The organism is Weissella thailandensis (genome assembly GCF_005405465.1).
Taxonomy (GTDB): Bacteria; Bacillota; Bacilli; order Lactobacillales; family Lactobacillaceae; genus Weissella; species Weissella thailandensis.
The window spans coordinates 1-115,343 of record NZ_BJEC01000004.1 but is presented as its reverse complement, the minus strand read 5'-3'; the positions used below and the strand labels follow the sequence as shown (position 1 = coordinate 115,343).

The window sequence follows — 115,343 nt, the reverse complement described above, 5'->3', positions numbered from 1 at the left end:
AATCTTTGACATGGTAAAAACGCTTCAAAGCAGATTCAACCAAGTCACCAAACTGGCCAGCAACTGAAAGCAGAATACTGATTGCCAGCATGATCCACCAGCCGTATGCTTGTGGGAAATAATACGTATAAATTGCTGCTGCAATCACCGCAATGACACTACCACCAATTGAACCTTCCCAAGTTTTATTTGGTGAAATAGCCGTTAGTTTATGCTTACCAATTTGTCTACCAACCAAGTATGCACCAGAATCAGTAATCCAAACAATCAAAAAGGCATACATCAACGTATCCAGACCAGCTTCACGTGCTGATACCATCATACCAAATCCTAAACCAACATACATCATTGTTAATGTAAAGACACCCGCATCCTCAAAGTTAAACTTATTGCGAGCTACTACTGTATGTAATAACATCAAAATCACAAATATGTAAAGTAAAGAAGCAGGTTGTAATGTCGTTGGTAGATCAAGATTTTGCCAAATATCGTTTGGCAACGTCATGATAAATGCCCCAAGCATCGTCAAGATAGCACCAAAGTCAACTAACAATGTGCGACGCATTAAGACAACTTCTGATGCAGCAACAACGGCAAGTACTGAAGCAGCAATTTGAATCCAGATATTACCAGCAATCAAAATGGGTATAAAAATTGCCAATGCTACCACCGCCGTGATTACCCGTGTTTTCATTATTTTATCTCCTATTTTTTATCACTTTTATTTTCTGCTAAACCACCAAAGCGTCGATGACGTGACTGATAGATCATAATAGCACGCTTTAAGACTTCTGACGTAAAGTCAGGCCAATGTTCGTCCACAAAGACGAACTCTGAATAGGCAATCTGCCAAAGCAAAAAATTCGATAGTCGTTCTTCACCACTCGTACGAATCAACAAATCAGGGTCAGCATACTTATTTAGTGATGCGGTCATCAAAGATTGACCAAACCGCGTCTCATCAATATCTTCTGGCTTGATTTCCCCATTTAATACCTGTTGGGCAAGCTGCTGCGCACCGGACACAATCTCACTCCGACCCCCATAATTCAAGGCAAAGTTTAAGACCATGCCCGTATTATTAGCCGTTTGCGCAACGGCATTTTTAACGGCTTTTTGTGTGTAAGCAGGCAATTGATCGACATATCCAATAACATTGACGCGAATATTATTTGCAATTAAATCGGGTACAAAGGTATCAAAAAACTTACCCGGTAGCTTCATTAAAAATCCAACTTCAGTTTCCGGACGTTTCCAATTTTCAGTTGAGAAAGCATATAACGTTAAAACTTTCACACCCAAATCACTGGCAGCTTTAGTAATATCTTTAACGACTTCCATGCCACGCTGATGCCCAGCAACTCGTGGTAGATTTTGGCCCTTAGCCCATCGTCCGTTACCATCCATGATAATCGCGATATGTTGTGGTATCTGCTGACCGTCCAGCTCGATGGCCTGTTTATCAGCACGTTCTTCATGTCGGTCATTAAAAAACACGATTTACCCTCCAAGATTCTAACAAATAATCACTATGAAATATGACACACTTCATAATATTATATATTATACCAGTTTGTCACATAATATTTGCCTATTAACTATTACTTATCAAAAATTTTACTTGTACGATCATCAAACGCACCAGCTAATAATGCCTCAATGGTATCAATAACACCATTATGGTTGTTATCATTAACCGCTAAATTATCAATACGTACTTTCATAAAGTCTTCTGCGTTTGGCATAACAAAAGGATACTTCACATAACGGAGCATCTCTAAATCGTTACCATTATCACCAAAGGCCGCCATTTCTTCAGGCTTGATACCCCAAATTTCACCTAATTTTTCAAGACCAGTTCGTTTGTTTACCCCTGGTGCTAAAATATCAACTGTTCCAAAACCAGAACCAGTGGTATGTAGTTCCTCACCAAATTCTGCTCGTAGTTGTTGAATATATTGATGGACATCAATACCTTGTTCCCAAACAAATGTAAAGCGGAAGATATTGTCATCAATATCTTTAAACTTCTCTACCTGGTGAACGATCGGATAAAATTGTTTTACCATACTAATGATTTCTGGTGTTGCATGGTTAGAAACATATGCACCATTATGGCCTGATAAAACAATTAGGTTTTCCATTCCTGGATTAACATTGTTATTCCAATCAATGACCCGATCAATCTGTTCACGGGTAATATTTGTTTCAGCAACCACCTCATCATGGTCCATAACTAAGGCCCCATTATCGGAAACATAGGTGACGCGATCAGGATCAACAGGATTGAAATATGAACGAAGCATTTTATATTGGTTACCACTGGCGGCGACAAAACGAATACCCTTAGCATCCAATTCATCTAGTAAATCTTCCATTCGTACATAATCAAAGGTCCGATCATCACGCAATAATGTACCATCCATATCTGTTGCAATTAATTTAATCGTCATTTTTCAATTTTCTCCTTCAATCTAAATATCATTAATTTACTCAATACATAATTGGAAACAATTACAAATACATTTTGGATAATATTCCAAATCATATCATTTTGGTGTAGGATATGTACACCAAATAGCAAAATTAAGTATCCTACAACACCCGTTGCCAAACGTGCAAAGAAAAATTTAACCATTTCGAGTAAAATATTGACAAAGCCCGTTGTTTGACTATCAAACACCCATTTACGATTGGTTAAATAGGCAAACAAAACACTCAATATCCAAGCAAGAACATACGCAATGTTTATCGATAAATGCGACCAACGTGCTCCCGTATAGACAACAATGTTGACGACAGTTGTCAGTCCTCCAAAAATCAAATACATAATTTGCATTCGATATTTACTTAGCATCTCAATTACTGTACGCATTTCGTTACTCCATTTCAATCAATTTACAAAATAACACTCAAAACATTATACCAAACTCACTCGAAAGCTGGTTAGTTTGCTACAATTATATAGACAGTTCTTACAAATTTAACTTAATGATTTAGGAAGGCATGATTATGAATCCAGAATCTCATGATAATGTATCTCGTTTAAAACAACTTAAAGAAAGACCAGAAACGGAACGTCCAGGCAGTCGCCAAGCACGATTACAGAAAAAAATAAAACACTCAGACATTCAATGGTTGGCCTTATTACTTTGTGTCATTTCACAAAATATTATCTGGTGGGTGTATCCGCTCATCTATTCAAACAACCTGGCTGGGGGACAATGGCAACATAATCCACTATTAATTACCTATAGTATTATCATAGCGATAGCAATATTTTTAACTTTTAATCGCGGTTTTTCTCGTTGGATAAACTATGTGGTCATTTTATTCCCATTGCTATTCTTATATTTCTTGTATAAACAATTCACTGGGCAACAAGTCATGTTACTTGCACTACTTCCCATTACCCTACTACTAATAAATATTTCATGGTTAAGTTTACAAAATGTACTTGGTTTAATTTTATATTCAGGTATCGCAACTATCGTCATGCCTGTCGTTATTTTCTACCAACAAAATACATATTTAACACAACCATTTATTATTAGTTTATTACCGCTATTTTTCAGTTACCTCTACTTCATGAGTAGTGTGTTCGTCACACAGGGCCGCAATAAACGATTAACTTCGCTGGTTTTTGGCGTTATCCTATTACTAAACGTCCTAACCCTACCTTGGAATTTTTGGACAATTCTAACAATTATTATCATCATCTTTACTTGGATGGTACTAATTAATTTCAATTTAAAGCAACGTTACCGGATGGTATTCTTTACCATTCTACAGACATTGACCATCATGGTTATCTTTTTACAGCAAAACTAAACGATACGATAAAGGATCTGAAACAATATTAGTTTTCAGGTCCTTTTTCTTTAAATAAACATATTAACGTTTTATAATATGTTTATGGATGAAAAATTATCAGAGTTTTTTAAATTATTTTCAAATGTTCTACGACTAAAAATTTTAAAGATTTTAGCTGATCATGAACAGAACGTTTCAAATCTAGTTACAGCCACTGGCTATTCGCAATCAAATATTTCACAACAATTAAAAATGTTAAAACATGCCGATATTATCAGTTCTCACAAACACGGTAAACAAGTTTTTTACGTGTTAAAGGATGACCATATCCGTTCAATCATTGCATTAGCGACAACCCACTTGGAGGAAAAATTATAATATGCATAATCATCACGAACATGCAGCCGTTCCAAAAAGGCAAGTCCCCTATTTAATAGGCATTATCCTAAATACTGCTTTTATCATTGCTGAAATGATTTTTGCCCATTACGCCCATTCAACAGCTTTATTTGCAGATGCTTTGCACAGTATTAGCGATGTCGCATCACTGATACTAGCTTGGGCTGCTGTGGCTGTCTTTGGCTTGCGAGCCACGGATACTCACACGTATGGCTGGCATAATGCAACTATCCTAGCCAGCTTTATTAACGCGCTGTTCCTGTTAGTTGCCGTCTTTGTCATCTGGTACGAAGCAATTGTTAAGCTACTAAACGGTGGTGCCGAACCAGCTGGAAATTTGATTATGATCGTATCAGCTTTTGGAATTATCGTTAACTTTTTAGCAGCCAAGTTCTTTGCTATGGCTGGCGATCATAAGTCAGATATCAACGCGAAAGGCGCCTATGTTCATCTAATGGCTGATGCTGGCGTTTCTCTGGGAGTGGTTGTGGCTGGTTTACTGACCATGCTAACCAAATGGTTCTGGCTGGACCCAGTTGTTTCTATCATTATTGGTATTGTTATCATCGTGTCATCATGGGATATTTTCAAACAATCGGTTCTACTTATTTTCAATGGTGTCCCTGAAAACATTGATGAAGTTTCCGTTAAAAAAGCTATCCTGGATAATCCACAAGTCATCAGTTTACATGATTTACATATTTGGGGTATCTCAACAACAGAAACTGCATTAACCGTTCATCTAGTTGTTAAAGACCCTGGCGATATGGCGTTACTCTCTGATCTCGGTCACATGCTCCAAGATGATATGCACATTCAACACACAACTATTCAGCTTGAAAATAATATGCCAAACGAACCCTATAATGACATTTAATCAATAAACAAAAGAGAGAGCGAGACAAAAGTCGATTTTGAACTGAAGCCGGTATGTAACGTTATTTACGTCATTTTTGGCCGAAACAAGAATGTCATAAATCGCGTTACATTGAGACTTCAGACTTTTGGAACGCGTTTATGCTATAAAATTCATAGCCTTACAATTAATGCATTTTTAGCACAAAAGAGGTTGAGACATTGTTTTGTCTCAACCTCTTTGTTGTTTATTCGGATAATTCTAAAACAGCCACATATGGTAAACTACGATAATATTCATTGTAGTCCATCCCGTACCCAACCAAAAATTCATCAGGTACTTGGGCCCCAATAAAGTCTGGTGTAATACCACCTGCAGTAGTTGACTGGCGCTTATCTGTTGCAACTGCAACATACACTTTCTCAGCACCGCGTGCTTCAAAATCCGCCTTTAAATACCGTAACGTTAATCCTGAATCAACGACTTCGTCTAATATGACAACTGTTCGCCCAGACAAGTCAACCTTTAAATCTCTTTGAATTGTAATATGACCAGTTGATTGATCACCAACATAACTAGATACGTCAATATAATCCAATTCAATATCGCGGTTCATAGCCCGCATCAAGTCAGCCATCCACATGTAAGCGCCCTTCATGACACCGACAAATACCGGCCGTTCAACATCAACTAGTACTTCGTTGATTTCATCTGCAACACGCTTCACCATTTGGTCAATGTCATCTACAGATAAAACCGTTCGTGCTAATCTCATTTCAAACATGCTTATTATTCCTCATTCCAGATATCAAACAAGATAATAGTTTGTTCATTTGATGGGCCAACAGCGAATGTGTATAGTGGTACCCCAATCAATTCTTCAACACGCTTCAAGTAGTTCTCAGCGTTGGCGGGTAATTCTTCACGTGACTTAATACCCGTAATGTCTTCTGACCAACCTGGCAATTCCTCATAAATAGGTGTCACACGTTGCACGTCTTTCAAGTTAGCTGGATAGTGCGTAATGCGTTGACCATCTAATTCATAGGCCACGGCAAGCTTAACCGTTTCAAGTCCTGACAAAACGTCCAAACTATTTAATGATAAGTGGGTAAAGCCACCAATCCGAGCTGAGTGACGAAGAACAACTGTATCTAGCCAACCAATACGACGTGGACGCTTTGTAACAACACCATATTCATGACCAATTTCACGAATACGATTACCAACTTCATCAAATAGCTCCGTTGGGAAAGGACCATCCCCCACACGTGACGTATATGACTTAGCAACACCAACAACCCGCGTGATCTTAGTTGGGCCGACACCGGCACCAATAGTTGCGCCACCCCCAACAGGTGATGATGATGTCACGTATGGGTATGTTCCTTGGTCAATATCCAACATAGCACCCTGGGCACCTTCAAATAATACACGCTTTTGATCATCCAAATATTCATTGATCAATACAGTTGTATCAACAATGTATGGCTTCAACTGTTGACCATAATCAGCATATTCTGCGACTAATTCTTCAAGATAAAATGCCTCATGATCATAAAGTTTCTCAAGTACTTCATTTTTTTCAGCAAGTACATTAGATAGACGCTCACGTAATACCTCTTCGTCCAACAAATCAACGACACGGATTCCTACACGAGCAGCCTTATCCATATATGTTGGACCGATACCGCGTCCAGTTGTACCAATCTTGCCATCACCTTTCTTAGCATCGGCCAAGCGATCAAGCAACATATGATATGGAAAAATAACATGGGCACGATCTGAAATACGAAGATTTTCAGTCGTCACACCCTTTTTTTGGATTTCATGTAATTCGTCTAATAAAGCCTTTGGATTAACAACACAACCATTTCCAATCACCGCCAAACGATTTGGATTGAAAATACCAGATGGTACAGAAGACAATTCAAACTTCTGTCCATCAACATAAATGGTATGTCCGGCATTGTTACCACCTTGGTAACGCACTACCATATCGGATTTTTGTGAGATAAAGTTTGTTATCTTTCCTTTACCTTCGTCTCCCCATTGACTACCAACAACTACAATCCCTGCCATAATGGCCTCCTATTTTTAAATTCGTCAAAACACGAACATTATCAATTTTTTCAACACCTATTTAATTGTAACAACAAACTTTATTCGTTTCAACGGTCTTTCGTTAAAAGTTCGACTTTTAATCATTCAAGCTGTTATATCCTATCATTCAAATGATTAAAAACGATTTTTTTAAGTAATAACATATAAAATAAGCACAAGATGCGAACATCCTGTGCTTATAGTTATTATTTAGCTGATTTAATTGCTTTATGAATTTCCCAATAAATATTCGGAACCAATGATAATACAATTGTAATTATCCAAGCCATACCACTTAATGGTACAAAGCTAAATAATGTCTGCGTCACTGGCAGCAATACTAGAAGAATTGTCAATGCTACTGCCAATCCTGCCATCATTACTAACATTGGATTAGCACTAAACTTAATCTTGAACATTGACTCTTCACTACGGATATTAAACACGTTCAGAATTGAAGTCAATGACAATACAACAAAGGCCATTGTCGTTCCTACGGCGCTATCATGAGTATAAACACCATAACCTTGTGCTAGCAAACTAACTGCAGCAAATAGAATAACATTGATAACAATTCTAGTTGCTAAACCATTCGCAAACAAACTATCCTTAGGACTAACAGGGTCTTGGTTCATCACATTATCATGAACTGGTTCACGACTAAGGGCAAATCCAGGCAACCCATCGGCAACCAAGTTAATGAACAATAGTTGCGTAGCAATCAGCGGTGATCCCCAGCCAAGTAAGATAGCACCAATGATAATAATAATCTCCGACATGTTAGCACTCATCAAGAAATTAACAGTCTTACGAACATTACCATAAATACCACGACCAGTTTCAACCGCGCGGACAATACTTGCAAAGTTATCATCCGTCAAAACAATTGCTGATGCTTCACGGGCAACATCTGTTCCTGTCTTACCCATTGCAATTCCGACATCTGCACGACGTAAGGCAGGCGCATCATTCACCCCATCTCCAGTCATAGCAACAACGTCCCCACGCTTTTGCCATGATTTAACGATTCGAATCTTATCCTCTGGGGTTACACGGGCATAAACAGCATACCGATCAACATTCTTATCAAGTTCCTCATCAGACATTTTATGCAATTCTGAACCTGAAAGAGCTAAATCATTTTCACCTAAAATACCAATTTCACGTGCAATTGCACTAGCAGTGACCACGTGATCACCTGTAATCATAAGTGGCTTAATACCCGCGGCACGGGCCTCAGCAACAGCTTGTGCCGATTCTGGTCTTGGTGGATCAATAATTCCAACCAATCCCAATAGGGTCATACCTTTTTCTAATTCATCAGCAGTTGGTTCCATACTAATTTCAGGTAACTTAACAACTCCGACAGCGATAACACGCAAGGCATTCGTACCAAACTCTTTATTTATCTTAATTGCTTGTTCATGCATCTCTGTTGGGAACTTAGGCAACAAGACATCAAATGCCCCTTTGGTAACTGCTAGATAACCATCTTCAACACGATGAACTGTTGTCATTCGCTTTCGAGTTGAATTAAATGGTAGTTCATAAACCTTTGGATATTTGTTTTGCAAAGCTTCATATTCAGAATACTCACCGAGTGCATTGACCATCGCAACTTCGGTTGGTAACCCAGATACTTCATCATCAGGTTTCGTCACATTGGTTGACAATGCCCCAAACTTTAAGACATCAGGGATTTGCTCAACTAGCTCTTCATCATGGTAAACATGATCTGCTTCTGCGTCCCAAGCTCGACGAACAGTCATTTTATTTTGTGTTAACGTACCTGTCTTATCAGATGCAATGACCGTTGCTGACCCTAATGTTTCAACGGCTGGTAGACGACGAACAATCGCCTGACGCTTAGCCATCTTTTGCACACCGATTGCCAATGTAATCGTCACGATAATCATCAACGTTTCTGGCACAACGGCAACCGCTACTGATACAGCAGTCATGAATAATTCTAGTAATGGTTCTCTAGCTGCAAGACCTAATCCAATGACAATTAAGGCTGCCAAAATCGCAATAACACTCAAGCGCTTACCAAGTTGGGCAAGTCTAATTTGTAATGGTGTCTGTTCACGTTTTTCATTACCTAATAAGCCGGCAATTTTACCCATCTCAGTCTGCATACCAATGGCGGTAACCACACCCGTTCCGCGACCGTTCACAACGGCAGTTCCACGATATACATGATCTAAACGATCTCCTAATGAGTCATCTTCGGAAGAGATTTCCGTCTCGTCCTTTTCAATGGCATCACTTTCTCCAGTCAATGCAGATTCTTCAACTTGTAACTCACTTGTTTCAATTAATTGCGCATCGGCAGAAATTTTTTCACCGTTCTCAAGAACTAAAACATCACCCACAACAATATCGGCAATTGGAATCGTAGTCACTTTGTTATCACGCTTGACAGTTGCTTCGGCACTTTCTAGACCCTTTAAGGAGTCTAGAGCTGCTTCAGCTCGCCCTTCTTGATAAATAGATAGCACTGAATTAATAATGACAATTCCAATAATTAACAGACTTTCAAAATAATGTCCGTCACCCTTCATAAGTGATGTGATTAATGAAATAACCGCAGCAATTATCAAAATAATCGTTGCCACATCACTTAAACTACGCTTTATCTTTGACCATAATGGTTCTTTTGGCGCTTCGTTAAATTCATTTGTTCCATATTTATCTCGTGCCTGCTGCACTTGGACTTCTGTCAACCCTTTTTCGACATCGGTTGACGCATGATCACTTGGTAACTTATCTTCCATAAACTCTCCTTTTGTTTCATAAAAATTTCGTATGCCTTATGTATACAAGCTTACCAGATATTAGTATTTTTGTAAAACTTTAAGTAAAAACGTAACTTTTAAGGTAAAAGAGAGCGTGAAAAAAATTGTTTTTAAGCTGGTATGTAACGTAGTTTGCGACATTTTTGGCCGGAGCAGAGCGTAGGACAGGAATGGCGTAAATTGCGTTACATTGAAGCTTCAGATTGTTGGAACGCGTTTAAAAGAGAGCGTGAAAAAATTTGGTTTGAAGCCGGTGTGTAACGTAGTTTGCGACATTTTTAACGCAAAAAAGTGGTCAAGGCATTTATTTTGTCTTGACCACTTTATACTTAATAGATATTAATCATTGTTCAGAAAATTCTGCTTGTAACCGTGCTTGCTCTTGACGATACTGCTGAACGACCCGTTCAGTTAATCCAGGCTCCAATTGATCAAGCATGACCCCTAATGTCTTCATAGCTTGTTCATAATCATAGCCCGTTTCATAGTAATAACGTGCTTGCTGCGTTGCCTGAGCCACTGCAGGGTTATCACGATACAACAATGCTTTACGAACCAAACGTTCAGTAACCGTAGCCGCTTCAATCAACTCATCCGTTCGTTCCTGCAATGTATCTAAGTCCGCTGTCACGATACTCAATTGTCGTAGCGCATCATCAACATTAACGCGCGCCATATTAAGTTGTTGTTTAACGCGCTCTAATTCATCACTCACTGAATAAAAAATTGATAGATAGGTTTCCGGTAGCCCTGGTAACCCTTGACGTTCGAATGATCGCTGAATCAAACGCAACTTGTCTGACAGCAAGGTTACCCGTTTCTTTGACTGCTCCAGTTGTCCTGGCAACTCTTGATAAGTTTGCCAACGTGCAACTTGTTCGCGTTCAATTCGTTCAAGATCTTTCTGAATGGCAACTTGTTCACTGATCAAGTTAGAAAATATCGCTTCATGACGCGCAATTTTTTGCTTTAATTCTTCAAAATTGACGGTATCATTTGATAACTGAATTTCCCAAGTACGAATTTGTCCCACTTCATCTTTTGAAAATACAAAATCTTGGTTCAAACGATCTAAACGGGCATATAATTCATGATTTTGACGTTTATTATGAGCAAGGTATCCTGTCAAATTCTCATTATTTTCCCAAACTGTTTGGGCAGCCTTCGCTTCTTTATCAAAAGTCTCGTATAAGAGTTCTGTACGATCTTCCATTCGTGTGATCTCTTCTGACACTTTTTTGAGCGTCAACTCTTTCAATAACTCCAAAGCTGCTTCTAATTCTTCGCGAATATTTGCCAATTCCTTCTCAATATTCGTTTCAAACCTAAATCCTTCAGCAGACATTTTATTATATGCATCTTGCAATTCTGATAACTGACCCGGAATAGTATCATCCAATTTATTGAAAAGATCAGGTATTTGCTCAATACGCTGTTCCAATTGGTTAGTTTCCATACCTAAAGTTTCATAGATACCAGCAGCCGTTGCGTGATCACCAGCCTCGGTCAGACGAGCAAACTCTGCAAAATCATCTTCTAACGAGCCTAATATCTCTTCCAACTTATCAATTGCTGGTCCAAATGCAAAATTTTGTGACAATAACACTTTTCGTAGTTCTTGATACTTACTTTCTAAATCCTTAACTGCTTGTTTATGGGCAGCATCCATTTGTTCTAAATCACTTAAACCCTGGTTCACAACATCAATGATTGCTTCTGCATCACGAATTTGTTGCTGAAGGCTTTTCATTCCTTGCGCAGTCTTTAAGAAATTTAACCCCTGCGAATCAAATAATACGGTATTTGCTTTTAAATCAATATTGTTAAACTCGTTTGTTTCCAAATGGTTATACTTTGCTTCCAACAATTGAAATTGCTTCAAAGACTGTCCCGTTAAGCTCAACTGTCGCCCTTTAACTAACCGATCACGCATTGGAATCTCAGCCAATTGGGCTTTCTTTTGAATTAACTTATTAACTTTTCGCGCTGTCAATCGTTGAGAGACAAAGATAATCAAATAAATGGCTGCTACTACAATGATTAAGCCAATTACAATGTGTCCAATCTGTGTCATACTCTTTTATCTGGTGATCAATTATCACCATACTCCTAACTATCGGGAATTCTAATAAGATTAGCGTACCACGTGACTTCTATTACATGTTAATTTTTTACATTTGTTTAGACTTTATTTGGTGTTCTTTAACCTTTTTTAACTTATTCTACTATTTTTTGTTCAAATAAATAAATAAAAACAATTTACAAACATTTTAAAGTAATAAAAAAGCCAAGGCAAATGCCTTGGCTTTTTTATTGTGTACCCACAAACCGGTAAGCGAATAAAAATTATCCGATACGGTTGTAGTACTCAACGATAAGGGCTTCATTGTATTCGTGATCCAATTCAGCACGCTCTGGTTCGCGAACCAAAGTTCCCTTTAATGTATCTTTATCAAATTCAACGAATGGTAGTGTTCCAGCTTGTGCTTCAACAGCAGCTTGGATGTACACATTCTTTTGTGACTTCTCACGGACTGAGATTTCTTGTCCAACAGCAACTTCGTATGAAGGAACATCCAAACGCTTACCATCAACTAAGATGTGACCGTGGTTAACAAGTTGACGAGCTTGTTGACGTGTTGTAGCCAAACCTAGACGGTAAACCATGTTGTCCAAACGACGCTCTAGCAATGACAAGAAGTTGTCACCGTGAGTACCCTTACGAACCTTACCTGCCTTCAAGAACAAGTTGTGGAATTGACGCTCAGTCAAACCGTAAGTGTAACGTACCTTTTGCTTTTCTGCTAATTGAATACCATAATCTGATGGCTTTGAACGACGGCCGGCACCGTGATCACCAGGTGCATAATTACGGTTAGCAATTTCCTTACCAGTACCTGATAGTGAAACACCAAGACGACGTGACAAACGGTACTTAGGACCAGTATAACGTGACATATTTAAATGTCCTCCAGAATTTTTTATTTTGTTGAATTCTAGAGAGTTGCCTCACATTCGTGCAATTCGCCCAAACTTTCACCGCTGCAGCGCGGGTACTAGCGTGTTCTCCGCCATAATTGAAACGGGTCGGTAAATTGTTGACGAGCTTGCGGACAACCCGCTGCAGTTTTCAACACTTTAAGTATTCTACCAAAATATGAAACGATAAACAAGTGTTAAATCATAATCCTATTTGGTTAGTCATGACCTTATTAAGATTTTTCCATATAAAATTCAAATCGCGAACCAACATATTGGGTTTGAACGTATTCAAATGGCGTTTCTTTGGCATCATAAGTAATTTGACGCAGAATCAAAACGGGATCCCCTCGTTTAATTGCTAAATATTCAGAAATTCGTTCATTAACAGCCGCAGCAGTCACTGTTTGCTGGGCACGGCCAATTTTCAAGCCACGCTCTTCAGCCAGCGTTCGATATAGTGAATCAGTTAAGTCGTTTCTTGATAACCCTTCGATGAGTGACTCGGGAATTGCAGCCACTTCAAAGGCAATCGGTTCGTCGTCACCATAACGAACACGTTCCATTCGCAATACCCGTGCATCTGATGATAACTGCAATTGTTCCTGTTCTGAATTTGTTGCGCGTCCGACATGAAAACTAACCGTCTTTGAAGTCGCTTTTTTCCCTGCATCAGCCATTAAATCCGTAAATGATGTAATCCCATTCAAATGTTCCTGCACTTTTTGCTCAGACACGAACGTGCCGGAACCCACACGTCGTTCTAAAACACCTTCATCTACTAATAGCATAATAGCTTGGCGTAATGTCATACGTGAGACACTGAATTGATCCGCTAATTCACGTTCTGCTGGAATTCTATCTCCAGGTACCCACCGACCTGCATCTATTGCTTCATGAATTTCATCATGGATTTGAATATATACCGGAGAACCCATAGTCTCTACTCCTTTGTTTCAACACCGTCTTGCTTTGAAAAGCGACGGCCCATACTGTATGTTGTTTGTAATTCAGTTAAATCTGCGTTAAAGACATTTAAATCAGCATCCTTACCCACTGCTAAAGTTCCTTTGGTATCAAGTCCAAATTCGACTGCCTGATTAACTGATGCCATCTGAATAGCTTCGTGGATAGTAGCTCCCGTAAAAGCCATGATATTTCGGAAAGCATCATCAAATTCCAAGACAGAACCGGCTAAAGTGACATCCTCTAAACGTGCTTGCTTATCTTTTACCCAAACTTTTTGACCACCAAGTTCAGATTCACCATCACCAAGGCCTTTTGCCCGCATTGAATCGGTAATCAAATCAATGCGATGTGCTGACTTAAGTTTATAAGCCACATTTACCATATCTGGATAAACATGGAAACCATCAACAATCAATTCCGTACGAATATTATCTTCAAGCATAGCATGGCCAGTTACCCCAGGTTCACGATGAGCCATTGGACGTTGTGCATTATACAAATGTGTGATGTGACTAGCCTTTGATTGCTTTTGCAAAAAATCACGGGTCGCATTTGAATGACCAATCGAACCAATAATATGATTATCAGCTAGGTAATCTTCAAATTCAGCGACATTTTCGGCCTGTTCTGGTGCATAAGTAATCAGACGAACACGGTTACCAGATAGTTCATGCCATTTCTGTACCAATTCTTTACTAGGTGCAATGATATATTTTTCTGGTTGTGCACCCTTAAAGTGAGGATTAATAAATGGTCCTTCAAGGTGAACCCCAACAATTGCTGGCTCTTGTTCAGCGGCTTCATTAACAGCTGTCATCGCCTTTGAAATATTATCAACTGATTGTGTCATCGTTGTGGGGAAAACGGCTGTGATACCTTCTGAAATTTGGCCATGAACCATCTTAACAATGTCAGTCGTCTCACCATCCATCGTGTCAAAACCATAAGCGCCATGTGTATGAACATCAATAAATCCTGGCACGATCACTTGGCGATCAGCACGAACCAATTCGTCCGCCGAAGTTGCAACGAGTTCTGACATTGGTCCCATCGCTTCAATTTGTTGATCAAATCGAATGTAAGCATCCTTTATCACTGGGCGCTCAGCTTCTCCAGTATAGATTGTGGCATGTGTTAAAACTTTACTCATGATTTATTCCCCTTATTTCTTCAATGACGCCAGCGGATAGCGACCGCCTGAAGTTCACTTCTAATCGTCTTCAAGTTTACACGGTCTAGACCGGTTTTTCTAGTCAGATAGTTTACGTCCAATAAAAAACACAGCTTAGCGCTTTTATCGCAAACTGTGTTTCATATCATTTAAATCAATCTAATTTTCATTAATCAGCAGCCAAAGCATCAATTGGGTTCAACTTTGCCGCGCGACGTGCCGGCAACAAAGCCGCCAAGAACGAAATAATTAGCGCTAATATCAATGTCGTCACCACATTACCAAACGAAATCTGAATCATATCAAATTTGGCAATCTTATATAAGGCTGCATTCATTATTGCTCCGATACCATAAGCTAATACGACAGATAGAACAAAACTTGCCATACCAATTAGTAATGATTCTGAAGTGAATAAACGACGAATGTCTTTCTTACTCTCACCTAGCGCACGCAAAATACCAATTTCTTTCGTACGTTCTGAAACTGACATAAACATTGTCACAATAATCATCAAGGCTGAGACAATCAGTGAGATAGCCGCAATAGCAGCCAACACGTTCGTTGCCAATGTCACAATCGTGTTAATGGTATCAAGAATCGATCCAACTGTAATGGCTGAATATAGACGTTTATTATCGTCGTCCTTCAACTTATTGATTGTTTTTTGGAATGGCTTAACATCGTCTGGGTTAGCTACCCGAACCGTTGCAAACATTGCGTTAGTTGGCGCTCCAGCTTCTTTATAGGCTGAACGCACCGTCCGATAATTAACAACGTTAGCTGTTCCGGCCTTGTCGGCATCGATAACACCAGATACTTTCAAATCTTTCGTGATGTTGACCGGTGTACGACCATCCTCTTTCACTGTTGTCCATGAAACCGTCATTATCTGACCAATAATTGATTGCCAATCTTTCGTATTAAACTTCTTAGCAACCGTCTTCTTATCAACTAGGATTTCATTCTTACCTGGTACATGGCCAGCTTTAACAAGCTTCTTTTGATACGTTGCTGACCAAGTTTGCACTGTCCCTAGATTATAATCTTGATCTTGCAATTTCGATTTCACACCAGACAATTGGTAACCAGGTTGCACATTTTTCGCACCTTTAACGTGCTTAATTTGTTTCATCTGATCATCAGAAATCATCTGTTTTTCAATATCAGTTGCACCACCACCAGCACTTGCTTGACCAATGCCGGAATTTTCATCTTCGTCATCTTGATGACGAGTAACTGTTATTGCTGTTGGATTGGCTAATGAATTGACCTGATCATCAATATAGGCCTTTACACCATTTCCTAACCCCGAAAATAGCATAACCGCAAATAATCCAATGGCAGTTCCTAACATAATTAATGAATTACGCCAAAAACTAAAGGTCAAATGCTTATATGCATTTCGATAAGATGCACTAGCTGGTAACGGCCGATCAGTCATCCGGTTATCATTCTCCGGCACGTCATATGCTTCCCGCAGACGCTGATCATCATCAATTTGACCGTCAGCCAAATGTACGATACGCGTACCGTGCTCTGCAACTTCTTGCGAATGCGTCACAGCAATAACTAAACGGCCTTCAGCAGCAATTTCATCTAAGATTCGTAAGACATCAGCTGTATTCTCTGAATCCAAAGCACCAGTTGGTTCATCAGCAATGATAACTTGTGGGTCAGAAGCTAATGCACGCGCAATGGCAACACGTTGCTTTTGTCCACCCGACAACTGATTAGGATGCTTTTTGATTTGTTCAGCTAATCCCACTCGTTCCAATAATGAAGTCGCATGTTTTACCTTCTCAGCCTGTGATAGTGGTGTCATTTCTAGCGACACCATCACATTCTCCAAAACTGATAGATGGCTAATCAAATTATATGATTGATAAATATAACCAATTGTGCCGCGACGATATTCATCAAGTTGCTTTTCCTGTTTGTGATCTAAAAGTTGACCGTTGTTGGTCACAGACCCCTCAAACTCACGATCTAACCCACCGATGATATTCATTAGAGTTGACTTACCACCACCAGATTCACCGAGAATTGAAACAAACTCCCCTAGTTCAAAATCTAGATTGATTCCTTTTAAGACAGGAAACTCTTCTTTACCAAGATAGTACGATTTTTGTATATCTCGTAACTCTAAGTACGCCATTAATTTTCCTCCGGCTTTCATTTACGGTGCAATTTATGGTACTTAGTTTAACCTTTACGACAAACTAACGTCAAGGAAATGAGGGCTTGCCTTTAACTTCTTTAAAATAAAAAGCACATCAATACTTACGATCAGACCTGTCATAAGCAAATGATGTGCTTCTTCTAAATATCTACATAATTTTTTCAAGGGTTTCCAAGACACCATCGTGATCACTATCTTTAGCCACCACATTGTACCCGCGACCGAACAAACGATCATCAGAATTTGGCATGATATAGACCTGCCCGGCCAGTTGCATCATTTCCAAATCATTCATACCATCCCCAAAGACTGTTAAATCTTCAGGTGCTAAATCAACTTGATCAATCAACATTGACAAACTCGTCGCCTTATTGACACTTTCGGCTAAAATATCAACGGTACCGTAACCCGACGTTGTTGCATGTAACGGCAAGTTATTATCATCAATCAAGGCAATTGCTTCTTCAGAATGAATCGGCGGGAAAATACCAGTAACACTAGTCAATGGTTCTGAGATATCAGTTAAATGATCAACCGTCGCCATATTAGGATAAACTTGTGCCATGTAGTCCTGCATATTTTCGGGTAATTGTTGTAATCCTGCCAAGTTATACATATTATCAGCAGAAAAGGCGACAACACTAATCGTTTCAAAAGTATCACTAATTAAAATCTCTTCTAATTTTTTCAGTGCTGACGCATCAATATTTCGAACATGTAACTCATCTGAACCCTTAACACGCCATGTCGCCCCATTGCCAGTAACCAAATGCATGCGGTCAACTAATTTCCCAAACTTATTACGGACCCAATTTTCGTCACGACCTGACGCAATTGCAAACTGATCACCTCTTTTATCAAGTTGATCCAAAATGGCCGAAAAACGTGGCACATTAAATTGACGTTCTGAATTTAAAAATGTTTGATCTAAATCTGTCACAAATAAGCGTGTCATCTTATTTCTCCTTATGCAATATTTTATAGCGATGCCTTAACTGCTTGTTGAACTGCTAGCTTTTCTTCCTCAACCAACGCTACACGACTGGCAATAACATTAATATCCATTGTAATTTCACGAGTTAGTCCCGGTGTGTCTAACTTTGGCTCGAAGAAAGCTTTAAATTCTGTAAGACGTTCAACTGTTTTAAAAATGCGAGCAGTCACCGTAATATACGTGGTGAATTCCATGTCACCACCAACCGTCTTTTCAAGCCAGGCCCAATCATCGCGGATCCAATCCCAAGCTAATTGTTGACCAGCATCGTTAGCAAGGACGCCTTTATACCAACCGCGTAAGTCTTGGGGCTTAATTGTTTCACTATCTTCAAAGTGACTAACGATTTGCTCTAGCAACGCTTTATCTGACGTCTTAGTTAATGCAGCCATGATATCACGTTGATAACCACCATCTGACGTTGCCCGGTAATCAGTCAACAGTTGATCAAACAATGCTTGGCTACCATAGTGCTTAACTTCATTAGCAAGGACGAGTGCCCGAATGTCAGCTGGTAATTGAACAAGCGCTTGTTGATTTTGTTGTACAAGGTCGTGAGCTGATGCCACTGCATTTTTATTTCCAGCGAACAAAGCTGCATCAGCAATCACTGATCGACTAACTTGATCATCAATGGTCTCATTAGCCTTTTTATGCCAGCCCAAACGATCGAATTGTGCCGCACTTAGTGTATCTACTAATTGTTGCAAAGCTTTTTCTTCAGGAGAATCTGATGCCACAAATTTTTTCAAATTACCAACTACTTGATAAAGTGCTGTGTTCACAACACTTGATTGGCTTGTTGCAAAGCTCTTTAATAGTGGTACCACCACTGCATACGAAATTTGACGCCCTTCAGCTAACAAACGCAAATCTTGCAGCAATTGCAGTTGCGTGATAGCACTTAAGCTATCAACATGATTTAAGATATCTTGCAACAATGCTGGTTCGTAATTGACAATAAAGTGAGCAGTGTTATCAACATTTAAACGGAATGGTGTCCCAGCATTTTGACGTAATTCTTCATAATCACCAAGTTCTAATGTCTTCGTAACCATCAGTTCTGGCAATGCTGCATAATTACTATTCAAAGGAATTTGCCATTGGCGATCTTGATCAATGCCTTCCCCAATAAAGAATTGTTCTTGTGCAAGGGTCAGTTTACCGTCAACCACACTAACATTGACCACTGGATAACCAGGCTGTTCTAGCCACGTAGCCATCATTGCTGTTAGATCAATACCAGCGGCTTTGCCAAGTGCTGCCCACAAATCTGCTCCTTTGGCATTCGCAAACTTATGTGTTTCAAAGTAATCTTTCAAGCCACGACGTAAGGCATCATCCCCAATCAATGAGCGAACCATCACTAACATACGTGAACCCTTCGCATAGACGATGGCAGCATCAAAGATAGCATCAATTTCGGCTGGCTTTTCAACTTGGACATGCACAGATTGGACACCATCAGTAGCATCACGTTGCAATGCCGAAGCTGCTTCCGACGTTTGGAATAGCTCCCAAATATGCCAATCTGGTTGTAAGGCATCAATTGCCACGTACTCCATCATGTTGGCAAAACTTTCATTTAGCCATAAATCATCCCACCACTGCATTGTCACTAAATCACCAAACCATTGGTGAGCTAGCTCATGTGCAATAACAGTTGCCACACGTTGCTTCATCTCTACCGAGGCATTATCTGCATCAATAGCTAGATAAGCTTCACGGTAAGTTACTAAGCCCCAGTTTTCCATCGCTCCAGCAGAAAAATCTGGCAAGGCTAATTGCCATGAGTGTGGCAAAGGATATGGTGTTTGATAATAGTCCTCGTAAAATTCAATTGAGCGTTTTGCAATATCCAAGGCAAAATCTAATTCAGCTGGTTGATGAGCTTTTGTCGCAAATACCCCAATCTTCACACCACTGTTAGTCTCAGTTAACTTACTCTGCATCTCACCAAATGCAAAGGCAACTAAGTATGTTGACATCTTAACTGTTTGAGCGAAGTAGTGAACACCGTCAACGACACGTTCCTCAGGCATGTTGGCAATAATTGTTTCATTTTCATGTTCATCATATTTGATTGCTAATGAGAAAGTTGCTTTGGCAGCTGGCTCATCAATACTTGGAAAGGCTTGACGGGCAGCTGTTGTTTCAAACTGTGTCCCAATCAGTTGCTTTCTTTGACCATCAATTTGATAGTACGAAGGATAAATACCCATCATTGTATCCGTCAAGGGAGCTGTATAATCAACCACGATGGTCATTTCACCCGGCTTTGGTACAGTAAATGTCAGTGTCTCATCCGTATCGTTAGTCGTCGCGATAACAGTCTGACCATCAACGGTAACATTATTAACTGATAAGAACTTTTGATTTAAAGTAATTGCCGTTTGCGTAGCAGATCCTTTGATCGTTGTTTTACCAGCAATGACTTTTGTTTCTCGATTAATATCTAAATAAATATCATAATGAGTTGGTCGAAATACGTCGACCAAACGCTGTCCTTCTACCATAAATCCCTAATCCCCTTTTTTGTATCGCACAATATCAAATTGATTGATAATATTTTAGCTGCTTTCATTTTATCATAGAGTTATGGTCAGTGTACTTGATGATTGTCTACACAGAGCGTGACAAAAAACGCTTTGAAGTCAGCCTTTGTACATTACAAACAAAAAAGGACTGACAGAAAACTGTCAGTCCTTTTTAAATTGATAGCTCATCAGGGAGTCGAACCCTGGATGCCGGTGTGAAAAACCGGAGTCTTAACCGCTTGACCAATGAGCCAATATCATTTCGTTGCCTCAACAACATAAATAATAATACCAGCTTCATCAGACGTTTGCAACCCTTTTTTTCACAAAAAATATAATTCATTCAAATTCCGCATTTTTAGCCATCGTTGCCGTGATGGTATCTAACACTAATTGATTTAATCCACCTTGCGTTAACGCATCAAAACCAGCTGCAGTTGACCCACCAGGTGTCATGACTTCATTAGCCAAATCCAATGGTGCTTTCTTAGCCTGGGTCATATGTTGTGCTGTGCCCGCCACCGTTTGTTCGGCTAGTTTAGCAGCTACTTCTTCATCCAAACCTTTTGCTATCCCGGCTTCTTTGAACGCCTCAGTAAATGCAGCCACAAAGGCTGGACCAGAGCCAGCAATCGCACTCGCAGCACCAAATTGCTCTTCTGTTAACTCGTCCGTACGACCTAACTCCAAGAACAAGGCAGCAACGGCACCTTTGATGTCGGCATCAACCTGCTCATCAAATGCCAAAGCTGTATAACCGTACTTAACAGCAACATTCACGTTAGGTAAGGTTCGCGTAACCACCACTGTATTACCTAAGGCTTTGTGTAATTGCTCTAATGAGATACCACCCAAAACCGATGCAACAATAACACTTGGCTTAATTAAAATACCTGGTTGTAACTCACGAGCAACAGCCGCCAACTGATCTGGCGGTGTTGCTAAAACGACCAAATCAGATGCTAGCCAGACTTCCAAAGCTGAAGATTTAGCTTCAATGTGTAAATCATCGGCCACCTTTTGACCAACATGTGGCGAATAAACGACCTGTTGAATTTCTTGATTACCTGACCATCCTTTAATCATGGCCTGTGCCATATTACCTGCACCAATAAATCCGATAGTTAGCATGTGACACCCCTTTTTTAATAATAATTACATTTATCATAACATAGCAATAATAAAAAAGAGTCGAACAAAAGTTTTGCATGCTGCAAGCCATCTAATATGGTACAGTCAACCTTTTGTTCAACTCTTTTATTTTATGAAAATCCTTCACGCTCAGATAACGAGAAAGACTTATTATGATAACGCATTGACATAATTAATCCGACACCAATCATATTACCAATCAGTGCGGAACCACCTTGCGAAATAAATGGCAACGGAATTCCAGTTAGCGGCACCAATCCGATGTTCATACCAATATTTTCAAAAATATGGAATAACAACATCATGACAACACCAGTAGCAATATACGCATAGAATTGATTTGATGAATCAAAAACGACTTGAATGATTTGATAAATCAACAAGAAATATAAAATCAGTAGCAAGACCCCGCCGACGAAACCGAAGTTCTCACCAATGACTGAGAAAATCATATCGGACTCACGAACAGGCACATTAACATGTGAGACGTTAAAGCCAGTTCCGGTAACTCCACCAGAGCCGATCGCCTTCATTGACTGCCACAATTGATAGGCACCATTTGAAGTATCATTTTGTGGATTCAGCCACGCATCCACACGTGTAAATTGGTAAGCTTTAAAGCCAATTTGTTCAAGTAAGTGACGTCCCCAAGTTTGCGTAACGAACAAAATCGCTACTGTCCCAAGTGAACCGACAATGGCAATAATCGGTCCCAAATATAACCATGATAGACCTGACACCAAAGTCATCCCAAATACTACGGCAATAAAGACTAAGTTAGTTCCAAAATCACTACCATTTACAATCAAAACTGGTAATGTCCATAGGATGATCTTCCACAATAAGCGCCAATCCGACTTCATGGTATGATCAGGATTTGAAATATTATGGTCAGTAATTACACGGGCCAACAGGATAATGAAGGCCGGCTTCATGATTTCAGCAGGTTGGAAAGTAATCGGTCCAAGAGCAAACCATTTTCCACCTGTACTAGCGTAATAAGATTTCGAGTAGAAAAATAGAACTGCAACCATCAGTACCATACCGACACCAAACGCATAAGGTGCGATTCGCCATAACTGTTCGGAATCAAACTGCATGATAATCATGACACCAACGATACCAACGACATAATAGGCTAATTGCAGTAGCACCATTCGCGTCACATTAACACTAGCATCATGCGTCCCAGCGACATACAACGACGCTAAACCAATCAATGCCAACATCAAAACCACGAAAATGATCGACCAATCTATTTCACCACCATCTTTTGAGAAAAAACGTTTTAGCATGTTTCCCCCTTATTTTATTGGTTTATTTATTCGATTAATTAATGGTGCAAATTAAATTCTGCAAGTAAACTTGCGACTGCATCATCAAAACTATCTGCTGTTGTTTGATGACCATCAGCAAATGTTACAACAAGTGGTGAATTCTTTTCATCAACCGTTCCTAACGTTACCTTATTGATCATCACTTCTGAAACGCTATCATCTAATTCATTAATTTCGACAGCAACTGGTTTGTTTTTTCGTGACATATTTACCTTCCTTAATTTGCATGCATGTGAGCAAGTAACATTCCTGCTCCCTTAGCAACGTTGTCTAGTGGCTTTTCTGAAATCATAACCGGTACACCGAGATGTTGTGCAATCAACTTGTCAACACCACGCAATAGTGCACCACCACCTGTTAGCACAATACCACGATCAATAATATCTGATGCCAATTCCGGTTGAATTCGTCCCAAGACTGCATGGGCTGCTTCAACGATTTGCGTTAAAGTATCATGCATTGATGCTTCAACCTCATTCGTATTTAGCGTTACCGTACGTGGCATACCGGTAAAGCTATCGCGACCACGAACTTCCATTTCTTCTGGTTCGTCTAAGGGTGTTGCGGTACCAATTTGAATTTTAATTTGTTCAGCTGTTCGCTCACCAATCATCAATCCATGATCTTTTTTCACCATGTTGGTAATATCGGTATTCATTTTATCACCAGCAACGCGGATCGATTCAGAAGTGACGATATCCCCAAGCGAGAGCACAGCGATATCTGTTGTTCCACCACCCATATCAATGACCATTGATGCAATTGGTGAAAAGATATCTAATCCAGCACCTACTGCCGCAACTTTGGGCTCATATTCCAAATAAACTTTACCGCCACCAGATTTTTCGGCTGCCCCAATAATAGCCTTTTTCTCAATGCTAGTGATATTTGTTGGTGCACAAACCATAATATTTGGTCGTGACATAACACCTTTGACATTTAATTTTGACATAAACCGTGACAGCATTGCCTCAGTCATATCAAAATCTGAAATAACCCCATCTTTTAGCGGACGAACGGCTCTTATATTACCCGGCGTACGACCGACCATTTGGTAAGCTTCCGTTCCAACAGCCAAAATCTTTTCTGTTTTTGTATCGATTGCCACTACGGAAGGTTCATTTAGAATAATGCCTTCCCCATCAACATAAATCAGCACATTTGCCGTCCCTAAATCAACGCCGATTTCCTTGGCCATGAAATTCACCTCTTATTTTTTATCGAGCAAGTTCTTCATTGAGCAAGCCCGTCCAAACTTTCTAATTACTATCTTTAATAGTATAAACCATACACCAAAAAAAATCTTGAAAAATCCATAACCGTTATCTTTGTTTGCCGGCCCTTACTGAACAAGGTAAAATAAAAGAAAAACGTTTACAAAGGACATAAAACTAATGAAACTAACTCTAAAAGAAATGGCAAACATCTTAAATGCGCCAATAAAAAATGAGGCTGATGTCACTGTTACGAATACCACATTCGATTCGCGCCAAGTCAAACCTGGCGATCTATTCATACCTTTAGTGGCCGATAATGATGGTCATCAGTATGTTGATGCGGCTAAAAATAATGGGGCAACGGTGGCCTTATGGCAAGCTGACCATAAAGACATCCCCACCGATTTACCAGTTATTATTGTTTCCGATACCTTAGCAGCCTACCAGCAATTAGCAAGCCACTATCTTGCCCAAGTCGATCCGCTAGTCGTCGCAGTGTCTGGTTCAAATGGTAAAACTACAACCAAAGATTTTATTGCCGCTATCGGACAAACAAGTTATAAAACTGTTAAAACACCCGAAAATTTCAATAATGAAATTGGGGTCCCTCAGACGATTCTTTCTATGCCTACCGATACCGAACTACTGGTTATCGAAATCGGCATGGATCATCCTGGCGATTTAACTTTCCTATCAAATCTTGTAAAACCAGACATAGCCCTACTAACAATGATTGGTGAAGCACATATTGAATTTTTCAAGACACGTGCACGCATCGCTGACGGTAAAATGGAAATTATCACTGGTTTGAAAGAAAATGGTCACTTAGTATTTAATGGGGATGAACCTTTATTGCTTGAACGCGTTGGTCAGCATCCCCACTTATTACGTGACTCATTCGGACTAAACAGCACTAACGATTTATTTGCTAGTGACATTGACATGACGCCATTACAAACAAGTTTCACGACTAACCAAAGCACTCAGCGGTTCACCATTCCAATGACAGGACGTTACAATGTAACCAATGCACTTTCTGCCATTACGGTTGGTCATTTACTACACATCTCAGATGAAAAAATTGCACAAGCACTAGTCGAAGCACCAATTACGGAAAATCGCACTGAGTGGTTAGACGGCCAGTTCGGTGGTAAAATTCTATCTGATGTTTATAATTCTAATCCAACTGCTGCTAAAGAAGTACTCCATTTCTTTGCCGATACGCCAACTCAAGGTAAACGCATTGCCGTTTTAGGTGACATGCTACAACTTGGCGAAGCTTCACCAGCATTACATGCTAGCCTTATTGAAAGCCTTGATCCAACCAAAATTGCCCATGTCTATTTAGTTGGTGAAGAGATTGCACCACTTGAGGATGCCTTAAAGCCACTTTACCCGGCTGGTACAGTTAAGAGATATGCAATCAATGATGCAGACACATTACTAAAGGACCTGCTAGCTGATTTGACCCCAGATGATGAAATTATGCTGAAAGGTTCACATGGTGTTCATCTAGAAAATATCGTGGCTCAACTTAAAAAATAACTTAATAAAGTTAGCAGTTACTTAAAAAGGGCCGCCAATCTAACCAGTTACTGGTAGATTGACGGCCCTTAATTTGATTTATTATTTTACCGCAAGTCAAAGTATTGCTTTAAATAAGCAGCCACGCCATCTTCATTATTTGTTAGCGTCTCAGCATTAGCGACTTGTTTAATTTGAGGAATCGCATTCCCCATAGCAACCCCTACCCCGGCTTGTGCAATCATTTCAAAATCATTTTCTTCATCACCAAATGCCATCACATTATCCAATGTCTCACCAAAGTGCGCCATCAGCTGCGACAATCCATGGGCCTTATTGACATTATTTGGCAAGAATTCCAACAATTCTGCACGCGAAGGTACGATATGCAGCAAATCAGTCAATCCAGTAGGCATTTCTTTACGCACACGCTGCACAACCTCTGCTGGTGCCGCGCACACTGCTTTACCAAACGCACGATCTGCTGGTAGTTCATCAAATGAAATATCAGCAAATGGCAACACCGCACCCATTGATGATTCATAATCAGATTTGCCTAATGTAACGATTGAATAAACTTTATCAGCACCAATCACATCAATCGGATAGTGCCGTTGCTCCGCATCCTGATATAGAGCAGCAACTTCTTGTTTACTAATGGTAGTCTGCGCTAAAATACGTTGCGTTTGATTATGTCGAATCAAACCACCATTAAATGTAATAGCATAATCCGTTGGCCCAAATAATTCCAATTGTGTTAATAATCTTTGAATACCTTGAATAGGTCGTCCGGTACATAAAACGATACGTTTACCCATTTTATGTAATTGTTTCAAAACACGTTCATTTTCCGCTGAAATTTCTTTTGCTGAATTCAATAATGTATTATCTAGATCTAGTGCAATTGTCGTAATCATCATTAGCCACCTTTTTTAGTCATGGATATGTCTATTATAGCAACAAAAAAGGCTAGAACTTTTTATTTTGTCCTAGCCTAGAAGTTTTTAAACTGATTTGATGTAATTGACCCCATCCGCTGCTGGTGCCTTTGACTTAGCAAAGAAAATAACTAATATCAAAATTGTTAGCACATAAGGTGCAACTTGTAGGTAAACAGCTGGAATTTGGTTAATAACTGGTAATTGCGCACCAACGATGGCCATTGACTGTGAAAAGCCAAAGAATAACGCAGCTCCCATGGCACCAATTGGATTCCAACGACCAAAAATCATCGCTGCCATCGACATATAACCTTGTCCAACAATGGTTGAAGCAGAGAAATTACCAGCAATTGATTGCGCAAATAATGCACCACCAATACCACCAAGGACACCGGAAATTAGCACACCAGAATAGCGTAGCGTATATACCTTCAATCCTAACGTATCAGCTGCTTGTGGATTTTCTCCGACAGAACGCAAACGCAATCCAAAGCGTGTTTTATATAGTAACCACGATGCCACAAAGGCGATAAAAATTGCTACCCAAGCGGTTGATGATGTTTTTGTAAACAAAATTGGACCAATAAAAGGTATCTTGCTTAAACCTGGTACATTCCAGTAACCAAAGTTTTGTGAAATCATTGAAGTCTGTCCCTTACCATACATCAACTTAATGATATAAACACCAAGCGCCGGTGCCATCAAGTTCATGACCGTACCTGAAACAATATGATCAGCACGTAAAGTCACCGTCGCTACCGCGTGAATCAATGAGAAAATCAGACCAATAACAGCACCGGCAACTAATCCTAACCAAGGTGTCGCACTACCAAATTGGTCGGCAAAGCTCAGATTAAAGACCACCCCCGCAAAGGCTCCCATGATCATCGTTCCTTCAAGACCAACGTTAACAATACCCGCACGTTCTGAGAACGTACCACCCAACGCAGTAAAAATCAAAGGTGCTGAGTAAACTAATGTACTTGAAATCACTAATTGTAAGATTGTTTCCACACTCATGATTACTTTGCCTCCTTTTGATCAGCTTTTGTTGTTTTATGTTTTTTCTGCTTGCCTTTATCCTTTGAATCGTCCTCATCTAGTTTAACTAAAATTAAACGAATCAAATAATTGGCACCAATGAAGAAAATAATTGAAGCCGTCACAACTGAAACCAGTTCAGTCGGAACACCTGTCGCTAGCGGCATTCCCAAACCGCCAACTGACAAAACAGAAAACAAAAAGCCGGCAAATATAATACCTAAGAATGAACCCGAAGCTAACAATGCAACAGCCATACCATCATAACCAACTTGCGGTGCTGCCGATTGTGAAAAGATATTTAGGTAAGTTCCCAATCCTTCAGTCGCACCCGCCAAACCAGCTAACAATCCAGAAATTGTCATTGCTGTAATCGCATTGCGCTTAGCTGACATACCTGCATAGCGGGCAGCATTTGGATTTAACCCAACGGCTCGAATTTCAAAACCAAGGGTCGTGCGTTTCATGACAAACCAAATTGCCAACAACGCAATCAGTGCAATAAGAAAACCGATATTTAAACGCGACCCACCTGTTAGGTTTGACAAGAAATCCCAACGTAATGAATCAGATGCGTCTAATGTCTTCGTCATATCAGTTGTTGCCATCATCTTATTAGGCAACCCTTGCACGATCGCATTACCACCATATAAAGCAATATAATTCAGCATAATTGTTGTAATAACTTCCGAAGCCCCGAACTGAGCACGCAACCATCCTGGAATAAAGCCCATGATAGCCCCACCAAGCGCACCGATAATCACGGCAACTGGAATTAAAATCCAAGGATTCATACCTTGATTTGCCAACACAAACCAGGTTGATGCAATCCAACCGACCCAAACTTGACCAGAAAGTCCAATGTTAAAGAATCCAGCAGATTGAGCCACCAAAAATCCAGCTGCTGTTAGTATCAATGGTGTCATTGCTCGCAAGACTTCACCAATATTTAAAGATGAACCAAGGGCTGACTGAATTAAACTGATATAACCTGTAACGGGGTTAAATCCTGATACAAGCATAATAATCGCACCAACCAGCAACCCAAAGAAGACTGCCAAGGCAGCGACGAGACCAGTACTATATGAATTAATTTTATTCACGAGATCATTCTCCTGCTAATTGTGCACGAGCATCGTCTAATGACATACCAGCCATTAACAAACCGAGCTCATTCTTCGTTGTTTCATTTGCATTCACGATACCTGTAATTTCACCATGTGAAATGACGGCAATACGATCAGCAACATTCAAAATTTCATCCAATTCAAAACTAACCAACATCACGGCTTTATTCGCATTACGTTGATAAATTAGTTGTTGATGAATATATTCAATCGCGCCAACGTCAAGTCCACGTGTTGGTTGTGCAGCAATAATGAAATCAGCGTTACGATCTAACTCACGTGCAATGATGGCTTTCTGCTGATTACCACCAGATAATGAACCGGCTGGTACTAATTCATTCACCGTCCGCACATCAAATTTAGTAATTAAATCACGCGCATGTTTATTAATTGCTTCATAGTCTAGGACACCACGCTTTGAAAGTGGTCGCTTATAATACGTTTGCAAGGCAATATTTTCAGCAAGAGTCATGTCTAACTCTAACCCATAGCGTTGTCGATCCTCAGGAATATGAGAAACACCCGCTTCAGTAATTTGACGTGGCTTTTTATTGGCAATGTTCTTACCATTTAACATGATTTTCCCTGAAGCTGTTGGCATCAAGCCCGTCATAGCTGAAATCAATTCAGATTGACCATTACCATCAATACCAGCAAGGCCAACCACTTCGCCCGCATGGATATCAAGACTTAAGTCCTTAACGGCTGTCAGACCACGACTATCTTTAACAGTGACATGATCTAATGAGATAACCGTTCCTTTAGGTCGTGCTGGTGACTTTTCAGTTGCATACAAAGAAACCGAACGTCCAACCATGATATCTGCTAACTCTTGCAATGACACACCAGCTACCGGAAACGAATCAATTGATTTTCCACGGCGAATAACCGTCACTTGATCCGCCACCGCTTTAATTTCATCTAATTTGTGAGTAATTAAGATAATCGACTTACCTTCTGATGCAAGGTGTCGCATGATACCCATCAATTCGTCAATTTCTTGTGGTGTTAACACAGCCGTTGGCTCATCAAATATTAAAATATCGGCGCCACGATACAATGTCTTCAAAATTTCCACACGTTGTTGCATACCAACCGAAATATCCCCGGCTAGGGCATCCGGATTAACATCCAATCTATATTTTTTAGATAATTTCTTAATATCCTGGCTAGCCTTTTTGATATCCAACTTCATACCATTAACTGGTTCAGAACCTAAAATAATGTTTTCAGTGACGGTAAAAGCATCCATTAGCATAAAATGCTGGTGTACCATACCAATGCCGAGTTCTGCTGCCTTGGCTGGACTATCCACGGTGATTTTCTGGCCATTAATTAAAATATCACCAGAGGTCGGCTGGAGTAGACCTGATAATTGATTCATCAAGGTTGATTTTCCTGCACCATTTTCTCCAAGTAAGGCATGAATCTGTCCACGTCTTACTTGCAGATTAATCTCATCATTTGCACGAAAATCGCCAAATTGCTTAACTATATTGTGCATTTCTAACACAATTGGCTCATCTGCCATATTTTCTCTCTCCCTGAAAAAAATTCACTTGCTGATCTATAAAACTCAATATATAGCAATTATTTTACATATTTTGTTTGCGTATTGCTAGCACCTATTTAAAAATCATTCGTCTTTTAATATATTTGACATAAACTAATCTTAAAAGAGGTAGAAATCTAAGAAAAAGCCGAACATTAACTGCCCCGCTTTCCCATATAAGTACTGATTATTAACTTTTACTTCATTTTACTTGGTACAGTTACATCCCCAGACTTTACGTCATCCGTAGCTTTTTGAACAGCTTGCTTTTCTGCACTATCCAAATTATCGCTTGTTAGACCAACGCCACCATTCTTCAAACCAAACGTTACTGTCTTGCCACCGGGGAAATCGCCCTTCATCGCCTGATCGGCCAATTTCACTACCGAACTAGGAATCTTTTTGACTGCTGAAGCTAACGTTAGATTTGCTGATTGGCCATCCTTAGTTTTATACACTCCTTGGTCCTTTTGATCCATATCGACCCCGATTACCCAAGCTTTTTGTTTGTCATCAGCCGCTAGCTTTGCATCAATATCTTTAGCCGATGTGAACACTGAATTTCCTGCAGGACCAGCCGCCTGGAAAATAATGTGTGAGCCAGATGTATACATAGCATCCGCAATGGTCTTTGATTTTGCTGTGTCCGTAAATGATTCAATAAATTGAGATTCAACTTTCATGTTAGGATCAACAGATTTCACCCCGGCAATATAACCAGCTTGGAAAGCTTTGATTGTTGCTGAACTCATACCACCAATGAAACCAACCTTGTCATCACCTAAGTCTTGTGCTTTTGTCGCTGCGGCAACACCAGCTAGATAAGAAGCTTCATGCTGCTTAAACATCATTGAGGCTACGTTTTTTAACGACTTCTTAGCCTTATCATCAATCAAAACATATTTTGTATTTTTATTTTTCTCAGCTGATTCGACTAAAGCATCATTAGTTGCGTACCCAACACCAATTAACAAATTATAATTTGCAGAAACCCCTTGTTGAAAGTTTGGTGCAAAATCCGCATTAGTTTTTGAAGCGAAGTAATTATATCCATCCTTACCCTTCTGTAAGTTATGTGACTTTCCCCAGTCAGTAACTCCCTTCCACGCAGATTGGTTAAACGACCGATCGTCCACACCGCCAACGTCAGTCACCATGGCAACCGAAAAATCTTTCTTATCAGTGCTTGATTGCTTGTTTTGAACCAACGTTGCACCTACACCAGCGATTATGATGACAGCAACGCCACCAATTACTAAATTACGACGTGAAACCATGTTTCATTCTCCTCAACTTTCGTTCATCTAAGCGACTCATATTATTTAGTTAACAGTAGGTTAACATCGTTTAGACCGCTAATTCCTTTGAATAGTATAGCCTGAGCTTCCCCTATCCGCAATAAACAAACGGTAGAAAAGTGTAATTTAGTAAAACGTTTTATGAATATTTTAGCTAGTTATATCGTGTAAAAACGAACAAACAAAACAATAAGTTTTAAAAGGTTTGTTATAAAACGTTTTAAATGAATATATTAATAATATTTAATGACGTCTATTCGTTATTTTTTTAAGTTACGTTTATGTAACAATTTTAGAATGTTTGCTTGAATTTTGAATTTTCTGGATGGGCTGGCACATCAATATCGCCCTTGATAATGGCCTTCTTAGCCTTTAAGACTGCCTTCTTCTCATCGCTAGTCAAATTCTTGGTTGGTGTTGAAACACCACCTTCTTTCAAACCGTATGCAACAATCTTACCGCCAGGGAATTGATCCTTCAAGGCTTTATTCGCAATCAGATGCAAGCCACGACCAACACCAGTAATTGATGAAGTCAAAGTAAAGTTATCTTTCTCGCCATCTTTGGTTTGATAATTTCCCATATTAGATTGATCCATATCAACTCCAATGACCCAAACCTTATCCTTCGAATCAGCTGTTAAATCCTGGTTATTATCTTTTGCTGCAGTAAACACACCATTCCCAGTAGCACCAGCTGCTTGGAAAATAATCTTTTCGCCTGTGGCCATCATCGCATCAGTAATCGTTTGTCCTTTCGCTGCATCACCAAATGAATTAGCATACTGGACATCAACTGCCAAGTTTTTATCAACTGATTTCACGCCAGCAGTGTAACCTGCCTCGAATGCATCAATAATGTTACTGTGCATTCCACCAACAAAACCAACAGTATTTTGGTTTAATGCCTTAGCTTTTGTCGCTGCAGCAACACCAGCCAAATATGATGACTGCTCAGAACGGAACATAACTGAGGCAACGTTCTTTGTTTTCTTTGTATCAATATCATCAACCAAGACATAATCCGTTTTTGGGTTTTTATTAGCTGATGATATTGTCGCATTGTGCAAAGAGTACCCGATACCAGCAATCAGATCATACTTACCTTGAATCGCTTGTTGAAAATTGGGCGCAAAGTCAGCTTGTGACTTAGATTGTAAATAATTATAACCGTCACTTCCTTTTGTTAAATCGTGTTCCTTACCCCAACTTTGCAATCCTTCCCATGCCGATTGATTAAATGATTTATCGTCGATGCCACCAACATCAGTTACCATTGCTACCGTATAATTTTTCTTATCTGAAGACTCAGATGAATTGATCATGCCATAGGCGACCCCGCCAATAATAATAACCCCTACAACACCACCAATTATTTTTAGTCGTCGTGAAACCATTTTTGCCCGCTTTCTGAATCGTTAAAAGTAACGTTCTGTTATCCGTTTATTTATTACCATTCAAATTATACGGTTAACATTCGCTATTTTTCAAGTTTATTTTTCGTTATTTAAAATAACAACCCCCTAACAACGACTGATACAAAAGGAATTTCATTTTATAAACGAATATTGTTTGAATTTAGTTCACAACTTATACGTTATTAGTTCACCAAATACAATGCATAACGTTATGTTATCATCATGTTTCTCCGGGGATTCCTTCTGGATAATCATCAATTAGCTAACTGATTTTTTATACACTAATCAATAACCCGCTTGCACTTTTCGCAATAACTATGTCTATAATTAGATAAGATTTATAAGTAGAGTGGTCCTTATAGGAAGAATGAGGTAGTGTGTGTGACAGATTTTAAGAAAATATTTAAACGGGCCGATGTTCAGAAACTAATTGCCTTGATTTTTATTTTAGGTGTTTTATATATTATCCGTGATTTAATTAGTATCGTGCTATTAACGACCATTTTTAGTTATTTAGCCGTTAAGAGTGCACGTAAAATTAACCGTTGGACTAAAATCCCTTATGGTTTTTCGGTACTAATCTTTTTCACCGTTAGTATAGTTATTTTTGTTACAGCTTTTATGTATATCGTCCCCACATTAGTCAATCAATTTGCCATTATTCCTGACGAAGTCATGAAATTCATGAAAAACTTCCCGGATGTCAAAAAATACCTCAATGACACTTATCAAAATCTGGATTTGTTGAATGAGGTGACAAAAAATTGGCGGACGCTGCTCGAGAGCGGCTGGGATACCCTTAATGTTATTGGTAGTGTGCTTTCTAAAGTATTGCTTTCAATCTTTCTTAGTTTTATCTTCGCCATTTCATGGCAAAGATTACGCATTTTTGGCACACAATTTGCTAATTCAAATTATCCTAAATTTTTCACTAATGTTTATGAACTAACAAGCACCTTTGTCTTAATTCTAGGAAGCATTATCGAAGTACAAATGACCATTGCTTTTATCAATACCGTACTCATGGTGATTGGTTTGAGCCTACTGAAGGTTCCTAGTATTCTAGTGATGGCGCTATTAATTTTTATTCTTGGCCTAATTCCAATTGCTGGTGTTTTGGTTTCACTAATTCCATTAAGTGTCATTTCATTCGCAGCGCTGGGATGGACTGGTATGATTGAAGTTTGGATTTTAATTGCCGTTATTCATCTATTTGAATCATACTTCTTACACCCAAGATTAATGGCTACTCGAACAGAATTACCAATCTTTTTAACATTTGCAACAATCATTGTCATGGAGCATTTATTAGGTGCCTGGGGTCTAATTATTGGTGTCCCAATTGTTGCCTTTATCCTAAGTATTCTCGGCGTACAAGACGCATCAATTTCCAAGCATTCATCACAAGTTAATGCGACAGAAACAAAGTAAATTTTTATCGCCATAATCAAACAGACGTTGATAACTAACGACCTATCCAGTAGGTGTTGTTATCAACGTCTGTTTATTACTTTATTTATATGTTTTGTAATTGAAATGTACTATTTATAATTAAATACTAAATAACTTTTGTTGCACACACTAGTCAGTACCACTGTACACAACTTCAAACACTTCACAAATACATGGTATTTTTTCATGAAAATTCTGACCCATTTGCGCATATTCTTGTTTAAAAAACGGCTCATGAACCTTACGCCAATAGCCTAATGAACGATCACCCTCACCTTCATGATACGCATGTTCAGCTGACACTAAATCATAGGGTATCGTTTCGACGACAGTTGTTCGTGTAATACAAACAGGTTTTTGATTACCATTTAAAATAATATTATATTCCCCAGCATACGGTTTAGGTTCACCAAACTCATACAGTTCGGCCGCCGAAGTCGTCGCCGTTTTAATACCACGAACAGTCAGATCTGCTAAATCATTGGCCATTTCAGGGCTATTACCATATGACCAAGCTGAGTAGGCCGTCGTCGTATCCAGGTGATTAGCCTGTCAAAATTTTTCCCAATAATTTTTAATTTCAGTACTTGGCACGTTAATTTCTCCTAGATTCATTTTTTGATAACTAGTATCAAGATATTAAAGCAAGCCAGCTTCTTTAAGTAACTCTGCTACCCAAGTATCATCAATTTTACGCAAAGCAGTCTTTTGCACCAACTTCGGCAAATGCAAGTCAATATCTGCTAACTTCTTTTTATCATTCATGTAGTACACCGCACGTAGCAATGTTCGAATATCATAAACTGAATTATAGACTTCTGGGACGGCACGCTCAACATTGAGTAACGAGTATACTGACTCCATCGCTGTTCGAATCGAGTACTCTGTTGTAAAGACCGTATCACGTGTTGGTGATTCAGCAAAATTACCGATAAATGCCAAGTTCACTGAGCCATCCGGTACTACTGCTGGACGGTCACCCGCAACTCGTGGCATAAAGTATGATGTAATAAATGGCATATAAACAGGGACGGCATTAACGCTATCCTGCTTGGCCAATGTTTTGATCTTTGCTTCTGGTACCCCTAAGTGATATAGCCACTCTTGGGTAATTTCTTCACCTGTACTTTCAACAACGGTCTTATCAATAAAGTTTCCCTTTGTATCAGAATACAAAGCATATACCCAAACAACAGTTTCATTTTCAGCCTGTGTTTTAAAATGTGGTTGGCGATGGACAGCAAAGCTCATTAACCAGTTAGAATCTGTGATGGTAACAATACCACCTGTATTAACTTTATTATCATGTAAATCACGATTAGTTAGGCGCTCAACATAAGGATCCAAGGCCGTATTCTTAATCGTCAAGGTTGCTGCAACATGCCAACTACGATCTGGTAAATTATCATAGAATACTTCTGGGTGACCAAATTCTTCGGATTGTTGGGCTAGATTATTCCAAAGTGTCCAACTACCACCTAGTTCGTGAGTTACTGGTGCTGCCTCATGGTGTGAACCATAAGTTGAACTTTCAGTAATCGAACCATTCGTGACAAATACTAAGTCATTCTGTGTTAATTTAACTTCCTTTTGTTCGCCATCTACATGCAAATATAGTTTACGGGCAGTCTTGGTCTTGTTTTCGTCATCAAAATCAACGTCAATATTATCTACTGTCGTATTGTATTGGAAATCAACGCCAAAACCTTCAAGATATTTGATAATTGGCAAAACCATTGAATCATATTGATTATACTTGTTAAACTTTAACGCCGTAAAATCAGGCAAGCCATCAATATGGTGAATAAACCGCATCGTATAGCGCCGCATTTCCACGGCTGAATGCCATTTTTCAAAAGCAAACATCGTTGCCCAGTACATCCAAAAATTACTCTCAAAGAATTCTGGTGAAAAGAATTCCTCAATCGTTGTTCGTCCTAACTTTGACTCAGGTGTCATAATCAGTTTGATAAGTTCAACTGATTTTTCATCTAAGGTATACTGACCATCAGTTGGTACCTGTTGGCCACGCTTATAAATTAAACGTGTGTTTGATGAGTTTGGGTCATCCTTATCTAACCAATAAAACTCATCTAAATATGATGCACCTGGAATTTCTAATGATGGAATCGACCGATACATGTCCCACATGGTTTCGAAATGATTTTCCATTTCACGACCACCACGAGTGACCAAACCAATATTTGGTCGTTCAGTACCATCTAGGGATCCTCCTGGTACCGACAATTCTTCTAAAATATGAATTTGATTTCCCGGCATTTGAGCATCACGAACTAAAAACACCGCTGCAGATAGTCCAGCTAAACCACCACCGACAATATAAGCTGATTTTTGCTCAACACCTTCTGGCTTCCGTGGGTGTGCAAAAGCTTCAAAATTACCACTACTGTAATTCATAAATTTCCTCCCTCTTTCGTACAACAAAACCATGGCCCTTCAAAACAAAAATACTTAAGAAATACCCATTAACTCGTATCCCTTATCTTTAGAATACACACATTTAATTGAAAATTCACTACACAATAGTAACTAATTTGTTTAACACGTTGTCAAATAAAGTGACTATTATACGTTGTTTTTTGTGATTGTTTTCACTTTATTTTTATATCCTGTTTTGTTATGCTTTAGGTGTTTAAATATAACAAAACAGTTTTGGGGGATAAGATTATGAAAGCAGCTGTTGTTAGAGATAATTGTGATGGATACGTGGATATTAAAGATGTTGAATTGCGAGACTTAAAATACGGTGAGGCACTTGTAAAAATGGAATATTGTGGTTTATGTCACACAGATTTACATGTTGCCGCTGGTGATTTTGGTAAAGTTCCCGGTCGTATTATTGGCCACGAAGGTGTCGGTAAAGTAACTAAAATTGCAGATGGCGTGACGAATCTAAACATTGGTGATCGCGTGTCTGTCGCCTGGTTCTACCGGGGATGCGGCCATTGCGAATACTGTACAACTGGCCGTGAGACACTTTGCCGTAATGTTGAAAATTCGGGGTTTAATGTTGATGGTGCCATGGCTGAGGAGTGCATCGTCCCAGCTGACTATGCAGTTAAAGTACCAGATGAACTTGATCCAATCGAAGCAACTTCATTAACTTGTGCTGGTGTAACCGTCTACAAAGGGCTCAAGACTGGTGATTTAAAGCCTGGTCAATGGGTCGAAGTTGTCGGTACTGGTGGCCTAGGTAACTTAGCCGTCCAATATGCTCACAATGTCTTCGGCGCTCATGTTGCCGCAGTTGATATTGATGATGATAAACTGGCTGCTACTAAAGATTTAGGTGCCGATTTAACAATCAACTCACTTCATGAAGATGCCTCACAAGTTTTGCAAGATAAAGTAGGTGGTGTCCACAGTGCAATCATCACGGCTGTTAGCCCAGATTCATTTACAACTGCAGTCAATGCCTTGCGTCCTGATGGTACGTTGGTTGCCATTGCCCTACCTCAAGGGGATATGGGATTGAACATTTCAAAGACTGTTCTTGATGGTATTAAAGTCGCCGGATCATTAGTTGGTACTCGCCAGGATTTGGCGGAAGCCTTCCAATTTGGTGCTGAAAAACGTGTCAAACCAATTGTCCAAAGACGCAAATTATCAGAAATCAACGATATCATTGACGAAATGAAGAACAACCAAATCGTGGGACGCATGGTTGTTGATTTCACACATTAATTAATCACTATTTCTATCTATCGTAAAAGGTCGAGACAACAACAATTGTCTCGACCTTTTAAGTTAATCTCCCCAAACTTCTTGCGCTGTATCAACAACCAATCGAATTTTATCCCACTGTTGTTGTTCAGTCAGTTGGTTACCTTCTTCAGTTGAAGCAAAGCCACATTGCGTACTTAATGACAAGTTTTCTAAGGGAACATACTGTGTGGCTTCATCAATCCGGTGAAGTAATGTTTCCTTAATCTCAAGTTCTGGTCGCTTGCTAGTAACCAGTCCCAAAACTACCTGTGTGCCTGCTGGTACTTCGGCTAATGGTGCAAAATCACCTGAACGTTCATCATCAAATTCTAGGTAGAATGCATCCACTTTTTCTTGGGCAAATAAGTGGCCCGCAACTGGTGCATACCCCCCTTTAGCGGCCCATGTAGAATGATAATTACCACGACAAATGTGCGTACTAATGCGCAAATCTGATGGTAAATCAGTAATGGCCGCATTGTTCAATGCTAAATAAAGGTCTTGTAAGGCATCACGATTAAATTCACCATTTGTCATTTCTTGCCAAAAATCACCATCGACTACCATGCCCCAAGTACAATCATCAATCTTCACATCTCGACAACCCGCATCATATAATGCCAAAATCAAATCATGATACGCGTTACCAATATCTTGTACTAACTCCTCTTGATTAGGATAGTACTTTTGCAGAGCAGCTTCATTTTCGGCACCACGCGCTAACTCAGCATAAAATTGGGCAGGTGATGGAATACTCTGCCGTGCAGTCACTCCCGGTTGATCCTTTACCAATTCATTTAAAAAATTAAAGGCTTTTAAATCATGGTGTTCTGGATTAAAAGCAATCTTGCCCACTACCTGAGCAGAATCATTTCTAGTCTCTTCATCATGGAACAAATAACCATGTTCTGCATATGTGTGTTCAATACCAGAAAAGCCCCAGAAAGTATCTAGATGCCAGTAACTACGTCTAAATTCACCGTCGGTCACAACCTTCAAGCCAGCGTCAATTTCTTTAGCAACTAAATCGCGAATTGCTTCATCCTCAACTGCCGTTAATTGTTCTTGACTAATCTTATTTGCCGCAAAATTTGCGCGTGCTTCCTTAACTGAATCTGGACGCAAAAAACTACCGACAATATCGTAATGTAATTTTGTTGCTGTCAATGTTGCCATGATTAAATCCCCTCTTTCTAATAAATACTAATGAACAAGACTATGATTAATTGATAATTGCATTAAAAAAGTCCCTAGGAAACAAGTGTGTGCTTGTTTCCTAGGGACGTGATGTTAATTGTTCACGTGGTACCACCCATTATTCGGTATTATTTTTTCAAACAATACCCTCAATCAGATACACTACTACTAGCTATACCTGTCCGCGATAACGGGCGGACCCGCAAACAGCTCATATAACATTTAATAAACTCACTGTTTGTCTGTACTCCAAGACCATCTTCATCGACGCTTCTCTACCACTTTTCACCTCATGTGGTTCTCTGTCAAAAGTCGCTAATCAATTACTCATCTTTTCTCAGCAAAAACTAATTAATTTATATAAATAATAAGATAAAGGCTGATTTTTGTCAACATTAACAATTAGAAGATTATTTTCTTCGATGCACTAACCACACCACTGCAGCAATCAATGCAGCTGTCATAAATAACGTGCCTACCCAAGCCCATTGGCCAACAGCTAGTGGTAAATGCACATTCATACCGTAAAAACCTGAAATAATGGGCGGAACTGCCAAAATAAGTGACCACACTGTCAAAAAGCGCATCGTGTCATTCAATGAATTATTCAGAATATTATTATACGTATTGGATAGCCGTTCAACCAAATCAGAAGTATCTTGCGTAATTTGTTGACTCTGATTTGTTTCAATTTCCACATCAGCTACCATCTCACGTTCACGCTTATTTAATGACACTGCATCAGAATCGGCATTCCCACTCAATTTCATTTGTTTAATAGCCATGACATTATTATCAGTGGCTGTGGTTAAGTGTACTAATTGATTACTAAGCGATGCTAGCGCTTCAATTTGTTTATTTGTTGGATTTTTGCGATATTTTGCTAAGTCTGCACGGATTGCATTAATATCATCTATTTGATCCATATATTGGTCGTTTAAACGCCACAACAGTTGCAATAAAATCGTGATTATACTTTGTCGTTGCTTACTTTTTTGAGCAAATAAATGTTGTAATTCGTCATTAACTCGTTGTGCCTGTGCAGGTACAGCCGAAATCAAGGTATCAACTGTCACAATAAAACTTACCGGCATCACATGGTATCCCTGATCCGATTCGTCTTTAATAACAACTTGCCAAATCAGCATACTCGTATCTGTCGCTTCATTATAATCATAACGTGAACGTTCGCGTGGATCCTGTACGTATGATTGAAATTTAGGCGTTAAGTCAAACTTTTTATGTAATTTTTGAATATCATCATGTGTTGGATCAGTAATACTAACCCAATGTAATCCGTTTAAAACGGCATGTTCTTGATACATAAGTACTGACCCCCTCTTTCATATCATTTCGTACCTTCATTATACCAGTAACGACTTAGAAAGGTTACCACCCAACAGACAATCTAGTAGCACAATGATTATAATGGCAAATAGAATTAACCAAGGTAACCCACTCTCCATTCGTCACTCTTTTCTGTTATTTAATAAATGTAATGAAAATCAACATATCAATGTTAATCACCCATGTATCTATTGTTAAAAACGTGTGATGGAAAAGGTTAAACCGCTTTTCAATCACACGTTAGATGATTAATTTAATTTGTTAATACTTTTATCTATATAGCCAGACTCGCATTTGACCATTTGAACGATTAGCCCTATAGTATGGCACTAATGTTAGCCGAGCCTTATCCCTGACCGGTGCTTCCTCTAATGTCTGATACAATGCGTCATCTGCGGAATCAAGTCGTTCTCTTGTCGCCGGCAAATGAATAACGCCAACACCACCAAGCAAGTCTGCATGATAGGCATAGGTTGTCACATCATCTTCAGTAGCAACATGATAATCCCAAAGGGGTGTTTCATTATCAGCCTCTTCAGCCGCATAAACTAGCGGACCACGTGTCACGGCAACTTGACCAAAATTATCTTTCACACGGTTACTACTACGCATCAATTTTGTTGTCATGTTCAATGTTAACTCAATATCAATATTAGTCTGATTCACGGTTAAATAAATAAAGCCGTCCTCAATTGTAACATCAGCTTGTTTCCCATTAACTGAAACATTTAGATTGTCCTGCGACCACTGAGGTATCCGAATACCAAACTGGAATGATTTGTGATTATCATTTTCAAGATGGTAATTAATATCCCCTTGCCATGGAAAATTATTGTTCTGAGTCACGGTAATACCATCACTGAAGTTTGCTTTATTTGCAATAAACTGATGACTTAAAATCGTATTATCGTGGACCGTATAAATATATTGATCAACCGATGTAATTAATCGTGCCAAATTTGCCGGGCAACAAGCGCAACCGAACCAGTCGGCACGATGCGTCAGAATGTGTGACTTTCCTGGATTTGACTTTGAAGCTGCTGGGTCTGCTTCTAATGGATTAACGTAGAAAAAATGTTTACCGTCCAACGACATGCCGCCTAGTGCGCCATTGAATAACTCTTTTTCCAAAACATCCCCATATTCACCTTTTGCCTCAATTTTCAACATTTCTTTTGCAAAAAAAGACATACCTACTGAAGCACAAGTTTCGCCATACATCGTATCATTAGGCAAATCATAATCATAGGTGAAAGCTTCTCCAGTTGTTGTTGAACCAATATTACCCGTAATGTACATACGGCGCTTGACAATATCATTCCAAAATCGCTTGCATGCCGTTAATAACTCTTGATCGCCTGTATGACGAGCAACCATTGCCATGCCGGTACATAGATAGACAACGCGAACTGCATGCCCATCAGCTGTTTGCTGGTCTTTAATTGGTTCTGCCGCTTGATAGTAGCGCCGCGTAAAATCACGCATACCAGCTATCAAATCACGGTCTTCACCATCCGATTTTATTTGCTCATCAAAAAAATCAGGATTTTGACCACGTTGATTTAAGAAATAATGCGCTAAATCAAGGTAACGTTGCTCTTGTGTTACCTCGAACAGTCTAACCAAGGCTAACTCAATTTCTGGATGCCCATCATAGCCATGAATTTGATTTTCTTTCAATCCGAAGTTTTGATCAATACAATCTGCCATGCGTTTGGCAATTTGCAAGGCTTTTTTATTTCCGGTTGCTTGATAATATGCAACGCCTGCTTCAATATAATGACCCATTGTATACAGTTCATGCGACTGCTGCAAACGCTTAAATTTTCTTTCAGGAGCATCAATTTGAAAGTAAGTCGATAGATAGCCATCCTCATCTTGTGCATCAGCTATCAAATCAATTAATTCATCAGTGATTTTTTTAAGATTATCATCCTGCTGATACGAAAATGAGTAAGCTGCTGCTTCTAACCATTTATAAACATCCGTATCTTGAAAGGGAAAACCATAATGATGTCCCTCTTCACGTCCATCTGCAATCTTCAAATTAGCAATAGCATGACTATTTTTGTCTTGACCATTATTTTGCGGATCATCAGCAATATCGATATTTGCTTGATCATTCATAACTTGCCATTGATAAGGTAATACTTCCTTAACAACAAGCTCCCGATAGCGTTGCCAAAATTCTGACGTCACTTTCACTTGATTTAGTTGAATTGTCTCTTGATCACTCATATTTAAAAAATCCTTTCAGTTAAACTTTTTCTGCTTCAACTTCTCGTTCAGCTAATTCTTTTTAAACGATTGGTTCATGGTGCTCCCATTTACGATAAGCAATCATTAATACCAAACTAATGACATAAATAATAATTGGTACCCAAACAAAAGATAGGTTGATACCTGTTAGACTACTTGTTGATTGTGCAGCACGTGATGCATCAAAACCGACGCTATCTAACAACATAGAAACAATGAACGAACCTAAACCAGAACCCATTTGAATACAAAATGCTGCGCCAATAGCCGTTAAGAATCCATTTGCACGAATACCTGTTTTCCATTCACCAAAATCAACGGTATCACCAACCATAGCAAAAAACATGGTACATGCTGATCCAGCACCTATACATGCTATACACCAAGCAATTAATGCCGAAACTATATTACTTCCCGCAAGTCCTAACCAAATTTGACCAACAATTGTCAAAGAAAGGAAAAATACTGTTGATCCCCATTTGTGTAATAGCTTTACAACAAATGGTACTGAAGCCATCCCAATAACCTGGATAATTGAGAAACCGTTAAAGAATGAAATTAACGACTTATCACCTAGGTTATATTGAAAATAATAAGGTAATGCCGAATTTCGTACCGTGTATGCTGTCCAATAAGCTAAATTAGCCAAAACAATAATTACCCATGGCCAATTACCTTTAGTCGCTTTCAAACTTTCCTTAATACTAATAATTTTTTCTTTAGCAATGTTTTTCTCACGCATGTCAAAGAACGCAATAATCAACAATATAAATGCCACAATTGCATAAATACCAACTGCTAATGACCAACCTCGTTGATCGTTACCCTGACCTAACAAGTCAGCGAACGGAATAATAAATGTCACTGCGAAGAAATTACCAACATTTCCCAAAACCAGACGAATAGAATTGGCTTGCATCCGGTCATCTGTATTTGTGGTTAAATTAGGCAAGACCGATGTAATCGGTGTCGACATAGCAGTATACGAAAAATCAGCCAAAATATACATGACACCAGCATAGATAATCTTAGCTGTGTTACTGATATCCGGTGTTGTAAATAGCAGCCAAACAAATATTGCAAATGGCAATGCTCCCCATAAGAACCATGGTCGGCTCTTTCCATATTTACTATGTGTATGATCCACCAGAATCGCCATAATTGGTGCACCAATTGCATCAAATATACGACCAATTAATAGTAAAACTCCCGCAACTCCGACAGAAAGGCCGAAAACATTGGTGAAAAAATATAACATATACGAACTGATAATACAGTACAGTAAGTTACCTAACAGGTCTGTAAATCCATACGTAATTTTACGATGAAATGGTAATTTGTCTTGTGCTAACATCTTTTTTGCTGCATCAACTTCACTATTCACTCGATCATTAGTATTAGTATTTGATTCCATGATAGTTGTCTCCCTCTAATTATTATGCTGGCAATCAATCATTTGATTACCTATTCACAAAATAATTGTAACCGTTTTCAAATTATCAAAAAAGATTTATAATTGCACATAAGGTAATCATTTCCGACTATTTTAAATTTAAGATAAATTAAACGAATGATTTACTATCACGGTATTCTATACATAAGTATCATGAAGTTCATATACGATATAAAGTGACCGTTTCCGACTTTTAAATCGAGGTGAGATTTTATGCTTTTCTCTACATTTACGCTAGACAAGACCATGTTATTTTATAAAGGTGGTGAATTCATTAGCAACCAACATTGGCAGCATAAGCAAATGTTCCATCAAGGTGATTATGAAGTAATTATTTGCATTAAAGGCCCTATTTACTTGGAAATTGAACAGCAACATGTAACACTTAACGCTCATGATGTACTAGTCATTCCACCATTCACCCCATTTGGAGGTTTTCGTAAAAGTGATGATCTTGTTGATTTTTACTGGCTTCACTTCTTTTCACAGTACAAAGAAAAAATATTTACCAGCACAGTCACAGAATTAATTGATCACATGCAATCAGTAACAGATAAACATCAAAAAATTGCTTTACCGCGACACTTCACATTAGAAAATGATCAACAAATTTTGATTCTTGTGCATCAAATGTTATCAATAAATAATCAGTTATCCTACATTGATGAGCGTGATTACTTAACTTCAACACTACTCATCTATTTATTTAAAGAATTCTTATCGCAAAATCAAACTGATGAACGTTCGAAAATTAATTATATTAAGGAATGGATACGTGTTAATATCTCCGCAACATTATCTGTTGCAGAGATATCTACCCATGTCCATTTAAATCCAGATTACCTAACCCGCTTATTTAAAAAATATACGGGGATGACAACGTTACAATATCTGAATCATTTAAAAATTGAAGTCGCTTCATTATTATTAATCCGAACAGAAATGTCGATTAAGCAAATTGCAACGGCTGCTTATTTTACCGACCCGAAAGTATTTGCACATAAATTCAAGTCGACGACTAGCCTATCGCCTACGGATTATCGAAAATCTTATCGGTTAGTTCATCAAAATAATCCGCACATTGATCCACAAATCCCGATTCCTAAACGTATTGAGGATATCCTGGACTACATTCCAGAAAATGGTGATTTGCCTGATACTAATACACATACTAAAAGGAGTACCCACTAATGAAACTGTTCAATAAAATTTTCGCTGGCCAATCCCTTATCTAATGATTTTTACAAATTACCCTCATTTACTTAGCATGGGCAGTTGCTGATCATAAGGTAGTTAATAACCTTTATACAATTAGCGGTGCTGCTATTATATTGATTCTAATTTACTTAAGCCTGGCACATGATAATCACCATCGCCAATCAAAAAAATAATAATAGAAATAAAAAACACATGAGTTAGATCTGTCTCGCTGGACAGCATTATCTAACTCATATGTTTTTTCATTATCATTCACTAGCTAACTTTTACTAGCTAACTTTTTTTGCGCTTTTTTAATCTGATATTTCACTTGCTCGAAGCCAGTCGACCCCAAAGAAATTCGCCGGGCGACCGCATTTTCTGGGTCAAGTACATCATAAACATCATCTGCTATCAAAGGCTCAAATTCTTGTAACTGGGTTAAGGACATTTTTTGTAAGGGTAAGTTATTGGCAACCCCATAATGAACTAACTTGCCGACTACCTGATGCGCTTGTCTAAACGGTAACCCTTTGTCAGCTAAATAATCTGCCAACTCGGTCGCATTCGAAAAATCATCCTGCAATGAAGCTGCTAACTTATCTGACTTCACTTGAATAGTAGCCAACATTTCCGTAAACAATGAGACGCAAGCTTTCAACGTATCAATCGTGTCAAAAACACCTTCCTTGTCTTCTTGTAAATCTTTGTCATAGGCTAATGGCAAACCTTTTAGGGTCGTCAACAATGAGAACAATGAGCCATAGACCCGACCAGTTTTTCCACGAATCAACTCAGCAACATCTGGATTTTTCTTTTGCGGCATGATTGAACTACCAGTAGCAAATTCATCACTAATTTCAATATACCCGAACTCATAAGAATTCCATTGAATAATCTCTTCACAGAATCGACTTAAATGCATCATCAAAGTCGCTGCAGCATGTAGGAAATCTAACAGGTAATCTCTGTCAGACACAGCATCGATTGAATTTTGATAGTTGCCAGCAAAGCCCAATTCTTGTGCACTATCCTCCCGATCAATCGGGAAGGTCGTTCCTGCTAAAGCAGCAGCCCCCAACGGTGATTGATTTGTACTGTGGTAGGCCATTTCAAACCTTTGTTTATCGCGGGTAAACATTTCATAATACGCCATTAAATAGTGAGCGTATGAAATAGGCTGGGCATGTTGCAAATGAGTATAACCTGCCATCAATGTGTTGACGTTAGCGTCAGCCTTTATCACCACAACGTTTAGCAATTCATCTAATAATGCCATGATTTGTACCGTTTCATCTTTCATAAACAAATGCATATCAGTGGCTGTTTGATCATTACGGCTGCGCGCTGTATGTAGCTTACCAGCAACATCCCCAATCTCTTGTTGTAACAGATGCTCGATATTCATATGGATATCTTCGAACGTATCAGAAAAAGTTAACTCTCCCGTAGTTAATTTTTTCAATAATTTTTCCAATCCGCCAACAATTTGCGTACCTTCTGTTTTGGAAAGTATCTTCGTATGCGTCAACATTTTTGCGTGGGCAATTGAACCTTTCAAATCATGTTTTGCTAAACGTTGGTCAAAGGAAATCGACGCATTAAAAGCTACAACATCAGCACTATTGCCTTTTTCAAAACGGCCACCCCACATTTGATTTGTTGCCATGATTTTGCCTACTTTCTACTTTAAAACAACTTTTTCTGCATCTGCCAATTTTTGTTGTACTTGCGCATGCACGACTGAAGGTAAGCTATATAGCTTGATGAATCCGGCAGCTGATTCCTGATCAAAGGCATCAGCTGATGTGTATGTTGCCAAATCTAGACTATATAGTGAATTCTTTGATTGACGACCTTCACAAATCACATTACCCTTAAACAACTTAACGCGAACCACACCATTCACTTCTTTTTGGCTTTCATCAATAAATGCTTTCAATGAGTCAAACAAAGGTGTGTACCACAAAGCATTATAAATTATATCCGCAATTTCTTTTTCAATAATGGGTTTGAAATGCGCAAGATCCTTAGTCGTAGTCAAATCTTCCAAATCCTTGTGTGCTTTTAGTAATACTTCTGCACCGGGAGCTTCATAAACTTCACGTGACTTAATACCAATCAAACGATTTTCAACGTGATCAATCCGACCAATCCCATGTTTACCAGCTACTTGGTTTAATTCCTTAATCAAATCGGCTAAGGCATATTCTTGCCCATTAATGGCAACTGGCACACCTTGCTCAAAGGCAATTTCAACATAATCCGGTTCATCTGGTGTATTTTCCAAAGCAGTTGTACGCTCGTAAGCATCTTCAGGTGCTGTGGCCCATGGGTCCTCCAAAATACCACATTCATTTGCAAGTCCCCAAAGATTTTCATCAATTGAATATGGGCTTTCGGTTGTAATTGGCACAGGAATACCATTTTCTTTAGCATAAGCGATTTCCATTTCACGTGACATGTGTTGATCACGAATAGGATCTTCAATTTTCATCTCAGGTGCTAAGGCATGAATTTCTGTTTCAAAACGGACTTGGTCATTTCCCTTACCCGTGCAACCATGGGCAATCGCAGTTGCCCCATACTGCTTAGCAACTTCAACCAATTTCTTGGCAATCAAAGGTCGTGACAATGCTGAAATTAATGGATACTCCCCTTCGTAATAAGCATGAGCTTGTAACGCAACTAATGCATACTCCTCAGCAAATTCTTGTTGTGCATCGATAACAACCGATTCAATAGCACCAACCTGCTTACCCTTGACTTGGATCTTGTCCAAATCTTTTTCCTCACCAACATCGATACAACATGCAATCACATCATAACCGGCATTTTTTAACCAGGCAATCTCGACTGACGTATCTAAGCCACCAGAATAAGCTAAAACAACTTTCTCATTACTCATAACAATTCCCTCTCTTTGAACGTTTTCTAAATAATAGAATAAATATACAGTAAACGCAACACTTTTCGCGTTTTATTCATAAATTAAACGTATATTCATTTTATAATGCATATTCAGACCGCTAAAAAAGACTACCGAACATTGTCAGTAGTCTTTTGTCTTTATTAATTATATTCAAATTTAATGAACGTAGATTGTAATGATAGTAACAATCCCCAAGAATATACCTGGTACATTTGATATCACTAATGGCCAATCTCGGTATTTTTTTAACCAACCATATCCTGCCCATAACATGGCATCTAACATCATGGTTAGTGGCTGAATAAGGGGTACCGGATTACCAGCAAGGTTACTTTGAATTTCGGTTATATAAGATAAATACATGAGCACACACATAATGGTTGCTAATATACTAATCAACCTCACAATATTAACCCTGCTATTTACATCAATAAAGCGCCGTCTATCACTAGATTTATCGGTTCCGCTGTCCATTTTTCTTGTTTATTGCCTCCTAAAGCTAAAAGTATGTCCGACCTATATGATAGTCGTCTTTAGATATTATGCAAGGGTTAATTTTTTAAAATATTATTTACTTACGATATACAATTAATCAGTAGGTTACTCACGCCAAAAAAACAGCCAATCTCATCATGAATTGAACATTTTTAACGAAATTACCAAATCAAAAAAAGACTACCAACATTTCTGTCAGTAGTCTCTATCTCATATTTCTAATTACTTCAAAATATCCTTTAAATCAACGTTCAAATCTTCATCAAAGTCGTGAACCCATGGCTCATCATTGGCGATTTGCGCAATGTGCTTCACTAAGACACGCAAAGAGTTTCTGAGGGCTCCGATAATAACGCCTCTTTCAACCCAATCAACCTGTCATTTCCCCAAAATCATTTTCCCGTCTTTCCTTGTCCCACTGTTAATCAGTGTAGCAGCGGTCGCTAGCAAAATTTAGTGACTAATATGATTCTGACCAGTACATTATTACATTGCATTGATAGAACTCTCTACTCAATTTTTTATAAATATTTTTCAGTAGCCTGATTACAGTAGTTCCAAATTTGTTCTTGACCATTCTCAGAGTACCACTTAGAATCAATTTCCTTCTCTTTTTTATCACCATAGAATTTGCCAGAGACACCTTCTACATCTGATGAGGTAATCATATAGAGTCCTGTAGCAGCTGCATCAGGAATTGACCATGAATATTGTTGATATTCATCCATTAATTTTTGCATTTCAGGTATTTCCCCTGATATTCTTTGTAGTCCTGTTGATAACGCTGTTCCTGGCTCCACTGTGTTTACGGTAACATTTTGAACATTATTTTCTTTTAAGTGTTCTGCAAATTCACGCATGATCCACCAAACATACAATTTTGAAAGACCATAAGCTGCCCCGAAACTGTAATGATTTTCAAGCTCAATATCATCTAAAATAGGATCTGCACTCTGGTAACTTTCTGATGACTGTGTCACAATTCTGGCCGATGCACTCTTTTCCAATAGAGGAAGAAGTAGCTTAGTAAGTAAGAACGGTGCCAACATATTAATGGCAAAAGTCTTTTCGTGACCTTCTGACGTTAGTTCTCTTTCCTCACCAAACTGTCCACCAGCATTGTTATAGAGTACATCTAAATGACCAACTTGTGCCTTTACTTTGTCAGCAAATTTGGCTACTTCTGATAGCAAGGAGAAATCAGCTGTAATCATGCTAACATCATGGTTTCCCAACGCAATAATTTCATCGTAAACTGCCTTAGTTCTCTCTGGATTTCTACCATGAATGATCAACTGATAGTTTCCCTTTGCCAATTCTAAAGCCGTTTCTTTTCCAATTTCATTGGAAGCGCCTGTAATTAAAACAATTTTTTTACTCATTAATAATATCCTTTCTAGTTCTTGTTCTGTTTAAATTTCATGTACAAAAGGCTTCGTTCTTAATAGGTAGCCCGCAAAAATAATATCCCACAACATAATGGTATAAACTGAAAGACGTTCAAAAACGGCATCGTAAGTAAATACTGTACTCAAAGATAGGCATAGGATAAAACTAAACTATACCGATGGTTCCCACAAGATTACTGAATCTGACAAATGATTTTTTTGATGACGTTTGTTTAACCGCATGACTGGCAAAGATAAGGCACAGATTTCCACCCACGATTGCCATTAATGCACCCAAGCCATGAAAAACAACTCCCCACCAGGGATAACCAGGGAAAAGACCCACTAAGCTAATTTCCAAACCTTGAATAAAGGCAAAGCTTAGAACAACTCGTCTTCTTTTGTAAAATACCTTTTGAAGTAAATAAAAGGCAAGAAAAGCAAGAATACCATACGTAATAAAGCCAGTATTCATAATGTTGTGCCAAGGAGAATTGATTGTTTTAGTCACGATTGGTACGCCTAAGTCACTAATCCAATTTGTCAAATAATGATAATCCGGATTTTCCCATGCTAGAGAGCTAATGAATTCGCCTAGTATATAAATCAGTGGCGCAGCTATCAATAAAGAAATTCCCCACTTGCTTCTTTTAGTCATAAAAATTGGACCCTTTCAAATTTTTTACGTTTGGTTGAAAATTGTACTGATCAATTGCGAAAGCTTGTTTTTATCAGCAAGTTCTTTTTGCTGATCTAAGCTACTAATTTGCACTAATTCGTCAGTTGTTAATTCAAAGTCAAAAATATCGAGATTTGCTTGAATATGTTTTTTTGATGTCGATTTAGGAATCGAAACAATTGAATTTTGAGCCAGCCATCGTAAAATAATTTGTACCACACTTCTGTCATGTTCCTGGGCAATCATTGTCAAAGTCGGATCATGAAACAAATCTTGTTTACCTTGAGTCAAGGGTCCCCACGCTTCAACTTCAATATTATTAGCCAATAAAACCTGTCGCATCTTCTGTTGTTGTTTGAACGGATTGATTTCAATTTGGTCTACTGCGGGCTTAATCTCACTTTTAGCAATCAAATCCGTTAAATGGCGTTCATAAAAATTGGAAACCCCAATTGCCCGAATCCTACCTTCTTTATATAAATCTTCCAAAGCACGCCAAGAACCCATGTAATCTCCCAAGGGTTCATGAATAATATACAGGTCTAAATAATCTAATCCTAAATTAGCCAAAGAATCAAAGAAAGCCCTTTTTGATTTGCGATAGCCAGTATTAGTAATCCATAATTTTGAAGTGACAAACAATTCTTCTCGTGGTATGCCACTTTGAGCTATAACTTTACCAATTGTCTTTTCTGTACCATAAGCTTGAGCAGTGTCAATCAAACGAAATCCTAACTCCAACGCAGTTGTAACCGCCTCTTCACACCTTTGTTGTTTTTCTTTTCCAGTACCAAACCAGCCACCAAATCCTTCTACGGGCATTTCAATGCCATTATTGAGTGTAACAGTCTCCAATCCAATTCCCCCCTTTTCATTACAAAGCTTCACTTAAGAATGGTTCACAAATTGTCATACAATAATCCCATAAGCGTTGGTCGTTTTGTGGAGAATAATACTCCCGATTTTCTTTTTCGATTCGGCCTTCAAAGTCAAAGAATTTACCAGTTAACCCTCTAAATTCATTGGAAGTGGCAAGCAAAGCATTTGTTGTACCGGGTATTTTAGGATCCTTAGTCAAGGGAAGTTTTTCCCATACAGCAACTAGCGCTTTCATCCAAATTGGACGTTGATTGAGTGACTCACTACCTAAATTAGAGTAAGCACTACCTGGCTCCATACAATTGATCGTAACGTTATTAATTCCTTTTTGTCGTAACTGATTTTCTAAATGCCACATAGTCCATAATACATAGAGCTTTGATAAACCATACGCACGACTAAATTCATAATTGTTTTTAAGTTCAATATCATCTAAATATCTGTCACTTGTTCCTTGATTATATGAAGCAGAAGAAACCGTGATAATCCTGCCGTCAGCACTTTTTGACAGTAATGGTATCAATAAAGTAGTTAGTAACAACGGTGAAAAAACATTCGTTGCCATTGTTTTTTCATGTCCTTCCGCAGTTTCAACTCTGACATTTCCCATCTGTGTACCAGCATTATTAATCAGTCCGTCTAAATGATCATACCTGTCCTTGATTTTTTCTGCTAATTTTTTTACTTCTGCCATCAAAGACAGGTCCGCAATGACACTATCAATATTTTCGTTACCTGATTGTTCTTTAATTTCTTCAAGGGCTTTTTTAACTTTTTGCTCATTTCTACCATGCATAATGACATGATAACCTTGTCGTGCCAGTGCTAAAGCTGTTTGATAACCAATACCACTGTTGGCACCTGTAACTAATATCGTTTTGGGTTTCATCGATTATTACTCCTTCCTTACAAAAAATCACCTATTCAATTTAATGATCTTCTAAGTTTTCATCAAACTTTTGTTTATAAAAGTGTGCACGTTCTGTCAAATCGTAAATATCTTTTTTATCTTCGTTCAATCGATACAATAAAACTGCGTTACAAACTAAACTTGTTGCCAAAATAAGCTTTTTCATAATAGTTAATTTCTCCTTTTCGTAGCCTTTTTAACTTCTAATTGTCGTGCCACCATCCACATCAAATGTCATACCAGTTAGATAATGTCCTTCTGGTAGGGCAAGAAATAAGCAAACACTACCGACATCTTTTTCGATATCTCCCCAGCGGCGCATTGGAATTGCGTTAACCACCGCTTCTGTAGAGGCAGCAGCGGCCGGATCCTCATTGATATTGTCACTTTCTCTGGAAGGATTGAGTGGGTTAACATTATTTAAATTGATGTTGTATGGTCCCCATTCTTTAGCAGCTATTCGGGTAATCGACCGTAGAGCAGCTTTATTTGAGGCATAGACAGCATAGTGTGGTACGTTAGTTGTATCTGCACCAGAAGCAAAGTTGATTACCGTTCCTTGGCTTTCTTTCAAATATGGAAATGCCGCTTGCATTAAGCGCCAAGCTCCAAAAACCCCTGATTCATAAACTGCGGTAATATCATCCCAACTAACATCCTCTACTTTGATATTTGCACGAAAAGTTTGTGCACAATTAACCAAAATATTTAACTTTCCAAAAGTTTCAATTGTTTTAGAAACTACTTTTTCTGCAGCATCATGATCAGTATTATCTGCAACAACAACTAAGTGTTTGTTCTTCAATTTCTTTTTTGGCGCTTAATAACCTTGATTCTGTGCGACCAGTAATAACGACTGAGATACCATTTTTAGCATAGACTTTTGCAACCCCTAGTCCAGCACCTGAAGCTGCACCGGTAACGATTGCAACATTTCCACTAATTGAAGTAAACATAATGTTCTCTCCTTTGGTTTAAAAATGATTTGCAATAAATAAATTTAGGCATGTGTTGTTTCTTTAAGATATGGGGCAATGACCCTCATGCAATAATCCCACAGTTGTTGTTCCCTTTCAGGGGTATGCTCCTTCATTTGTGGTTTTTCAAGTTGTTTCTTATTATTAAAGAATTTGCCAGTCACCCCCTTTACTTCATCCGATGAAGCTAGATAAATGTTTGTAATAGCTCCTTTTTCTGGTGCTGGCATTAAATGCAAGGCAACTTTATAAATCATGTTATTGATAAATCCATTATCACTATCTTGACCAAAATTAGTCCCGACTGCACCTGGATGAGAGCAGTTGACCGTTACATTTGTTATACCTCGTTTTTGTAATTCAGCTGCCAAATGTTGCGAATTCCAAATAACAAATAATTTACTGATGCCATAGCGTTTTTGCCCAGAAGGCTCATTTTTCAAATTTAGGTCGTCCATATCTGGTTTGGCTTGACGATGAGTGCCAGATGACATGTTAATAATTCTGCCGTCTGAACTTTTTTCTAGACTAGGCAACAATAGTTGATTTAACAACAATGGTGCTAAGACATTAAGGGCCATTGTATTTTCGATGCCGTCTGTTTCCCTACGCGTATCATCTAACACAGCACCAGCATTATTAATCAAAACATCAAGATGATCATATTTTTCCTGGAACTGTTCAGCCATTTGTTTAACCGTTGGTAATGAGAAAAGATCCGCAATTAAGTATTCTGCTTCCGCATTTGGAACCTGCTGTTTAATTTCTGCCACAGTTTTTTGAGCTTTTTGTTCATTACGACCATGAATAATGACATGATTTCCTTTCTTGGCTAATTCTGTTGCCGTAATTTTTCCAATACCATCAGTGGCACCAGTTACTAAAATAATTTTATTCATGAATTGTTCCTCCTTTAAAACTGAATAGTTAGTTTTTTATAGATAAATAACAAAAGCTATTTCTTGATAGCTTTTGTTACCATATTAATAATTTGATTGAGTTCTTTTTCATCCATCTTTGGCTCTCGTTCTAAAACCAAAGTCGGTACAGTAAAAAATATTTCCAAAACATCATGAGAAAGAGGCGAATACTCAGGTGATTGCTGAATTCTTACAAAAAGATCCGCTAAAGGACTTTCCATAGTATTACCAAACTCGATAGCATGCTGATCTAATAATTCCTGGTTGCTCCAAAGAGTACCCATAAAATAGGCCTGCTTTGGAAATTTACGATATTGTGCCACGGAAAAACGAATTGCTTGTCCAATCTGTACTTCAAGATTCTGTGTCTGATCAATGGCTTGATCTAATCCTTCATGTAATTTTACTTTAACCTCCTCATATAGACGACTTAGCAGATCAGTTTTATCGTGATAGTGCAAATAAATTGTTGCTGGACTAACACTAGCTTCTTTAGCAATCTTCGCAGTGGTCATATTTGACAATCCAACATCTTGACTTAAATTCAAGACTGATTCTTTAATTGCTTTAATTTTGTTAATATCTGTTGTTCTCATACGCATATAATAACTAATCAGTTAGTTATAGTCAAATGAAAAATCTTGTACATTTATTATTTGAGCATATTAAAAGACTACCAACATCACTGTCAGTAGTCTCTATCTCATATTTCTAATTAAGCTTCAGGCTTCAAGATATTCTTTGAAACAACGTTCAAATCTTCATCCAAGTCGTAAACCCATGGCTCACCATTAGCAATTTCAACACCCATGATGTCATCATCAGAGATTTGCTCAATGTGCTTTACTAAGGCACGCAATGAATTTCCGTGGGCACCGATAATAACGTTCTTACCAGCCTTCAAGGCCTTTGAGATATCTGAATCCCAGAATGGCAAGACACGATCCAAAGTTACCTTCAAGTTCTCACCCTTTGGCATTTCACCTGCTGGCACATCTTGGTAACGACGATCCAATGCAGGATAAGTCTTACCATCAATTGTCATTGTTTCTGATTGCTCTTCTAGCAATGGAGGCAAAACGTCATATGAACGACGCCATTGATGAACTTGGTCATCACCCCACTTCTTCGCTGCATCAGCTTTGTTCAAACCTTGCAAAGCACCGTAATGACGTTCGTTCAAACGCCATGACTTAACTTCTGGAATCCACATTTGATCTGTTTCTTCCAAAGCCAAGTGCAATGTCGTGATGGCACGTGTCAAAACTGACGTATAAGCTTGGTCGAATTGAATACCTTCTTTAGCCAACAATTGTCCAGCTGTCTTAGCTTGAGCGACACCTTTGTCACTCAACTTTGTATCAACCCATCCATTGAATAAGTTCAATGCATTCCATTCACTTTGACCGTGACGAATTAAAACCAACTTTGCCATTGGTACACCTCTTTTTTCTAATTTTGTTCGTTATTATTGTAACAAATTTTCAAGATATTTAGTAGTAATTGGTAATCTTTTCACAAAATAATCACTAACGTTTAACAGTCCCATTTTCAACCGTCAATGCCGTAGAATGTGCTGGTCCTTGCTTTTCAGGTAGAATATGTGTCATCAAATCATTAATAGCAGTTGGCGCTTCACCAAAACCAGTCGCAATCACATCATATTTGCCATCATAAGCAGCGACATCCCCAATTGCATACACATTTTTGACTGACGTCGCCATGTTTTGCGCCACCAAAACCCGATTTTGATCGTTTAATGCCGGCTTAATCGTCCAACCAGCCATCACTTTGTTCTCGGTTTGGAAGCCGTAACTAACCACAACTTCATCTACCGTAATAACTTTCGTTTCCTCAGCGCGAGCAACTTGCAAGGTCACTGATAAAGCGCCAGATACATCACGCGTAATGTTTTTAATTGTATACGGTGTCTCGATACTTACTGATGAGTGCTCAAGTTGTGTCAAATTGTGTTCTAATGCACGAAACTTATCACGACGATGCGTAAGGCTAACTTCGGCAGCAATTGATTCTAGTTGTAATGCCATGTCGACTGCTGAATCACCGCCACCAGCTACTAAAACACGTTTACCAGCGAATAACTCTTGTTCATGAATAGAGTAATGAATATTATCGGCAACATCATCCCCTAACAAATCTGCTGAAATGCGGCGTGGTTCAAAGGCACCTGCCCCAGTGGCTAGTACAATACCTTTTGTATGGAACCCTGCCTGTTGATCCATCTTAATTTGATAACCATCCTCATCCGGGATAATGTCCGTAACAGTTGCGCCTGATAAGATTGTTTGATCAAATTGAGACAGTTGTTCAGTTAAATCATCAATCAATGCTTGACCAGAAACATTCGTAAATCCCGCCACGTCTAAGATGGTTTTTTTGGGGTAAAAATTCGTAACTTGTCCACCCACATCGGGCAAGCTTTCAACAATGGCCACTTTTAATTCTCGTAAACCAGCGTAGAAGCCCGCGAACATACCCACTGGACCAGCACCAATAATTGTTAAATCTACTTCTTCATTCATTATTATAGAAAACTTCCTATTACTATTTTATTGAGAACGACTCACTTAACCTAAAGTTCGATTGTATAAACTATCAAACTCTGACAGATCGACTTGAAAGTCAGCTGCATAAACAATGTCAACTGCGCTGCCTTCATCACCTGCTTTTTCTTCAAATGCTGTTGCTATTTGTTGATAAAGAGCTTGCACTGCATCCCGATCTGGACCATCCACTACTAATAGATAGTTTGATGTATTGGCATCATTATTAGTCAACCAAAGAAGATACATGCTTTCAATGGTTCCCATTGCATCGTCAGCAATTCCAATCAATTCATAACGCAGTGGCGTTGGAATCAACTCTTCAGCTGACATAATTTCCATTTCATTGTCGCCTGCTTCATCATGTTCATCCGCTCGCTGTTGTTCAGCAATTTGTTGTGCTATATAAGCGATGTTATCACGCGTGATTGGCATACCATTAGTAAACGGATTTAAGGCTAATCCTTCGATATTCTGTGTATCATCGTCTTGCAAGATTGGTAAGTAATCTGATAACGCCATTGCCCAAGGATAAACAGGTAAATCAGCTTCAATAGTTTGTGTATTATAGGCTTCCAAATCAGTAAACACAGGGAAAACGCCGTTACCATTTTCTAGTTCAAACGTTACCAGCTGCATTTGCGCATTATCTGGAATTTCAACACCACCATCATCCTTAACAATGGGTGGTTCTGAAAAATTAACTGGCGCAATAAATACAGCATCAATTAATGCTTGGATAAAGTTATGCTCCGTGACCTCATTTTGTTCCTCACGAAAAACTGCTATCGCATCAAGCAATTTATCGTTACGTAGTTCTTCATCATTATCCATGCGTAATCATTCTCCTTATAATTTCTCATCTCTTTTTAACAAGTATAACGGAAAAGCCTATGTTTGTCAGGGGCTCACCTTGCCATCATACAAAGGACAATCCTAGCTCTCAAAAATGATGATCAATGTATGCTAAACACAAAAAGAGGCTGGGAAATTTTTATCCCAACCTCTTGTTTCACATTATGACAAATCAAGGTCAATATCTGGCCATTAAATCAATGCCAAATAATTGTATCCACTATATGTATTTTAATGTGCTCTGCGTTTCCCCTCAAGCTACTAATTCATCATAGCTTAAAAGTCGCTTAAAGTAAATACATACTTCGTGTTTTATTGATTTACCATAGCGGATAGTCAATAATATTGTGTTTATTGCCTAATAATATTAATATAAAAGATTATTTTAAGCAAAACACGAACATTTATTAATATGTCGCATATTTTTTAATCTTTGGCACCTTTATAGAATAATTTATACAAAATAGCACATATAATTGGTAGCACTGCTGCAATCAAATACATTTGTTTGAAATCAACAAAATTACGCAAGGCACCTAACACGTAAGGCCCAACACCGATTCCTAAGTCCAAGCCAACGAAATACGTTGATAAAGCAACACCAACTCGGCTGACATCCTTCTCCAAATGCAAAGCAACCGCCTGACCGTTTGACATAAACGTTCCATATCCCAAACCAATCAAAGCACCAGAAAATAGCAATTCCCAATCAGAGGTCGTTATACTTAACACAAACAACCCAATTGCTAAGAACAAGTAACTAGGATACATCACTGAGTTCTCACCATATCGATCAAAAATACGGCCTGCCATTGGACGGGTCACTGTAATAACTAAGGCGTACACCACAAAGAAAAATGAGCTAACTGATACTAAATCAATCGTCTCAACGTACGATGCCAGAAATGATAACACACTTGAATAAGCAAGTCCCATAACAAAAGCAATTGTCGCAATAAAGACGACTTTTGAATCAATAAAGGTATTAATTTTCCAACTGTCAGCTAATGCACGTTGATCCTTCGTCAAGTCCAAGTTATTGACCTTCAACATCAAGCAACCGACAACGGTGAATGCCAAAATAACACTCGACATCATAACAATGAAGTCAATACTAGTTGCTTGTAACAATAGCATACCTAAAAACGGACCAATGGCCGCTGCCAAACTTGTACTCAAACCGTAATAATTAATTCCTTCGCCACGCCGTGATAATGGAATATATTCTGTCACAATCGCATTCGTTGCCGTCGAAACGGTTCCATAGAAAAATCCATTTAATAAACGGACGATATAAAGAACCATTAGTGATGGCATATACAAGTACATCAATGTTGTAATGAAGTACAAAACAATACCAACACGTAATGTTTGTCTACGTCCCAGAACCTCTAGCTTCTTTCCCACATAAAGCCGAGCTAATAGTGTCCCAATAACGTAAATACCTGATGCTAATCCCGCTTGACTCAACGTTGCGCCCAAATTTTCTTGAGCAACAACAGCAATGATTACCATTAATAAATAGTAAACCAAAAAAACTAAGAAATTAACCAGTGTAATACTGATAAATCCCTTATTGAATAACTTCTCCTTACCTTCCAACAGACCTCTCCTTAATAATAAAAATTAAATAAAACCTACCTTACTAAATTAATACTTTTAACCATGTACAGTCAAGTTAATATAAATAAAATATAAATCTGTTAGTATTTAAAATATAAAAAATGAAAACGCTTAAATTCATTAATGTGGTCAACGGTTTTAAGTTTTACCTATTTTCAGGACAATAAAAAAACAAGTATCATAAAAACAATACTTGTTTAACCAGGAATAGCATAAAATGCGCTATGAAATACATTGTAATGACAATATTTTGTTAATTATTTAGCAGGAACTTTAACATCCCCACTGACAATATCCTTGCGAGCATCTTGCACAGCTTGCCAGGCGTCGCTTGTCATATGACCACGTGTAATTGCAACCCCCTTATCACTCAATCCATATACTAAGTGCTTACCACCAGGGAAATTACCTTTAGCCGTCTTGTCAGTCACATCAATCACAGCCTTACCAACCTTCTTAACAGCAGAAGTCAATGTAAAGTTAGATTTACCATCCTTAGCTTTGTAGGCGCCATCATCATTTTGATTACGATCGACACCAACGACCCAAACCTTGTCTGCCGCGTTCTTTTCCTCATTCAAATCCTTTGCCTCAGTAAAGACACCGGCTCCTGAACCACCGGCTGCCGTAAAGATAACATCAGCACCGTTTTGATACATCGACGAAGCAATCGTCTTTCCCTTACCAGCATCGGTAAAGCTACCTACATATTGCGCATCAACTTGAATATCAGGATTAACTGACTTTGCTCCCGCAATAAAGCCGGCCTCAAACGTCTTAACAACAGATGATTGCAAGCCACCAACGAAACCAAGTTTATCTGTCTTTGTCATTTTAGCAGCCGCAACACCAGACAAGTAAGATGACTGTTCAGACTTAAAAGTAACCGACACTGTATTCTTACGAGCCTTGGCAACATCATCAATAATCATATAATTTGTATCTGGATGTTTCTTTGATTGCTCATTAATTGTTGAAACCAATTGAAAGCCAATACCGTAAACATTCTTAAAGCCGTCTGAACGTGCTTGATCCATATTCGTTGTAAAATCTGCATTAGTCTTTGAAGGATAATAAGCATAACCGCCCTTGCCTTGCTTCACATCGTTATCCTTTGCCCACGACTTCATACCTTCCCATGCTGACTGGTTGAATGATTTATCATCGACACCACCACCATCGGTCACCAGCGCAACTGACGTCTTATCACTCTTATCATCACTTGACTTGTTTCCAGACCAAGCAGCATATGCACCACCTGCAATAATTACAACCGCGGCACCTGCCACCCACATCTTTGCGTTTGAAGCCATTTTTCTATCCCCTTTTTATAAAAGCTTACTCATATCGTTCGTCAATCACGAACTACATATTAAATATAATGGGTAATGTTCAAAAAGTAAATAGTTTTGTTCGTTTTTAATACAAATAAAAGCAAAGAAACAAGTTAAAATGATTAAAACACGAACTTTACTTCTTTGCTATTAAAAATCTTAATTTACTAACCGAACCAAATAGGTTTCCGACACAAAACCTCTGACGGCATTATAGATGCGTTTTGCACGTGATGCCTTTTCAGAAATTGCAAATACGGTTGGCCCCGTTCCTGACATTTGTGCTGCATCAGCACCAAAATCATACATCTTTTGTTTCAAACGTAGTATTTCTGGATATTTTGTACCAGTAATAGATTCAAGGACATTAAACATTTTGCAATATGCCGACTGGAAATCACCAGCATTGACTGCTGACATTAGCCCAATCATATCCCCATGCTGCATATTAGCATAGTCTACCAGCTTTAAAATTTTAGGCGTCGAAACGCTAATACCTGGTTTAGAAACGATCACCCATAAAGGTGGCAACGCCTGAGTCAGGGGTTCAACAACCTCACCACGTCCGCGAACACGAGCCGGACGAGAATAGACACAGAAAGGTACATCGGCATCAATCTGCAATCCCAACACTGCTAACTTATCTTCAGTGTAATTAAGTTGCCAAATACGATTTAATCCCCGCAAAACCGCCGCGGCATCCGAAGAGCCACCACCCAGTCCTGCAGCGACCGGTACACGCTTCATGATATGTATTTCGATTCCCTCATCTTTACCGGCTATCGTGCGCATCAAACGCGCTGCTTGGTACGCTAAATTTTTTTCATTAAGTGGTAATAAACCACTCGTTGATTCAACAACAATATTCTGATGATCAGTCGTGGTACGAATTGTCACCGTATCAGCTAGGTCGATGGCCACCATTAACATGTCCCATTCTTGTTCACCATTTTTATGAATAAACGGGGTATCAAGGCTAATATTTAACTTTGCATAGGCTTGCTCTAATACTTCCATCGTGGCCAAGTCCTTTCATAGATTATTCTAATTATAGCAAGTTGACATTAATTGCGAAACAAAGTTAGTTAAATAATAATCATTGGATTAAAAAAAGAGAGCGAGACAAAAGTCGCTTTGAAGCCGGTTTGTAACTTGATTTGCGTCATTCTTGGCCAGAGCAAAGCGAAGGACCAGAATGACACAAATCACGTTACATTGAGGCTTCAGACTTTTGGAACGCGTTTATACTGTAAAATTTATGCCCTTATAATCAATGCATTTTTAACACGAAAAGGTTGGAACCGTTATTTTGTTCCAACCTCTTTATGATTAAAATGGATTAATTTTAACTTTCCTCATATCGAACCGTATGACGATAACCCAATACAATACTTAGCAAAACACCAACAAATGCCACAAAGGTCAATGCAGCAGCTGCATAAAACAAAGTACTATAGCCCTGTTGTTGAATAATAAAACCACCTGCTAAGGGACCAACTGCCCTACCTACAGAGGGAGCAGCCGCCGATAACCCTTGATAACGTCCTTTCAAAGATAACGGTGTTAGTTCATTAACTAATGCCGGAATCATCGGAAAGGCTGTCGCTTCACCAATAGTCGTAATCACCATTACTAGCGCAAAACCAGTAAAGTGACGACTAAATGGCAATACTAGAAATGACAAACCAAACATGATAATTCCCACAAATATTTGAACAAACATCGAGCGTCGATTAGCTGATAAGTTCAGTGCATTCATACCTAATTGAATTACCGCAATCAAAGCCCCGTTGATCGTCCAAAGCATTGAATATTGCCAAAGTGGTAATTTCAACACACTATTCATATACACTGATAGATTTCCCTGCCACTGGGCATATGAAATCCACAAAACAACAAGTCCCAAGATACTAGAGTAAACAAGGAGTAAGTTCCATTTTGGTAAAGTAACCTTGCTCGTCTGCTGCTCGCGTTTATAACTGCCCAAATTAATGCGAAACTTGCTATGTACAATAAAAAATAATACAACGTAAAGTATGAGTGCTAATACAAACAGCCATGTAATACCAAACGGATAAATTGGCCCAACTAACGCTGTTGAGAAGACCATTCCGAAATTACTCATAAAGTAAAGCATATTAAACACAAAGCGCCCATCATGCGAACGGACTTGTGTACCGTAGGCGTTAATGGAAGCTGTTAACCAGCCACCAAAAAAACCGACTAACGTCAAAATGATTGCATATGTTGGCCAACCATGCCAAAGAATAAACGCAATTTGTAGAATAATCATCGTGATCACACCAAACTGAATGAGTCGATAAGGTTTAAACTGATCAAACAGTCGCCCACTAATGATCGAACCAATCGCTTGCCCAACAGCATTAGCCATCATGACCCAACCAATCGTTACCAACGTTTGATAAAGTTCATTATATAAATAAACGGACGTTAATGGCCAAATAAAACCAAACGCAAAACTATTAATAAAACTCGCTGCTAATAACCAGCGTAACGACATTCCTTTTCCAACACTTTGCATCATAAACCTCTTTTTACCTACTCACATAAATAGCGAGACTGGGACAAAATGTCCTAGCCTCGCTTTGCTTAAATCTCATTATTATTTGATTAATTTTAAGCTGCAATCTATGTTAAAAAACTCTTCCTACATCGTAACGAACTTTACAATATACCTGAGCTTTTTGTTTCTTTTTCTTTAGCCGAATCCACCCGGCTCTTCATTATGAAAATCAATATTCGAAAACTTATTATATGACTTAACAAATAATAACCGGGCAGTTCCACGAGCTCCCGAACGATTCTTTTCTAAAATGACTTCAATTTCACCAATGTCTTGTTGTTCTTCATCACGAGGATCGTTTTGATTATCTGTATCATCGTTAGACTTTTCATAATAATCTTCACGATACAAGAAAGCAACAATATCCGCATCTTGCTCAATTGATCCAGATTCACGAATATCCGACAACATTGGTCGCTTGTCTTGACGCTGCTCAACACTACGCGAAAGTTGTGATAATGCAATGATTGGTACGTTCATCTCCATCGCCATCATCTTAATCGCACGTGAAATTGCTGAGACCTCCTGCTGACGTCCTTCATTACTTGTACCTTCAATTAGTTGCAAATAATCAATAATCACTAAACCTAAGCGACCTTCACGTTTATACAGGCGCCGTAACTTCGACCTGATTTCTGTTACCTTAATACCAGGTGTATCATCAATATAAATATTTGTTCGCGCCAGTGACCCTGTTGCCACCGCTAATGAATTCCATTCCTCAGGTTCCAACTGTCCAGTTCGCATATGCTGCGAATTAATATTTCCCTCCGCCGCTAACATACGATTAACTAAAGACGTATCTGGCATTTCCAACGAAAATATAACAACTGGTAGTGTCGGGTCAGCAACCGCTACCTTTTGAGCAATGTTCAATACAAATGCCGTTTTACCAACGGCAGGACGGGCAGCAATAATGACCATTTCACCATCATGAAAACCAGTCGTTAAATTATCGAGTGCCGGAAAACCTGAAGCTAACCCCGTAACAGTTTCATCAGTACGTGAATTTTGTTCAATTTGTTCAAAAGACTTATTAACAACGTCGGCGATATTCTTAAAGTCAGCACTCTTTTCACCACCATTAATTAAATCCAACTTTGTTGACAAGTCCGCAACTGCATCATCGACCGAATCACTACCCTCATAAGTTTGGGTCAAACTGTCCTGTAGGGTATCGATCATATTACGCCGTACTGAACGCTCACGCACGATTCTAGCATAATACAAAGCATTACCAGCAACCGGCACACTTGATGCTAACTCAGTTAGGTAGGCCATGCCACCCACATTCTCAACCTGATTATCTTTATCTAATTCATCAGTGATGGTTAAGATATCGATTGCTCTCTGTGTCTCATCCAGCGCTAAGATAGCTGAATAAATTAAACGATGCGCTGTCCGATAAAAATCATTAGGCTCAAGAATTGTCATAATATCCGCCAATAAATCTTGGGGATCTGTTGCCAACAGAATTGAACCCAGCACAGCTTGCTCTGCTTCAGCATCTTGTGGCACACGTAATGGTGCACCTTCATTTTGATCAGCCATGTGAACATAACCTCCTTCCAAAATAGTCTACTGTTCATTGTACCAAATAACTAACAATTAAAAAATAGAGACATAACCGTATCATTTTACCGTTAAATCTCTATTTAATGCCTATTTAATTATTGTTCATCAGTATGCACGCGAATGTTTGCTTCAACATCGCGATGTAACTTGACCTTCACATTACGATAACCTAGCGCACGAATAGGCTCTTTCATATCCATCTTACGCTTATCGATCTTAATCCCAAATTGATCAAGTAAAGCTGCGACAATTTGCTTTGAAGAAACCGCTCCAAACAAACGACCATCGGTACCTGCTTTTGCTTTTAGCTCAACGACCGTCTTGTCATCCTCTAACTTATTCTTCAGGGCAATGGCTTCAGCTTTCTCTTCGGCAGCTTCACGGTCAGCGGCTTTCTTTTTACCACGTAAGGCAGAAACATTCGTATTCGTTGCTGGCTTAGCCTTTTTATTTTTAATCAAAAAGTTATTGGCATAACCATCAGGAACATTCTTTACTTCACCTTTTTTACCGCGACCTTTTACATCTTCTAAGAAAATAACTTTCATTGTTTCATACCCTCTTCTTACTAATTTTCTTGCTCATCATCATCTTTGTTGATTTCGGCTAACAGTAACTCATAAACTTCCTCAGTAGACGTATCTTTAACCTGAGTTGCCGCATTACTTAGATGACCACCACCACCCATGGCTTCCATAACTAGTTGGACACTAACGATTCCGGTTGAACGGGCTGAGACAGCCACAGTGTCATTGTCACGTCTGGTAATAACATATGATGACGTCACCCCAATCATTTGTAGCAATGAATCTGCCGCTTGTGCAGCGACAACTGAATCGTATTGTATATCATCTTCACCAACCGCAATTGCTACTGAACCATGAATTTTGGCCCGCTCAATGAGATGGGCTCGATTACGATATGAATCGACTGTTTCTTTCATAAAGTCCTGCAACAAATTACCATCAGCACCGACGGCACGCAAGTAACTGGCTGCATCAAATGTACGAGTACCAGAACGTAGTGTAAATGACTTCGTATCAATTTGAATACCGGCCAACATTGCTGTTGCTTCCAACCTACGCAATCCTTGTGCGCGTCTTGGTTGATATTCAAATAATTCAGTCACTAACTCAGAAGTTGATGAAGCATACGATTCCACATAAACCAATTGTGGTTCCTCTGGGAATTCTTCACCACGTCGATGATGGTCAATAATTACTACCCGATCTTTTAAGGCTTCATAGACCTCTTGCGACTCTGACAACGATGGCTTTGAATGATCAACAAGTACTAACAAACTTTGATCGGTCATTTGTGTCAAAACTTCATTTGGTGTTAATAGTGCATTCTCATCAGCAACATCTTCAGACATTTGTTCAAGCAACAAACCAATATCTGAATGTTCTCGACCGGTCTCTTCGTAAACTACCCACGCTGGTTTTCCCAACATTTCGGCTAATCTGCGAACACCTAGTGCACCACCAAATGAATCCATGTCCGGACGCTTGTGACCCATCACAAAGACTTGATCGGCTTGATCAAACAAATCAGCCAATGCTTGTGAAATAACACGCGCACGAACACGCGTTCTTTTAGCCATTGGATTTGTATTACCACCATAGAATCTTGCGGAACCGGTCGATGATTTAACAACGACCTGGTCACCACCACGACCTAATGCCAAGTCTAAGTTTGCTTGCGCATTTTCAGCTAATGTATCAATTGCCATTTCATTATAAGCAATACCAATACTCAACGTAATCTGAGCATTTTGCACAGATGTTGATTCACGAATCACTTTTAATAAATTGAATTTATCATTTTCAGCTTTTTCTAAAGCCGAGCGATAACCAATCAGTAAGTACCGATCAACCGACAAACGCCGTGCGTAAATCTCGTGATCTGTCATCCAGTCCGATAAAGTTTTCGTGACATAAGTACGTAAAGTCGATGCCTCGGCATCACTCATTCCCTCAGTCACCTCATCATAATTGTCTAGTGAGACAATTCCTAAAAACAATTTATGATCTTCAAAATCTGCTGTTACTTGTGCCGCAGTCGTGCGATCCATTAAATAGACCGCATTCAATTCTGGTTGTACTTGTAATTGAAATACGTGCCCTAACCACTCTAATTCAGTCACACGCTTTTCCTCATCCGGCCAAAGACTAACGATCTCAGCCAATTGTTCAGAAACTTGTTGCAAGTCACTACCAACAATTGCTTCATTACCTAATAATTGCTGAATATATGGGTTGACCCATTCAATTTCACCTTCGTCAGTACAAAGGATAACCCCTAAAGGCATTTGAATAATTGATTCTTGTTCACCACGATTAATACGATAAGATAAATTTTCAATATAATGCGTTGTCTGTTCACTTAATCCTTGAAGTGTTTTAAAAATAACGATTAATGCAATGATGACTAGTATCAACCAAATAATACCTACAATCCAATTAACGAACCAAGCTAAAATTGTCCCCACGATTGCAATAAATGATACTAAGGCTGCCAAGCCACCAAGGCGTTGATTTTTAAAGAATGTCGGTAACGCCGTAAATTTTCTCACCCGTCTCACCTAGCCTATTCTTTTATTTGTATCGTATCATTATACCATAAACACACATATCCATAAAATCAGCCCCTTTGTATACAGAAAAACGTACATCAAGTTAAAACTCAATGTACGTTTTTTTACATTTTTAATCAATTAAACCAAATTCACGGGCACATTCTTGATAACCGGCAATTTCATCTTCACCAGCCCAAACAAAATGCTGTGGTGCAATTTCGACCATCTGACGATCACGACCATCTAATTCATCGGTTGGATCATACTCGATTGGCACACGTTGCTCTTCAACACTTGGATCTGGTACCGGAATCGAACTTAGTAATGAGCGCGTATAGTCATGTAATGGATGATTATATACTTCATCAGCACTACCGATTTCGACCATTTTTCCCCAGTGCATAACACCGATTCGGTCAGAAATGTATTTCACCATCGACAAATCGTGGGCAATGAATAAGTAAGTCAATCCCTGCTTTTGTTGTAATTCTTTCAACAAATTAACCACTTGAGCTTGAATAGAAACATCCAATGCCGAAATAGGTTCATCAGCAATAATAAACTTAGGACGCACAGCTAATGCACGCGCAATACCAATACGTTGACGCTGTCCACCAGAGAACTCATGTGGATAACGACTAGAATGATCACGATTCAAGCCAACTGTTTCCAATAAGTCTTCAACCTGCTTTGAACGATCAGCATCGTTCTTAGCCAAGTGGTTAACATCAATGCCTTCCGCAACAATATCCTTCACCTTCATACGCAAATCAAGTGATGCTTGCGGATCTTGGAAAATCATCTGAACGGCTTGATGGAACTTGCTTAACTTACCGCGCTTTTTTAATTTGGCCAGGTCTTCACCTTCAAACAAGATTTTACCATTAGTTGGTTCATACAATTTCATAATTGCCCGACCAATAGTTGTCTTTCCTGAACCTGATTCACCAACCAAGCCAAATGTTTCACCTTCATAAATATCAAATGAAGCATTTTGAACCGCTTTAGTTTCATTAGACTTACCTTCATTAAAAGTAATATCTAATCCTTGCAGTTCAACTAATTTTTTACGTTCATCGGCCATTACTTGCCACCTCCATTTCCAAGAACAGCAGCATTGTCGACAGCAACGGCCTTTGAACGATCCGCTTCTGGATGCTCAGCTTGGAAGCGTGCCCAACGTTTTTGCACCTCTAGAGGTGGTTCAACTTCAGGTGCACGTTCGTCTAATAGCCATGTCGCAGCGTAATGCGTCTGTGATAACTTAAAGAATGGTGGTTTAACCTTTTCATCAGCAGCAATTGCATAACGGTTACGTGCAGCAAAGGCATCCCCAACTGGTGGATTCAACAAATCTGGTGGCGTACCTGGAATAGCCTCCAACTTACCACGTTCTGTCTTAGTCGTTGGCATTGAATTCAACAAGCCCCAAGTATAAGGATGTTGTGGGAAGTTGAACACTTCATCAACTTTACCAATTTCAATTATTTCACCAGCGTACATAACCGCAACACGATCAGCCATGCCGGCAACCACACCCAAGTCGTGGGTAATAAAGATAATTGAACTGTCTGATTGTTCTTGAATGTCCTTCATCAAACGCAAAATTTGGGCTTGAATCGTTACATCCAATGCAGTTGTTGGCTCATCGGCAATCAGAATTTCTGGATTGTCAATTAGAGCAATCGCAATCACAATACGCTGACGCATTCCACCAGAAAACTGGTGTGGATAATCATTAATATGAGCGGCGGCATTTGGAATACCAACCAGTTTCATCATTTCCAAGGCCTTATCCCAAGCCTTTTTCTTACTATAATGTTGATGCTTGATTAATGGTTCAGCAATTTGTTGACCAATCTTCATGGTGGGGTCCAACGACGTCATTGGGTCTTGGAAAATCATTGCAATCTCTGAACCACGAATTTTTTGCATTTGTGCTTCAGACTTACCAATAATTTCCTCGCCTTTAAATGTAATTGATCCTTTTTCAACACGTGCATTTTTAGCTAACAAGCCCATTAAAGAACGAGTCGTCACTGATTTACCAGATCCAGACTCACCCACTATCGCTAATGTTTCACCTTTGTACAAATCAAATGAAACGTCGCGAATGGCTTGAACACTTCCATTATAAGTATTGAAATTAATTTTAAGGTCATCAACCTCAAGAATTTTCTCTGCCATATCTCTACTCACTTCCATTAATCCTTTGTACGTGGATCAAACGCATCACGTAATCCATCACCTAATAAGTTAAACGCAATCATAATAATACCCAAAATTACAGCTGGAATAACTAACTGGTATGGATAGAATTGCATTGCTTTTTGTCCATCGTTTAACAACGTACCCAATGAGGCCATTGGCACTGGAATTCCTAGTCCAATAAATGAAAGCAATGCCTCAAAGAAGATTGCTGATGGAATCGTAAACATTAGTTGCACAATAATTGTTGAACTAAGGTTTGGTACCAAGTGTCGTAATCCAATCCGCCACGTTGAAGAACCAAGTGTTCGTGCTGCCAAAATGTAATCTTGCTCCTTGGCCGTCAATACTTGGGCACGTACGAGTCGGGCCATCGACGTCCATGAAGTTAAGGCAATTCCTAATGAAATTGACAACATTCCTGGCTTCATAATCAAAATCAAAAGCACGAACACAACTAAGTTAGGAATAGAAGAAACAATTTCAATAATACGTTGCATGACGATATCGGTTTTACCCCCACGCCAACCGGAGATGATTCCATACGTCACACCAAACACCAAATCCATTAAGGTGGCAATTAGCGCAACTTCTAATGAAATACGTGTACCGTACAACACACGCTTGAAAATATCACGACCAAATTGATCAGTACCGAACCAATAGTTTTTCTTGTCAGAAACACCTGCAGATTCATATTGGTCAATTTTTGTGCCGTCTAACTTACCTTCACCAGTGAAACCAGGGACTTCACCTAACACACCGGGGAGACGAGCTGGTAGATTTTGTACTGTGACGTCTTGTCGAGCAGTCACTTTTGAATTAGCAATTGGTGTCGAGGCAAAGGCAACGACGAATACAAAAGCTAGCACCCAAAGTGAAATAAAAGCACCTTTGTTTTTCTTTAAGCGACGCCAAGCATCTTTCAAAAAACTAACTGAAGGTTTTAGAATTTTATCACTATCAGTTTGACGATCTGCGGGAAGCAATTGAAAATCATCTGCTGTTAATTTTACTTTTTCAGACATTAGCTACTCCTTCCTTATTCAGCCAAACGAATTCGTGGATCAATGATACCGTACAAGATATCAGTTAATAGCAACACAACCATCAACATCATTGAGTAGACAATTGTCGTTCCCATGATGATTTGGTAATCATTAGTCAAAATTGAATCAACGAATTGGCTACCAATTCCAGGAATCGAGAAGATGTTCTCGACAACAATTGATCCAGTTAACAGATTAACTGCCATTGGTCCAATCAATGTAACTAATGGAATCAATGAATTACGCAAAGCGTGCTTCCAAATGATCTCGTTCTTTGACAATCCCTTTGCACGTGCTAATTCAATGTAATCCGAGCCCAACACATCGACCATTTCGGTACGAATGAAACGTGCTGAGGTTGCCAAAGGACTCATTCCCAAGGCAATCGTTGGTAGTATCGTCGCTGCAAAGCCTTTCCAGCCAGCGATTGGTAACCAACCTAACTTCAAACCAATCCAGTATTGCAACAAAGCCGCAAACACGAATGAAGGGATTGAGATACCCAACACTGCTAGAACTGAAAGGAACGTATCAGTTTTCGTGTTACGACGAACTGCTGCAGCAGCTCCCAAACCAGTACCTGCGATCAAACCAAAGACTAATGCTTGTAATCCAAGTTGTGCAGATGGGCCAAGACGTTGCCCTACCAAAGTTGACACTTCTTGATTTGCAAACTGGAATGAAACCCCAAAATCAAAGTGCAATGCGTCCCATAGATAGGTCACATATTGTACGATAACTGGTTTATCCAATCCATACTGTGATTCAATCATTTTTTGTTGGCTAGCAGATAAACGCTCTGCGTTTGCCAGCGGTGATCCTGGCATCAGTTTCATTAAGAAAAATGTCGCTGAAATAATCAAGACCAAAGTTAACACAATAATTGCTAACCGTTTAATAATATATTTGAACATGGCCATGCCTTCCCTATTTTAGTTCTACTCATAATATGCTAGAAAGTCATTGCGTAAACAACCATACTCTCATATCTCATAGCTATTAATTAGATGTTTTTAATTTTACCAGAGGTTTCATAAATGTTAAAGAGTTTGTTATAAAACCTCACATAAACATTTAATCTTGTCATAAAATGCAACTGCTTACATTACGAGAATATTCGCAAGTATCTGCTATTTACCTAAATTTAATCGACTTTAGTAAATACCTATCAAAAAATGAAAGTTTTTTTATTTAAATTTACTTTTTCACAAATTTAGTGATAAAAAATGAGAGAGCCAGACAAATACCTTTGCCACACTCTCTCAATTCTTTAACGTTGTTTGATTAATTAAAAATCAAATTACTTCTTGTATGCCCACTTCCAGTCAAATGGTGCACCAACAGTATTTGAAACAACACCCTTAACCTTTGTGTTTAATAGTGATGGCTTCGCTTGATAGTAAGTAGGTGCAACAGCAGCATCTTCCTGTAGAAGCTTTTCAGCCTTGGCGTAATCTGCATAACGCTTTGATTCATCGTTAACATCAGTCGTCTTAGCAGCCTTCATTGTATTATCATAATCGGCATTCTTCCAGCTACCATTATTAAATGATGAATCTGAAGTATACAAGTCTAAGAAGGTTGATGGATCAGCATAATCTGCACCCCAAATCGTGTTAACCATATCGAACTTCTTATCATCTGATAATGAAATACGTTGCTTGAATGGGACTGTCTTAATCGTTACCTTCAAACCTGGTAGTTTCTCCATTTGTGATTGGATAAATTGAGCGGCACGCTTGGCACCATCAGTATCATCAGTCAAGTATTGTAGCGTAACCTTTTTCTTACCAGACTCCTTTAGGCCTTGCTTCCAAAGCTTCTTAGCTTCCTTCAAGTCATAACCAACAGCCTTTTTATCACTAGCAACCTTGGCAAAGTCCTTGCCAATGTCAGGATACTTAGCTAACTTGGTTGAAGTAAATGAAGTTGCAGGTGTTCCTGTACCACCCAAAACCTTTGAAGCCATCGTCTTACGATCAATTGACTTTGACAAAGCCTTACGGATATTCTTATTATCCAACGGTTTCTTATGCTCGTTGAATTCGATGTATGCTGTTGAAGCTTGAGCGATAACAGTGTAGTCCTTCTTGTTCTTTGAGGCCTTATATTGGTCAGGAGAAAGCGCTGTATAGTCAGCCTTCTTTGACTTATAGAGGTTGTAACCAGTATTTTGGTCCTTGATAGTTTGAATGTTGATCTTTGGTGACTTTACAGTCTTAGCATCCCAATACTTTGAATTCTTAACCAAAGAGAACTTATTATTTGAACCAGTCCAGCCCTTCATTGTATAAGGTCCGTTAGAAATCGTGTACTTAGCAGCAGTACCATACTTCTTACCAACCTTGTCCACAAACTTCTTGTTTTGTGGTTCAAAAGTAGCCATCGTCAATACTGACTCAAGTTGTGGCATTGGACGATCAAGCGTTACTTCCAACGTATGATCATCAACTGCTTTAACCCCTAGATCTGTAACTGGCTTGTCACCATCTTGCACAGCATCAGCATTTTTAATACCTGAGTACAAGTAAGCGTATTGTGAAGCTGTCTTTGGATCATTGGTACGTTGCCAACCATAAACATAATCGTCAGCAGTCACATCATCACCATTAGACCACTTCATATCACGCAAATGGTACGTTAAAGTTAACCCATCGTCTGACTTATCAACAGATGTTGCACCGGCTAATTTTGGTTCACCCGTCTTATCCATACGATACAAACCTTCACCGATTGCTTGTAAATAGTTAAAATCAATCGCTGCCGTTGTCTTTGAAGGGTCCATCGTTCCAACATTGGCACTTTCAGTCCAATTAATCGTCTTATACTTTGCAGCACTAGCTGTAACCGGCACGACCGTCGATCCTAGAATAACTGCACCCGACAACAATGCACTAATCTTTAATGTCTTATTCATATTTTCCCCATTCCTTAACCACATTCATATTACGTGATAACTTTTTCATAATCATATAATAAACCGATTTTATAGTCAACGATTTTTTTAAGTTCATTTTAATGAAGCTTTGGATTTTCATCATTGTTGTTAATTTCATCACTGATATGACAACATCATGACGTTCGGATGGCTACAACGTACTCTCATAATCCGTTCATTTTATCAGGTCATCGTTTTCTCATTTTTTCAATAAAAAAAGTGATTGGGACAAATGAATGTCTCAATCACTTTGTGCTAAAAATGTTTTAATTACAAGGCTATAAATTTTATAGCATAAACGCGTTCCAAAAGTCTGAAGCCTCAATGTAACGCGAACAACGTTACACACCGACTTCAAAGCGACTTTTGTCTCGCTCTCTTTGTATTAATGACAACTCTAGGCCGTCATACGACGATCTAATAGGTCACCAATCTTTGAAATAATAAAGTTCAAGATAAAGTAAATCACTGCCAATGCACAGAACATTGAAATGATTGCACTTGGTTCTTGTGCGTACACAATTTGGGCACGATAAGTAACCTCCGGCAACATAATAATGGTTGCTAGTGATGTATCCTTAATCAAAGAAACAAATTGTGAAACGATCGGTGGAATCATCTTCTTATATGCTTGTGGCAAAATAATGTGCCACAAAGCTTGTTTGAAGTTTAATCCATTTGACAAGGCACCTTCGAGCTGTCCCTTAGGAACTGCCAAAATACCTGAACGAATAATCTCAGCCAACATTGCTGACTCAAAAATCGTCAAGGCGAAGATAGTTGACGTGACAACACCAAAGTGAATACCAACCTTTGGCAAAGCAAAATAGGTGAAAAAGATAATTAATAGTAATGGTAAATTACGAATTAAGTCGATAATAAATCCCACAATTTGTGAAAAGTAAGGAATTTTTACATATCTAATCACACCCAACACTGATCCAATAATGAAACTCAAGACAATTGAGACTACCGCAACTTGGATAGTCACACCTAGCCCCATCATCAAGAAGCGCATATTCACCCACGAAAATGCTGAAAAGAATCCACTCATGCGCGACCTCCATTCTTTTCAAGTCTGTTTTCCAAATAACGCATATAATAACTCATTGGCATTGTTAGGATAAGATAGAATATACCAACAATGATAAATGGACCAAATGTATCAAATGTCGTTTGTGAAATCTGATTTGCTTGGTACATCAAATCCAGCCCGGCAACGAATGCAAGCACTGATGAGTTTTTAATCAAATTAATAAATTGATTACCTAGTGGTGGAATAACCAACTTAAAAGCCTGTGGTAGAACAATGTAACGCATTGCTTGCCACCAAGAAAGACCGTTTGACATCGCCCCTTCTAGTTGGCCCTTTGGCACTGCATTAATACCTGCTCGAACCGTTTCAGCAATAAAAGCTGAAGTATATAACGTTAAACCAAACGTTCCGGCCGCAAAACCACTAATTTTAATAATGTTAGCAATAACAACGTAGAAAAACATCGTAATAACCAACAATGGAATATTTCTAACAACTTCAATATAGATACGACCGATAATATTAGCTAGCTTGTTCGGAATAACTTCTAGTAGTGCGAAAGCTGTTCCTAAAATAAGCGAACCAATCAGCGCTAGAACTGATGAAGCAATTGTCCAGCCGAATCCCGTCAAAAATTCACTAGCATGTGATTGAAATAGTGAGATCATTATTTAGCCAACTCCTTCCAATCCATTCCCTTAATGTTACCGAACCATTTCTGGACCATCTTAGCATAAGTACCGTCTGACTTAATATCCTTAATTGCCTTATTCACGGCTTTGACTAACTTAGGATTTTTCTTTTGCATCGCCACACCGTAAGGCTCATTAGTGAAGGTACCACCACGAACTTCTAAGTTTTTAGAACCAGCAACCATACCATATAAAATACCATTATCAGTCGTTAACGCATCACCTTGACCTGCCTTTAAAGCAGTTAATGCCGTTGCGTAATCTTGCAACCCAACAACTTTAGCCTTTGGCGCAAAGTCTTTAATTTCATCAATTGAAGTCGAACCTTGCACAGCCAACACACGGGCCTTAGGTGTATTCAATTCCTTCACATTATGGTACTTGCTTGAACTTTTAACCATAATTGACTGCCCAGCATCAAAATAAGGGTCTGAAAAATCAACAACTTTTTGTCGGTCTGGTGTAACAGACATCGTCGCAATAATAGCATCGATGTTACCGTTTAGCAGCATAGGTACACGCGTACCAGAAGTAATCTGCGTATACTCGACTTTTGCATCAGGATTGATACGCTTCGTAACTTCCTTGGCCATATCAACATCAAATCCTTCAAGCTTACCCGACTTGATATTCATTAGCCCCATCAATTTCGTATCGCCCTTGACACCCCAGTTCATACGATCAGTTTTCATCACCCGATCATATGTCTCATTTTTAACGTTGTCTGCGTGAATGACTGTTTCTCCGGTTGCCCCAGCAAACAAGGCGACTGCAGCAGCTGCAAGAACTGTCTTCATAACAACTTGAAATCTACTTTTCATGTTGCGCCTCCTTAACGAATAATTTGCGATAGGAATTCCCGTGCACGTGGCTCCTTTGGGTTAGAGAAAAACTCTTTAGTTGGTGAATCTTCAAGGATTTTCCCTTTATCCATGAAAATAACACGGTCGGCAACTTCCTTAGCGAAGCCCATTTCGTGAGTCACAACTAAAGTCGTCATTGATGAATCACCCACAATATCTTGAATAATTTGCAAGACACCAGTAATCATCTCAGGATCCAAAGCCGATGTTGGCTCATCAAATAGCAATGCTTTTGGCTTCATTGCTAATGAACGCGCAATTGCAATACGTTGTTGTTGTCCACCAGACAGAGCTGATGGTGACTTTTCAGCTTGGTCAGCTAAGCCAACACGGTCAAGCAACTCCATGGCAACTTTCTTATTTTCTTCTTCATCACGATGCAACACTAACCGTGGTGCTAACATGATATTTTCTAAAACTGATTTGTTTGCATACAAATTAAAATGTTGGAAAACCATCCCCACATTCTTTCTCGTACGGTTCATATCTGTCTTAGGATTAGCTAAATCCTGCCCATTTACAATTAATTGTCCGCCCTGAACTGGTTCCAAACCATTAATCGTACGAATCAATGTTGATTTTCCTGAACCTGAAGGTCCAATCAAAACAACCGTTTCCCCAGCTTCTACCTTTAAATTGATATCCGTCAACGCATGAAAATCACCATAAAACTTGTTGACATCTTTGAATTCGATCATCGACATAGTGGTTCCTCCTTATGGATAATTTACCTTAAAAAATTATCCCGTATATAAAAATAACCCGCCGCGATTTTATTCGTGACGGGTCGCTAATTTAATAATAATCTGAGTTTATCTTAATTGTCAAACATATTGTTAAGTTTGTTGACATGAAGAAATAATCAATTATGTGCGATTATCTATTTTTTTGTATATGCTAACTCAACTGCTAACTCGTAAGGTTTTTCGACAGGCATTAAATCATGACGACCACGGGACTTCCCTGGTCCACCAGTCACGACAACAGATGCAATATATAAATTGTATGATTCTAATGCTAAGTCAACTGGTTGCAAACCAACTGTTTGAATCCGCGCCAAACGTGACGCCAACATTTCATTCATCCCACCATAAATCGACAAACCACCACGTTCTTCTTCCAATCGGAAGTAAGGTAATGGCGTACCTGGATGGTTAGCAAAAATAGTTTGTTGACCAGTAGCTAGAAAAGCTAACTGTTCTTTCTCTGATAAGCCACCATAATTTTCACTAATCAGGCCACCTTCACGTAATTGATCAACAACTTTATTTAGCTCGGCAGCCATATCATCATCTGAAACGGCAGTTGCTGGTAAAACTTGTTGTTTGTCATAAAGACCACTGGCTGGCACATAAGGCATTGCCTGACTGTCCGTTGTTTTCGCTGCTTGTGGGCCACCCAAAACTTTCTCAAGTTTTGGCGAAATATCCCACTTCACTGTTTTCTGCGTGTAATAGTAAACGATATTTAAAACGACACAATAAAGAATAAACAAAAATCCTAACGCTAGTAACACACCCCGTAAGTAGGCACCGTTTTGAATATGCCGTACCGCTAGATATAAAATATAAAAATTACCAACACCGGCTAGGATCGTATACATCTGCCCCTTCCAACGAGCATTGACGTTGAAGAAACCAAGATAATGATTAAGTAAATCTAATATCGATAACATTAATTAGTTCCTCCTTGTGCCGCATTGTCATTGGTTGCATTTCCGGTCGTATTATTATTTGTCCCAGCTGTATTATCATCAGTAGTATTGCCAGTCGTATTATTTGTATCGGTATCATTATTGGTTGCATCATCAGTTGTCCCATCCGTTGTGGTATCCGTAGACGCCTCATCAGTTGATTGACTTGAGTTGCTTGCTGATGATTTCGATGCCGAACTAACCGATGTATCATCGGCAACTGAATCTTCATCAGTCACATCCGATTCATTTGAAACACTAGCGGAATCATCTGACGAGCTAACCGAAGACTTAACACTTGATGATGAAACCATACTACTAGATACTGATGATGACTTTGCGGCACCATTGGAAGAATTTGTAGAAACATTAACGACTGCATTACCAGCACTAACTGCTAAAATAATTGATACTAACGCAACTGGTGTCATAAATGGTGGTGTTCGATATGCCATAAGATGTTACTCCTCCTCCAGGTCAAAAACTAAGGCCTGCTTAACAATATTGTCAATTTTTTCTTTTGTACTTAACCAATCATCATTAACAACAACGTGCGCAATTCCTTGTAAAGGTTCGGGTAATTGCACATCACGTTGGTATTCTTCACTTGCCATCCGTCGACGAGTTTCTTCTAAATTATCGCCTCGTTTTGATAGTCTACCCAAAAGTTCATCAGTTTTTGTGACGGTCAAAAAGATAACGACTGCCGCATCCCCCAATTTTTCTGAATAGGTTTTTGCACCAGCGGTATCGAGAACAATACTAATTAATGGACTCTTTTCCCAAGCACGTTCAAGGCCTTCATATGATGACCCATAACGATAATTGGCATACGCAACACTTTCTAAATAATGATTATTCTCAAAAGACTGTTCGGTTTCAAAATAGTAGTCAATTTGGTCAATTTCACCTTCTCGGGGTGGTCTCGTTGTGTGTGTGATCACCTTGGGCATTTCATAAAACTCATTTAAATAATTGGCAACGGTCGTTTTACCAGTTCCCGTATTACCTGTCAGAACGAAAACTTTTCGATTCATAACTCTTTCTACTCTCTTTTTTTTACTGTTATTAGTATACTGCCTAATCCTTAAGGTTCCCTAACATTTTAATAATAACTTGTTTTCAATATTAGGTTACTATAGTTTCGTTAATCAGTCATAGTAAAGGTCGCAAAATATAGCGTTCTTTGCGTTATTTTTAACTATGGAAAAACAGAGGACAGGGATGGTGTGACGTTAGTAACACCATCCCTGTCCTGCACCACACTACCTGATTGTCATGGCAGTGTTTTTAGCGTCTATGTTACGTAATTGTAACACGTTTTTATTGAAAATGAAAAAAAGTTAGCGATATCTCTTCGCTAACTTTTAACAATTATTTGATTTTAAAACTATTCCACATTTGATAATTCGTACATTGCTTGACCAAAAATAGCCATGGCACGTGTCAAATCAGCAACTGGATAGAACTCATCAGCTTGATGCATTGTATCAGGCGTACCTTCAAACATCGCACCAAAGGCGACACCACGCTTTAGTAAGCGACCAAATGTACCACCACCGATAACTTGTTCATCAGCTGGCAAGCCAGTATGCTCACGATAAACTTGTAACAACGTTTGTACAAGTGGATCATTACCAGGTACATAATGTGGCACTTGTGCATGACCTTCTTGCTTAGCGACTGCATCAAATCCAACAGGTAATGACTGTGCAACATGCTTTTCAATTTCATCGGCCGTTGTATTTTGTGGGTAACGGAAGTTTGCGTTAACAAAACCATCTTGCCCATCAGTAAAGCGTTGGATTCCCACATTCATCGACAAATCATGCATTAATTCATCATGTTTCTTAGCACCAATCTTTTCAGCAACCGTGTCATCGTGTAATTTAGTCCCCAAGAATGTCAAGAAGCCTTGTGCATTACCACCAAAGTCTTGGTCTTGTAGGAAATTAGCCAAGTAAGTTCCGGCATTTTCACCTGTTTCAGGCATCGCACCATGAACTTGCTTACCATAGAAGGTAACAGCTACCTGGTTCCCATCAACTGTTGCTCCACCCTTAACTCGAGTTTCAGCATCTAAGTAAGCTTGCATAGCAGCTACTAAAGCGTCGGCATCGGCTGTTTCGACCGTTGCTTTCGCTACACCAGGTACCATGTTTGGTCGTTGACCAGCAGTAAATGAAAGTAGCTTCAATGAACCACCTTGGGTACCATCAAAACGTGTTACAACTGAGACATTTCCTTTTTCACCGTTAATAATTGGGAACTCAGCATCTGGTGAGAATCCCATCGTTGGTTCACCATACTCAGCGAAGAATTCATCCATACCAGTCCAGTCAGATTCTTCATCAATTCCAACTACCAAGACTAATTTACGGTTCAACTTTAGTCCAAGTTCCTTGATCATCTTCAACGCATAATAAGCTGCGAATGTTGGTCCTTTATCATCAGATGCACCACGGGCATATAGGCGACCATCTTCAACAACTGGTGTCCAAGGGTCTTTTGTCCAGCCATCACCTTCTGGCATAACATCCAAGTGACCAATAATAGCAACTGTTTCCTCAGCATCTTCAGGCCCTAACTCAGCATAAGCAACCAAATCCTTATAGTTACCCACACGGAAACCATCACGCTTAGCAAACTCTTCAAACTTCAACAATGCTTCTTTAGGACCTGGTCCCAAAGGTGCATCAGTTGTTGCCGCTTCATCATCACGAACCGACTTGATTGCTAACATTTCTTTTAAATCTTTTAGTAAATCATCTTCATATTTCAACGCTTCAGCACGCCATTGTTTTGTCATTATTTAACTCCTCCACGATTAACATTCTTTTCAATTATACACTTCTTTATGGAAATTCGCACCGACCCATGTATGCTTTATAAGTTGGATTGAATACGTGCCATATAGTTTGGTAAAGCATCTGCTATGAAAGATGGTTTTACAACGTAACTATGTCTGGCCATTTCCTGGGCAATCATCGAATGCGCATAAACAGCTGCTTCAACCGCCTTTAAGTGGTTCTTTTTGAATTGACCAACAAAGCCCCCAATCGTACCAGCCAAGACATCTCCCATACCACCAGTTGCTTGGTAAGCACCACCAATTAATAACTGGCGAAGCTCATCCTGAGCATAGATCAACGTGTGATGTTGCTTTAATACCAACACATCCAAATTCAAAATTTGACGTTGGACTTCATTTAACTGATGCTCTGTTTGATAATTTAATTGCACACCACTCAAACGTTCCCATTCCATTTGATGTGGTGTAGCAATCGTATATGGCTGGCGAGGAAACATCAAATGATACTCCGCCATAATCGTCAGTGCTGACCCATCAACTACCAAAATTTGGTTTTGCTTGACGGTTGCAAATACTTGTTTGACCAAATCAACCGCTTTTTGATCTGTGCCTAAACCTGGTCCAATCACAATCACATCATTCTTTTTTATATTTTCTACCACCTGGTCACTATCTTCCCAGTCGATAAACATTGCTTCTGGTGTTCGGGCATGCAAAGCCGTTAAATTCACTTTATCAGTTGCTACTGAAGTTAACCCTGCTCCAGCACCAACACTTGCTTGACTGGCCATTAAAATAGCGCCACCAAATTGTAAACTTCCCCCAATCAGCAGCACATGACCATAGTCCCCTTTATGACTTTGATCAGGTCGCCTTAAAATAACTTCATGTAAAATATCTGATTTTAGTTCACTAACCATGGTGATTCTCCAGTTTTTCCTAAAATATCGCTTATACCTTTGTATAAAAACTCACTTATCATTCTATTTCATATTACTATTCTAACATCTATTGCACAAATACATGAATTAAGTGAAAATAGTATCAAAACACACTTTGGAGGATACTTATGCTTAACATTGCTTATGTTGGATTTGGAAAAAGTACCAACCGCTATCACATTCCATATGTACGTCAACGACCTGATAAGTTTCATATTAGTCGCGTTGTTGCACCGCACATTGATAAACGCCCTGAAGAACGGGCGGCTCTTGAAAAAACAGGGACAATTTTTTCAACAAATATCCAAGATATCATAACTGACAAAACGCTTGATTTAGTTATCGTCGTAACTCCAGCACCAACTCACTTTACAGTTGCTCGCCAATTACTGCTAGCTGGTAAAAACATCTTAGTCGACAAACCATTGGTGGCAACAACCCAAGAAGCTTCAGAACTAGTTGACTTAGCCAACCAAAAAGGCTTATTTTTCATGCCGTTCCAAAATCGCCGCTTTGATAGTGACTTTTTAACATTAAAACATGTCTTAAACGCTGGCTATGTTGGTCGACCCGTTGAACTTGAATTACATATGGATCATTATCGACCAAATGATGCCAAATTGACTGGTAACCCCATGGAAACAACCTGGTTTGACCATGGCGCTCACCTAGTTGACCAAATTGTTTCACTATTTGGTGCACCACAAACCGTTGCCTATGATTTAAGGTCAACGCGTGATTTATCAGCAACATTATCCGACCAATTTGAGGTGAACTATTTTTACCAAGATGCTTTTAAGGCAACTGTACAGTCAAGCGAAACAATTGTTAATCACTATCCTAAGTGGATTTTGCACGGTACTAAGGGATCTTATATCAAGCACAATATTGACCAACAAGAATATGATTTGAAAACTGGTATTATGCCAGGTGATCCTGGCTTCGGTCAAGATGCACCACAAGATTATGGCAAAGTTACTTACTACAATCAAAATAACGATCGTTTAGAAAAGTTCATCCCTTCTATTCAAGGTGACTATGGTTCTGTTTACGATACCATTTTTGACACACTTGTTAACGAACAACCAAAATTAGTATCTGATGATCAATTATTAACGACCATGCGTATGTTAGAGGCTGGTGTAACAGGCGCTAACCCACATATTGTAAATTTTGATCGTTAAGCCGAGGCTTTATATTTGTAACCGCTTCCAATGCGTGTTACTATAATGATGTACCAAAGGAAAGGTAGGTAGATGATTTGAAAATTGATTTCTTTTCAACCTCAAACATCGCTTTAGCTACTAAAATCCATATGGGCGTGTCACAGTAATGATGCAAGATATACCTTCGTATCACATTTTGAATGATAAACATTAAGTCATGAATTGACAGTCTTGCAGACATTAGCATCGGTTACTTCAACAATATACGATAGCTCTTATAATTGAGGGTGAAAACATGTATGTTGATTTGAAGGCTGCTCCCGACACGGTTCGCTTTTTAAACGAATAAATGTGGATGAGTAGTAGTTGCGAGCAAGATGTATTTGGTTTCGGTGGTGCTAGCGACAGTCGTTTAAATCTGCAGATTAAGCCTCTAGACATTGCCACTACAATTGAATATAGGGTAGCAAACTCAAGTGCTCTCCTTGTTATACTTTTCATAGATATAACAAAAGTAACCGCGGGTCAACGTACCGGCGGTTTTTTAATGCAGAGCTGATAAGTTGCTGTTTTGGAGTCCAAAATAAGTGATAAACTTGGCGCACCGCCGGAGCGACTGCGTAGGTGTGTGACATATTTATTGCTTATTTTTGACGGACTGGCAGCTTATCGCGTTTAATGCAGAGCTGATAAATTTTCGTTTTGACAGTCAATATAACGCTAACAGTGACTGCTTCGCCGCAGCGACTACGTAGGCATGCAGGCATTGTTGGTGTTATATTGGCTGGATTGAAAATTTATCGCGTTTATGAGAGCGTGACACCCAGCGCTTAGCATTCTGCTATAAGGACTGTTTTACACAAAAGAAGTCGAAATTTTCCGATTTGAACCGGAAAGCTTCGACTTCTTTTATTTTTTAATTATTCATACGATACTCTTGTAAGAGCCCTTCGCGTACTCCTGAAGATGAAAAGACAACTTTATTAGAACCTGTACGTTTAATCAATTCAACCAATGGTAACAACCCACTGATCATAATATCCGCACGATTAGCCTCTAATCCTAATAGTTCTTCTCGTTCTGATCTAGTCATCTTAATCAACTTTTCATAAATAGCCATGACTGCTGCCGTCGTCATTTCATAACCATGAAAATCAGAATCAGCGGCCAAACCATGTTGTACCCGGTCTAACCTAGCTAGTGATCGGTTAGCACCACCTAATAAAATGATTGGTAATGTAACCGTATCGTCCAACCAAGGCAATTTAGCATATTGATTATTCACATACTTAGTGGCCTTAGCAAGTACTTCTGGTGACACCACCCCGGCAACATTCAACTTAAACTTTTCAGATAAGTTGACCGCGCCAAAAGGTAGGCTCATCATATTTGTGGCCATGCGATCTTCAATACCAACTAGTTCAACACTAGCACCACCTGTATCTAGTAACCAAGCATCTGGTATATCCAATGCTGAAGCTGCACCCAAATAATCATAATAAGCTTCTTGGTCACCCGTTAACACACGAATTTCGACACCGACTGCTCGAAAAACCTTGTCCAAGAATTCAGCTTGATTTTCTGCTTCACGAACGGCCGCTGTTGCAATGCCAACCACCGTCACATCATCAAACATCATGTAATCTTGCTGGAATTCTAATAGTGCATCAACGACCCGCGTCATTGCCGCATCCGTCAATTCACCATCATTTTCATCCATGCCTTCTGCCAAACGCGTATCTAATTTGCGTCGACGTAATTCAACAAAATTTCCATCATCTTGTAGTTCCTCAACCACCATTCTGGTTGAATTTGAACCCAAGTCAATGACTGCCAAATAACTCATTTCATGCTCCTTCAAGGTATCAATTAATCATTAACCCCAGTAATCGACTCCCATTGCATGGCGAATTTCCGCCATCGTCTGTTGGCCGATCGTACGGGCTCTTTCAGATCCCGCCTTCACAATATCCAAAACAGCATCTTTATCCGCTGCATATTGTGCACGACGTTCACGAATTGGTGTTAATTCTTTGTTTAATACTTCAAACAAATATTTTTTAATTTTCGTATCGCCCAATCCGCCGGCTTCGTATTGTGCCTTTAAATCAGCAACATATGCTTTATCTTCATCAAAAATATCAAGGTAAGTGAATACCATGTTACCTTCAACATGACCTGGATCTGACAAACGTACATGGGTTGGATCAGTGTACATTGACTTTACCTTAGTCCAAAGTGTTTCTTCATCATCACTTAGGTAAATCGCATTACCCAAAGATTTTGACATTTTCGCATTACCATCTAGACCGGGAATACGTCCTTGTCCTTCTGGTGGAAAAATACCTTCAGGTTCTACCAATATATCAGTATTGTAGTAATGGTTGAACGTACGAACCAATTCACGTGTTTGCTCTAACATTGGTTTTTGGTCATCCCCAACTGGTACGACTTGACCTTTAAATAGGGCAATATCAGCTGCTTGTGACACGGGATAAATAAAGAAACCAGTTGGAATGCTTTCACCAAAGCCCTTTTGTTGAATTTCAGCCTTAACAGTTGGGTTACGTTGCACACGTGCCACTGATACTAGATTCAAAAAGTATTCTGTTAGTTCTGATAGTTCTGGTACGGCAGATTGCACGAAAATCGTTGTCTTCGCGGGATCGATACCAACTGCTAAATAGTCCAAAACGACTTCCAAAAGAGAGTTTTGAATTTTTTCAGGATTACGAGCATTGTCAGTAAATGCTTGTTTATCGGCTACCATAATAAAGGGGTCATATTTACCAGAGTTTTGCATTGCAACTCGGGTTTTTAATGAACCAACATAATGTCCAATATGTAGTTTACCGGTCGGGCGATCGCCAGTTAACAAAACTTTCTTTTCAGTCATATTTTTCTTCTTTCCATTGTGACATGGTCACAAAATCAAATTCGTCAAAACCAATTGTAAAAGTTTTTGAAGACGATAACAAGCGTTTCATCAGTTATTATGTAATTGTTTATTTTCAATCGTCTCATGCACGTGTGTAATCAGTCCAGATACTTGCCCAATACTAATCAAACTAAGCGCATGCATCGCACGTGATGCCAAAGTGTATAGTAAGCCAGTTGCTTTACCATCCGGGTAATTTTCTTGTGAAACGTTATAGCCAATAACGGCATCAAATTCCAATCCCTTTGCTAAATAAATGGGCATTACTAGTACATTAGCCACACGTGAACGATCCGTTGCATGTAGCAATTGTACTGTTTCTGGATAATTGCATAAAGCATCCATTACCGCAGTTGATTCATCAGCAGTTTTAGTCAAAATAGCCACCGTTTGAAACTCTTGACGTAGTCGTGCCACTTCATCTGTTAACACATCATCAACCTGCGTTGCTTCCGTTTGAATCAATAACGGCTTATCTCCATGTCTCGTGAAGGTGATAATATCTTCACCATCCGGTAGCAATGCCTTAGCAAAATTCATAATCTCCTGTGTTGAACGATAAGCCTTATTCAACTTAATCAAGGTTGGCTGTTTAGCGGCGAAGGCTTGGGCGTATTTGTTTAGGCGAGCTTGTGGAGTTTCAACAGCCCGAAACAAAGCTTGCTCAGAATCGCCTAATACCGTGAATTTTGCTTTGGGAAATGCGTGTTTTAAGTACAACAGTTGTGATAACGCATAATCTTGCATTTCATCCACAAACACGTATGACATGGCCTGATTTGTACCACCACCAGTCAAAGCATCTCGCAAAAATAGCAATGGTGCTGCATCCTCTAAGTCAATGCGATGGTACTCTAATTGCCTTGCAAAGCGCTCTTGTTTAGCTTCCCACCAGTCGGCATGTGCCTCATCTTGCGTACCCATATATGTCAAGAAGGCCGCATATTGCTCATAAATATCAAGATAGAAATTATTATACAAAGCATCATCAATAACCTGCCAATGTTTCATTAGATACCGCTTAGCCACCAATGAAATAACATCATCAACATTTTCGGATACCAATGTTTCTTCAATATCTTCGTCACCCAGTAAGTTTTGATATTCCTGATCTGTCAAATTGTCTAATTCTTCTAATACCCAATCAGCATCTTGTAAACTATCGATACGGTCCATTAATACCTGCATAAAATGTTTTTGAACTTTATCAATACGTTCGCGAACCGAATAGTTATCAGATAGTGATGCCATATAACTAGCTAACTCTGTCGCGCTAAAGAACATCTTATCTTCATAATAAATATCAACAAAATGTAAGTCCTTCGTCGATAATTGTGCAACATATTGCTGAATAAATGTCACAATATCAGCACTTTCGAGCACTTCACGAATACGTCGACTAGCCGATCCAATCACTTGTTGCTCCTGTTCATAACGATCAAATAAGGTTTGCACTGTCAATCCCTGCAAACGCGCACTGAAAAATTCAGCTAATGTGACCTGGCGCATGTTCCGTTCACCCAATGATGGTAAGACATCAGCAATATAGCTCGAAAATAACCGATTTGGCGAAAAAAGGACGATTTGATCAGAATTAAGGGCTTCACGCGCATGAAAAAGTAAAAATGCAATTCGCTGTAAGATAGCTGATGTTTTTCCAGAACCAGCCACTCCTTGGACGACTAATAAATCACTCGTTGTATCGCGAATGATTTGATTTTGTTCCTTTTGAATCGTTGCAACAATGTTCCGCATCACTTCATCATTTTGCTGTCCCAGTGCAAATTGCAACATTTCATCACCAACAGTTTCATTCGTGTCAAACATGTTCGTAATCTTGGCATCACTAATAACAAATTGTCTTTTCTTTTGTAAATCAACAGTCTGCTCACCATTAGGAGTTGGATAGCTAACTTGTCCTAAAGTCCCATTATAATAAACACCGCTAATCGGTGCCCGCCAATCATAAATTAAAAACTCACCTTCATCATCTTGAAGGGATGCCAACCCGATATAGAGTGTTTCCGGCCAGTTATCTTCAACAATATCTACCCGACCAAAATATGGATTTGGACGTAACATGGTTAGCGTATCCACGGATTTAGCCATAATATTCTCGGTCTCTGTGACACGAGCAACAATATTACGTTGTTGTTGAATTTCAGCATTAGTCTCCATCGAATCATCAACTTCAGCCGTGTTAATTGATGTGTTAGCAATGTAGTTACTTTCAACGGCCCGTGTTTCTGAATGAGCCTTTGCATAGGCGTCTTTTGCTTCCAACAATTGCTGATCTATTTTTTGTACGACAGTATCTAATCTTTTTTGTTCAGTTGCCTGTTCTTGATGCATATCTACCCCCCCTTTGATATATTTTAAGCATAAAGAGGTTGGGACACTTTTTTTGTCCCAACCCCATTCACAGATTATTTCATTATACTAAGCCAAGACTGATAAATAGGGCTTGATCAATTTTAACAATCAATTCTGCCGGTACAACGCCAATTTTATCTTGTAGACGACGCTTATCAAGCGTTCGAACTTGCTCCAATAAAATAACAGAATCTTTTCCAATACCTGTATTCGCCGATTCTGCCGGTAAACCAACATGTGTCGGCAACTTGGGTTTAGCTATTTTAGCTGTAATTGGTGCCACAATTACAGTTGGGGAATGCTGATTTCCGACATTATTTTGAACAACCACGACCGGACGTTGACCACCTTGCTCCGATCCAACTACAGGTGATAAATCAGCAAAAAAAATATCACCACGTTTCATCTCATTTTTATTAGCCATATATCTCTCTTTACTTTACTAACTTTCGTGGCAAGCGTGTTGATAAACTAGTTGCAACTTCATACGGAATCGTATTTAAATGATCCGCCAAACCTGCCAATGTAATCTCTTCTTGGCCTACTTTACCAACTAGCGTAATAACGGTACCAATTGGCATGTCCTCAGGTAAACGTACCATCATTTGATCCATAGCAATACGCCCAATCATTTCAACATGTCGACCATCTGGCAATAAGCCATACATTCCCTGCAATTGACGTGCGTAACCGTCAGCATAACCGAGTGGTAGCGTACCAATCCATTCTGGTTGCGTGGTTGTATACGTTGCACCATAGGAAATCGCAGTACCAGCCGCGACTTTTTTAACATGAACAAGCTCAGCTTTTAGGGACAATGCTGGCGTCAATTTATCTGTTGTTATTTCTTTACCAGAAGGATTGAAGCCATACATAGCAGCACCCACACGTATTGCATCGTGACTTGGTTGCTCATGCCACAGTGATGTTGCTGAATTTGCTAAATGATACCAGATATTACTAGGTAATGGTAAATTATCAACCAATTTATGCCAAGTTTTCACCTGTTGTTGATAGTATGTCTGGTCTTTTTCATCAGCTGTTGCAAAATGCATCCCTATACCTTTCAGAATTAATTGATCATTTTGATTAATTTTCTCAACGACTCGTTGTAGTTCTTCCTGATGCCGAATACCAATTCTACCCATTCCTGTATCAACACCAATTGATAATACTAGGGTTGCCTGACGAGATAATTTACAGCTTACAGCATCCAACCATGCTTCACTCGTAACGACTGGTATTAATTGGTGTGCCACAAGGTCATCAACATAGTCAGCTGGTGTTACGCCTAAGATAAAGATTGGTTCCATCACACCATACTGACGTAGCCAAATGCCTTCATCAATAGTTGCCACACCAAAACCATCTACGTTAGCTTGCTTGGCAGCCGTCACGACCTGTGCCAAGCCATGACCGTAAGCATTTGCTTTCACAATTGCGATAAAATGATGCGTACCAGTTAACTCACGTACCGTAGCAATGTTTTGTGCAATCGCGCTTGCCGAAATTTCTATCCAAGCAGGGCGTCTGGTACTAATAACGGCTTGATTCGCAACTTTCTCGTGATTCTCCCCTGCTACTGATGACGTAACCGCCTTCTCTAGAATAACCGAACTATGGACAGTGTCACCAGTATGTGAAATTGAAATATGTACAACAACTTGATTTTGTCTAGGGTGTTTGACCATGACAGGTTGCCCAGCTTCATTAGGTAAAATTTCAATATCCTGCCAATGTGCTTGTGAACCAATACCAGTCCCAATTGCTTTGCTATAGGCTTCTTTGATTGAGAATCGGCCAGCTAAAAATTCTTGACGGTGCTTGCCTTTTCTTGCATCATAAACCGCACGTTCTGCTGGCGTCAGAATAACATCAACAAATCCGGGGCGTCGTTCAGCAACGGCACTAACCTGACTAATAATCTGCGCATCAATTCCATGTCCAACAATCATGTACATACCTCCGAAAATATTATATTCATTATACCCTCTATAGCCCATCAATGTTTGACTATTTTTTTATTTAATAAACATAAAAAAGACAGCAAAAAAGGTTGAGACACTTTTTGTCTCAACCTTTTATACTTAAAGTATATTAATTAGTCGTTATTTTTAATCACAAAATTACGTGATTGGCGACGTGAAGATCCTGAACGACCACGTTGTGAGCGATCACCTGAACCATTACGTGAACCACGATCATATGAACGACGCTCGCGTTGTCCACGGTTACCACGATAACCACCACCACGGCGTCCGCCACCACGACGTCCACCACGGAAGTTACCGTGCTTGTGTGGCAATGGACGTTCATGTGACAACTTAAAGTCAGCATCCATTTGCTCAACATTAGCAACAGCACCTAACAAGGCAGCAGCTAATTCTTGGGCATCATATTGTTCAACTAACTTGTCAACTTGTTCTGAATCAGCAACACCAGCAGTTGACTTAACAATGTCGGCTACTGAATCAGCTGCTACGTTCATACGACCAGCCAAAGCCTCTTCACGAGTATAAGGCTTTAATGGTTGCATACGCTTCTTAGTTAGCTTTTCGATATCCTTTAGGTAATCCATCTCTGAGTTACTTACAAAGGTTACAGAATTACCATGAGCACCGGCACGACCAGTACGACCAATACGGTGGACATATGATTCTGAATCCTGAGGAATATCAAAGTTGTAAACGTAATCAACACCTGAAACATCTAGTCCACGAGCAGCAACATCAGTTGCAACCAAGATTTGAATTTCACCATGCTTGAATTGCTTCAAAACTTGGGTACGCTTTTGTTGTGTTAAGTCACCATGGATACCAGCAGCATTAAAGCCACGTAGTTCCAAACCACGTGTCAATTCATCGACACGGCGCTTTGTACGACCAAACATAATTGCTAGTTTTGGTTGTTGTACATCCAAAATACGAGTTAGTACATCGAACTTTTCAAAATCACGTACACGTACGTAATACTGGTCAACTAAGTCAGTTGTCAATTCCTTAGCAGCAATTTGAATGTGCTCAGGATCAGTCATAAACTGCACACCAATGCGCTTGATTGCTGCAGGCATTGTTGCTGAGAACAACAATGTTTGACGCTCATCAGGAACGGCCTTCAAAATTGATTCAATATCTTCTAAGAATCCCATGTTCAACATTTCATCAGCTTCATCCAAAACCAATGTCTTAACATGTGATAAATTAATTGTGCCACGACGGATGTGGTCAATTAAACGGCCAGGTGTTCCAACAACAATTTGAGCACCATGTTTCAAACCATTAATTTGGCGACGAATATCTGAACCACCAAAGACGGCCTGTACACGGACGTGCTTATCACGACCTAATTTAAATAATTCTTCTTGTGTTTGGATGGCTAATTCACGGGTTGGTGAGACAACCAATGCTTGCACATCTTTATTTTCACTGTCAATCATCTCTAAGATTGGCAACCCAAACGCTGCTGTTTTTCCAGTTCCCGTTTGTGCTTGACCAATAACGTCTTTACCAGCCATAGTCAAGGGAATTGTTTTTTCCTGGATTGGCGTTGCTTCTACATAGCCATGCTTTTCAATGGCCGTTAACAGGTCTTTCGTAAGACCTAACTCTGAAAACTTCAAAATTTTTCCTCCGGTAACGATTGCCGCAACAATCGTTCTTCAATATCGTGAACTTATCAACATAACAATAAACTAGACACAATCCGGCGTCCATACTGCGTTTACTATTAGTAATCGTCCTCTATTTTTGTAACTTATCTAGTTTATCCTGATAATAGGTAATTAGCAACCATTAAGCCTATTTTTTTGAATTATTTGTTAAAAAAAATGTAAAAAACAAAATGTGTACGCTTTCACTAGAACAATGTCTAACTTTCTGCACAACATCTCATTTTTTACATTTTTAAATGTTCTTTATTCTTCTGCAATTTGAATGTCTGCATTCAACATTGTTAGCTTATGGATAATATGATCATAACCACGCAAAACGTGCTCTGCATTAACCACCTCAGTAACACCATCAGCCATTAATCCCGTTGCAACTAATGAAGCACCCGCACGAATTTCGGCAGCAGATACCCGAGCACCATGAAAATCACTTGATTGTGTCACTTCAATTTGTCCATAGGTATTGTTTGAAATATCAACACCTAGCTTCTGCAATTCTGGTATATGACGTGTGCGTTCTGGATAAATTGTTTCTTGAATCACACTTGTTCCACCAGCCAACGTCAATAGTGGCGTAACTGGTTGTTGTAAATCAGTCGCAAACCCTGGGAAAGGTGCCGTTTTAACATGGATTGGCTGTAAATCAACTGATTTTGGAACATAAATACTATCTTCACGAACATCCAGTTTAACACCCATTTCCAACAATTTTGCTGTAAATGACTCTAAGTGTTCAGGAATAACATTTTTAACTAGCACACCATCTCCTTGAGCGGCCGCCAAAGCAAGATATGTACCAGCTTCAATACGATCTGGAATAATCGTATGTGTGTTCTTAGACTCTAAGTGTTCAACACCTGTAATGCGAATAACGTCAGTTCCGGCACCACGAATTTGCGCACCCATATTATTCAAAAAAGTAGCCAGATCAATGATCTCTGGTTCACGAGCAGCATTTTCTAGTACTGTTGTTCCTTCAGCGTGTACGGCTGCCATAATAATATTCATTGTGGCACCTACTGAAACAACGTCCAAGAAAATACGAGCGGCTTTTAAACCGTTCTCTGCATTAATAAACACAGTATCGTTTTCTTCATGAACTGTTGCCCCTAAGGCTTCAAAGCCCTTGATATGCTGATCAATCGGACGTGGTCCAATATTATCACCACCTGGGAATGTTACGGTTGCTCGTCCAAAACGACCCAATAAAGATCCCATAAAGTAATAAGATGCTCTTAATGACTTAATTGCTGTTGATGGCAATTCAGACTCAACAATATCAGTTGGGTCGATCATTAATTCACCACCTTCAAATGTAGATGTGACGTTCATTGAATTCAAAATAGCTTGTAAATTATAAACGTCTAAAATATCAGGTACACTATCAAATTTTACAGGTGTTTCAGCTAAAATTGCTGCTGGAATTAGTGCAACAGTTGAGTTTTTTGCCCCACCAATGGTTACTTCACCACTGAGCCGTCGTCCACCATGGATTACCAACTTCTTCATTTTATCAATCCTTTTAGAGTTTTTACTCTATCATCCTTTATTAAGGTCCATTCATTCAAAATTTTTTCATTGTTATTAACCATTCGACTATCGCCGAACGATAATGGTCGGTCACCATTGCTAACAATACACTTAAACAAGTTTACAGTAGTTACAATTAAATTACAAGAATATGTCGCTTATTTATCTTTTTACTTGAAAAAAGCATAAATAGAGAAATAAGCCCCTTTAAGAACAACTACTTAAACTATTATAACAACTGAATACTATAATAACCTAAAAAAAACGACTGATAATTAAAATTATCAATCATTTTTAAAATTATTTTTCTTTATGATTCAAAGCAGCCTTAACAAATCCAGCATACAAAGGTTCTGGACGATTTGGACGTGATGTTAATTCTGGATGATATTGTGCTGCTACGAAGAAGTCGTTAGCAGGTATCTCGATAATTTCCATCAAACTCTGATCAGGAGAAGTTCCAGCAAAAATCATTCCCGCATTTTCAAACTCTTGACGGTATGCTGTATTAAATTCATAACGATGACGGTGACGACCTTGTATTTCTGCTTGATCACCATACAATTTCTTGGTTAGGCTACCTTCCTTTAATGATGCAGGGTATAATCCCAAACGCATGGTACCACCACGATTTGTGATTTCTTTCTGACCGTTCATCAAAGCGATAACCGGTGTATCTGTATTTTCATCTAACTCAATAGAATTAGCATCAGCATGTCCTAAGACGTGACGAGCAAATTCGACAGTTGCTAATTGCATACCTAAGCAAACACCAAGGAATGGTAAATTATTTTCACGAGCATATTGAATAGCCGCAATCTTACCTTCAGTTCCTCGTGAACCAAAGCCACCAGGAATCATCACACCATCAGCATCTGCAAGCACTTCGGCCACATTTTCTGATGTCACGTTTTCAGAATTAATCGCACTAATTTCAACATCAGTATCGACTGCATAACCACCAGAACGCAAGGCCTCATTAACTGAAATGTAAGCATCTTGTAAGTCAGCGTACTTTCCAATGAGCGCAATCTTGATTTTCTTCTTAAGATTACGAATCTTATCAATCATACCACGCCATTCCGTTAGGTCGGCGGCTGGTGCTGAAAGTCCTAAGCGCTTCAAAACAACATCATCCATCCCCTGCTTTTGCATGTTCAAGACAACTTCGTACAAAATATCAACGTCTAATGACTCGATCACAGCTTCAGGTGCCACATCAGTAAACAATGCTAACTTATCACGCATACCCTTCGTGATATGTTGCTCAGTACGAACAACTAACATATCGGGTTGAATACCTAATGAACGTAATTCAGCAACAGAGTGTTGGGTTGGCTTCGTCTTCATCTCACCTGCTGCACGCAAGTATGGAATCAATGAAGTATGAATATAAGCCACATTTTCAGGACCTACTTCTCGCTTCATTTGGCGCAATGCTTCAATAAATGGCAATGACTCAATATCACCGACTGTTCCACCGACTTCGGTAATCACGATATCGGCATCCTTTGTTTCAGCTGCACGCATCATCTTTTCTTTTAGAGCATTCGTAATATGTGGGATAACTTGGACAGTTGCACCATCATAGTCACCACGACGCTCTTTTGCAAGAACTTCTGAATATACACGTCCAGATGTCACATTTGAATATTTGTTTAAGTCAATATCAATAAAGCGTTCATAGTGACCTAAGTCCAAATCTGTTTCCAAGCCATCTTCAGTGACGAATGTCTCACCGTGTTGATATGGTGACATGGTTCCTGGATCAATGTTGATGTATGGATCAAATTTTTGTACCGCAATTTTAAAACCACGATTTTTTAATAACCGTCCTAGTGATGCTGCAACAATACCTTTTCCTAATGATGAAACCACACCACCAGTAACAAAGATGTATTTAGCCGTCATATAAATATATCCTCCGAGTTCTATGCCAATGCCAACAAAAAATAAAAAAACTCCCAATGCTTATGGTAGCGTTGGGAGCATTAATCAACTTTGATTACGCCTTGTATTTAATACAAGAGCCCGGAATTTAATAATACATGAAAATTCCATGTTTGTCAATTAATTAATTGATGATTAATGTTCAATATCACCTGAACCGTAGTCATCATCTACGTTTGTCTTGATGCCACTAATTTCGTCACCAAGTCCACCAGAAACCTCATCATGATTAAAATCACCATCGGTATCTTTCTTGTCATCATCATCGTCATCGTCAGTACTATCATCATCATCAGTATCTGCAACATCGAAGTCGTCATCTTCAGGATCATCGTCATTGTAATCAATAACGTCATCGTCGTCATCCGCATCAGCCAAGAATGCGTTAATCTTCTTACGCTTCTTCTTTTTCTTAGGCTTGCCTTCAACTTCTTCTTCTAGATCCAAATGAACAGCCTCATCAATTGAGTCAATTGGGTACCACGAACGCAGTCCCCACATTGTATCACCCAATGAAATGAATGAACCATCAATATTCAAATCAGTATAAAATTGTGATAAGCGCGTCCGAATTTCTTCATCCGACTTACCTGTAAATGCTTGTACTTCATTCAACAAGTCATTAAATCCCATGGTTTCATGACGGTCAGACAAAATTGCACGAGCAACTTCAATCATTGAAAGCTCATTCTTATTTTGGTCGTCAAATTGTGTTAATGCCAAATCACTGCACGTCCTTTCGCGGTCTTACTCAATGTCTAATATTACAATATTTCTGTCATTTCGGCAAATGCTTTTACTTTTAATTTTCTAATTCTGGGACAGATTGGTTCAAAGCCCATTTTTCTACGGCTAATCCGACCCCATCCTCATTTTGTGAAGTCGTCATCACATCCGCCGTTGCTTTCACTTCTGGTACGGCATTTGCCATTGCCACACCTGTACCAGCTGCTGCAATCATTGTTAAATCATTATACTGATCACCTAATGCCATCGTATCACTTATATCAATACCTAATTTATCCGCCAACAATTGTAAGCCATTTCCTTTTGTTGATTCTTTATGCATCACTTCTAAAAAATCCGGTGTTGATTTGACAATATAATACTCATTTTTTAAATCTTGCGGCATATTATCAGCAATTTCATCAATTTTTTCTGCCGTATCGATGAACATAAATTTAACATAATGTTCATTGCTTGTCATTTCCGCCATTGGTTGAAATTTTAACGGCATACGTACCATATTATTTTCACCATTAGCAAAACGATTGACCATCGTGTTAGCCGTGATGGCATAAGATAATGATTCTACTTGAATATAAGAGTGAAATTTATCAGCAATGCCTTTAAATTTCTTATAGTCAGCCAAAGATAGTTCATGACCGCCAATTTGTTCACCAGCTGTTGTTTGAACAACACTACCATTATAGGTAATTGCAAATTGATCTGACTGATTAGCTAGTGCCAGCTCTGTTAAATAATCTTGTACTCCCGAAAGTGGGCGACCTGTCGCCAATACGACTTTAATTCCTTGATTCGAAGCTTTTTGCAGTGCATGTTTGACACGTGCTGTAATCTGCTTATCAGAGTTCACTAACGTGTCATCAATATCGATCGTAATTAACTTAATCCCCATGATTCAAAACTACTCCTCTTTTAATTCAGCATTTAATGGATCAACTAACGTCTCACTATGTACATAACGTTGAAAATCCGCATAGATTGGCGCCATAATATCATCCACAGCATGTTGCACGAGCATTTCTCGTGGGAAAAAGAAGCGTGCATTGCCAAAAATTCGCCCGGTCATTGCTTCAACCAATGCACTTTGCGTTGATAATTCAGTTAAAGAACCATCTAATTGCATGAGTTCGATTTGTGTCCGCGGCTTTTTGTCTTTTGGATTATAAGCATCATACGGTAAATCGAAGCTATCATTCTCAGCTGTATAGTACCTGGTGTCAAACCCAGCCGAGTCAATTAACTGCTTAATTGGTGGTAATAATTTTTTCGATTCATCAGTAATAACAATGGATTTCAATGGTTTCCGATCAATAAATCGAATAGCTAAGTCAGCCAAGATAGCATCTTCCGCATATCGCCAAGCACTGATGTTTGCTAACATCAAGGAATCATCTAACATCACATACTGTTGCAAGGTTAAGTTGCCAGCAAATAATGGTTGTAGGGTTGGAGAAATAAAATCCGTATTAACGCGTGAATCTTTTTGACCCTCATCAAAGACAAATTTTGCACGTTCTAATAAGTGTTGTAATAACACTTCAAAGGAACGCGATACTGGATGAAAATAAACTTGTACATACATTTGATAACGTGAAACCACATAATCTTCAATGGCATAAGAGCCCTTTTCATCAAAGGCAATGCCTCCTGCATATGGGCGCATGACATGAATAATCCGTGACAAATCAAATTGTCCATAAGTTGCCCCAGAATAATAAGCATCACGCAACAAATAATCCATCCGGTCAGCATCAATTTGACTAGAAATCAATTGCACAACTTGTGGATTAGGATAAGTTTTGGCAATCACGCTGGCAACCTTTTCAGGAAAATCAGGTGCCACTTGAACTAACACCTGATTAATTTCAGTACTAGGTGATAAAATAATTGCTTGCGTATAGGCTTCATGATCTGTATTAAAAATATGTTCAAATGTATGCGAATACGGTCCATGACCAACATCATGTAATAATGCGGCACACAACAAAACTAACCGTTCATTAACATCCCATAAACCATCCCCCGGTTCTTGTGAAGGATAAAAGCGTTCTAAATGATCCGAAAACCTTCTTGCTATTTCATAAACGCCAAGCGAGTGTGAAAAGCGTGAATGTTCGGCACCATGAAAAACAGCACCAGCGACCCCTAATTGTTTTATTCGGCGCAGACGTTGAAATTCAGACGTCCCAATTAACTCAAGAATGACTTGATCTTTTACCCGAATTGAATTCAGTACGGGATCCCTAAAAACCTTTTCTGAACCTGTTTTAATAAATTGCGTCATGATTTCCTTTCTAATTCTGACGAATAATACGTATTTTTATTACATTATACCCTATTAAAGCCTGTATAATGGACTGAAACAATCATATTCTAAGGAGTTTTATATGCAACCTATGAGAAAAACATGGTCAACAACCATTTCCCTATCAACCAAAATCACACAAGATGACCAAGTTGAAACTTTTAACTTTGAGGAAGCTGGTAAATTAACCTTAACGATGAATGCCCTGTACTTACGCTATACTGAGCATCAGCAAGGTGTCGCAACACCTGTCACTTTTAAAATAGCACAAAGCGACGATATATCGCTACATCGGCATAATGATTTCACGGATGTGCAACTACACTTTGTTCCTGATCAAGAATTCCCATCACATTACGTAACATCACAGGGAAATATCCCCATTGCAGTTAGAACTGACCAATTAAGCAACGAAATCACGTCCGATCACCCTTATGGCGAATTAGTCGTCGCATACACTTTGTTAAATAACCATGCAGTCATTGGCCAATACCAACTAACATTAAACATACAATCATAAAAAGAAAAGTCGTTTACAAAAAAATTGACATCTAGTCAAATTATCTTTTGTAAACGACTTTTTTGGATAAAAAAAAGACCATCGTGCAAGAGGGGGAACGCAGCGATGGTCCACCGCCGGCTACTATCGCAACCAGCGAAGGGGGGATACATAGTTTGGAGAACTATGTAATTTTTCATATACTTTGGGGAGTAATGAATTCCACTAACAAAAGCGGATATTTATAGTATAAACAATCACTGTTTCACTTACGTTACGTAAATATTTCATTTTGTTTTACAAAATAAAAAGGTACGAATTTATTCATACCTTTCTCACATTTTATTGTTATCTATTGGGCGTTACTTAGCGAGCTCGTTGATTTATTCAACTTCACCGTCACCGTCTTTTCCTTACCACTGTGGTAGTAAGTTAACTTAACGGAATCACCAATTTTGTGTTTATACAGTACATCACGGAGCTCACCTGAATTATCGACACTCTTACCATCAACCTTGGTAATCACATCGTATTGCGTCAAGCCACCATTTGCTGCTGGATAATCTCTCTCAGTGTCAACCACGACAACACCACCTGATACACTAGCAGGCAAATGCAAAACATCGCTTTGATCACTCGTAGAAACATTACTCAAATCAACCATTGACACTCCTAAGGCCGGCCGCTCAATCTTACCATTCTTCTCTAGCTCATTAATAATGCTTACGACCGTATTTGAAGGAATTGCAAAGCCCATCCCTTCGACAGATGTCCCATCTTCTGAGGATGCTAATTTCATTGAATTAATACCAACTACTTGGCCAGCCAAGTTAACTAGCGGACCACCTGAATTTCCAGGATTAATAGCTGCATCAGTTTGCAAAACGGTTGCTTTCCCTAATGAATTACCACTCTCATCAGTTGCATCAACTTGTCGTTTTGTCGCTGAAACGATTCCCTCTGTCACTGACGTTGCATAGTCAGAACCTAGTGGTGAACCAATAGCCAGCACTGATTGTCCAGCCTCGGCCTTAGACGAATCGGCAAAATCGGCAACTTCCTTAATTTTATTTGCTGACACCTTTAATACTGCCAAATCGGTTTGCTCATCAGTACCAACTAATTTAGCCGTTAACTTTGTACCATCACTCAACAAGACTTGGATAGCATTTGAATCCGAAACAACATGGTTATTCGTCACAATATAGGCCGTGTTATTATTCTTTTTATAAATAACACCTGAACCTTCTGAGGCCGTCTCAAGATCAGACGAATCGCTATCAGACGAATCACCAGTTATACCACCATACATGCCTGACTGTAGCGACTGTTGTTTTTGTAGGTTAATAACTGAAACGACCGCACCAGACACATTCTTAAATGCCTTAGTCGCACTTGAAGTTCCTTTAACATTATTGTCGTTCACTTTGACAGCGGTCGTCTTACTAGACGTTTCGGCTGCCTGGTTGTCCTGTGAAAAATATGTCACACCCCCGGCAGCAGCTCCCCCACCAATCAATCCAGCGACGACACTCATTACCACAATTTTTGTTCCTGATGATAATTTCATATTTATGCCCCGTATCTTATGTTTCCCTGTTTTAATTTTTGTTTGTCTATGTAACCACGATTTTAAGACATTCCCCTTTAAATCGCCTTAACTCATGGTGATTTATCCTATATTTGAATCAATTGCGTTGCAACAGACGGATCCGTATCTAATAAACCGAAATCATGATCAACACCAAAATCGTGTTCCTCCAATACTGATTGTACGGTTAAGTGCGCTAGTGGTTTTTGGTTATTTTCTTGACTTAAGTGTCCTAAATAGACATGTTTTGTACGATTACCAAGAATTTGTGTCAAGGCCAATGCACCATCCTCATTAGACAAATGACCTTGATCACTCAAAATACGTTGCTTCAACGGCCAAGCATAACTGCCCATGCGTAACATTTCATAATCATGGTTAGCTTCCATTAGAATAGCATCCGAATTTTTAATGACACCAATCGTCCGGTCATTCACGTACCCGGTATCCGTTAACATAGCAAAGGTTTTATTATCATGGTGGAAGGCGTAAAACTGTGGGTCAGCTGCATCATGAGATACACTGAAACTCTCAATATCCAAGTCTCCCATTAACTTGGTGCGACCTGGTTCAAATAATTGCATCTGATCTGGATTGATTTTACCAATCTTATTTTGCATGGCCGCCCATGTCTTTTGATTAGCATAGATATCCATCCCGTATTTACGGGCCAAAACACCAACACCTGCGATATGATCGCTATGTTCATGGGTCACAAACAAAGCATCCACATCTGTCAAGGACCGTCCTATCTGAGCCATTAAACCAGCTATTTTCTTACCAGATAATCCCGCGTCCACCAGTACATTATGCTGTGGCGTTTCAATAAACGTCACATTACCTTTACTACCAGATGCTAACATTGATACTTTAAAATCGTTCGCCATTCCTAACTCCTTACTAAATGAAAATACGACGTCTCCTGTCAAAGTATACTTAGAAGCCCGCAATCCACTAATTTTTGTGAGATTACGGGCAACCAAGAAAAGGCAACGATGTCAACGCGCTTTTCATCTATGATTCCACTATAAGTTATATTCTAACACGTGATGGAATATTTATTTCATAATCGACCCATTTATTGCATTAACAGTAATCAGGGTCGTTTCTTTATTACTGGTTTCTACTAGGAATTGCCAGACAGGTATAAAAATAATATCATCTTTGACTGTTGTTAATGGTGCATAACCTAATTTTGACAATTTAACCGTACTATTATTAGGTAATTCATTGTATTGATAGAGATTTATCAAAGCCTGTTTCTCAGAAATCAATTGCATATCATCTCGTAAGAACTGCAATTGATTAACATATTGCTGCTCGTATTTTTGTAGACGATGCTTACTATCAACTTCAAAAACGATTTGCGCCTGGCCAGTCACAAGAGTGTGATTATCTGATGGTACTTTTTCTACATAAGCATAAAGTTTTGCAGATGTATTTTCTTTAGCCCGCACGAGTTCGGTCATCTTCTGACTATATTGATACTCATCACCTTTAATAACCCGATTACCTTTGGCGACTAATTTATCTAAAGCTACACGATCGCTATCTTCATCCGTACCTAATTGCACATCTGTGGCTGGTATGACTACCAATTGGTCATCTGAAAATAATGATTGCCAACCTGACTTCAACTCTTTTTTCTGATTAGCAAGTTCTTGTTTACCACTTTTACCTGCCAAATACGAACCCGTATGGCGATTCTGTGACAATTTACCATAGGAAATCCCATCATCACTCATTTCATCTAGTATTTGCTGATCAGTCGTACGATTATCGCTAAATGGATATTCCTGTACCCACTGCACACCTAAAAAAATATCTACCGCAACAAACACTACCAAGAAGGCCGCTAAGACTTTTTTAAAATCCATTTAATGACCTCCCTGCTCACTTTTAACTTGCTCATTGACTGACCGCCAAACATGATCTTGTTCAAAACACCATTCTGGGTTCAACGTAACGATCTGATTATCCGTGTCTAATTGCCAACGATAGCCAATTGTCATTTGCTCAATATCATCCCTAGCTACACCAACACTTTGTAATTTAGCCATTGCATCGTTCATCGGTTCAAGATTAACTTGATTTTTTTGATCCGTTGGCAGGGGTACTCGCAACGAATATTGCGACATACCAATTCGTTCATGGTTATTAGGTAATTGTTTAACACGCACAGTCCCATACGCCGTCTGACCAAAAATCGGTAAACCATTAACAAACAAACGATAGGTTAAAGTTTGCCCTTGATCGTGCTCTTCAAAGTAATACAAATTATCAGCATTTTGATGCAGACGCAACAACCAGCGATAGCCTTCACTTTGTCGCTGACTAAGACTATTTACATCACGATTAATATTATAAGCATCGTAGTTAATAAGTCCCGTTGTTACGTTATGTTGCATCCGCCTGTTATCACCGTTAGAATACGTTAAAATTTCTTGACCATTGTTAACATCACGCGTCCCGCCATCTGAAAACAGCTTGGTCAATCTTGACACAGTACTATCGACATCTAACAAATAACTGTAACTTTGTAAGTTAACCGACGTTGTCGTGGCTGCCATCACATGTTTGCCAACCCACTGATAACTAACATCGGCCGTCTTTTTGCCCGGTTTTAGATGTTGCAACTTTTTTGGTGCATTTGAAATTTGATAAGTATAACGTTTACGATGTCGATCATCGTAAAAATAGAATTTATTGCTATCACCCTGCGGTACCTGCACATGATTAATCGTGGCATTATTAGCTAGCTTGATACGCTTACCAAAAATAGACTTGATCACATGTCCAGAAACCGCATCAGGAAAAGTCATCACAATTGAATTTTCTTGCGAAAGTGAATCAAGATAATTTTGTTTATTTAATACCTCGTTCGATTTATAGCCAGCATCCCAATCTTTTACACGGTCAACAATTTTTGCATATAACGTCCGATAATCAATCACGCTGATTTTTTCGTCCGATTGATTAAAAACCAATTGTGAAATGCTATAGACACTTGTTAAATTTTCACCAGTCGCATTTTCTTGAGCTGTTTCATTAGCTCTTTGTTGTTTCGTGGACTGACCAGGACTGTACCATAATTGGATCGACAGGAATATGCTGATCAGTATCGCAATAACCAATGCAATAATCACACCATAGCGTTGCCTAAAATATCTAATATTAACTCGCCATTGCTTATTCTTCTTCATCCCAAGCACCATCGTCCCATTCATCATCTAGTTCATCATATGGCTCATATGGTAATGCAATTGAGAATGTTGAACCTTCACCTTCAGTTGATTCTACCCATACACGACCACCAAAACGCTCGATAATTTCCTTCGAGATAGCCAATCCAAGTCCGGTACCACCTTGCGCTCTAGAACGCGCTTTATCAACACGGAAAAAGCGATCAAAAATTTGTTTCATGTTTGCCTTTGGAATACCTAGACCTTGATCCGTAATACTCAAAACAACCTCACTATCACGATCTTCCAAGCGAGCAGTAATAACACCACCATCAGGTGAATACTTAATCGCATTGTTCATAATATTATCAATAACCTGCGTGAATTTCGACGTATCAATTTCTACCCATATTTGCAGCTTAGGAATCATACGCTTAATCGTATAATATTTCTCAGGCTTATCATCATTGGCAATAATCATATCAAAACGATCCAAAATATAATTAAACAATTCGGCAATATTAATATACTCTTCCTCAATCTTCATGGTTCCTGAATCCATACGCGACAATTCTAGTAAATCATTAATCATATGAATCATACGAGTTGTTTCATCCTGAGCAACATGTAAGAAACTATGGGCAACCTCAGGATCATCCACCGCACCATCTTGTAAGGCATCAACATATGATTTAACAGAAGTCAACGGTGTTCGCAACTCATGCGAAACATTCGAAACGAATTGACGCCGCTCACGTTCAGTACGTTGTTGTTCCGTAACGTCATGCAGTACAATAACTAATCCTGAAATGAATCCAGATGATCGTTCAATCAGACTAAAGTATGCGCGAATCATTAATGGATGTTCATCCGTACTAAAATCTAGTAACAACTCATGTCGATTATCTAATAGATCACGTAAACTATATTGATTAGCAATACGTAAAACATCCAAAATCGAACGTCCATTAGCCGCTTTATTTTCCGGTATACCTGTCATCCGTAAAGCAGCAATATTGATAATGTTGATATTACCACGTCGATCCGTGGCAATGACCCCATCAGTCATGTGTTCCAAAACAGAGTCCAGACGTCGACGTTCAAAGTCCATCGAATTAGTCGTTTCTTCGATTCGTTCAGCTAAGACATTCACATCTTGCGCTAACTTACCAATTTCATCATTTGTGCGAACAACAATACCACCAGAATAATCTCCTTGGGCAATTTTAGCCGTTCTAGCACTAATTTCGGCAATTGGTCGCGTAATACTACGCGAAATAAAAATCGCCATAATAATTCCCAAAACAACTGCAAAAACTAATGAAGCAAAATAAATGTATGATATCTTCGTTAGATTATCATAAACAGATTCTAAGCTGGCACGGACAATAACGACACCAACGACATTACTTTCTCCGTTCACTGTACTAACTAGTGGTTTAACAACTAATTGATAACGTGTCCCATTATTCGTAACAATGGGGTTTTTCCGATATTTATTACCGTCAATAGCCGCTTTAATATTTTTATCAGTCGTCTTCTGACCAATTTTATCTTGGTTATTAACGTCATCTGTTCCACGCAATACCCCTGCCGTATCAAAGACCTGAACTTCTGAAATTGCCGCATTGTTCGTCGAGTTCAGAATCGTATGCACATTCTGATTCACTTTCGATTGGCTATTACTAGCTAATTGTTGTGTCAAAGAATCATCAACATACGCAGGCAAGGCAATTTGATCACGAAAAGATGCTAAACTTTGCTGTTCCAACTGGCGCACAAAAAAGGCACCAACTAATTCCAAAGTAACAATTAATGTTAGCGTAAATACTAGTGCAATTTTAAAGTGAATGGATGAAAAAAAGCGACGCCATTTGCGACTACTTTGCATATATATTGCCTTCCTTAATTACGAAAAAGGCTAGTCCCATGCCACTCGGCAAGGCACTAGCCTTTAAATTTAATGATCTATTCTTCTGAAGCTTTCAGATAATAACCAACACCACGACGTGTCATCAAAATTTGTGGATGACTTGGGGTTTCTTCAATTTTTTCACGGATACGTCGTACGGTAACATCTACTGTACGTACATCACCAAAATAATCATAACCCCATACCGTTTGTAGTAAATCATCACGTGTCATAACTTGTCCAATATGTTTTGACAAATGATGCAACAATTCAAACTCACGGTGGGTCAATTCAATATCTTGTCCGTTTTTAGAAACCATATAGGCATCGGGGTGGATAGTTAATGCACCGATTTTAATATCACTACTATCATCGATTTGACCTGATTGGCCAGAAACTGGTGATTGGCGACGTAAATTAGCCTTGATTCGCGCTAATAATTCTCGATTTGAAAAAGGCTTTGTGACGTAATCATCTGCACCCATTTCTAATCCAAGCACTTTGTCAATTTCCGAATCCTTAGCAGTAACCATGATAACTGGTGTCTGAGATTTTGTCCGAATTTGACGTAATACTTCAGTTCCTTCAACTTCAGGTAACATTTGATCAAGCAAAACCAAGTCCGGTTCCTCACTCTCAAATAAATCTAAAGCTTCACGACCATCCATCGCCACAGCGACATCATAACCTTCTTTAGTTAAATTAAATTTTATAATATCTGAGATAGGCTTTTCGTCATCTACGACCAATATTTTACTCATCACTATATCCTCCCAGGAGTGGGTCTCTGGTTGATATTATATCATGCAAGTAGGTTTTACCAAAATAAAACTTTATCAAAAATTTAAAAAACTAACAAAAACGGCCGACCATTCTTAACTTTTAACCTATATTCCATCGTCAAAGTTCCTGACTGTGCAAAAAATAATAGCATTTTCCTATTTATCACTTGCATTATTTTTTCTCAGGTGGTATATTATTATTCGTTGTGGCGAAACAACATCATTCATTTGGACAAGTAGCTCAGTTGGTAGAGCAACGGACTCTTAATCCGTGGGTCCAGGGTTCGAGCCCCTGCTTGTCCACTAATATAGAAAACCGTCGGGATTTTTATTCCGACGGTTTTTTACTAATTATTGTTATTAACCGTTACCATCATTTACCATCATTAGTTCAAACTTAGACATGATGATAATTTGGTGCAGCCTTAATTGATGCAATATCATGCGGATGACTTTCAGTTAAACCAGCTGAAGTAATTTGCACAAATTGTGCTTTTTGACGTAACGTTTCAACATTATCCGATCCTGTATAACCCATACCTGATCGCAAACCACCACTAATTTGAAAAAGATTATCAGAAATACTATCTGTTATCATTTTTTCATCAATCATCGTTGCCACCGCACCAGCAGCCAACGCCTTAACCACATCACCAGTATATTGGATATCCGAACCAAGAATAACGTTTTTATCAAACTCGGCCGCTTGTTCTGCAAAATTCATAACGGTGGTAACCGTATGCTGCAATGGCTGACTAGTTGTTGTACCAATAATAATTGTGTCTGCACCTGCTAATAATGATTGCTTTGCAATTTCCAAATCATTTATTGGGCCAACCCATATCGGCAATGCTGTATGCCTATTTTTAATATCAATAATATTATTTCCTAAAAGTTTTTGATCGGCCGTAGGTAAAATTTGAATCACGTCCGTCCCGGCTTGGACCAGTTCATTAACCGTTATCATTAATTGATCATCAGCCATTACTGATGTACCAACTAAATAATGGTTGTTTATCTGCTTAATGGTTGCCACGTTTCCGGGCGTTGATAAGTGTTCTGGTAATATCGCCAGAGTACCCGCTTCAGCAAACTTGATGGCTCTTGGTACTGTTGCAAATTTTGTCGCCCCAATAACTGGAATTGATAATTTAATATTTTTAGCAACTTGGGCACTAATATCAATCTCATTGGGTAATACATCTGATACACTCGGTACCAGTAAGACCTCATCAAGTCCTAGTCTATTATGGCTAAACATTATACAAGTTCCTCCTTATTATTTTGTATGATTCGAACATTCTGTGGCACTCTGGCATAATCTTGTGTATCTGTCATAGCTATCAGGCGACCATTCTTAGCAGCTTGTGAGATAGCGTGAAACCCACCATTAATCAAATTTTTGGCTACCACTGCTAATAATGGCTGCAACACATCAAGTAACGTCCCTTTGTACATCGTCTGCCCTTCAATACCTTCTGGTACCATCTTATTAGCCTCGTTAACTTCGCCTTGAAAATAACGATCTTTTGAACCATTCTGCATGGCAGAAATTGACCCCATGCCTCGATAGGCTTTGAAGCGGCACCCACTATTTTTATCCGTAAATACCTCACCAGGAGTTTCCAAAGTACCTGCAAGAACTGACCCTAACATAATCGCGTGACCACCAGCTAAAATAGCTTTCGTCATATCTGTTGATGTTTTGACACCACCATCAGCAATAATGGCTTTCCCATATTCTTTGGCAGCTTCTGCTGCAGCGGCTATTGCTGAAATTTGGGGAACCCCTACCCCAGAAACCACCCGTGTTGTACAAATTAATCCAGGGCCAATGCCAACCTTGGCGACATCGGCACCCGCATCATACAAAGCACTAGCACCAGCCTTAGTAGCAATATTGCCAGCAATAATATTGATTTGAGGAAAAGCATCACGAACCGCTCGAACTTTACGCAAGACACCTTCAGAATGACCATGGGCCGAATCAAGAACAATTGCATCAGCACCCGCCGCTACCAAAGCATGTACCCGCTCCAGTGTATTTGATGTCACACCAACTGCACCAGCAACGATTAAGCGTCCTTTCTGATCGACAGCCGCATTGGGATTCATCGTCAAGTCAACTTTTTCATCTTTAACAGCCCGTATTTCTGCCGCCTGATCTGAAATCAACATGTTCTTGTGAATAACACCCAAGCCACCAAATTTCGCCAGGGCAATTGCCATGGGAGACTCAGTCACTGTATCCATCGCCGCCGACAAAATCGGTCGATTTAATGTCAGTGTTGGCGTAAGTATAGTTTGCATCGATATTTCATCTTGCTCATTTCCTAATGTATTTTCTGGTAGCGAGACATCCTCAAAAGTTAAGCCCATTGGTACAAATTTATTTGCAATACTATAATTAGCCATCATTTCCTCCGTTTTTGTATAAAAAAAGCATTTGTAGGATTCTATAGAATCCTACAAATGCTAGTTAACCAGATAGTTTCACTAAACAATTGTGGATTGTCGCCTATTATCGGGTAGGCGGTAGAAACTTGTTAGCCCATTTATCTAACGATTAAATCTACAAGGTTGTTCATATTTATTTATCAGTTGATTCTACTAGGCTTCTCCAAAAATGCAAGCGCTAATTTTAAATAAAAATCTACCGATACGTGACACGAATGGCTAGATAAATAATAATCAATTAACACTCTTTAACGCGTCTAACATATCCACTGCATCAATTTTTCTCTTCATCAATATCGCAACTAAGCCAGTAAACAATATGATTAATAGCGCCGCAATACCAAATATTTGCCAGGAAATACCCGGTACTGACAACACATTTTCAGGGGTAATGATTGTCATCAAATAGGCATGTACAAATACACCACCCATAAAACCAACAATTAAGCCTGCAAATGTTAAAATAATGGTTTCTCGATAAATATACGCTAAAACTTCCTTAGGATAAAATCCTAAAACTTTGATAGTTGAGAGCTCTCTAATTCTTTCAGAAACATTAATATTGGTTAGTGTATAGAGGACAATAAATGCAAGAATTGCACTGACCACAACAATCACCCACACAACCTTAGTCAAACTCTTCAGAATACTATCAATCGTTTCTTTTGTATCATCAGAATTAATAACAGTTACCGAAGACGAAACCTTATTTAATTTTTTACTTACCTGATCAGCCCGTTTACTATTGTTCAACTTAATAAGGTATGCATTGGTACGATACTTTTGATTAAATATTTTTGTATAATACGAATGCGACATATAGATGGCATGACCAGTATAATTTTGGGTAATGTTAGCAATCCTAACTTGGTACTGATGTTGTTGCGCATCCTTAACAGTAAAATGATCACCAACCACAAGATTTTGTATCTTAGCCAGTTTGCTACTAATGGTGATACCATCCTGTTTCAAGTCGATCCTTTGGTTATTTTTCGACTTCAAACTAATAAATCTTGCAAGATTATCATTGTCAGCAACAATCATTGGCACGCTCTGTAAATCCTGAATATTCGGCACTGCCACTGTGATATTCTCAAAATAAGCAGACTTATAATCAGAAATATTTTTGTCACTGCTTACTTTTTACCATAATCATCTGCATTCTTTGCTTTATTATTAAACACACCTAATAATTGGTAATGCGTAATTTCTCCGTATTGAACCGGAACCATTTTGTTCAACGACTGTTGCATACCAAAACCCGTAATCAGCATAGCAGTACTACCTGCAACACCAAGTATCGTCATCCACATTCGACCTTTGTATCGGAAAATATTTCTGGCAGTCACTTTACGTGAAAAGGAAAGTTTATTCCATAACCAAGTTAGATGTTCTAAGAGAATTTTTTTACCCGTAGTTGGCGCCTTAGGTAACATAATCACCGTTGTTTGCTGTGCTAATAAAGGCTTTATTGCTAGAAATACAGCAAATACTGTACTTAGCAAGGTCAACACAAACGCAACAAGTACCGGTGTTATGTGCCATGTCAAATAAACATCATTTAAAACATAATTGGCTGCAAATGAATTAAATATCACTTTAGGCAAAATAATCAAACCAAGGCCAGCACCAATAATAGTCCCTACGATACTGGTTAATCCAGCATATAAATAATATTCAGAGGCAATCTTATAATTACTATACCCCAATGCTTTGAGTGTACCAATTTCGACTCTTTTTTCTTCTACCATACGACGCATAACAGTAAAACTAACCATTAAGGCAACGGCAAAAAAGAAAATAGGAAATGTATTTGATAATCCTGTAATTCGCTTAGCATCACTACCCATGTCACTATAACCAACTGAAAACTGACCACGTGATTGCGCTGTATATTCTAATTGACTAATCGTATCTTTTTGAGTTTCCGCCTGATTAATTTGATCAGCAAGTTCTGCTTGCTTGTTATTTAGCGTCTGCAAAGCAGTATCATTTGATGTGAGGGCTTTTTGTTTTGATAATACCGTTTGCGTTGCTTGCGCCTGATTGATTTTATCATCAATATCACTTACTAGGTTATTTCTTCTTTGCTCACTCAAATTGTTTAATTTATTTTGTAAATGAGTAACTTTATGACGAAGCGCATACTCATACTTATCCTGATAAGCCTTACCTGACAAATTTTTAAACTTAATTTGCAAAATATTGGGATCAGCATTCGTAAAAGAAGATTTTTTAACCCCTGCAAAGGCATCTATTTTACCATCACCCAGATTCGTTTGACCTAAGTTATTCTTCTTCATATAAGCACTACTAGTTGCAAAACCAACAATTTTAAACTGTTTGCTTTTTAAATCATCATTATGCTCAATGTTAATTTTTTGACCAATATTGTAACTATCTTTGAGTTGTTCACCCAAAACAATTTCATTACTTTTCTTTGGTTGATGTCCTTGCGTTATAACTAACTTTGATATTTTTTCTGGTATAGAAATAATATCAATCACATGTTTACCATCACTAGTTAAACTAGTCGTCTGCAACCCTTTAGAAATGCTTTTGACGGTTTTATCATTCTGAATATCGGTTATCTCAGAACTAGAAAAACCTAATGAATTACTTAACTGTGCATCGGCTAAATTAGCCTGCGCATATTCATGACGCATCGTTTGATTCATATCAGGTGTCGTTGCCTTTAAACCAACAAAAACAAACACTGCTAATGCTAATAGTAATGTTATTGAAAAAAATCTAGCTTTAGAAGCTTTTAACTCACGTAGCATATTTAAATTTATTTTTGACATACTACCACTCCAAATCTTCAACCGGAATTTTATGGTCGTTAAAAACATCTTGTTTAATTTTACCGTCAACAATTTCAATAACATGGTCAGCCATCGGCTTGATCAAACTATTATGCGTGACAATAATAACGTTTTTTCCAGTATCATTTACATAATCTTGAAATATCTTTAGTATTTTCTTACCAGTGTGATAGTCTAATGCTCCTGTAGGTTCATCGGCTAAAAGTAAAGCTGGGTTTTTGGCAATTGCTCTAGCGACTGCCACTCGCTGTTGTTCGCCACCACTCATCTGTGGCGGAAAATTATTCATTCTTTTTCCTAACCCAACAGATTTCATAGCTTCTTTTGCATCAATCGGATCTTGAGCAATTTCATTAGCTAATTCCACATTCTCTAAAGCTGTTAAGTTGGGAATGAGGTTATAAAACTGAAATACAAAACCCACCTCTTGGCGACGATAAGTTGTCCTTTGCTTTTCAGAAAAGCCAGAAATATCCGACCCATTAATCCATACTTCACCTTCTGAAACACTGTCCATGCCCCCTAAAGTATTGAGTAAGGTAGATTTCCCGGCCCCTGACGAACCAACAATAATAGTTAGTTCACCACGTTTAATAGTAAAACTTAAATCATCATTAGCGCGTACTTCATTATCCTGATGTGCATTATATATTTTTGAAACATTTGATAATCGGATAAGCTCCTCTGACATTTGCATTTACGCTCCTCACCTTTTAAAATTAAAACCAACAACCTGTTGGTTTTAATTTTACAAAGACAAATGAAATTGGACAACCAACAAAGTCGTTCAATATGTTGAATTAAGAGGTTTAATTATGGAACACGCTAAAATAAGACATTCCAAAAATAAAATTAGAAACGCCTTACTAACTATGTTGCAGGAAAAATCAATCGAAAAGATCACCGTTAGCGATTTAACTAAAAAAGCCCGGGTGAATCGAAGTACTTTTTATAGTCACTACGCTGATAAGTTTGATTTAATAGCTGACTTAGAAGCTTACTTCATTTATGAAATAGATACTACGCTTACAACAACATTTAAGAACAATTCAATTGAAGATGCGGTCGTTCTGTCGATTCAAAAGATAATTGATTTTGCGTTAGAACCAGACAACTTTAACTTCCTAAAGATAATGCTATCGCCAAATGGCGATCCGAAATTTGCAAATAAAATCACCCAATCAATCAGTAACCAGATTACTTTAGTATCTGAAGTAGATAATCATCTATCAATATATATCAAACGTTTTGTTTCTCGTGGTTTAATAGAATTGGTCATTACATGGATTGGTGATAATGACAGACCAGATAAACAAACATTCATAGACTTAATTAAAAAGTCACAACTGTTGTCCCCTGTACAATTGGTTCTTAATCATAGTTAATTGGATAAACAAAAAGCTTGCACACATTCGTTTTATATGATATAGTTATTTTTGTTGTTGTGAGACAATTAGTTCATTTGGACAAGTAGCTCAGTTGGTAGAGCAACGGACTCTTAATCCGTGGGTCCAGGGTTCGAGCCCCTGCTTGTCCACTACGTAAAGACTGATATAAAGTCAGTCTTTTTTATTTTAAAAAACTCTTGCACATATACTTATTATATGATATATTATTATTTGTTGTTGCGAGACAATTGATTCATTTGGACAAGTAGCTCAGTTGGTAGAGCAACGGACTCTTAATCCGTGGGTCCAGGGTTCGAGCCCCTGCTTGTCCACTACTTTAAAGGGAATGACTTTTAGGTCATTCCCTTTTTCTGTGTCTAAAGATCATGCATAACAACTTTGTCGTTCTTTGCCTATACCCTATTTTCATGCCGAAAGCGGCTACAAGGGTTATCGCTAGCTTTATTATGCAGCGCAAACGATAATAAAATAAAAAACTAGAACACTTTTCTTTGCACCAGTCTAAAATAGATCAATTTTAATTACTTATTATCTGAAATCTTTTGTTGCACATTAACCGTTGCTTCTGCTGTATCAATCAAACGTTCAATATTATCTTCATTAGCATCCCCCCTGGATACTTGGCTTGCAACTCTTCTTCATACGTATCAACATATGAATCCTCAAAGGCATCAACTGCATCTTCAACAGACGCTGTCTTAATCAAATCACCCTTCTGCTCTTTAATAAATTTATCAAGATCATTGCTTACACGCTTAGTGACTTCTTCTTGTGAAGGCAATGCGACAGAGCTACTATTTTGTGTGTCATTACTTTGACTGCTTACAGAAGAACTACTTGAATTCTGCTTTAGCGATGAAGCACGTGATTCACTATAGCTTGATTCATACTGATCCTCCGATTTATCAGTTTGGTAATCCGAAACGTAATGAACACCGACTCCACCTACGACAACACCTACAACAAATACTAAGATATACATTAATATTTTTTTCATAATCTCCCCCTTGTATTAGCATTATAACTAACAATACTCGGAAAATCGATTAAAACGAGTCAAAAAAAGCCGAGACATTTCTGCCTTGAACTGAACCCCAAAAATTGGAGAGAAGTTTAAGCAACTAGCTGGTCGGAAAGACTTCGGTATTGAACCAGAGTTTTTCCGGCCAGCTTTGTTTTAATCCGCTTATTGTTGTAGTAATAGATATAATTATTGACGGCAGACTTCAGCTCGTCATAGTTTTGATAATGGTTATTATGGACAGTTCCTACCTTCAAGAGATGAAAGAAGCTCTCCGCCATAGCATTATCTAGACAGGTCGCTTTGCGACTCATACTTTGAAACACTTGGTTGTTCTGCAAACGTGAGACATATTCATAATTTTGATACTGGAATCCCTGGTCAGAGTGGATTGTTAAACGGTAATTTAATTTGGGTCTAGTATTT

At 38.8% G+C, this 115,343-nt stretch carries 100 protein-coding genes, 4 tRNA genes and 1 riboswitch (1 of these 105 running past the window's edge); of the genes, 13 read left to right on the top strand and 91 right to left on the bottom strand.

What is annotated here, in order from left to right; translation table 11 throughout:
* The 4 genes from FFM62_RS02840 to FFM62_RS02825 all read right to left on the bottom strand — a co-directional run.
* A protein-coding gene (locus FFM62_RS02840) for a phosphatidate cytidylyltransferase (RefSeq protein WP_115470755.1) crosses the window boundary here: on the bottom strand, positions 1 to 694 show its 5' portion. 95 nt of this gene lie to the left of the window's left edge; the window shows 694 of its 789 coding nt (coding positions 1-694); the start codon lies at positions 692 to 694; its stop codon lies off the left edge, out of view.
* Between the two features lie 11 nt (positions 695 to 705).
* A complete protein-coding gene (uppS, locus tag FFM62_RS02835; RefSeq protein ID WP_115470754.1) occupies positions 706 to 1,497 on the bottom strand; it encodes an undecaprenyl pyrophosphate synthase in 792 nt (263 codons plus the stop codon).
* A 104-nt stretch (positions 1,498 to 1,601) separates the two neighbouring features.
* Positions 1,602 to 2,453, bottom strand: a complete 852-nt coding sequence (locus FFM62_RS02830) for a Cof-type HAD-IIB family hydrolase (protein ID WP_115470753.1) — start codon at positions 2,451 to 2,453, stop codon at positions 1,602 to 1,604.
* Positions 2,450 to 2,875 (bottom strand): GtrA family protein, encoded by a 426-nt coding sequence (locus FFM62_RS02825; RefSeq protein WP_115470752.1) that lies wholly within the window; start codon positions 2,873 to 2,875, stop codon positions 2,450 to 2,452. Before FFM62_RS02825 ends, FFM62_RS02830 begins: the two co-directional genes overlap by 4 nt.
* Before the next feature lie 137 nt (positions 2,876 to 3,012).
* On the opposite strand from FFM62_RS02825, the gene FFM62_RS02820 reads away from it, so the two are divergent.
* From FFM62_RS02820 to FFM62_RS02810, 3 genes are all read left to right on the top strand, one after another.
* Entirely contained in the window at positions 3,013 to 3,831 is an 819-nt protein-coding gene (locus FFM62_RS02820; RefSeq protein ID WP_240005903.1) for a hypothetical protein, read from the top strand.
* Positions 3,832 to 3,915: 84 nt separating this feature from the next.
* Positions 3,916 to 4,191, top strand: coding sequence for an ArsR/SmtB family transcription factor (locus FFM62_RS02815; RefSeq protein WP_165845881.1), 276 nt, complete (start codon positions 3,916 to 3,918; stop codon positions 4,189 to 4,191).
* A 1-nt stretch (position 4,192) separates the two neighbouring features.
* Positions 4,193 to 5,089, top strand: a complete 897-nt coding sequence (locus FFM62_RS02810) for a cation diffusion facilitator family transporter (RefSeq protein ID WP_115470749.1) — start codon at positions 4,193 to 4,195, stop codon at positions 5,087 to 5,089.
* A 226-nt stretch (positions 5,090 to 5,315) separates the two neighbouring features.
* On the opposite strand, the gene FFM62_RS02805 is transcribed toward FFM62_RS02810, so the two are convergent.
* The 15 genes from FFM62_RS02805 to FFM62_RS02735 form a co-directional block, all read right to left on the bottom strand.
* Entirely contained in the window at positions 5,316 to 5,852 is a 537-nt protein-coding gene (locus FFM62_RS02805) for a phosphoribosyltransferase (RefSeq protein ID WP_115470748.1), read from the bottom strand.
* Between the two features lie 5 nt (positions 5,853 to 5,857).
* The gene (locus FFM62_RS02800; RefSeq protein WP_115470747.1) at positions 5,858 to 7,150 is read right to left on the bottom strand and encodes an adenylosuccinate synthase; all 1,293 of its coding nucleotides are present in this window, start codon (positions 7,148 to 7,150) and stop codon (positions 5,858 to 5,860) included.
* Positions 7,151 to 7,377: 227 nt separating this feature from the next.
* Entirely contained in the window at positions 7,378 to 9,948 is a 2,571-nt protein-coding gene (locus FFM62_RS02795) for a cation-translocating P-type ATPase (RefSeq protein WP_115470746.1), read from the bottom strand.
* 364 nt (positions 9,949 to 10,312) lie between these two features.
* Complete coding sequence (locus FFM62_RS02790) at positions 10,313 to 12,043, bottom strand: septation ring formation regulator EzrA (protein WP_115470745.1); 1,731 nt, start codon at positions 12,041 to 12,043, stop codon at positions 10,313 to 10,315.
* A 272-nt stretch (positions 12,044 to 12,315) separates the two neighbouring features.
* Positions 12,316 to 12,927, bottom strand: a complete 612-nt coding sequence (rpsD, locus tag FFM62_RS02785; protein ID WP_075269082.1) for a 30S ribosomal protein S4 — start codon at positions 12,925 to 12,927, stop codon at positions 12,316 to 12,318.
* Between the two features lie 254 nt (positions 12,928 to 13,181).
* Positions 13,182 to 13,886: a GntR family transcriptional regulator gene (locus FFM62_RS02780; RefSeq protein WP_115470744.1), complete on the bottom strand. Its 705-nt coding sequence runs from the start codon at positions 13,884 to 13,886 to the stop codon at positions 13,182 to 13,184.
* 5 nt (positions 13,887 to 13,891) lie between these two features.
* Positions 13,892 to 15,067: an N-acetylglucosamine-6-phosphate deacetylase gene (nagA, locus tag FFM62_RS02775; protein ID WP_115470743.1), complete on the bottom strand. Its 1,176-nt coding sequence runs from the start codon at positions 15,065 to 15,067 to the stop codon at positions 13,892 to 13,894.
* A 190-nt stretch (positions 15,068 to 15,257) separates the two neighbouring features.
* The gene (locus FFM62_RS02770) at positions 15,258 to 17,246 is read right to left on the bottom strand and encodes an ABC transporter ATP-binding protein/permease (protein ID WP_115470742.1); all 1,989 of its coding nucleotides are present in this window, start codon (positions 17,244 to 17,246) and stop codon (positions 15,258 to 15,260) included.
* A 172-nt stretch (positions 17,247 to 17,418) separates the two neighbouring features.
* Positions 17,419 to 18,225, bottom strand: a complete 807-nt coding sequence (locus tag FFM62_RS02765) for an HAD-IIB family hydrolase (protein ID WP_115470741.1) — start codon at positions 18,223 to 18,225, stop codon at positions 17,419 to 17,421.
* Positions 18,226 to 18,248: 23 nt separating this feature from the next.
* Positions 18,249 to 20,780 carry a M1 family metallopeptidase gene (locus FFM62_RS02760; RefSeq protein WP_115470740.1) on the bottom strand — a complete coding sequence of 844 codons (2,532 nt, stop codon included), beginning with the start codon at positions 20,778 to 20,780 and terminating at the stop codon, positions 18,249 to 18,251.
* A gap of 202 nt (positions 20,781 to 20,982) precedes the next feature.
* A tRNA-Glu gene (locus FFM62_RS02755) sits at positions 20,983 to 21,054 on the bottom strand.
* Between the two features lie 86 nt (positions 21,055 to 21,140).
* Positions 21,141 to 21,932 carry a pyrroline-5-carboxylate reductase gene (gene proC / locus FFM62_RS02750; RefSeq protein WP_115470739.1) on the bottom strand — a complete coding sequence of 264 codons (792 nt, stop codon included), beginning with the start codon at positions 21,930 to 21,932 and terminating at the stop codon, positions 21,141 to 21,143.
* Between the two features lie 131 nt (positions 21,933 to 22,063).
* Complete coding sequence (locus tag FFM62_RS02745) at positions 22,064 to 23,248, bottom strand: FtsW/RodA/SpoVE family cell cycle protein (protein WP_115470738.1); 1,185 nt, start codon at positions 23,246 to 23,248, stop codon at positions 22,064 to 22,066.
* A gap of 38 nt (positions 23,249 to 23,286) precedes the next feature.
* Entirely contained in the window at positions 23,287 to 23,496 is a 210-nt protein-coding gene (locus tag FFM62_RS02740) for a DUF2969 domain-containing protein (RefSeq protein ID WP_115470737.1), read from the bottom strand.
* 11 nt (positions 23,497 to 23,507) lie between these two features.
* Positions 23,508 to 24,488 carry a rod shape-determining protein gene (locus tag FFM62_RS02735; RefSeq protein ID WP_115470736.1) on the bottom strand — a complete coding sequence of 327 codons (981 nt, stop codon included), beginning with the start codon at positions 24,486 to 24,488 and terminating at the stop codon, positions 23,508 to 23,510.
* Positions 24,489 to 24,684: 196 nt separating this feature from the next.
* Here FFM62_RS02735 and FFM62_RS02730 point away from each other — a divergent pair, with 196 nt between their 5' ends.
* Entirely contained in the window at positions 24,685 to 26,052 is a 1,368-nt protein-coding gene (locus tag FFM62_RS02730) for a UDP-N-acetylmuramoyl-tripeptide--D-alanyl-D-alanine ligase (protein WP_115470735.1), read from the top strand.
* An 86-nt stretch (positions 26,053 to 26,138) separates the two neighbouring features.
* On the opposite strand, the gene FFM62_RS02725 is transcribed toward FFM62_RS02730, so the two are convergent.
* The 6 genes from FFM62_RS02725 to FFM62_RS02700 all read right to left on the bottom strand — a co-directional run bounded on the left by FFM62_RS02725 (position 26,139) and on the right by FFM62_RS02700 (position 33,386).
* Positions 26,139 to 26,948 carry a Cof-type HAD-IIB family hydrolase gene (locus FFM62_RS02725; protein WP_174855238.1) on the bottom strand — a complete coding sequence of 270 codons (810 nt, stop codon included), beginning with the start codon at positions 26,946 to 26,948 and terminating at the stop codon, positions 26,139 to 26,141.
* Positions 26,949 to 27,035: 87 nt separating this feature from the next.
* A complete protein-coding gene (locus FFM62_RS02720; RefSeq protein ID WP_115470733.1) occupies positions 27,036 to 27,992 on the bottom strand; it encodes an ABC transporter permease in 957 nt (318 codons plus the stop codon).
* A gap of 2 nt (positions 27,993 to 27,994) precedes the next feature.
* Complete coding sequence (locus FFM62_RS02715; protein WP_115470732.1) at positions 27,995 to 29,116, bottom strand: ABC transporter permease; 1,122 nt, start codon at positions 29,114 to 29,116, stop codon at positions 27,995 to 27,997.
* Positions 29,117 to 29,120: 4 nt separating this feature from the next.
* A complete protein-coding gene (locus FFM62_RS02710) occupies positions 29,121 to 30,671 on the bottom strand; it encodes an ABC transporter ATP-binding protein (protein WP_115470731.1) in 1,551 nt (516 codons plus the stop codon).
* A 218-nt stretch (positions 30,672 to 30,889) separates the two neighbouring features.
* The gene (locus FFM62_RS02705) at positions 30,890 to 31,969 is read right to left on the bottom strand and encodes a BMP family lipoprotein (protein ID WP_115470730.1); all 1,080 of its coding nucleotides are present in this window, start codon (positions 31,967 to 31,969) and stop codon (positions 30,890 to 30,892) included.
* 313 nt (positions 31,970 to 32,282) lie between these two features.
* Entirely contained in the window at positions 32,283 to 33,386 is a 1,104-nt protein-coding gene (locus FFM62_RS02700; protein ID WP_115470729.1) for a BMP family lipoprotein, read from the bottom strand.
* Between the two features lie 402 nt (positions 33,387 to 33,788).
* Here FFM62_RS02700 and FFM62_RS02695 point away from each other — a divergent pair, with 402 nt between their 5' ends.
* On the top strand, positions 33,789 to 34,838 hold the full coding sequence (locus FFM62_RS02695) for an AI-2E family transporter (protein ID WP_115470728.1): 1,050 nt from the start codon (positions 33,789 to 33,791) through the stop codon (positions 34,836 to 34,838).
* Positions 34,839 to 34,988: 150 nt separating this feature from the next.
* Here the strand turns inward: FFM62_RS02695 and FFM62_RS02690 are convergent, their stop codons facing one another.
* Positions 34,989 to 35,399, bottom strand: coding sequence for an ASCH domain-containing protein (locus tag FFM62_RS02690; RefSeq protein WP_240005906.1), 411 nt, complete (start codon positions 35,397 to 35,399; stop codon positions 34,989 to 34,991).
* A 99-nt stretch (positions 35,400 to 35,498) separates the two neighbouring features.
* A complete protein-coding gene (locus FFM62_RS02685) occupies positions 35,499 to 37,277 on the bottom strand; it encodes an oleate hydratase (RefSeq protein WP_115470726.1) in 1,779 nt (592 codons plus the stop codon).
* A gap of 270 nt (positions 37,278 to 37,547) precedes the next feature.
* On the opposite strand from FFM62_RS02685, the gene adhP reads away from it, so the two are divergent.
* Positions 37,548 to 38,564, top strand: coding sequence for an alcohol dehydrogenase AdhP (adhP, locus tag FFM62_RS02680; RefSeq protein WP_115470725.1), 1,017 nt, complete (start codon positions 37,548 to 37,550; stop codon positions 38,562 to 38,564).
* 63 nt (positions 38,565 to 38,627) lie between these two features.
* On the opposite strand, the gene FFM62_RS02675 is transcribed toward adhP, so the two are convergent.
* The 4 genes from FFM62_RS02675 to FFM62_RS02660 all read right to left on the bottom strand — a co-directional run bounded on the left by FFM62_RS02675 (position 38,628) and on the right by FFM62_RS02660 (position 44,802).
* A complete protein-coding gene (locus FFM62_RS02675; RefSeq protein WP_115470724.1) occupies positions 38,628 to 39,761 on the bottom strand; it encodes a 5-methyltetrahydropteroyltriglutamate--homocysteine S-methyltransferase in 1,134 nt (377 codons plus the stop codon).
* 431 nt (positions 39,762 to 40,192) lie between these two features.
* A complete protein-coding gene (locus FFM62_RS02670) occupies positions 40,193 to 41,107 on the bottom strand; it encodes a magnesium transporter CorA family protein (RefSeq protein ID WP_115470723.1) in 915 nt (304 codons plus the stop codon).
* Positions 41,108 to 41,399: 292 nt separating this feature from the next.
* On the bottom strand, positions 41,400 to 43,367 hold the full coding sequence (locus FFM62_RS02665; RefSeq protein WP_115470722.1) for a glycoside hydrolase family 127 protein: 1,968 nt from the start codon (positions 43,365 to 43,367) through the stop codon (positions 41,400 to 41,402).
* A gap of 61 nt (positions 43,368 to 43,428) precedes the next feature.
* Complete coding sequence (locus FFM62_RS02660; RefSeq protein ID WP_115470721.1) at positions 43,429 to 44,802, bottom strand: MFS transporter; 1,374 nt, start codon at positions 44,800 to 44,802, stop codon at positions 43,429 to 43,431.
* A 252-nt stretch (positions 44,803 to 45,054) separates the two neighbouring features.
* Here FFM62_RS02660 and FFM62_RS02655 point away from each other — a divergent pair, with 252 nt between their 5' ends.
* The gene (locus tag FFM62_RS02655; RefSeq protein WP_115470720.1) at positions 45,055 to 46,032 is read left to right on the top strand and encodes an AraC family transcriptional regulator; all 978 of its coding nucleotides are present in this window, start codon (positions 45,055 to 45,057) and stop codon (positions 46,030 to 46,032) included.
* A 286-nt stretch (positions 46,033 to 46,318) separates the two neighbouring features.
* On the opposite strand, the gene argH is transcribed toward FFM62_RS02655, so the two are convergent.
* The 36 genes from argH to FFM62_RS02475 form a co-directional block, all read right to left on the bottom strand.
* Complete coding sequence (argH, locus tag FFM62_RS02645; RefSeq protein WP_115470719.1) at positions 46,319 to 47,707, bottom strand: argininosuccinate lyase; 1,389 nt, start codon at positions 47,705 to 47,707, stop codon at positions 46,319 to 46,321.
* A 15-nt stretch (positions 47,708 to 47,722) separates the two neighbouring features.
* Positions 47,723 to 48,946 (bottom strand): argininosuccinate synthase, encoded by a 1,224-nt coding sequence (locus FFM62_RS02640; protein ID WP_133296301.1) that lies wholly within the window; start codon positions 48,944 to 48,946, stop codon positions 47,723 to 47,725.
* A 180-nt stretch (positions 48,947 to 49,126) separates the two neighbouring features.
* Complete coding sequence (locus tag FFM62_RS02635) at positions 49,127 to 49,444, bottom strand: SemiSWEET family transporter (protein ID WP_115470717.1); 318 nt, start codon at positions 49,442 to 49,444, stop codon at positions 49,127 to 49,129.
* 542 nt (positions 49,445 to 49,986) lie between these two features.
* The gene (locus FFM62_RS02630) at positions 49,987 to 50,847 is read right to left on the bottom strand and encodes an SDR family NAD(P)-dependent oxidoreductase (RefSeq protein WP_115470716.1); all 861 of its coding nucleotides are present in this window, start codon (positions 50,845 to 50,847) and stop codon (positions 49,987 to 49,989) included.
* Between the two features lie 172 nt (positions 50,848 to 51,019).
* A complete protein-coding gene (locus FFM62_RS02625) occupies positions 51,020 to 51,511 on the bottom strand; it encodes a DUF998 domain-containing protein (protein WP_115470715.1) in 492 nt (163 codons plus the stop codon).
* Positions 51,512 to 51,535: 24 nt separating this feature from the next.
* On the bottom strand, positions 51,536 to 52,387 hold the full coding sequence (locus tag FFM62_RS02620) for an aldo/keto reductase (RefSeq protein WP_115470714.1): 852 nt from the start codon (positions 52,385 to 52,387) through the stop codon (positions 51,536 to 51,538).
* Between the two features lie 19 nt (positions 52,388 to 52,406).
* Positions 52,407 to 53,300: an SDR family NAD(P)-dependent oxidoreductase gene (locus tag FFM62_RS02615; protein ID WP_115470713.1), complete on the bottom strand. Its 894-nt coding sequence runs from the start codon at positions 53,298 to 53,300 to the stop codon at positions 52,407 to 52,409.
* A gap of 40 nt (positions 53,301 to 53,340) precedes the next feature.
* Complete coding sequence (locus FFM62_RS10090; RefSeq protein ID WP_165845880.1) at positions 53,341 to 53,487, bottom strand: hypothetical protein; 147 nt, start codon at positions 53,485 to 53,487, stop codon at positions 53,341 to 53,343.
* A 30-nt stretch (positions 53,488 to 53,517) separates the two neighbouring features.
* On the bottom strand, positions 53,518 to 54,126 hold the full coding sequence (locus FFM62_RS02610; RefSeq protein WP_115470712.1) for an SDR family NAD(P)-dependent oxidoreductase: 609 nt from the start codon (positions 54,124 to 54,126) through the stop codon (positions 53,518 to 53,520).
* Positions 54,092 to 54,277, bottom strand: a complete 186-nt coding sequence (locus FFM62_RS10370) for an SDR family NAD(P)-dependent oxidoreductase (protein ID WP_115470711.1) — start codon at positions 54,275 to 54,277, stop codon at positions 54,092 to 54,094. The genes FFM62_RS02610 and FFM62_RS10370 overlap by 35 nt, the downstream gene beginning before the upstream one ends.
* A 44-nt stretch (positions 54,278 to 54,321) precedes the next feature.
* Complete coding sequence (locus FFM62_RS02600; protein WP_115470710.1) at positions 54,322 to 55,197, bottom strand: SDR family NAD(P)-dependent oxidoreductase; 876 nt, start codon at positions 55,195 to 55,197, stop codon at positions 54,322 to 54,324.
* Between the two features lie 56 nt (positions 55,198 to 55,253).
* On the bottom strand, positions 55,254 to 55,814 hold the full coding sequence (locus tag FFM62_RS02595) for a TetR/AcrR family transcriptional regulator (RefSeq protein ID WP_165845879.1): 561 nt from the start codon (positions 55,812 to 55,814) through the stop codon (positions 55,254 to 55,256).
* A gap of 119 nt (positions 55,815 to 55,933) precedes the next feature.
* On the bottom strand, positions 55,934 to 56,653 hold the full coding sequence (gene gpmA / locus FFM62_RS02590) for a 2,3-diphosphoglycerate-dependent phosphoglycerate mutase (protein WP_115470708.1): 720 nt from the start codon (positions 56,651 to 56,653) through the stop codon (positions 55,934 to 55,936).
* Between the two features lie 94 nt (positions 56,654 to 56,747).
* Positions 56,748 to 57,761 (bottom strand): NAD(P)/FAD-dependent oxidoreductase, encoded by a 1,014-nt coding sequence (locus tag FFM62_RS02585; RefSeq protein WP_115470707.1) that lies wholly within the window; start codon positions 57,759 to 57,761, stop codon positions 56,748 to 56,750.
* A gap of 45 nt (positions 57,762 to 57,806) precedes the next feature.
* Positions 57,807 to 58,616, bottom strand: a complete 810-nt coding sequence (locus FFM62_RS02580; protein WP_115470706.1) for an SseB family protein — start codon at positions 58,614 to 58,616, stop codon at positions 57,807 to 57,809.
* 447 nt (positions 58,617 to 59,063) lie between these two features.
* On the bottom strand, positions 59,064 to 60,239 hold the full coding sequence (locus FFM62_RS02575; protein ID WP_115470705.1) for an MFS transporter: 1,176 nt from the start codon (positions 60,237 to 60,239) through the stop codon (positions 59,064 to 59,066).
* Between the two features lie 278 nt (positions 60,240 to 60,517).
* Positions 60,518 to 61,573, bottom strand: a complete 1,056-nt coding sequence (locus tag FFM62_RS02570; RefSeq protein ID WP_115470704.1) for a BMP family lipoprotein — start codon at positions 61,571 to 61,573, stop codon at positions 60,518 to 60,520.
* A gap of 180 nt (positions 61,574 to 61,753) precedes the next feature.
* On the bottom strand, positions 61,754 to 62,611 hold the full coding sequence (gene ispE / locus FFM62_RS02565) for a 4-(cytidine 5'-diphospho)-2-C-methyl-D-erythritol kinase (protein WP_115470703.1): 858 nt from the start codon (positions 62,609 to 62,611) through the stop codon (positions 61,754 to 61,756).
* Between the two features lie 328 nt (positions 62,612 to 62,939).
* Positions 62,940 to 64,136, bottom strand: coding sequence for an MDR family MFS transporter (locus FFM62_RS02560; protein ID WP_115470702.1), 1,197 nt, complete (start codon positions 64,134 to 64,136; stop codon positions 62,940 to 62,942).
* Between the two features lie 177 nt (positions 64,137 to 64,313).
* Positions 64,314 to 65,729 (bottom strand): replicative DNA helicase, encoded by a 1,416-nt coding sequence (gene dnaB, locus FFM62_RS02555; RefSeq protein WP_115470701.1) that lies wholly within the window; start codon positions 65,727 to 65,729, stop codon positions 64,314 to 64,316.
* Between the two features lie 119 nt (positions 65,730 to 65,848).
* Entirely contained in the window at positions 65,849 to 66,301 is a 453-nt protein-coding gene (rplI, locus tag FFM62_RS02550) for a 50S ribosomal protein L9 (protein WP_115470700.1), read from the bottom strand.
* A gap of 20 nt (positions 66,302 to 66,321) precedes the next feature.
* A complete protein-coding gene (locus FFM62_RS02545) occupies positions 66,322 to 68,337 on the bottom strand; it encodes a DHH family phosphoesterase (protein ID WP_371851232.1) in 2,016 nt (671 codons plus the stop codon).
* Positions 68,338 to 68,461: 124 nt separating this feature from the next.
* On the bottom strand, positions 68,462 to 69,415 hold the full coding sequence (locus FFM62_RS02540; protein WP_115470698.1) for an ABC transporter ATP-binding protein: 954 nt from the start codon (positions 69,413 to 69,415) through the stop codon (positions 68,462 to 68,464).
* Positions 69,415 to 70,518, bottom strand: coding sequence for an ABC transporter ATP-binding protein (locus tag FFM62_RS02535; protein WP_075269029.1), 1,104 nt, complete (start codon positions 70,516 to 70,518; stop codon positions 69,415 to 69,417). Before FFM62_RS02535 ends, FFM62_RS02540 begins: the two co-directional genes overlap by 1 nt.
* Before the next feature lie 17 nt (positions 70,519 to 70,535).
* Complete coding sequence (locus FFM62_RS02530) at positions 70,536 to 71,567, bottom strand: ABC transporter permease (RefSeq protein ID WP_115470697.1); 1,032 nt, start codon at positions 71,565 to 71,567, stop codon at positions 70,536 to 70,538.
* A 14-nt stretch (positions 71,568 to 71,581) separates the two neighbouring features.
* Positions 71,582 to 72,502, bottom strand: coding sequence for an ABC transporter permease (locus FFM62_RS02525; RefSeq protein WP_115470696.1), 921 nt, complete (start codon positions 72,500 to 72,502; stop codon positions 71,582 to 71,584).
* A gap of 386 nt (positions 72,503 to 72,888) precedes the next feature.
* Positions 72,889 to 74,505 (bottom strand): peptide ABC transporter substrate-binding protein, encoded by a 1,617-nt coding sequence (locus tag FFM62_RS02520; protein ID WP_115470695.1) that lies wholly within the window; start codon positions 74,503 to 74,505, stop codon positions 72,889 to 72,891.
* A 418-nt stretch (positions 74,506 to 74,923) separates the two neighbouring features.
* Entirely contained in the window at positions 74,924 to 75,580 is a 657-nt protein-coding gene (locus FFM62_RS02515; RefSeq protein WP_075269022.1) for an amino acid ABC transporter permease, read from the bottom strand.
* The gene (locus FFM62_RS02510) at positions 75,577 to 76,230 is read right to left on the bottom strand and encodes an amino acid ABC transporter permease (RefSeq protein WP_115470694.1); all 654 of its coding nucleotides are present in this window, start codon (positions 76,228 to 76,230) and stop codon (positions 75,577 to 75,579) included. The genes FFM62_RS02515 and FFM62_RS02510 overlap by 4 nt, the downstream gene beginning before the upstream one ends.
* The gene (locus FFM62_RS02505; protein ID WP_174855236.1) at positions 76,230 to 77,075 is read right to left on the bottom strand and encodes a glutamate ABC transporter substrate-binding protein; all 846 of its coding nucleotides are present in this window, start codon (positions 77,073 to 77,075) and stop codon (positions 76,230 to 76,232) included. The genes FFM62_RS02510 and FFM62_RS02505 overlap by 1 nt, the downstream gene beginning before the upstream one ends.
* 11 nt (positions 77,076 to 77,086) lie before the next feature.
* On the bottom strand, positions 77,087 to 77,821 hold the full coding sequence (locus tag FFM62_RS02500) for an amino acid ABC transporter ATP-binding protein (RefSeq protein WP_075269020.1): 735 nt from the start codon (positions 77,819 to 77,821) through the stop codon (positions 77,087 to 77,089).
* Positions 77,822 to 77,997: 176 nt separating this feature from the next.
* Positions 77,998 to 78,792, bottom strand: a complete 795-nt coding sequence (locus tag FFM62_RS02495) for a DUF6681 family protein (protein ID WP_115470693.1) — start codon at positions 78,790 to 78,792, stop codon at positions 77,998 to 78,000.
* The gene (locus tag FFM62_RS02490) at positions 78,792 to 79,265 is read right to left on the bottom strand and encodes a hypothetical protein (RefSeq protein ID WP_115470692.1); all 474 of its coding nucleotides are present in this window, start codon (positions 79,263 to 79,265) and stop codon (positions 78,792 to 78,794) included. Before FFM62_RS02490 ends, FFM62_RS02495 begins: the two co-directional genes overlap by 1 nt.
* A gap of 6 nt (positions 79,266 to 79,271) precedes the next feature.
* Complete coding sequence (locus tag FFM62_RS02485) at positions 79,272 to 79,847, bottom strand: AAA family ATPase (RefSeq protein ID WP_115470691.1); 576 nt, start codon at positions 79,845 to 79,847, stop codon at positions 79,272 to 79,274.
* Positions 79,848 to 80,200: 353 nt separating this feature from the next.
* Complete coding sequence (gene pepV, locus FFM62_RS02480) at positions 80,201 to 81,619, bottom strand: dipeptidase PepV (protein WP_115470690.1); 1,419 nt, start codon at positions 81,617 to 81,619, stop codon at positions 80,201 to 80,203.
* A gap of 77 nt (positions 81,620 to 81,696) precedes the next feature.
* Complete coding sequence (locus FFM62_RS02475; RefSeq protein WP_115470689.1) at positions 81,697 to 82,542, bottom strand: NAD(P)H-hydrate dehydratase; 846 nt, start codon at positions 82,540 to 82,542, stop codon at positions 81,697 to 81,699.
* Positions 82,543 to 82,691: 149 nt separating this feature from the next.
* Between FFM62_RS02475 and FFM62_RS02470 the strand changes: the two genes are divergently transcribed.
* Complete coding sequence (locus tag FFM62_RS02470) at positions 82,692 to 83,747, top strand: Gfo/Idh/MocA family oxidoreductase (protein ID WP_115470688.1); 1,056 nt, start codon at positions 82,692 to 82,694, stop codon at positions 83,745 to 83,747.
* Positions 83,748 to 84,645: 898 nt separating this feature from the next.
* Here the strand turns inward: FFM62_RS02470 and FFM62_RS02465 are convergent.
* From FFM62_RS02465 to FFM62_RS02415, 11 genes are all read right to left on the bottom strand, one after another.
* A complete protein-coding gene (locus FFM62_RS02465) occupies positions 84,646 to 85,575 on the bottom strand; it encodes a Ppx/GppA phosphatase family protein (RefSeq protein ID WP_075269012.1) in 930 nt (309 codons plus the stop codon).
* A 30-nt stretch (positions 85,576 to 85,605) separates the two neighbouring features.
* Positions 85,606 to 86,625 (bottom strand): tryptophan--tRNA ligase, encoded by a 1,020-nt coding sequence (gene trpS / locus FFM62_RS02460; protein ID WP_115470686.1) that lies wholly within the window; start codon positions 86,623 to 86,625, stop codon positions 85,606 to 85,608.
* 90 nt (positions 86,626 to 86,715) lie between these two features.
* Positions 86,716 to 89,019, bottom strand: a complete 2,304-nt coding sequence (gene helD, locus FFM62_RS02455) for an RNA polymerase recycling motor HelD (RefSeq protein WP_115470685.1) — start codon at positions 89,017 to 89,019, stop codon at positions 86,716 to 86,718.
* A gap of 82 nt (positions 89,020 to 89,101) precedes the next feature.
* The gene (locus FFM62_RS02450) at positions 89,102 to 89,464 is read right to left on the bottom strand and encodes a type II toxin-antitoxin system PemK/MazF family toxin (protein ID WP_115470684.1); all 363 of its coding nucleotides are present in this window, start codon (positions 89,462 to 89,464) and stop codon (positions 89,102 to 89,104) included.
* Positions 89,465 to 89,474: 10 nt separating this feature from the next.
* Positions 89,475 to 90,995 (bottom strand): alanine racemase, encoded by a 1,521-nt coding sequence (gene alr, locus FFM62_RS02445; protein WP_115470683.1) that lies wholly within the window; start codon positions 90,993 to 90,995, stop codon positions 89,475 to 89,477.
* A gap of 146 nt (positions 90,996 to 91,141) precedes the next feature.
* Positions 91,142 to 92,659, bottom strand: a complete 1,518-nt coding sequence (gene cshA, locus FFM62_RS02440; protein ID WP_115470682.1) for a degradosome RNA helicase CshA — start codon at positions 92,657 to 92,659, stop codon at positions 91,142 to 91,144.
* A gap of 294 nt (positions 92,660 to 92,953) precedes the next feature.
* A complete protein-coding gene (murA, locus tag FFM62_RS02435) occupies positions 92,954 to 94,216 on the bottom strand; it encodes a UDP-N-acetylglucosamine 1-carboxyvinyltransferase (protein WP_115470681.1) in 1,263 nt (420 codons plus the stop codon).
* 321 nt (positions 94,217 to 94,537) lie between these two features.
* A complete protein-coding gene (gene pyrG, locus FFM62_RS02430) occupies positions 94,538 to 96,148 on the bottom strand; it encodes a CTP synthase (RefSeq protein WP_115470680.1) in 1,611 nt (536 codons plus the stop codon).
* Between the two features lie 174 nt (positions 96,149 to 96,322).
* The gene (rpoE, locus tag FFM62_RS02425) at positions 96,323 to 96,910 is read right to left on the bottom strand and encodes a DNA-directed RNA polymerase subunit delta (protein WP_115470679.1); all 588 of its coding nucleotides are present in this window, start codon (positions 96,908 to 96,910) and stop codon (positions 96,323 to 96,325) included.
* A gap of 79 nt (positions 96,911 to 96,989) precedes the next feature.
* Positions 96,990 to 97,826 (bottom strand): Cof-type HAD-IIB family hydrolase, encoded by an 837-nt coding sequence (locus FFM62_RS02420; protein WP_115470678.1) that lies wholly within the window; start codon positions 97,824 to 97,826, stop codon positions 96,990 to 96,992.
* Positions 97,827 to 97,835: 9 nt separating this feature from the next.
* Positions 97,836 to 99,218, bottom strand: coding sequence for an HD domain-containing protein (locus FFM62_RS02415; protein WP_115470677.1), 1,383 nt, complete (start codon positions 99,216 to 99,218; stop codon positions 97,836 to 97,838).
* Positions 99,219 to 99,321: 103 nt separating this feature from the next.
* Between FFM62_RS02415 and FFM62_RS02410 the strand changes: the two genes are divergently transcribed.
* Positions 99,322 to 99,759, top strand: a complete 438-nt coding sequence (locus FFM62_RS02410; protein WP_115470676.1) for a YwiB family protein — start codon at positions 99,322 to 99,324, stop codon at positions 99,757 to 99,759.
* A 331-nt stretch (positions 99,760 to 100,090) separates the two neighbouring features.
* Here FFM62_RS02410 and FFM62_RS02405 read toward each other — a convergent pair whose 3' ends face one another.
* From FFM62_RS02405 to yycF, 6 genes are all read right to left on the bottom strand, one after another.
* A complete protein-coding gene (locus FFM62_RS02405; RefSeq protein WP_115470675.1) occupies positions 100,091 to 101,308 on the bottom strand; it encodes a S1C family serine protease in 1,218 nt (405 codons plus the stop codon).
* A gap of 107 nt (positions 101,309 to 101,415) precedes the next feature.
* Positions 101,416 to 102,216: an MBL fold metallo-hydrolase gene (locus FFM62_RS02400; RefSeq protein WP_115470674.1), complete on the bottom strand. Its 801-nt coding sequence runs from the start codon at positions 102,214 to 102,216 to the stop codon at positions 101,416 to 101,418.
* Between the two features lie 171 nt (positions 102,217 to 102,387).
* The gene (yycI, locus tag FFM62_RS02395; protein WP_115470673.1) at positions 102,388 to 103,206 is read right to left on the bottom strand and encodes a two-component system regulatory protein YycI; all 819 of its coding nucleotides are present in this window, start codon (positions 103,204 to 103,206) and stop codon (positions 102,388 to 102,390) included.
* Positions 103,207 to 104,559, bottom strand: coding sequence for a two-component system activity regulator YycH (gene yycH / locus FFM62_RS02390; protein WP_115470672.1), 1,353 nt, complete (start codon positions 104,557 to 104,559; stop codon positions 103,207 to 103,209).
* Entirely contained in the window at positions 104,519 to 106,402 is a 1,884-nt protein-coding gene (walK, locus tag FFM62_RS02385) for a cell wall metabolism sensor histidine kinase WalK (protein ID WP_115470671.1), read from the bottom strand. Before walK ends, yycH begins: the two co-directional genes overlap by 41 nt.
* Positions 106,403 to 106,479: 77 nt before the next feature.
* A complete protein-coding gene (gene yycF, locus FFM62_RS02380; protein ID WP_115470670.1) occupies positions 106,480 to 107,184 on the bottom strand; it encodes a response regulator YycF in 705 nt (234 codons plus the stop codon).
* A 251-nt stretch (positions 107,185 to 107,435) separates the two neighbouring features.
* Here yycF and FFM62_RS02375 point away from each other — a divergent pair.
* Positions 107,436 to 107,508 (top strand) — tRNA-Lys (locus FFM62_RS02375).
* A gap of 94 nt (positions 107,509 to 107,602) precedes the next feature.
* Here FFM62_RS02375 and FFM62_RS02370 read toward each other — a convergent pair.
* From FFM62_RS02370 to FFM62_RS02350, 5 genes are all read right to left on the bottom strand, one after another.
* Positions 107,603 to 108,466, bottom strand: a complete 864-nt coding sequence (locus tag FFM62_RS02370; RefSeq protein ID WP_115470669.1) for an IMP dehydrogenase — start codon at positions 108,464 to 108,466, stop codon at positions 107,603 to 107,605.
* Positions 108,466 to 109,620, bottom strand: a complete 1,155-nt coding sequence (guaB, locus tag FFM62_RS02365; protein ID WP_115470668.1) for an IMP dehydrogenase — start codon at positions 109,618 to 109,620, stop codon at positions 108,466 to 108,468. The genes FFM62_RS02370 and guaB overlap by 1 nt, the downstream gene beginning before the upstream one ends.
* A gap of 76 nt (positions 109,621 to 109,696) precedes the next feature.
* A riboswitch (purine riboswitch) is annotated at positions 109,697 to 109,799 on the bottom strand.
* Positions 109,800 to 109,896: 97 nt separating this feature from the next.
* Positions 109,897 to 110,745 carry an ABC transporter permease gene (locus tag FFM62_RS10275; protein WP_240005902.1) on the bottom strand — a complete coding sequence of 283 codons (849 nt, stop codon included), beginning with the start codon at positions 110,743 to 110,745 and terminating at the stop codon, positions 109,897 to 109,899.
* A 53-nt stretch (positions 110,746 to 110,798) separates the two neighbouring features.
* Positions 110,799 to 112,466: an ABC transporter permease gene (locus tag FFM62_RS02355; protein ID WP_165845877.1), complete on the bottom strand. Its 1,668-nt coding sequence runs from the start codon at positions 112,464 to 112,466 to the stop codon at positions 110,799 to 110,801.
* A 1-nt stretch (position 112,467) separates the two neighbouring features.
* Positions 112,468 to 113,178, bottom strand: coding sequence for an ABC transporter ATP-binding protein (locus FFM62_RS02350; RefSeq protein ID WP_115470759.1), 711 nt, complete (start codon positions 113,176 to 113,178; stop codon positions 112,468 to 112,470).
* A 124-nt stretch (positions 113,179 to 113,302) separates the two neighbouring features.
* On the opposite strand from FFM62_RS02350, the gene FFM62_RS02345 reads away from it, so the two are divergent.
* The 3 genes from FFM62_RS02345 (at position 113,303) to FFM62_RS02335 (ending at position 114,207) form a co-directional block, all read left to right on the top strand.
* The gene (locus FFM62_RS02345; RefSeq protein WP_115470666.1) at positions 113,303 to 113,872 is read left to right on the top strand and encodes a TetR/AcrR family transcriptional regulator; all 570 of its coding nucleotides are present in this window, start codon (positions 113,303 to 113,305) and stop codon (positions 113,870 to 113,872) included.
* A 79-nt stretch (positions 113,873 to 113,951) separates the two neighbouring features.
* Positions 113,952 to 114,024 (top strand) — tRNA-Lys (locus tag FFM62_RS02340).
* Positions 114,025 to 114,134: 110 nt separating this feature from the next.
* Positions 114,135 to 114,207: transfer RNA gene (locus FFM62_RS02335), tRNA-Lys, on the top strand.
* A gap of 266 nt (positions 114,208 to 114,473) precedes the next feature.
* Here the strand turns inward: FFM62_RS02335 and FFM62_RS02330 are convergent.
* Positions 114,474 to 114,893: a hypothetical protein gene (locus tag FFM62_RS02330; RefSeq protein WP_115470665.1), complete on the bottom strand. Its 420-nt coding sequence runs from the start codon at positions 114,891 to 114,893 to the stop codon at positions 114,474 to 114,476.
* Positions 114,894 to 115,009: 116 nt separating this feature from the next.
* The coding region (locus FFM62_RS02325; RefSeq protein WP_137604532.1) for an IS3 family transposase at positions 115,010 to 115,343 on the bottom strand (334 nt) is incomplete at its 5' end.

What these genes read in the sequence shown, in the direction of transcription:
- FFM62_RS02810 (WP_115470749.1), top strand. Translation starts at nt 4,193, where the DNA reads ATGCATAATCATCACGAACATGCAGCCGTTCCAAAAAGGCAAGTCCCC.
- trpS (WP_115470686.1), bottom strand. Translation starts at nt 86,625, where the DNA reads ATGACTGAAAAGAAAGTTTTGTTAACTGGCGATCGCCCGACCGGTAAA.
- FFM62_RS02820 (WP_240005903.1), top strand. Translation starts at nt 3,013, where the DNA reads ATGAATCCAGAATCTCATGATAATGTATCTCGTTTAAAACAACTTAAA.
- FFM62_RS02595 (WP_165845879.1), bottom strand. Translation starts at nt 55,814, where the DNA reads ATGAGAACAACAGATATTAACAAAATTAAAGCAATTAAAGAATCAGTC.
- FFM62_RS02665 (WP_115470722.1), bottom strand. Translation starts at nt 43,367, where the DNA reads ATGAGTGATCAAGAGACAATTCAACTAAATCAAGTGAAAGTGACGTCA.
- FFM62_RS10370 (WP_115470711.1), bottom strand. Translation starts at nt 54,277, where the DNA reads ATGTTTACTTCAATTAGTGGAAATGTTGCAATCGTTACCGGTGCAGCT.
- FFM62_RS02540 (WP_115470698.1), bottom strand. Translation starts at nt 69,415, where the DNA reads ATGGCCGATGAACGTAAAAAATTAGTTGAACTGCAAGGATTAGATATT.
- ispE (WP_115470703.1), bottom strand. Translation starts at nt 62,611, where the DNA reads ATGGAAGTATTAGAGCAAGCCTATGCAAAGTTAAATATTAGCCTTGAT.
- pyrG (WP_115470680.1), bottom strand. Translation starts at nt 96,148, where the DNA reads ATGACGGCTAAATACATCTTTGTTACTGGTGGTGTGGTTTCATCATTA.
- FFM62_RS02710 (WP_115470731.1), bottom strand. Translation starts at nt 30,671, where the DNA reads ATGGCAGATGAGCCAATTGTGTTAGAAATGCACAATATAGTTAAGCAA.
- FFM62_RS02450 (WP_115470684.1), bottom strand. Translation starts at nt 89,464, where the DNA reads ATGGCTAATAAAAATGAGATGAAACGTGGTGATATTTTTTTTGCTGAT.
- rpsD (WP_075269082.1), bottom strand. Translation starts at nt 12,927, where the DNA reads ATGTCACGTTATACTGGTCCTAAGTACCGTTTGTCACGTCGTCTTGGT.
- FFM62_RS02350 (WP_115470759.1), bottom strand. Translation starts at nt 113,178, where the DNA reads ATGTCAGAGGAGCTTATCCGATTATCAAATGTTTCAAAAATATATAAT.
- FFM62_RS02525 (WP_115470696.1), bottom strand. Translation starts at nt 72,502, where the DNA reads ATGTTCAAATATATTATTAAACGGTTAGCAATTATTGTGTTAACTTTG.
- FFM62_RS02485 (WP_115470691.1), bottom strand. Translation starts at nt 79,847, where the DNA reads ATGAATCGAAAAGTTTTCGTTCTGACAGGTAATACGGGAACTGGTAAA.
- FFM62_RS02615 (WP_115470713.1), bottom strand. Translation starts at nt 53,300, where the DNA reads ATGAAACCCAAAACGATATTAGTTACAGGTGCCAACAGTGGTATTGGT.
- FFM62_RS02700 (WP_115470729.1), bottom strand. Translation starts at nt 33,386, where the DNA reads ATGGTTTCACGACGACTAAAAATAATTGGTGGTGTTGTAGGGGTTATT.
- FFM62_RS02825 (WP_115470752.1), bottom strand. Translation starts at nt 2,875, where the DNA reads ATGCGTACAGTAATTGAGATGCTAAGTAAATATCGAATGCAAATTATG.
- nagA (WP_115470743.1), bottom strand. Translation starts at nt 15,067, where the DNA reads ATGAGTAAAGTTTTAACACATGCCACAATCTATACTGGAGAAGCTGAG.
- FFM62_RS02400 (WP_115470674.1), bottom strand. Translation starts at nt 102,216, where the DNA reads ATGGCGAACGATTTTAAAGTATCAATGTTAGCATCTGGTAGTAAAGGT.
- FFM62_RS02495 (WP_115470693.1), bottom strand. Translation starts at nt 78,792, where the DNA reads ATGTTATCGATATTAGATTTACTTAATCATTATCTTGGTTTCTTCAAC.
- FFM62_RS02635 (WP_115470717.1), bottom strand. Translation starts at nt 49,444, where the DNA reads ATGGACAGCGGAACCGATAAATCTAGTGATAGACGGCGCTTTATTGAT.
- FFM62_RS02795 (WP_115470746.1), bottom strand. Translation starts at nt 9,948, where the DNA reads ATGGAAGATAAGTTACCAAGTGATCATGCGTCAACCGATGTCGAAAAA.
- proC (WP_115470739.1), bottom strand. Translation starts at nt 21,932, where the DNA reads ATGCTAACTATCGGATTTATTGGTGCAGGTAATATGGCACAGGCCATG.
- dnaB (WP_115470701.1), bottom strand. Translation starts at nt 65,729, where the DNA reads ATGGCTGATCAAAATGAAGGTGCACCATTACGTGTGCCACAAGATGCT.
- FFM62_RS02725 (WP_174855238.1), bottom strand. Translation starts at nt 26,948, where the DNA reads ATGATTACGACAATTGCACTAGATCTAGATAATACATTATTGAATTCA.
- FFM62_RS02500 (WP_075269020.1), bottom strand. Translation starts at nt 77,821, where the DNA reads ATGTCGATGATCGAATTCAAAGATGTCAACAAGTTTTATGGTGATTTT.
- FFM62_RS02470 (WP_115470688.1), top strand. Translation starts at nt 82,692, where the DNA reads ATGCTTAACATTGCTTATGTTGGATTTGGAAAAAGTACCAACCGCTAT.
- FFM62_RS02465 (WP_075269012.1), bottom strand. Translation starts at nt 85,575, where the DNA reads ATGAGTTATTTGGCAGTCATTGACTTGGGTTCAAATTCAACCAGAATG.
- FFM62_RS02585 (WP_115470707.1), bottom strand. Translation starts at nt 57,761, where the DNA reads ATGAATGAAGAAGTAGATTTAACAATTATTGGTGCTGGTCCAGTGGGT.
- FFM62_RS02765 (WP_115470741.1), bottom strand. Translation starts at nt 18,225, where the DNA reads ATGACACGCTTATTTGTGACAGATTTAGATCAAACATTTTTAAATTCA.
- FFM62_RS02830 (WP_115470753.1), bottom strand. Translation starts at nt 2,453, where the DNA reads ATGACGATTAAATTAATTGCAACAGATATGGATGGTACATTATTGCGT.
- FFM62_RS02530 (WP_115470697.1), bottom strand. Translation starts at nt 71,567, where the DNA reads ATGTCTGAAAAAGTAAAATTAACAGCAGATGATTTTCAATTGCTTCCC.
- helD (WP_115470685.1), bottom strand. Translation starts at nt 89,019, where the DNA reads ATGCATCAAGAACAGGCAACTGAACAAAAAAGATTAGATACTGTCGTA.
- FFM62_RS02655 (WP_115470720.1), top strand. Translation starts at nt 45,055, where the DNA reads ATGCTTTTCTCTACATTTACGCTAGACAAGACCATGTTATTTTATAAA.
- FFM62_RS02505 (WP_174855236.1), bottom strand. Translation starts at nt 77,075, where the DNA reads ATGAAAAGTAGATTTCAAGTTGTTATGAAGACAGTTCTTGCAGCTGCT.
- guaB (WP_115470668.1), bottom strand. Translation starts at nt 109,620, where the DNA reads ATGGCTAATTATAGTATTGCAAATAAATTTGTACCAATGGGCTTAACT.
- FFM62_RS02520 (WP_115470695.1), bottom strand. Translation starts at nt 74,505, where the DNA reads ATGAATAAGACATTAAAGATTAGTGCATTGTTGTCGGGTGCAGTTATT.
- FFM62_RS02660 (WP_115470721.1), bottom strand. Translation starts at nt 44,802, where the DNA reads ATGGAATCAAATACTAATACTAATGATCGAGTGAATAGTGAAGTTGAT.
- yycH (WP_115470672.1), bottom strand. Translation starts at nt 104,559, where the DNA reads ATGATGAATGGGACGATGGTGCTTGGGATGAAGAAGAATAAGCAATGG.
- FFM62_RS02745 (WP_115470738.1), bottom strand. Translation starts at nt 23,248, where the DNA reads ATGCTAAAACGTTTTTTCTCAAAAGATGGTGGTGAAATAGATTGGTCG.
- FFM62_RS02790 (WP_115470745.1), bottom strand. Translation starts at nt 12,043, where the DNA reads ATGACACAGATTGGACACATTGTAATTGGCTTAATCATTGTAGTAGCA.
- FFM62_RS02560 (WP_115470702.1), bottom strand. Translation starts at nt 64,136, where the DNA reads ATGCAAAGTGTTGGAAAAGGAATGTCGTTACGCTGGTTATTAGCAGCG.
- adhP (WP_115470725.1), top strand. Translation starts at nt 37,548, where the DNA reads ATGAAAGCAGCTGTTGTTAGAGATAATTGTGATGGATACGTGGATATT.
- FFM62_RS02330 (WP_115470665.1), bottom strand. Translation starts at nt 114,893, where the DNA reads ATGAAAAAAATATTAATGTATATCTTAGTATTTGTTGTAGGTGTTGTC.
- FFM62_RS02600 (WP_115470710.1), bottom strand. Translation starts at nt 55,197, where the DNA reads ATGAATAAAATTATTTTAGTAACTGGTGCCACTGATGGTATTGGAAAA.
- gpmA (WP_115470708.1), bottom strand. Translation starts at nt 56,653, where the DNA reads ATGGCAAAGTTGGTTTTAATTCGTCACGGTCAAAGTGAATGGAATGCA.
- murA (WP_115470681.1), bottom strand. Translation starts at nt 94,216, where the DNA reads ATGAAGAAGTTGGTAATCCATGGTGGACGACGGCTCAGTGGTGAAGTA.
- FFM62_RS02735 (WP_115470736.1), bottom strand. Translation starts at nt 24,488, where the DNA reads ATGGCCAAGGAAATCGGCGTTGATTTAGGGACGGCAAATGTGCTGATT.
- FFM62_RS02625 (WP_115470715.1), bottom strand. Translation starts at nt 51,511, where the DNA reads ATGACTAAAAGAAGCAAGTGGGGAATTTCTTTATTGATAGCTGCGCCA.
- FFM62_RS02730 (WP_115470735.1), top strand. Translation starts at nt 24,685, where the DNA reads ATGAAACTAACTCTAAAAGAAATGGCAAACATCTTAAATGCGCCAATA.
- FFM62_RS02760 (WP_115470740.1), bottom strand. Translation starts at nt 20,780, where the DNA reads ATGGTAGAAGGACAGCGTTTGGTCGACGTATTTCGACCAACTCATTAT.
- FFM62_RS02800 (WP_115470747.1), bottom strand. Translation starts at nt 7,150, where the DNA reads ATGGCAGGGATTGTAGTTGTTGGTAGTCAATGGGGAGACGAAGGTAAA.
- FFM62_RS02770 (WP_115470742.1), bottom strand. Translation starts at nt 17,246, where the DNA reads ATGGCGTACTTAGAGTTACGAGATATACAAAAATCGTACTATCTTGGT.
- FFM62_RS10090 (WP_165845880.1), bottom strand. Translation starts at nt 53,487, where the DNA reads ATGAAAAAGCTTATTTTGGCAACAAGTTTAGTTTGTAACGCAGTTTTA.
- walK (WP_115470671.1), bottom strand. Translation starts at nt 106,402, where the DNA reads ATGCAAAGTAGTCGCAAATGGCGTCGCTTTTTTTCATCCATTCACTTT.
- pepV (WP_115470690.1), bottom strand. Translation starts at nt 81,619, where the DNA reads ATGACAAAACAATGGCGTGCTGAAGCGTTGAAATATGAAGATGATTTA.
- FFM62_RS02345 (WP_115470666.1), top strand. Translation starts at nt 113,303, where the DNA reads ATGGAACACGCTAAAATAAGACATTCCAAAAATAAAATTAGAAACGCC.
- FFM62_RS02535 (WP_075269029.1), bottom strand. Translation starts at nt 70,518, where the DNA reads ATGGCAGAGAAAATTCTTGAGGTTGATGACCTTAAAATTAATTTCAAT.
- FFM62_RS02510 (WP_115470694.1), bottom strand. Translation starts at nt 76,230, where the DNA reads ATGATCTCACTATTTCAATCACATGCTAGTGAATTTTTGACGGGATTC.
- rplI (WP_115470700.1), bottom strand. Translation starts at nt 66,301, where the DNA reads ATGAAAGTTATTTTCTTAGAAGATGTAAAAGGTCGCGGTAAAAAAGGT.
- FFM62_RS02815 (WP_165845881.1), top strand. Translation starts at nt 3,916, where the DNA reads ATGGATGAAAAATTATCAGAGTTTTTTAAATTATTTTCAAATGTTCTA.
- FFM62_RS02670 (WP_115470723.1), bottom strand. Translation starts at nt 41,107, where the DNA reads ATGTATCAAGAACATGCCGTTTTAAACGGATTACATTGGGTTAGTATT.
- FFM62_RS02570 (WP_115470704.1), bottom strand. Translation starts at nt 61,573, where the DNA reads ATGGCTTCAAACGCAAAGATGTGGGTGGCAGGTGCCGCGGTTGTAATT.
- yycI (WP_115470673.1), bottom strand. Translation starts at nt 103,206, where the DNA reads ATGGATTTTAAAAAAGTCTTAGCGGCCTTCTTGGTAGTGTTTGTTGCG.
- FFM62_RS02580 (WP_115470706.1), bottom strand. Translation starts at nt 58,616, where the DNA reads ATGGATAATGATGAAGAACTACGTAACGATAAATTGCTTGATGCGATA.
- FFM62_RS02640 (WP_133296301.1), bottom strand. Translation starts at nt 48,946, where the DNA reads ATGAGTAATGAGAAAGTTGTTTTAGCTTATTCTGGTGGCTTAGATACG.
- FFM62_RS02630 (WP_115470716.1), bottom strand. Translation starts at nt 50,847, where the DNA reads ATGAGTAAAAAAATTGTTTTAATTACAGGCGCTTCCAATGAAATTGGA.
- FFM62_RS02705 (WP_115470730.1), bottom strand. Translation starts at nt 31,969, where the DNA reads ATGGTTTCACGTCGTAATTTAGTAATTGGTGGCGTTGCTGTCATCATA.
- FFM62_RS02740 (WP_115470737.1), bottom strand. Translation starts at nt 23,496, where the DNA reads ATGTCACGAAAAAACAAACCAGTTGCTGTCGAAATTAATGAATTAGAT.
- FFM62_RS02675 (WP_115470724.1), bottom strand. Translation starts at nt 39,761, where the DNA reads ATGGCAACATTGACAGCAACAAAATTACATTACGATATTGTCGGTAGT.
- FFM62_RS02410 (WP_115470676.1), top strand. Translation starts at nt 99,322, where the DNA reads ATGCAACCTATGAGAAAAACATGGTCAACAACCATTTCCCTATCAACC.
- FFM62_RS02490 (WP_115470692.1), bottom strand. Translation starts at nt 79,265, where the DNA reads ATGGCATATCGAACACCACCATTTATGACACCAGTTGCGTTAGTATCA.
- FFM62_RS02685 (WP_115470726.1), bottom strand. Translation starts at nt 37,277, where the DNA reads ATGAATTACAGTAGTGGTAATTTTGAAGCTTTTGCACACCCACGGAAG.
- FFM62_RS02515 (WP_075269022.1), bottom strand. Translation starts at nt 75,580, where the DNA reads ATGAGTGGATTCTTTTCAGCATTTTCGTGGGTGAATATGCGCTTCTTG.
- FFM62_RS02475 (WP_115470689.1), bottom strand. Translation starts at nt 82,542, where the DNA reads ATGGTTAGTGAACTAAAATCAGATATTTTACATGAAGTTATTTTAAGG.
- FFM62_RS02370 (WP_115470669.1), bottom strand. Translation starts at nt 108,466, where the DNA reads ATGTTTAGCCATAATAGACTAGGACTTGATGAGGTCTTACTGGTACCG.
- FFM62_RS02420 (WP_115470678.1), bottom strand. Translation starts at nt 97,826, where the DNA reads ATGGGGATTAAGTTAATTACGATCGATATTGATGACACGTTAGTGAAC.
- alr (WP_115470683.1), bottom strand. Translation starts at nt 90,995, where the DNA reads ATGATTGTTGGACATGGAATTGATGCGCAGATTATTAGTCAGGTTAGT.
- FFM62_RS02415 (WP_115470677.1), bottom strand. Translation starts at nt 99,218, where the DNA reads ATGACGCAATTTATTAAAACAGGTTCAGAAAAGGTTTTTAGGGATCCC.
- argH (WP_115470719.1), bottom strand. Translation starts at nt 47,707, where the DNA reads ATGGCAACAAATCAAATGTGGGGTGGCCGTTTTGAAAAAGGCAATAGT.
- yycF (WP_115470670.1), bottom strand. Translation starts at nt 107,184, where the DNA reads ATGAGTAAAATATTGGTCGTAGATGACGAAAAGCCTATCTCAGATATT.
- FFM62_RS02805 (WP_115470748.1), bottom strand. Translation starts at nt 5,852, where the DNA reads ATGTTTGAAATGAGATTAGCACGAACGGTTTTATCTGTAGATGACATT.
- FFM62_RS02405 (WP_115470675.1), bottom strand. Translation starts at nt 101,308, where the DNA reads ATGAAATTATCATCAGGAACAAAAATTGTGGTAATGAGTGTCGTCGCT.
- FFM62_RS02355 (WP_165845877.1), bottom strand. Translation starts at nt 112,466, where the DNA reads ATGTCAAAAATAAATTTAAATATGCTACGTGAGTTAAAAGCTTCTAAA.
- FFM62_RS02720 (WP_115470733.1), bottom strand. Translation starts at nt 27,992, where the DNA reads ATGAGTGTGGAAACAATCTTACAATTAGTGATTTCAAGTACATTAGTT.
- FFM62_RS02780 (WP_115470744.1), bottom strand. Translation starts at nt 13,886, where the DNA reads ATGGGTTCTCCGGTATATATTCAAATCCATGATGAAATTCATGAAGCA.